Annotated in this window: 103 protein-coding genes and 2 pseudogenes (1 of these 105 only partly in view); 67 read left to right on the top strand and 38 right to left on the bottom strand. The window is 66.6% G+C overall.

Annotation, left to right across the window (positions count from 1 at the left end; all coding sequences use genetic code 11):
- Positions 1-472, top strand: the 3' portion of a protein-coding gene (locus AB3347_RS13930) for a DUF2145 domain-containing protein (protein ID WP_369092405.1). 431 nt of this gene lie to the left of the window's left edge; 472 of the gene's 903 nt are visible here — the last part of the coding sequence; its start codon lies off the left edge, out of view; its stop codon occupies positions 470-472.
- A 126-nt stretch (positions 473-598) separates the two neighbouring features.
- Here the strand turns inward: AB3347_RS13930 and AB3347_RS13925 are convergent, their stop codons facing one another.
- Positions 599-769: a hypothetical protein gene (locus AB3347_RS13925; RefSeq protein WP_369092404.1), complete on the bottom strand. Its 171-nt coding sequence runs from the start codon at positions 767-769 to the stop codon at positions 599-601.
- 404 nt (positions 770-1,173) lie between these two features.
- Here AB3347_RS13925 and AB3347_RS13920 point away from each other — a divergent pair, with 404 nt between their 5' ends.
- The 4 genes from AB3347_RS13920 to AB3347_RS13905 all read left to right on the top strand — a co-directional run bounded on the left by AB3347_RS13920 (position 1,174) and on the right by AB3347_RS13905 (position 8,125).
- The gene (locus AB3347_RS13920; RefSeq protein WP_369092403.1) at positions 1,174-2,691 is read left to right on the top strand and encodes a BCCT family transporter; all 1,518 of its coding nucleotides are present in this window, start codon (positions 1,174-1,176) and stop codon (positions 2,689-2,691) included.
- A 135-nt stretch (positions 2,692-2,826) separates the two neighbouring features.
- Entirely contained in the window at positions 2,827-3,429 is a 603-nt protein-coding gene (locus AB3347_RS13915; RefSeq protein ID WP_369092402.1) for a DUF2760 domain-containing protein, read from the top strand.
- Positions 3,426-5,279, top strand: coding sequence for an Hsp70 family protein (locus tag AB3347_RS13910; RefSeq protein WP_369092401.1), 1,854 nt, complete (start codon positions 3,426-3,428; stop codon positions 5,277-5,279). Before AB3347_RS13915 ends, AB3347_RS13910 begins: the two co-directional genes overlap by 4 nt.
- 20 nt (positions 5,280-5,299) lie before the next feature.
- Positions 5,300-8,125, top strand: a complete 2,826-nt coding sequence (locus AB3347_RS13905) for an Hsp70 family protein (RefSeq protein WP_369092400.1) — start codon at positions 5,300-5,302, stop codon at positions 8,123-8,125.
- A gap of 218 nt (positions 8,126-8,343) precedes the next feature.
- On the opposite strand, the gene AB3347_RS13900 is transcribed toward AB3347_RS13905, so the two are convergent.
- Positions 8,344-8,958, bottom strand: a complete 615-nt coding sequence (locus tag AB3347_RS13900; protein WP_369092399.1) for a TetR/AcrR family transcriptional regulator — start codon at positions 8,956-8,958, stop codon at positions 8,344-8,346.
- Between the two features lie 77 nt (positions 8,959-9,035).
- A complete protein-coding gene (locus AB3347_RS13895; RefSeq protein ID WP_369092398.1) occupies positions 9,036-11,426 on the bottom strand; it encodes a TonB-dependent receptor in 2,391 nt (796 codons plus the stop codon).
- Here AB3347_RS13895 and AB3347_RS13890 point away from each other — a divergent pair.
- On the top strand, positions 11,311-11,643 hold the full coding sequence (locus tag AB3347_RS13890) for an MFS transporter (RefSeq protein ID WP_369092397.1): 333 nt from the start codon (positions 11,311-11,313) through the stop codon (positions 11,641-11,643). The genes AB3347_RS13895 and AB3347_RS13890 overlap by 116 nt on opposite strands.
- A gap of 70 nt (positions 11,644-11,713) precedes the next feature.
- Here the strand turns inward: AB3347_RS13890 and AB3347_RS13885 are convergent, their stop codons facing one another.
- Positions 11,714-11,845, bottom strand: a complete 132-nt coding sequence (locus tag AB3347_RS13885; protein ID WP_369092396.1) for a hypothetical protein — start codon at positions 11,843-11,845, stop codon at positions 11,714-11,716.
- A gap of 199 nt (positions 11,846-12,044) precedes the next feature.
- Between AB3347_RS13885 and AB3347_RS13880 the strand changes: the two genes are divergently transcribed.
- On the top strand, positions 12,045-12,707 hold the full coding sequence (locus AB3347_RS13880; protein WP_369092395.1) for a PRC-barrel domain-containing protein: 663 nt from the start codon (positions 12,045-12,047) through the stop codon (positions 12,705-12,707).
- Between the two features lie 128 nt (positions 12,708-12,835).
- Here AB3347_RS13880 and hrpA read toward each other — a convergent pair whose 3' ends face one another.
- Positions 12,836-16,921: an ATP-dependent RNA helicase HrpA gene (gene hrpA / locus AB3347_RS13875; protein WP_369092394.1), complete on the bottom strand. Its 4,086-nt coding sequence runs from the start codon at positions 16,919-16,921 to the stop codon at positions 12,836-12,838.
- A 166-nt stretch (positions 16,922-17,087) separates the two neighbouring features.
- Between hrpA and argA the strand changes: the two genes are divergently transcribed.
- Positions 17,088-18,401 carry an amino-acid N-acetyltransferase gene (argA, locus tag AB3347_RS13870; RefSeq protein WP_369092393.1) on the top strand — a complete coding sequence of 438 codons (1,314 nt, stop codon included), beginning with the start codon at positions 17,088-17,090 and terminating at the stop codon, positions 18,399-18,401.
- 53 nt (positions 18,402-18,454) lie between these two features.
- Positions 18,455-18,730, top strand: a complete 276-nt coding sequence (locus AB3347_RS13865; RefSeq protein ID WP_027864371.1) for an oxidative damage protection protein — start codon at positions 18,455-18,457, stop codon at positions 18,728-18,730.
- Positions 18,731-18,885: 155 nt separating this feature from the next.
- Here the strand turns inward: AB3347_RS13865 and AB3347_RS13860 are convergent, their stop codons facing one another.
- Positions 18,886-19,236, bottom strand: coding sequence for a hypothetical protein (locus AB3347_RS13860; RefSeq protein WP_369092392.1), 351 nt, complete (start codon positions 19,234-19,236; stop codon positions 18,886-18,888).
- A gap of 14 nt (positions 19,237-19,250) precedes the next feature.
- The gene (rpiA, locus tag AB3347_RS13855; RefSeq protein WP_369092391.1) at positions 19,251-19,928 is read right to left on the bottom strand and encodes a ribose-5-phosphate isomerase RpiA; all 678 of its coding nucleotides are present in this window, start codon (positions 19,926-19,928) and stop codon (positions 19,251-19,253) included.
- 167 nt (positions 19,929-20,095) lie between these two features.
- Between rpiA and AB3347_RS13850 the strand changes: the two genes are divergently transcribed.
- The 5 genes from AB3347_RS13850 to AB3347_RS13830 all read left to right on the top strand — a co-directional run bounded on the left by AB3347_RS13850 (position 20,096) and on the right by AB3347_RS13830 (position 24,621).
- On the top strand, positions 20,096-21,328 hold the full coding sequence (locus tag AB3347_RS13850; protein WP_369092390.1) for an efflux RND transporter periplasmic adaptor subunit: 1,233 nt from the start codon (positions 20,096-20,098) through the stop codon (positions 21,326-21,328).
- 20 nt (positions 21,329-21,348) lie between these two features.
- Positions 21,349-22,086 carry an ABC transporter ATP-binding protein gene (locus AB3347_RS13845; protein ID WP_369092389.1) on the top strand — a complete coding sequence of 246 codons (738 nt, stop codon included), beginning with the start codon at positions 21,349-21,351 and terminating at the stop codon, positions 22,084-22,086.
- Complete coding sequence (locus tag AB3347_RS13840) at positions 22,083-23,306, top strand: ABC transporter permease (protein ID WP_369092388.1); 1,224 nt, start codon at positions 22,083-22,085, stop codon at positions 23,304-23,306. Before AB3347_RS13845 ends, AB3347_RS13840 begins: the two co-directional genes overlap by 4 nt.
- Positions 23,299-23,742 carry an N-acetyltransferase family protein gene (locus AB3347_RS13835; protein WP_369092387.1) on the top strand — a complete coding sequence of 148 codons (444 nt, stop codon included), beginning with the start codon at positions 23,299-23,301 and terminating at the stop codon, positions 23,740-23,742. Before AB3347_RS13840 ends, AB3347_RS13835 begins: the two co-directional genes overlap by 8 nt.
- Before the next feature lie 72 nt (positions 23,743-23,814).
- Positions 23,815-24,621: a hypothetical protein gene (locus tag AB3347_RS13830; protein WP_369092386.1), complete on the top strand. Its 807-nt coding sequence runs from the start codon at positions 23,815-23,817 to the stop codon at positions 24,619-24,621.
- Positions 24,622-24,639: 18 nt separating this feature from the next.
- On the opposite strand, the gene AB3347_RS13825 is transcribed toward AB3347_RS13830, so the two are convergent.
- Positions 24,640-25,647: a cyanophycinase gene (locus AB3347_RS13825; protein WP_369092385.1), complete on the bottom strand. Its 1,008-nt coding sequence runs from the start codon at positions 25,645-25,647 to the stop codon at positions 24,640-24,642.
- Between the two features lie 279 nt (positions 25,648-25,926).
- On the opposite strand from AB3347_RS13825, the pseudogene AB3347_RS13820 reads away from it, so the two are divergent.
- Positions 25,927-26,734, top strand: a pseudogene (locus AB3347_RS13820) (methyl-accepting chemotaxis protein); the annotation flags it as partial.
- 22 nt (positions 26,735-26,756) lie between these two features.
- On the opposite strand, the gene AB3347_RS13815 reads toward AB3347_RS13820, so the two are convergent.
- Genes AB3347_RS13815 through edd form a run of 3 tightly spaced genes read right to left on the bottom strand, consistent with a single transcriptional unit; the run spans position 26,757 to position 29,861 of the window.
- Positions 26,757-27,314, bottom strand: coding sequence for a Rhs element Vgr protein (locus AB3347_RS13815; RefSeq protein ID WP_369092384.1), 558 nt, complete (start codon positions 27,312-27,314; stop codon positions 26,757-26,759).
- Between the two features lie 7 nt (positions 27,315-27,321).
- Positions 27,322-27,945 carry a bifunctional 4-hydroxy-2-oxoglutarate aldolase/2-dehydro-3-deoxy-phosphogluconate aldolase gene (eda, locus tag AB3347_RS13810; protein ID WP_369092383.1) on the bottom strand — a complete coding sequence of 208 codons (624 nt, stop codon included), beginning with the start codon at positions 27,943-27,945 and terminating at the stop codon, positions 27,322-27,324.
- A complete protein-coding gene (edd, locus tag AB3347_RS13805) occupies positions 27,942-29,861 on the bottom strand; it encodes a phosphogluconate dehydratase (RefSeq protein WP_369092382.1) in 1,920 nt (639 codons plus the stop codon). The genes eda and edd overlap by 4 nt, the downstream gene beginning before the upstream one ends.
- Before the next feature lie 240 nt (positions 29,862-30,101).
- Between edd and pgi the strand changes: the two genes are divergently transcribed.
- The 6 genes from pgi (at position 30,102) to tal (ending at position 36,881) form a co-directional block, all read left to right on the top strand.
- Positions 30,102-31,745: a glucose-6-phosphate isomerase gene (gene pgi, locus AB3347_RS13800; protein WP_369092381.1), complete on the top strand. Its 1,644-nt coding sequence runs from the start codon at positions 30,102-30,104 to the stop codon at positions 31,743-31,745.
- 18 nt (positions 31,746-31,763) lie between these two features.
- A complete protein-coding gene (locus AB3347_RS13795) occupies positions 31,764-32,663 on the top strand; it encodes an SMP-30/gluconolactonase/LRE family protein (RefSeq protein ID WP_369092380.1) in 900 nt (299 codons plus the stop codon).
- Between the two features lie 170 nt (positions 32,664-32,833).
- Entirely contained in the window at positions 32,834-34,303 is a 1,470-nt protein-coding gene (zwf, locus tag AB3347_RS13790; protein WP_369092379.1) for a glucose-6-phosphate dehydrogenase, read from the top strand.
- 11 nt (positions 34,304-34,314) lie between these two features.
- A complete protein-coding gene (locus AB3347_RS13785) occupies positions 34,315-35,169 on the top strand; it encodes an SIS domain-containing protein (protein ID WP_369092378.1) in 855 nt (284 codons plus the stop codon).
- A 179-nt stretch (positions 35,170-35,348) separates the two neighbouring features.
- Positions 35,349-35,849: a GAF domain-containing protein gene (locus tag AB3347_RS13780; RefSeq protein WP_369092377.1), complete on the top strand. Its 501-nt coding sequence runs from the start codon at positions 35,349-35,351 to the stop codon at positions 35,847-35,849.
- Positions 35,850-35,948: 99 nt separating this feature from the next.
- Positions 35,949-36,881, top strand: coding sequence for a transaldolase (gene tal / locus AB3347_RS13775; protein WP_369092376.1), 933 nt, complete (start codon positions 35,949-35,951; stop codon positions 36,879-36,881).
- Positions 36,882-37,020: 139 nt separating this feature from the next.
- On the opposite strand, the gene AB3347_RS13770 is transcribed toward tal, so the two are convergent.
- Positions 37,021-37,641: a TetR family transcriptional regulator gene (locus AB3347_RS13770; RefSeq protein ID WP_369092375.1), complete on the bottom strand. Its 621-nt coding sequence runs from the start codon at positions 37,639-37,641 to the stop codon at positions 37,021-37,023.
- Positions 37,642-37,795: 154 nt separating this feature from the next.
- On the opposite strand from AB3347_RS13770, the gene AB3347_RS13765 reads away from it, so the two are divergent.
- From AB3347_RS13765 to AB3347_RS13750, 4 genes are all read left to right on the top strand, one after another.
- Positions 37,796-39,064 (top strand): efflux RND transporter periplasmic adaptor subunit, encoded by a 1,269-nt coding sequence (locus AB3347_RS13765; RefSeq protein ID WP_369092374.1) that lies wholly within the window; start codon positions 37,796-37,798, stop codon positions 39,062-39,064.
- A 24-nt stretch (positions 39,065-39,088) separates the two neighbouring features.
- A complete protein-coding gene (locus AB3347_RS13760) occupies positions 39,089-42,250 on the top strand; it encodes an efflux RND transporter permease subunit (protein ID WP_369092373.1) in 3,162 nt (1,053 codons plus the stop codon).
- An 8-nt stretch (positions 42,251-42,258) separates the two neighbouring features.
- Positions 42,259-43,689: an efflux transporter outer membrane subunit gene (locus AB3347_RS13755; protein ID WP_369092372.1), complete on the top strand. Its 1,431-nt coding sequence runs from the start codon at positions 42,259-42,261 to the stop codon at positions 43,687-43,689.
- Between the two features lie 142 nt (positions 43,690-43,831).
- On the top strand, positions 43,832-44,833 hold the full coding sequence (locus AB3347_RS13750; RefSeq protein ID WP_369092371.1) for a M28 family peptidase: 1,002 nt from the start codon (positions 43,832-43,834) through the stop codon (positions 44,831-44,833).
- 48 nt (positions 44,834-44,881) lie between these two features.
- Here AB3347_RS13750 and hemW read toward each other — a convergent pair whose 3' ends face one another.
- A complete protein-coding gene (gene hemW, locus AB3347_RS13745) occupies positions 44,882-46,117 on the bottom strand; it encodes a radical SAM family heme chaperone HemW (RefSeq protein WP_369092370.1) in 1,236 nt (411 codons plus the stop codon).
- 10 nt (positions 46,118-46,127) lie between these two features.
- Positions 46,128-46,712, bottom strand: a complete 585-nt coding sequence (gene rdgB / locus AB3347_RS13740) for an RdgB/HAM1 family non-canonical purine NTP pyrophosphatase (RefSeq protein WP_369092369.1) — start codon at positions 46,710-46,712, stop codon at positions 46,128-46,130.
- A 170-nt stretch (positions 46,713-46,882) separates the two neighbouring features.
- Between rdgB and AB3347_RS13735 the strand changes: the two genes are divergently transcribed.
- Positions 46,883-47,626 carry a lysostaphin resistance A-like protein gene (locus AB3347_RS13735; RefSeq protein WP_369092368.1) on the top strand — a complete coding sequence of 248 codons (744 nt, stop codon included), beginning with the start codon at positions 46,883-46,885 and terminating at the stop codon, positions 47,624-47,626.
- 36 nt (positions 47,627-47,662) lie between these two features.
- Here the strand turns inward: AB3347_RS13735 and rph are convergent, their stop codons facing one another.
- The 3 genes from rph to AB3347_RS13720 are packed head-to-tail and all read right to left on the bottom strand — an operon-like array spanning position 47,663 to position 50,357.
- Positions 47,663-48,391 carry a ribonuclease PH gene (rph, locus tag AB3347_RS13730; protein WP_369092367.1) on the bottom strand — a complete coding sequence of 243 codons (729 nt, stop codon included), beginning with the start codon at positions 48,389-48,391 and terminating at the stop codon, positions 47,663-47,665.
- Positions 48,392-48,402: 11 nt separating this feature from the next.
- Complete coding sequence (locus tag AB3347_RS13725; protein ID WP_369092366.1) at positions 48,403-49,338, bottom strand: PP2C family serine/threonine-protein phosphatase; 936 nt, start codon at positions 49,336-49,338, stop codon at positions 48,403-48,405.
- Positions 49,339-49,346: 8 nt separating this feature from the next.
- The gene (locus tag AB3347_RS13720; RefSeq protein WP_369092365.1) at positions 49,347-50,357 is read right to left on the bottom strand and encodes a serine/threonine protein kinase; all 1,011 of its coding nucleotides are present in this window, start codon (positions 50,355-50,357) and stop codon (positions 49,347-49,349) included.
- Between the two features lie 95 nt (positions 50,358-50,452).
- Here AB3347_RS13720 and AB3347_RS13715 point away from each other — a divergent pair, with 95 nt between their 5' ends.
- From AB3347_RS13715 to AB3347_RS13700, 4 genes are all read left to right on the top strand, one after another.
- Entirely contained in the window at positions 50,453-51,340 is an 888-nt protein-coding gene (locus AB3347_RS13715) for a YicC/YloC family endoribonuclease (RefSeq protein ID WP_369092364.1), read from the top strand.
- 188 nt (positions 51,341-51,528) lie between these two features.
- The gene (gmk, locus tag AB3347_RS13710; protein WP_285381213.1) at positions 51,529-52,176 is read left to right on the top strand and encodes a guanylate kinase; all 648 of its coding nucleotides are present in this window, start codon (positions 51,529-51,531) and stop codon (positions 52,174-52,176) included.
- A 57-nt stretch (positions 52,177-52,233) separates the two neighbouring features.
- On the top strand, positions 52,234-52,437 hold the full coding sequence (rpoZ, locus tag AB3347_RS13705) for a DNA-directed RNA polymerase subunit omega (protein WP_056443456.1): 204 nt from the start codon (positions 52,234-52,236) through the stop codon (positions 52,435-52,437).
- A 90-nt stretch (positions 52,438-52,527) separates the two neighbouring features.
- Positions 52,528-54,768 (top strand): bifunctional (p)ppGpp synthetase/guanosine-3',5'-bis(diphosphate) 3'-pyrophosphohydrolase, encoded by a 2,241-nt coding sequence (locus tag AB3347_RS13700; RefSeq protein ID WP_369092363.1) that lies wholly within the window; start codon positions 52,528-52,530, stop codon positions 54,766-54,768.
- A 60-nt stretch (positions 54,769-54,828) separates the two neighbouring features.
- Here the strand turns inward: AB3347_RS13700 and AB3347_RS13695 are convergent, their stop codons facing one another.
- Both AB3347_RS13695 and AB3347_RS13690 read right to left on the bottom strand, forming a co-directional pair.
- On the bottom strand, positions 54,829-55,395 hold the full coding sequence (locus AB3347_RS13695) for a hypothetical protein (protein ID WP_369092362.1): 567 nt from the start codon (positions 55,393-55,395) through the stop codon (positions 54,829-54,831).
- 106 nt (positions 55,396-55,501) lie between these two features.
- Positions 55,502-57,118 (bottom strand): methyl-accepting chemotaxis protein, encoded by a 1,617-nt coding sequence (locus tag AB3347_RS13690; protein ID WP_369092361.1) that lies wholly within the window; start codon positions 57,116-57,118, stop codon positions 55,502-55,504.
- A gap of 288 nt (positions 57,119-57,406) precedes the next feature.
- Between AB3347_RS13690 and AB3347_RS13685 the strand changes: the two genes are divergently transcribed.
- Together AB3347_RS13685 and AB3347_RS13680 are read left to right on the top strand one after the other, a co-directional pair.
- A complete protein-coding gene (locus tag AB3347_RS13685) occupies positions 57,407-59,659 on the top strand; it encodes a tetratricopeptide repeat protein (protein ID WP_369092360.1) in 2,253 nt (750 codons plus the stop codon).
- Complete coding sequence (locus AB3347_RS13680; RefSeq protein ID WP_369092359.1) at positions 59,656-60,042, top strand: VOC family protein; 387 nt, start codon at positions 59,656-59,658, stop codon at positions 60,040-60,042. Before AB3347_RS13685 ends, AB3347_RS13680 begins: the two co-directional genes overlap by 4 nt.
- Before the next feature lie 27 nt (positions 60,043-60,069).
- Here the strand turns inward: AB3347_RS13680 and AB3347_RS13675 are convergent, their stop codons facing one another.
- The 3 genes from AB3347_RS13675 to greB form a co-directional block, all read right to left on the bottom strand.
- Positions 60,070-60,495 carry a YciI family protein gene (locus tag AB3347_RS13675; protein ID WP_369092358.1) on the bottom strand — a complete coding sequence of 142 codons (426 nt, stop codon included), beginning with the start codon at positions 60,493-60,495 and terminating at the stop codon, positions 60,070-60,072.
- Positions 60,496-60,604: 109 nt separating this feature from the next.
- Entirely contained in the window at positions 60,605-61,201 is a 597-nt protein-coding gene (locus AB3347_RS13670; RefSeq protein WP_369092357.1) for a biliverdin-producing heme oxygenase, read from the bottom strand.
- Positions 61,202-61,260: 59 nt separating this feature from the next.
- Positions 61,261-61,830: a transcription elongation factor GreB gene (greB, locus tag AB3347_RS13665; protein ID WP_369092356.1), complete on the bottom strand. Its 570-nt coding sequence runs from the start codon at positions 61,828-61,830 to the stop codon at positions 61,261-61,263.
- 58 nt (positions 61,831-61,888) lie between these two features.
- Here greB and AB3347_RS13660 point away from each other — a divergent pair, with 58 nt between their 5' ends.
- From AB3347_RS13660 to AB3347_RS13645, 4 genes are all read left to right on the top strand, one after another.
- The gene (locus AB3347_RS13660; protein ID WP_369092355.1) at positions 61,889-62,509 is read left to right on the top strand and encodes a hypothetical protein; all 621 of its coding nucleotides are present in this window, start codon (positions 61,889-61,891) and stop codon (positions 62,507-62,509) included.
- The gene (locus AB3347_RS13655) at positions 62,506-63,972 is read left to right on the top strand and encodes an ATP-binding protein (protein WP_369092354.1); all 1,467 of its coding nucleotides are present in this window, start codon (positions 62,506-62,508) and stop codon (positions 63,970-63,972) included. Before AB3347_RS13660 ends, AB3347_RS13655 begins: the two co-directional genes overlap by 4 nt.
- Complete coding sequence (locus AB3347_RS13650; protein ID WP_369092353.1) at positions 63,969-64,616, top strand: response regulator; 648 nt, start codon at positions 63,969-63,971, stop codon at positions 64,614-64,616. The genes AB3347_RS13655 and AB3347_RS13650 overlap by 4 nt, the downstream gene beginning before the upstream one ends.
- Positions 64,617-64,706: 90 nt before the next feature.
- Positions 64,707-66,305 carry a GGDEF domain-containing protein gene (locus AB3347_RS13645; protein WP_369092352.1) on the top strand — a complete coding sequence of 533 codons (1,599 nt, stop codon included), beginning with the start codon at positions 64,707-64,709 and terminating at the stop codon, positions 66,303-66,305.
- Between the two features lie 14 nt (positions 66,306-66,319).
- Here AB3347_RS13645 and AB3347_RS13640 read toward each other — a convergent pair whose 3' ends face one another.
- Positions 66,320-66,568 carry a hypothetical protein gene (locus AB3347_RS13640; RefSeq protein WP_369092351.1) on the bottom strand — a complete coding sequence of 83 codons (249 nt, stop codon included), beginning with the start codon at positions 66,566-66,568 and terminating at the stop codon, positions 66,320-66,322.
- A gap of 430 nt (positions 66,569-66,998) precedes the next feature.
- Here AB3347_RS13640 and AB3347_RS13635 point away from each other — a divergent pair, with 430 nt between their 5' ends.
- From AB3347_RS13635 to AB3347_RS13590, 10 genes and pseudogenes are all read left to right on the top strand, one after another.
- A complete protein-coding gene (locus AB3347_RS13635; RefSeq protein WP_369092350.1) occupies positions 66,999-68,450 on the top strand; it encodes a flagellin in 1,452 nt (483 codons plus the stop codon).
- Between the two features lie 88 nt (positions 68,451-68,538).
- Positions 68,539-68,910 (top strand): flagellar protein FlaG, encoded by a 372-nt coding sequence (locus AB3347_RS13630; RefSeq protein WP_369092349.1) that lies wholly within the window; start codon positions 68,539-68,541, stop codon positions 68,908-68,910.
- A 176-nt stretch (positions 68,911-69,086) separates the two neighbouring features.
- Complete coding sequence (fliD, locus tag AB3347_RS13625) at positions 69,087-71,741, top strand: flagellar filament capping protein FliD (protein ID WP_369092348.1); 2,655 nt, start codon at positions 69,087-69,089, stop codon at positions 71,739-71,741.
- A gap of 20 nt (positions 71,742-71,761) precedes the next feature.
- Entirely contained in the window at positions 71,762-72,226 is a 465-nt protein-coding gene (gene fliS, locus AB3347_RS13620) for a flagellar export chaperone FliS (protein ID WP_369092347.1), read from the top strand.
- A 5-nt stretch (positions 72,227-72,231) separates the two neighbouring features.
- A complete protein-coding gene (locus AB3347_RS13615; protein ID WP_369092346.1) occupies positions 72,232-72,561 on the top strand; it encodes a flagellar protein FliT in 330 nt (109 codons plus the stop codon).
- A gap of 29 nt (positions 72,562-72,590) precedes the next feature.
- On the top strand, positions 72,591-73,709 hold the full coding sequence (locus AB3347_RS13610) for a flagellar hook-length control protein FliK (protein WP_369092345.1): 1,119 nt from the start codon (positions 72,591-72,593) through the stop codon (positions 73,707-73,709).
- Positions 73,706-74,062, top strand: coding sequence for an EscU/YscU/HrcU family type III secretion system export apparatus switch protein (locus AB3347_RS13605; RefSeq protein ID WP_369092344.1), 357 nt, complete (start codon positions 73,706-73,708; stop codon positions 74,060-74,062). The genes AB3347_RS13610 and AB3347_RS13605 overlap by 4 nt, the downstream gene beginning before the upstream one ends.
- Positions 74,055-74,804, top strand: coding sequence for a flagellar brake protein (locus AB3347_RS13600; protein WP_369092343.1), 750 nt, complete (start codon positions 74,055-74,057; stop codon positions 74,802-74,804). The genes AB3347_RS13605 and AB3347_RS13600 overlap by 8 nt, the downstream gene beginning before the upstream one ends.
- A gap of 82 nt (positions 74,805-74,886) precedes the next feature.
- Positions 74,887-75,495: pseudogene (locus tag AB3347_RS13595) on the top strand (PAS domain S-box protein); the annotation flags it as partial.
- A gap of 41 nt (positions 75,496-75,536) precedes the next feature.
- Entirely contained in the window at positions 75,537-76,178 is a 642-nt protein-coding gene (locus AB3347_RS13590; protein ID WP_369092342.1) for a diguanylate cyclase, read from the top strand.
- Positions 76,179-76,198: 20 nt separating this feature from the next.
- Here the strand turns inward: AB3347_RS13590 and AB3347_RS13585 are convergent, their stop codons facing one another.
- The gene (locus AB3347_RS13585) at positions 76,199-76,825 is read right to left on the bottom strand and encodes a LuxR C-terminal-related transcriptional regulator (RefSeq protein WP_369092341.1); all 627 of its coding nucleotides are present in this window, start codon (positions 76,823-76,825) and stop codon (positions 76,199-76,201) included.
- A gap of 179 nt (positions 76,826-77,004) precedes the next feature.
- Here AB3347_RS13585 and AB3347_RS13580 point away from each other — a divergent pair, with 179 nt between their 5' ends.
- Positions 77,005-77,466 (top strand): Rrf2 family transcriptional regulator, encoded by a 462-nt coding sequence (locus AB3347_RS13580; RefSeq protein ID WP_369092589.1) that lies wholly within the window; start codon positions 77,005-77,007, stop codon positions 77,464-77,466.
- A gap of 141 nt (positions 77,467-77,607) precedes the next feature.
- Here the strand turns inward: AB3347_RS13580 and fliE are convergent, their stop codons facing one another.
- Positions 77,608-77,985 (bottom strand): flagellar hook-basal body complex protein FliE, encoded by a 378-nt coding sequence (gene fliE, locus AB3347_RS13575; protein ID WP_369092340.1) that lies wholly within the window; start codon positions 77,983-77,985, stop codon positions 77,608-77,610.
- A 184-nt stretch (positions 77,986-78,169) separates the two neighbouring features.
- Here fliE and fliF point away from each other — a divergent pair, with 184 nt between their 5' ends.
- The 13 genes from fliF to fliR all read left to right on the top strand — a co-directional run bounded on the left by fliF (position 78,170) and on the right by fliR (position 89,726).
- On the top strand, positions 78,170-79,858 hold the full coding sequence (gene fliF, locus AB3347_RS13570; protein ID WP_369092339.1) for a flagellar basal-body MS-ring/collar protein FliF: 1,689 nt from the start codon (positions 78,170-78,172) through the stop codon (positions 79,856-79,858).
- Positions 79,851-80,855 carry a flagellar motor switch protein FliG gene (gene fliG, locus AB3347_RS13565; protein ID WP_027864431.1) on the top strand — a complete coding sequence of 335 codons (1,005 nt, stop codon included), beginning with the start codon at positions 79,851-79,853 and terminating at the stop codon, positions 80,853-80,855. The genes fliF and fliG overlap by 8 nt, the downstream gene beginning before the upstream one ends.
- Positions 80,855-81,571: a flagellar assembly protein FliH gene (gene fliH, locus AB3347_RS13560; RefSeq protein ID WP_369092338.1), complete on the top strand. Its 717-nt coding sequence runs from the start codon at positions 80,855-80,857 to the stop codon at positions 81,569-81,571. Before fliG ends, fliH begins: the two co-directional genes overlap by 1 nt.
- Before the next feature lie 137 nt (positions 81,572-81,708).
- The gene (fliI, locus tag AB3347_RS13555; RefSeq protein ID WP_369092337.1) at positions 81,709-83,112 is read left to right on the top strand and encodes a flagellar protein export ATPase FliI; all 1,404 of its coding nucleotides are present in this window, start codon (positions 81,709-81,711) and stop codon (positions 83,110-83,112) included.
- A gap of 37 nt (positions 83,113-83,149) precedes the next feature.
- Positions 83,150-83,593, top strand: coding sequence for a flagellar export protein FliJ (fliJ, locus tag AB3347_RS13550; RefSeq protein WP_369092336.1), 444 nt, complete (start codon positions 83,150-83,152; stop codon positions 83,591-83,593).
- Positions 83,594-83,610: 17 nt separating this feature from the next.
- A complete protein-coding gene (locus AB3347_RS13545) occupies positions 83,611-84,891 on the top strand; it encodes a flagellar hook-length control protein FliK (protein ID WP_369092335.1) in 1,281 nt (426 codons plus the stop codon).
- A 149-nt stretch (positions 84,892-85,040) separates the two neighbouring features.
- Entirely contained in the window at positions 85,041-85,580 is a 540-nt protein-coding gene (gene fliL / locus AB3347_RS13540) for a flagellar basal body-associated protein FliL (protein ID WP_369092334.1), read from the top strand.
- A gap of 20 nt (positions 85,581-85,600) precedes the next feature.
- Positions 85,601-86,584 carry a flagellar motor switch protein FliM gene (gene fliM / locus AB3347_RS13535; RefSeq protein ID WP_277482297.1) on the top strand — a complete coding sequence of 328 codons (984 nt, stop codon included), beginning with the start codon at positions 85,601-85,603 and terminating at the stop codon, positions 86,582-86,584.
- A gap of 47 nt (positions 86,585-86,631) precedes the next feature.
- Positions 86,632-87,066: a flagellar motor switch protein FliN gene (gene fliN / locus AB3347_RS13530; RefSeq protein WP_369092333.1), complete on the top strand. Its 435-nt coding sequence runs from the start codon at positions 86,632-86,634 to the stop codon at positions 87,064-87,066.
- Positions 87,063-87,827: a flagellar biosynthetic protein FliO gene (gene fliO / locus AB3347_RS13525; RefSeq protein ID WP_369092332.1), complete on the top strand. Its 765-nt coding sequence runs from the start codon at positions 87,063-87,065 to the stop codon at positions 87,825-87,827. The genes fliN and fliO overlap by 4 nt, the downstream gene beginning before the upstream one ends.
- Entirely contained in the window at positions 87,817-88,566 is a 750-nt protein-coding gene (gene fliP, locus AB3347_RS13520; RefSeq protein ID WP_369092331.1) for a flagellar type III secretion system pore protein FliP, read from the top strand. Before fliO ends, fliP begins: the two co-directional genes overlap by 11 nt.
- Before the next feature lie 25 nt (positions 88,567-88,591).
- Complete coding sequence (fliQ, locus tag AB3347_RS13515) at positions 88,592-88,861, top strand: flagellar biosynthesis protein FliQ (protein WP_369092330.1); 270 nt, start codon at positions 88,592-88,594, stop codon at positions 88,859-88,861.
- A 16-nt stretch (positions 88,862-88,877) separates the two neighbouring features.
- On the top strand, positions 88,878-89,726 hold the full coding sequence (gene fliR / locus AB3347_RS13510; RefSeq protein WP_369092329.1) for a flagellar biosynthetic protein FliR: 849 nt from the start codon (positions 88,878-88,880) through the stop codon (positions 89,724-89,726).
- Positions 89,727-90,024: 298 nt separating this feature from the next.
- Here the strand turns inward: fliR and AB3347_RS13505 are convergent, their stop codons facing one another.
- The 12 genes from AB3347_RS13505 to flgB all read right to left on the bottom strand — a co-directional run bounded on the left by AB3347_RS13505 (position 90,025) and on the right by flgB (position 104,095).
- On the bottom strand, positions 90,025-92,823 hold the full coding sequence (locus tag AB3347_RS13505) for a TonB-dependent receptor (protein ID WP_369092328.1): 2,799 nt from the start codon (positions 92,821-92,823) through the stop codon (positions 90,025-90,027).
- A 437-nt stretch (positions 92,824-93,260) separates the two neighbouring features.
- Positions 93,261-94,493, bottom strand: coding sequence for a flagellar hook-associated protein FlgL (gene flgL, locus AB3347_RS13500; protein ID WP_369092327.1), 1,233 nt, complete (start codon positions 94,491-94,493; stop codon positions 93,261-93,263).
- A 45-nt stretch (positions 94,494-94,538) separates the two neighbouring features.
- Positions 94,539-96,503, bottom strand: coding sequence for a flagellar hook-associated protein FlgK (gene flgK, locus AB3347_RS13495; protein WP_369092326.1), 1,965 nt, complete (start codon positions 96,501-96,503; stop codon positions 94,539-94,541).
- A gap of 60 nt (positions 96,504-96,563) precedes the next feature.
- Positions 96,564-97,535, bottom strand: coding sequence for a flagellar assembly peptidoglycan hydrolase FlgJ (gene flgJ / locus AB3347_RS13490; RefSeq protein ID WP_369092325.1), 972 nt, complete (start codon positions 97,533-97,535; stop codon positions 96,564-96,566).
- A gap of 18 nt (positions 97,536-97,553) precedes the next feature.
- Positions 97,554-98,663 (bottom strand): flagellar basal body P-ring protein FlgI, encoded by a 1,110-nt coding sequence (locus AB3347_RS13485; RefSeq protein ID WP_369092324.1) that lies wholly within the window; start codon positions 98,661-98,663, stop codon positions 97,554-97,556.
- 10 nt (positions 98,664-98,673) lie between these two features.
- A complete protein-coding gene (locus tag AB3347_RS13480; RefSeq protein WP_369092323.1) occupies positions 98,674-99,327 on the bottom strand; it encodes a flagellar basal body L-ring protein FlgH in 654 nt (217 codons plus the stop codon).
- Between the two features lie 14 nt (positions 99,328-99,341).
- Complete coding sequence (flgG, locus tag AB3347_RS13475) at positions 99,342-100,124, bottom strand: flagellar basal-body rod protein FlgG (protein WP_369092322.1); 783 nt, start codon at positions 100,122-100,124, stop codon at positions 99,342-99,344.
- Positions 100,125-100,188: 64 nt separating this feature from the next.
- Positions 100,189-100,929, bottom strand: coding sequence for a flagellar basal-body rod protein FlgF (gene flgF, locus AB3347_RS13470; RefSeq protein ID WP_369092321.1), 741 nt, complete (start codon positions 100,927-100,929; stop codon positions 100,189-100,191).
- 34 nt (positions 100,930-100,963) lie between these two features.
- Positions 100,964-102,499, bottom strand: coding sequence for a flagellar hook protein FlgE (locus AB3347_RS13465; protein WP_369092320.1), 1,536 nt, complete (start codon positions 102,497-102,499; stop codon positions 100,964-100,966).
- Between the two features lie 37 nt (positions 102,500-102,536).
- Complete coding sequence (locus AB3347_RS13460) at positions 102,537-103,247, bottom strand: flagellar hook assembly protein FlgD (protein WP_369092319.1); 711 nt, start codon at positions 103,245-103,247, stop codon at positions 102,537-102,539.
- A 13-nt stretch (positions 103,248-103,260) separates the two neighbouring features.
- Positions 103,261-103,662: a flagellar basal body rod protein FlgC gene (gene flgC / locus AB3347_RS13455; RefSeq protein ID WP_369092318.1), complete on the bottom strand. Its 402-nt coding sequence runs from the start codon at positions 103,660-103,662 to the stop codon at positions 103,261-103,263.
- A 13-nt stretch (positions 103,663-103,675) separates the two neighbouring features.
- A complete protein-coding gene (flgB, locus tag AB3347_RS13450; protein WP_369092317.1) occupies positions 103,676-104,095 on the bottom strand; it encodes a flagellar basal body rod protein FlgB in 420 nt (139 codons plus the stop codon).
- Between the two features lie 158 nt (positions 104,096-104,253).
- Here flgB and flgA point away from each other — a divergent pair, with 158 nt between their 5' ends.
- From flgA to AB3347_RS13430, 4 genes are all read left to right on the top strand, one after another.
- Positions 104,254-104,976 carry a flagellar basal body P-ring formation chaperone FlgA gene (gene flgA / locus AB3347_RS13445; RefSeq protein WP_369092316.1) on the top strand — a complete coding sequence of 241 codons (723 nt, stop codon included), beginning with the start codon at positions 104,254-104,256 and terminating at the stop codon, positions 104,974-104,976.
- A gap of 135 nt (positions 104,977-105,111) precedes the next feature.
- On the top strand, positions 105,112-105,435 hold the full coding sequence (gene flgM, locus AB3347_RS13440; protein WP_369092315.1) for a flagellar biosynthesis anti-sigma factor FlgM: 324 nt from the start codon (positions 105,112-105,114) through the stop codon (positions 105,433-105,435).
- A 6-nt stretch (positions 105,436-105,441) separates the two neighbouring features.
- Positions 105,442-105,912: a flagella synthesis protein FlgN gene (locus AB3347_RS13435; RefSeq protein ID WP_369092314.1), complete on the top strand. Its 471-nt coding sequence runs from the start codon at positions 105,442-105,444 to the stop codon at positions 105,910-105,912.
- Positions 105,913-106,188: 276 nt separating this feature from the next.
- Positions 106,189-106,797, top strand: a complete 609-nt coding sequence (locus AB3347_RS13430; protein WP_369092313.1) for a PH domain-containing protein — start codon at positions 106,189-106,191, stop codon at positions 106,795-106,797.
- 4 nt (positions 106,798-106,801) lie between these two features.
- Here the strand turns inward: AB3347_RS13430 and AB3347_RS13425 are convergent, their stop codons facing one another.
- Positions 106,802-109,387 carry an EAL domain-containing protein gene (locus AB3347_RS13425; protein ID WP_369092312.1) on the bottom strand — a complete coding sequence of 862 codons (2,586 nt, stop codon included), beginning with the start codon at positions 109,385-109,387 and terminating at the stop codon, positions 106,802-106,804.
- 278 nt (positions 109,388-109,665) lie between these two features.
- Here AB3347_RS13425 and AB3347_RS13420 point away from each other — a divergent pair, with 278 nt between their 5' ends.
- The 3 genes from AB3347_RS13420 to AB3347_RS13410 all read left to right on the top strand — a co-directional run.
- The gene (locus AB3347_RS13420; RefSeq protein WP_369092311.1) at positions 109,666-110,733 is read left to right on the top strand and encodes a M35 family metallo-endopeptidase; all 1,068 of its coding nucleotides are present in this window, start codon (positions 109,666-109,668) and stop codon (positions 110,731-110,733) included.
- 322 nt (positions 110,734-111,055) lie between these two features.
- Positions 111,056-112,177 (top strand): M35 family metallo-endopeptidase, encoded by a 1,122-nt coding sequence (locus tag AB3347_RS13415; protein WP_369092310.1) that lies wholly within the window; start codon positions 111,056-111,058, stop codon positions 112,175-112,177.
- Positions 112,178-112,313: 136 nt separating this feature from the next.
- A partial coding sequence (locus AB3347_RS13410; RefSeq protein WP_369092309.1) for an IS1595 family transposase occupies positions 112,314-113,283 on the top strand: 970 nt, incomplete at its 3' end.

Below are 113,283 nucleotides of genomic sequence, written 5' to 3'. Positions count from 1 at the left end.
CGACAAGCGCCTGGCCCTGGCCCTGCTGGCCGGGCAGTACAGCGCCAACGCCTACGCCTACGGGACCCGCTACCAGAACTGCAACCAGTGGGTCGCAGAACTGCTCGCCAGCGCCTGGGGCCGCTTGGATGGAGGCGCCAGCGCCCACCCGCGCGAAGAGGCCCAGGACTGGCTGCGCACCCAGGGCTACACTGCCGGCCCCATCAGGGTGCCCTCGCACTGGATGATGTTCGCCGGCCAGTTCGTGCCGCTGGTGCACCTGAACGACCACCCGCTGGAGGACCAGCATGCACTGGCGCTGCAGGTGAGCGTGCCGGCCTCGATCGAGGCCTTCGTGCGGCGCCGGGCGCCGCAGGCGCACCGCGTCGAGCTGTGCCACACGCAGGAGCGCATCGTGGTGCGCCGCGGCTGGGAGCCGCTGGGCGCCGCCTGCGAGCCGGGACCGGGCGACGAAGTGACGACGCTCGATTGAACGTCCAGCCATGCCGCCCGGCGGCGACAAAAAGCCCTGCACACGGCAGGGCTCGATGACGATCCCGGGACGGGCCCGGTCACAGGATGCGGCTTGTTTGCCGCTTGTTTGCTGCTTGTTTGCCGCTTATTTGCGCGCGGCCTCGGCCAGGCGGCGCAGGACGGCGGGCGACACCGAATCGCGACCGCGGCTCAACTGGTACAGGGCCCAGAGGTCGGCCTGGTTGTCGCGGGCCACGGCCACGGCCGGCGCCGGGGCATGGAAGAGGCTGCGGATGAATTCGACGATGGTGGACATGATCTGCTTTCCTGAAGTCGCTGTGCAATGGCCTTAGTATGCGCCTCCCCGAGATAGAAATAAAATTGCGATCCATGATGATCGTCATTCACCAAAGCACTATCAAAGACGCATAATAATTTGTACACACATTTGTGCAAATTCATTATGTGTTACACTCCGGGCCGCCGGTCGAGGCCGGCTTCACGATCCTCTCGCCAGTACGGCCATGAATCGGTGCGACAGTTTCGCAGCGACCGGCCCATACTGAAGCCTGTCATGCAGGCTATCCAACCAGGGTGCCAGGCAGCCGTGCCTGCCCGGGCAGCGCCATGCGCCCTGGGCACTATTCCTGCCTGCCCCGCCTGCGGCGACGCCCCCGGCTCCTGCCGGCTCGCGTCTGCGCACGCCAACAAGGAGAACTCATGCAAATGCTCTGCTCTGCGGGCTTTATCTTTCTCATCGTCCTGTGGGGCATCCTCGCTCCGCACAGCATGGCGTCGGTGTTCGACACCATGCTCGCTGCGCTGACCCGCAACTTCGGCTGGTTCTACCTGTGGGTGGTGCTCGGCATGGTGCTGTTCGCCGCCTTCGTCGCCTTCAGCCACTACGGCAACCTCAAGCTCGGCGGCGAGGACGACGAGCCGGACTTCAAGGTGGGCAGCTGGTTCGCCATGCTGTTCGCCGCCGGGATGGGCATCGGCCTGGTGTTCTGGGGCGTGGCCGAACCGATCTCGCACTACGTCACCGCACCGCCGGGCATCGCTCCCGGCACGCCGGAAGCGGCCAATGCCGCCATGCGCTACGTGTTCTTCCACTGGGGCCTGCATCCCTGGGCGGTATACAGCGTGGTCGCGCTGGCGATCGCCTTCTTCCAGTACCGCCGCGCCGGCAACCCCTTGATCAGCACCGTCACCAGTTCCCTGCCGTGGCGCCCGGTGCGCGCCATGTCCGGTCTGTTCAACGGCCTGGCGGTGGTGGCCACGGCCTTCGGCGTCGCCGCCTCGCTCGGCGTCGGCGCGCTGCAGATCAACAGCGGCCTGAACGCCGTGTTCGGGCTCGAGATCAGTCCCGCCGCGCAGGTCGGCATCATCGTCGTGACGGCCGCCATGTTCATCGCCTCGGCCTTGAGCGGCGTGGAGAAAGGCGTCAAGCTCCTGTCCAACATCAACATGATCGTGGCGGCCCTGCTCGCCCTTGCCGTGTTCCTGCTGGGCCCGACGGTCGCCATCATCGACACCTTCACCAATACCCTGGGCAGCTACGCCAGCGAATTGGTCCGGATGAGCCTGCGGGCGACGCCCTTCCGCGACAGCAGCTGGGTCGGCAACTGGACCATCTTCTACTGGGCCTGGTGGATCTCGTGGTCGCCGTTCGTCGGCCTGTTCATCGCACGCGTCTCGCGCGGGCGCACCATCCGCGAATTCATCCTCGGCACCGTGCTGGCGCCGTCGCTGGCGGCCTTCGTCTGGTTCTCGATCTTCGGCGGCACCGCGCTCTACATGGAGATCTGGCAGCACGTCCCGCTGTCCGCGGCCGTCAAGGCCGACCTGGCGACCGCGCTGTTCGCGATGTTCGGGGCCATGCCCTTCGGCCAGATCATGTCGGTGGTCGCCACCCTGCTGGTGGTGGTCTTCTTCGTGACCTCGGGCGACTCGGCCGTGCTGGTGCTGGGCATGATGAGCCAGGGCGGCAATCCGAATCCGAACGCGCGTACCAAGCTGATCTGGGGCGTCCTGATCGCCGGCATCGCCATCAGCCTGCTGCTGGCGGGTGGCATCAATGCCGTGCAGACCGCCACCATCCTGTTCGCCCTGCCCTTCGCGCTGGTGATCGTGCTGATGGTGATCGCACTGTGGCGCGCGCTGCGCGAAGACTGGCAGGAGGAGGCGCGCCGCGAACGTGCGCTGCGGCGCCGGATGCGCGAAATGGCGGCGCCCTAGCCAGCTGCCGCCAAGGGATGGGTTGAAGACGCGCGTGCCTCGGCTGTAGCCAAACTGGTATCATGCGCGTTTTCCGGACCCTGGCCCGTCGCTGTCCGACAGCGCGCCCGTCCCTTACCCTACAGAACATCAAGAATGAACACACCAGCCCAGCTGCCGGGCTTCTTCAGCCGGCTTTCGATCGCCTTTGGCGCCTTCTTCAAATCGCTCGGCGATGCCGAGTTCGCCGCGCGCGTGCGTGACGACCAGGTCGGCCCGGTCGCGATGCCGACTCCGACGCCGGCCCCGACCATGGCGCCGACTGCCGCGCCGACGCCGGCCCCGACGCCCATGCCTGCTGCCGCGCCGCTGCGCGCCCCGACTGCCGAATCGGCCCTGCAACTGCTGAGCCTGTTCCAGCGCGAAGCCCGCCTGATCGACTTCACCCAGGAAAACCTGAGCGCCTATTCCGACGCCGACATCGGCGCCGCCGCCCGCGTGGTGCACGAAGGCTGCGCGCGCGTGCTGCGCGAGCACTTCAGCATCGAGCCGGTGCGCAGCGAATCCGAAGGCGCGCGCATCACGCTGGAAGAAGGCTTCGACGCCGCCAGCGTGCGCCTGACCGGCAACGTGGTCGGCCAGGCCCCGTTCAAGGGCACCCTGTCGCACCGCGGCTGGCGCGCCACCAAGGTCCAGCTGCCGCAGCTGGCCGAGAAGCACGACGCACGCGTGCTGGCGCCGGCGGAGGTGGAACTGTGAGCGACGCACTGAATGCCCGCTACGCCATCGGCATCGACCTGGGCACCACCCACAGCGCCCTCTCGTATGTCGACCTGCAGGCCAGCGACGGCGAGAACACCGTCGACGGCATCCTGCCCGTTCCGCAGCTGAGCGGCCCGGGCACGGTCGAGGCGCTGCCGCTGCTGCCGTCCTTCCTCTACCTGCCGCACCCGGACGAACTGGCGCCGGGCGAAACCGCACTGCCGTGGAGCGCCGGCGGCGAAGCCTTCATTGCCGGCGAAATGGCGCGCAGCCGCGGCGCCACCACCCCGATCCGCCTGGTGTCTTCGGCCAAGAGCTGGCTGAGCCACCCGAGCGTCGACCGGCGCGCCGCCATCCTGCCGCACGATGCGCCGGAAGAAGTCACGCGCGTCTCGCCCCTGGAAGCCTCGACCCGCTACCTGGCGCACCTGCGCCAGGCCTGGAACGCGGCCCACCCGGATGCGCCCTTCGACCGGCAACAGGTGACGATCACCATCCCGGCCTCGTTCGACCCGGGCGCGCGCGAACTCACCGCCGAAGCGGCGCGCAACGCCGGCATCGACCCCACCCTGCTGGAAGAGCCGCAAGCGGCGCTGTACAGCTGGATCCAGGGGTCCAAGGGCGCCTGGCGCAAGCAGGTCAAGGCTGGCGACATCGTGCTGGTGGTCGACGTGGGCGGCGGCACCAGCGACTTCTCGCTGATCGCGATCCTCGAACGCGACGGCAAGCTGGAGCCGCACCGCGTGGCGGTGGGCGACCACATCCTGCTGGGCGGCGACAACATGGACCTGGCCCTGGCGCACTTCGTGGCGCGCAAGCTCCAGGCCAACGGCACCCAGCTCGATTCCTGGCAGATGCGCGCCCTCACCTACGGCTGCCGTAGCGCCAAGGAACACCTGCTGGCCGACGCCGACGCCACCGTGTGGCCGATCGTGGTGCCGAGCCGCGGCTCGAAGCTCATCGGCGGCTCGATCCGCACCGAACTGACGCGCGACGAAGTCACCGCCTTCATCACCGACGGCTTCTTCCCGCGCGTGGAAGCCACGGCACGCCCGGCCACGCGCACCCGCGCCGGCCTGACCCAGGTCGGCCTGCCGTATGCGCAGGACGCCGCGATCACCAAGCACCTGGCAGCCTTCCTGGCGCGCCAGGCCGGCGCCACCTCGGAACTCGAAGGCTTCGAGGGCCGGGTGAATGCGGAACACAGCTTCCTGCACCCGAGCGCGGTGCTGTTCAACGGCGGCGTATTCAAGTCGCACATCCTGGCCCAGCGCGTGATGGACACCATCAACGACTGGCTCTACATGGAAGGCGCGGAACCGGCGCGCATGCTGGAGGGCGCCGACCTCGACCTGGCGGTGGCGCGCGGCGCGGCCTACTTTAGCTACGCGCGGCGCGGCGGCGGCGTGCGCATCCGCGGCGGCACGGCCCGTTCCTTCTACGTCGGCGTGGAATCGTCGATGCCGGCCATTCCCGGCATGGAACCACCCATCGAAGCCCTGTGCGTGGCCCCCTTCGGCATGGAAGAAGGCAGCGAACTCGAACTGCCGGGCCAGGAATTCGGCCTGGTGGTGGGCGAGCCGGTCACCTTCCGCTTCTTCGGTTCCACCACGCGCCGCCAGGACCGCATCGGCGAGGTGCTTGAATTCTGGGGACCGGACGAACTGCACGAGATGAACGAAATCCAGGCGACCCTGCCGGCCGAAGGCCGCGTGGCGGGCGACGTGGTGCAGGTCAGGCTGCATGCGCTGGCGCTTGATACCGGCACCCTGGAATTGGCCGCGGTGGCGCGCGACGGCCAGCGCTGGAAGATCGAGTTCGACGTCCGCAACGCGCCCGACCAGTAGTGATGCCGCACTAAGCCGCAGTGGGCCAGTACCTCGTCAGCATCGACCTGGGCACCACCAACACGGTGCTCGCATACGCCCTGCCCGCCACTGGAGCGGCCGCAGGGGTCGAGCTATTGGCCGTCGAGCAGTTGGTGGCGCCCGGCGAAGTCGCCGCGGCGCCGCTGCTGCCCTCGATGCGCTACCACCCGGCCGAGGGCGAGCTCGCTCCCGGCGAACTCCAGCTCCCCTGGGCCGCGCCCGACCCGGCCGGCGTCGCACGCGTCGCCGTGGGCCGCCTGGCGCGCGTGCTGGGCGCGCAGACGCCGGGCCGCCTGGTGGCCAGCGCCAAGAGCTGGCTCTCGCATGCCGGCGTGGACCGCATGGCCGCCATCCTGCCCTGGGGCGCGGAGGATGCGGACGTGGCCAAGGTGTCGCCGGTGGCTGCCAGCGCCAGCTACCTGGCGCACTTGCGCGCTTGCTGGAACATGCGCTTCCCGACGGCGCCGCTGGAGCGCCAGCAGATCGTCCTGACGGTGCCGGCCTCGTTCGACGAAGGCGCGCGTGCGCTCACCCTGGAAGCGGCGCGCATGGCCGGCCTGCCGGAGCTGCGCCTGCTGGAAGAACCGCAGGCCGCCCTGTACGACTGGCTGTTCCGCCACCGCGCCACGCTGGCGCAGGACCTGGCGCACACGCGCCTGGTGCTGGTGGCCGACGTCGGCGGCGGCACCACCGACTTCAGCCTGGTCAAGGTGGAACTGGAACCAGACGGGCAACCGAAGCTGACCCGCATCGGCGTCGGCAACCACCTGATCCTGGGCGGCGACAACATGGACCTGGCGCTGGCGCACCTGGCCGAGTCGCGCCTGAACGGCGACAATTCAACGGAGCGATTGTCGGCGGGCCGCCTCGCACAGTTGACCGAACGCTGCCGCGCAGCCAAGGAGCAGCTGCTGGCGCCCGATGCGCCGGAACAGGTGACCGTTACCCTGCTGGGCAGCGGTGCGCGCCTGATCGGCGCCAGCCGCTCGGCCACCATCACCCGCGCGGACGTGGAGCGGATCGTCCTGGACGGCTTCTTCCCGCCCAACGAGGCGCAGGAAGGCGCCAGGCGCACCCGCGCCGGCATCGTCGAATTCGGCCTGCCGTATGCGAGCGACCCGGCCGTCACCCGCCACCTGGCGGCTTTCCTGCGCCAGCATGCGCAGGCGGCGCGCGAGGCGCTCGGCATCGAAGACGATGGCGCCGCGTCCGTGCCCGTCCCCGATGCGCTGCTGCTCAACGGCGGCGTGTTCCGCGGTGCGGCGCTGGCGCAGCGCCTGGCCGATGTGCTCGCGCACTGGCGCGGCGCGCCGGTGCAGGTGCTGCACAACGAGGACCCGGACGTGGCCGTGGCGCGCGGCGGCGTGGCCTATTCGCTGGCGCGCGCGGGCCAGGCCCCTAGCATCGAAAGCGGTTCGGCGCGCAATTACTACCTGCTGCTCGATGCGCAGCAGTCGGGCGACACGGTGCGTGCGGTCTGCCTGCTGCCGCGCGGCGCCCCGGCCGGGGAAGAAATCCGCCTGGAAGGCCGCAGCTTCGCCCTGCGCCTGGGCCGGCCGGTGCGCTTCCACCTGGTGTCGTCCACCGCCGACCCGGGCGGCAGGCTGCCGCAAGCGGGCGAGCTGCTCGAGCTGCCCGCAGGCGATATCGTGCGCCTGCCCGCCATCTCGACGGTGCTGCGCAGCCAGCGCGGCACCGAGATCCCGGTGCAGCTGGCCACCGTGCTGCTTGAGGTCGGCACCCTGGAAGTGTCCTGCGTGGCAGAGGACGACGCAGCGCAGCGCTGGCGCCTGGAATTCCAGCTGCGCGGCCAGGACGAGGCGCCGGTGGAAGACGTCGCGCTGCCGGCCGAGCTGGATGAGGCCATCGCCCGCATCGACCGCATCTTCGGCAACCGCTCGCAGCAGGTCGAGCCGCGCGAAGTGCGCCAGCTGCGCGCTTCGCTGGAACACCTGCTGGGCGGGCGCGAACGCTGGACCACGCCGCTGTTGCGCCGCCTGTTCGACGCCCTGCTGGCGCGCGCCAAGGGAAGGCGTCGCTCGGCCGAACACGAGCGCGTCTGGCTGAACCTGGCCGGCTACTGCCTGCGTCCGGGCTTCGGCCATCCGCTCGACGAATGGCGCATCGAGCAGCTGTGGGCGATGTTCGAGCCTGGGGTGCAATACCACAAGGACAGCCAGGTGCGCGCCGAATGGTGGACGCTGTGGCGGCGCGTGGCCGGCGGCCTGTCGCTCGATGCGCAACTGCGCCTGCTCGACGACTTCGCCTTCAACCTGCAGGCCGACGAATCGGAACGCGGGCGCCGTCCGGTCACGCTGGTCGACGGCAGCGAGGACGACATGCTGCGCGTGGGCGCCTCGCTGGAGCGCATCCCGTCCGCCTACAAGGCCGAGATCGGCGACTGGCTGATGAAACAGATCATGGCGATGCCGGCAGGCGCCAGGATCGACGCCCGCGCCGCGGCGCGCTACGCGCGCTACCTGTGGGCGCTGGGCCGCGTGGGCGCGCGCCAGTCCTTTCATGGCGCCGCGCACGAGGTCGCCCCGAGCACCTCGGCCGAAGCCTGGCTGAACGGGCTGTTCCAGCTCGACTGGAAGAAGATCGAGCCGGCCGGCTTTGCCGCCGCCCACATCGCCCGGATGACCGGCGACCGCTCGCGCGACATTGGCCAGGCGATACGCGACGAGGTGCTGCGGCGCCTGTCCGCCAGCGCCGCACCGCCGGCCTGGGCCGCCATGGTGCGCGAGGTGGTCGAACTCGACCAGGCGGTCGAGACCCGCATGCTGGGCGATGCGCTGCCGCCGGGGCTCAAGCTGCTGCGCTGATCGCCACGCCCTCCGTCAACAAAACACGAAATCCTCGTTCGAGCTCGGCAAGGCACAGAGCACGTCGCGCAGCACCAGCCACGCAAACCCACCGACGGGAACCAGCAACAGCCAGAATGCAGACATGATCGTCTCCTTGTGCACAGCTTCATTTCGCACACCCGTGCGAAATGGAAGTAAAAAAAGGGACAGGCAGCGCCCGTCCCGCCGGGACATCCCTACTCCAGATCGTTGAAACTCTTGTACGTCGATATCAGGCGGTTGAAAGCCCGCTGCGCCCTGCGCGGCACCGCCGCGGTGCGCAGGAAGCGCGCGTCGTGCATCACCCCGATCGCCAGGCTGTAGATCTCGAACACCAGCTGCTCGGGCTCGGTGTCCGGGCGCAGGTGCCCGGCTTCCATCGCCTGCAGCACGGTCTTGCGCAGCGAGGCGCGCCAGCGCGTCACGCCGGCCTCGATGCGGTCGCGCAAGGGGCCCGGCACGTCGTCGAACTCGAAGGCGCCGGCCGTGTACAGGCAGCCGCCGCGCGCGGTCTCGTTGCCGATCTTCTTCAGCCACAGCTCGACCTGCATCACCAGGCGCGGCAAGCCCTTGGGCGCCTGCAGCGAAGGCAGGAACACTTCCTCGCCGAAGCGGCGGTCGTATTCGTCCAGCACGGCCGACTGCAGGGCCTCGAGCGAACCGACGCGCGAGAACACGCCGCTCTTGCTGATGCCGGTGCGCTTGGAGACTTCGCCCAGCGACACCTTGCCGATACCCTCGCTCGCCGCCATGTCGACGGCGGCGTCGAGGATGGTGGCGTAGGTGGCTTCGCTCTTGGCAGTGGTGTTCATGCAGAAACTTTAGCACACCTGTGCGAAAGAGCAAGGGGAATCGCGGCCGGCCCGCGCGGGACCGGCCGCGGCCCGGCTTACCAGAACTTGTAGCTGGCCGAGAGGGCGAACTGGCGGCCGAACAGGTTCTGGCCATGGTCGTAGCCTTCCCAGCCGTTCGGATCGTAGTACGGCCTCTTGTCCAGTACGTTCTTGATGTTGAGCCCCAGGTTCAGGTTCTTCAGCGGCTTCCAGTTGAAGCCCAGGTTGACCGTGGTGTACGAAGGCGTGCCCTCGCACAGCTTATCCGGCAGCGACACCCCGGCAGCGGTACAGTTGGCCGGCACATTGTCGGTGTCGTAGTCGCCGTAGGCCCACTTGGTCTTGCCGGTGTAGTTCACGAACAGGCTGGTGGTGAAGTTCCCGTAGTTCCAGTCGGCGTTGAAGGTACCGCGCAGGCGCGGCGAGCCGTAGTAGCCGACGTAGTTGCCCGAGAAGCCGCTGCCGTCCTCGTAGTTGTAGGTCTCGCGGCGGCGGATGGTGAAAGCCACGCCGGTGTTCAGGCGCCCGTAGTCGCCCAGCTTGAAGCGGGTGCGCGCATCGATGTCGAAGCCGTCCACCAGGGTGCGGCCGCGGTTCAGGTAGGAGTTGATCAGGCCGCCCAGGTTGCCCACCGAGTAGGTCGGCAGCTTGCCGGTGCAGGCCGCCGCGTTGGCCGGATTGGCGCACATGGTGGCCACCGCCGCCATGTTGGCGCGGTCGGCATCGGTCAGCGCATTGCGGATCGCCTTGTCGGTGCCGGCCAGGCTCGGGCCGTGCGCGTCGACCAGCTCGGTGAACAGCTGGTTGAAGTCCTGGCGCACGATCTCGTTGCGGCGGTTGACGATCCAGTAGTCGAGCGACACGCTGAGGTCGCGCACCGGCTGCAGCACCAGGCCGAGGGTGGCGATCTTGGCCTTCTCCGGCTCCAGCTCCGGATTCGGCGGGGTCAGGCCGCCCACCGTGGTCGAGCAGTTCGAATTGAGCAGGTTGCGGCCCAGGTCGACCTCGGTTGCCGAGACGGATTTCATCAGCAGGCGTGCGATCGCATTGGTTTCGTCGCAGCGCACGGTGTCGCGGATGCCGCCCACCTGGGCGAACACGCCGCCCGAGCCCGATTCGGCCAGGTTCGGCGCACGGAAGCCTTCGGAGTAGGTGCCGCGCACCATCACTTCCGGCGTGGCGCGCCACACCGCACCGATTTTCGGCGCCAGGTTGGCGCTGAAGTTCGGATACTTGTCCAGGCGCGCCGCGGCGTTCAGTTCGAGCTTGTCGGTGACCGGCACCACCACTTCGCCGAACAGGGCCGCGATGGTGCGCTTGCCGTCGAACCAGGAGCCGCCCTGCTGGGTGATCAGGCCGTTGGCCGCGTCCGCGTTGCCCGGCGTGTCGAAGCTCTCGCGCATCAGGCTGGTGCCGAAGGCGGCGCGCACTTCGCGTTCGCCGATCTTCGCCAGCGTGCCCTCGACCTTGGCGTCCCAGGTGATCAGCTTGGTCCAGGACTGGATGTCGAAGGTCGGATAGGCTTCGCGCAGCAGGACCGCATTCGCCTCGCTGATCTCGCCGAACTTGTAGGCCGGGTTGTCGGCGATGTAGGTGCGGCCGGTCACCGGATCGGTGGTGAAGGGGCCGAAGGCCTTGGCGAAGCCCGCGGTATTGATGTTGACGGTCTGGTACAGGGTCGAATGGCTGCCCGCCACCGCCAGCGCGGTCTCGAATTCCCAGTCGCCGAACACGGTGCCGCGCACGCCGGCCAGGGCGCGGTAGCTGTCGTCGACGTTCTTCTGGCCGAAGTGGCCCACCGCATCCTGCATCAGGTAGTTCAGGCCGGCCGCGCCGCCCATCTTGGCCGCCATGTCCGGGTCCAGCCTGCCCTTCAGGTAGACGTTGTTCGGGCCCAGGTAGGGAATCGCGAAGGTGTTCAGCCTGGTGCCGGTATTGCGCGAGAACCAGTTGTTGGTGCTGCCGCTGTTGAAGCTGCGCGGGCCGTTCTCGCCGCGCATCTTGATGTGCGTGTAGGCCGCTTCCGCGAAGCCTTCGAAACCGTTTGCGAAGCGCATGCGGCCGGCCAGGTAGCCGGTGGCGCGCTTCGACGAAGGACCGGTATCGAGCGCGTACGGCAGGTTGTTCCAGACGCAGCGGGTGCCGGAAGCTTCCGTGATCGCGGTCGGGCAGCCCGGCACCGCGCGCTGGGTGCGCGCGTTGTTCTTGGCGGGGTCGAACACGAAGAAGGTGCCCGGGTTCAGCACGCCCGGCTCGCTGCCGGTGCCGATGCGGAAGTTCGGGATGAAGCTCGGGTTGTTGACGTAGAAGTCCGAGGCGCACGGCTGGCAGGTGGCGCTGGCGATCTGCCTGTTCGTGGGGGGATTCGCGGTGGGACCGGGGGTGTGCGTCTGGCTGGCGCTGTCGGAGCTGATGCCGACCCGGATCCGCTCGAACGGCATGAGCATCGCGCTGCTGGTCAACCAGTTCGTCTCGACCGTGATCGCGGCCATGTTCCTGCCGACCGTCGGCTACTACGGCTACTCGGCCGTGTTCTTCGCCGGCGCGGGCTTCTCGGTGCTGTACTTCCTGACCGCTGCCTTCCTGCTGCCGGAGACCAAGGGCAAGACGCTGGAAGAGATCGAGCTGCACTTCGCCCCTGCCGGACGCGCGCAGCCGGGTTGAAGGCGGCAGCCCCGGCGGGGCCCTGAGACTGGCGCGCGGGCCGGGGCCGGCCCGCGCGCTGCGCCCCGGATCAGCGGCGGCCGAACCGGCTCAGGCGGGCGAGAACGGAGGCGAGCGCGAAAGCGAGTGGGGCCGACACCGAACGGGTCGGAATGCGTTTGCTGAACAGGCCGGTGTAGTTGCAGCGCGAATTGACAGTCATTTCTTATCTCTCCGAAACATTACTTAGCACAATAACTACGGAACACTTACTGTTCTGTGCGCCAGCTCGCATAGCGCGCGCGCCCCGGCGCGAATGCGTCCTATCATGCGGGCAGCAGGCCGGTTCCTTGCCTGCGACGGGCAGGCCTGCTCGTATTGCAGTCAAACAGCGTTGCATGCAGCGACCAAGGAGGTGTGCGATGAGCTATGCAGATCGTGACAGATACGGCATGTACAAGAACACGCGCAGCACCGGCCCGGGGCCGGCGCTGATGGGTGCGGATACCTTGATCGGCGACAGTGTCGTCAATGCGCAGGAGGAAGACCTCGGCGACATCAAGGAAATCATGCTGGACATGCAGACCGGCCAGGTGGCATATGCCGTACTGGCCTTCGGCGGCTTCCTGGGCATGGGCGAAAAGCTGTTCGCCGTGCCCTGGCAGGCGCTGCACCTGGACACCGCGAACAAGCGCATGGTGCTCAACGTCGATAAAGAGCGGCTCCGGAGCGCGCCCGGCTTCGACAAGGACGCCTGGCCCGACATGAGCGACGTGAGCTGGGCCGGCGGCATCCACAGCTTCTACGGCACCGATCCGCACCGATCCGGCGCACCGACCATGGGGCCGGGCAGCAGCCTGGGCGGCAGGACCGGCGGCGTGGGCACGGGCGCCGGTTCCGCGATGGGCAGCGGCATGGGTTCGAGCATGGGAGCGGGCTCGGCCGGCAGCAGCCTGGGCGCCAGCGTCGGATCGGGCAGCGTGCACGGCGACTCCTACGGGGTCGGCGGCAGTGCCGATCCGCGTCCGGCGCATGAGGGCGACGACAAGGACCTGAGCCGGATCCGGGGCAGCAATATCGGCTGAACCGGCGCCCACATGGGTGCATGTTTACGCTCCGTGTTTAATACGGCAAAAAATCGCCGGATTGAACACGGAGTGTATTGAATCGTCCGCCAGTCGAACGCGGTCGACATAGCCGACCCCGCCGGCGCTCAGCGGATCATCGACTCCCACACCTTTTGCAGCCGCTTGGCCGACACCGGCATCGGCGTGCGCAGTTCCTGCGCGAACAGCGACACCCGCAGCTCTTCCAGCATCCACCTGAATTCGAGCATGCGCGGATCGTTGTTCTTGCCCGCCTGGTTCTTGAGCGTGCGCTGGAACTGGCTGGCGGCGCCCTGCCATTCCGCCATCAGCTGCGCATCGCGCGCAGGATTGCCGCGCAGTTTCTCGATGCGCACGTTGATCGCCTTCAGGTAGCGCGGGAAGTGCGCCAGCTGGCTGTACTCGTTGTCCGCGATGAAGCGCTTGTGGATCAGGCCCTGCAGCTGCGCCTGGATATCCTGCTGCACCGCCGGCGCCAGGCTCTGGATGCGCTTGGGCATGCCGTGGAACTCGGCCAGGATCGACCCCACCAGGCGCGCGATCTCGTTGATCAAGAGGCCGATGCGGCCCTTGCCCTCGTCCTTACGCTTGTTGAACTCGCCAGAGTTGATCGGCAGCGGATCCTGCAGGCAGGCGATGTCGATGGCCTTGGCGATGATCTGGTCGCGCAGGTCTTCCTGCGTGCCCACGCTCATGAACTGCATGCCCATCCCCTGCAGGCCGGGGATGTTCTTCTCGGCGAACTTCAACTGGTCCTTCAGCTGCAGCGCGAACAGGCGGCGCAGGCCGACGCGGTGGGTGCGCGCGGCCACGTTGGGGTCGTCGAACACTTCCAGGTCGCAGTGCGTGCCCTTGTCCACCAGCGCCGGGAAGCCGATCAGGGTCAGCTTGCCCTGGGTGATCTCGAGCAGTTCCGGCAGCTCGCCGAAGCTCCAGGTGCTCAATCCCGTATGCTGGACCGCGCCCGCCGCCGGGGCCGGCGCAGCAGGGGCGGCAGCGCCGGCAGGCTTCGCCGCCGGCGCACTGCCCTTCCCTTTCGCGGGCGCAGGGGCAGGCGCGGGCGCGGCCTGCAGCCTGGCCGGCGCAGCCGCCGGCGTGGCTTCCGCCATCTTCTGGAAACTCTCGCGCGCCTGGCCGCCCAGCTCCGCCTGCAGGGTCGCCAGGTTGCGGCCCATGTCGAGCTGGCGACCGTGCTCGTCGATCACCTTGAAGTTCATGAACAGGTGCGCCGGCAGGGTCTCCAGCTTGAAGTCGCCGGTGAGCACGCGCGCACTGGTGTGCATGTGGATGTCGGCGATCAGGACGTCGATCAGGTCGCCCTTGCCGAAGCGCAGCGGGTCCTGGTGGCGCTCGAAGAACCTGGCCGCATAGTCGGGCAGCGGCACGCAGTGGCGGCGCAGCTTCTGCGGCAGGGATTTGAGCAGCAGGTGCACCTTCTCCTTCAGCATGCCCGGCACCAGCCAGGCCGGACGCTCCTGCGGAATCTGGTTCAGGGCGAACAGCGGCACCGCCAGGGTCACGCCGTCGCGCGCACTGCCCGGCTCGAAGTGGTAAGTCAGCCCCATCTCGATGCCGGTGACGTTCATCGTCTTCGGGAACAGCTCGGTGGTGACGCCGGCCGCCTCGTGGCGCATCAGCTCTTCGCGGTTCAGGAACAGGAGCTTCGGATTGTCGCGCGCGGCGTCCTTGTACCACTTTTCGAAGCCCGCGCCGTTGACCACGGTGTGCGGGATTTCCTTGTCGTAGAAGGCGGCGATCAGCTGCTCGTCCACCAGCACGTCCAGGCGGCGCGATTTGTGTTCGAGATTCTCGATCTCGCGCACCAGCTTGTGGTTGTGGGCATAGAAGGGCGCGCGGGTCTCGTAGTCGCCCGCCACCAGGGCGTCGCGGATGAAGATCTCGCGCGCCTCGCCTGGGTTGTGCTGGCTGTAGTTGATGCGGCGGTTGCTGTACACGACGATGCCGTACAGGGTGGCGCGCTCGAGCGCCGTCACCTGCGCCTGGCGCTTTTCCCAGCGCGGCTCGCCCCAGGATTTCTTCAGCAGGTGGGCGCCGATCTTCTCCACCCACTCCGGCTGGATCTGCGCGATGGTGCGCGCGTACAGGCGGGTGGTCTCGACCAGTTCGGCCGCCATCACCCAGCGTCCCGGTTTCTTGGCCAGGCAGGAGCCCGGCCAGATATGGAACTTGATGCCGCGTGCACCCAGGAACACCGGCTCGTCCTCGGCCTTGAAGCCGATGTTGCCGAGCAGGCCGGTGAGCAGGGCCAGGTGCAGCTGGTCATACGTCGCCGGCGCGGCGTTCAGGCGCCATCCCTGCTCGCGCGCCACCGTCAGCAGCTGCGAATGCACGTCGCGCCACTCGCGCAGGCGCAGCTGCGACAGGAAGTTGGCGCGGCAGTTCTCCTGCAGCTGGCGGTTCGACTTCTTGTGCGCGATCGCATCCTCGAACCAGGCCCAGATCTTCAGGTAGCTGAGGAATTCGGACTTCTCGTCGGCGAACTTCTTGTGCTTCTCGTCGGCCTGCTGCTGGTACTCGATCGGGCGGTCACGCGGGTCCTGCGTGGACAGGGCGGACGCCACGATCAGCATCTCGCTCAGGCAGTCGTTGTCGACCGCGGCCAGGATCATGCGGCCGACGCGCGGGTCGAGCGGCAGCTTGGCCAGTTTTTTACCGAGCGCGGTCAGTTCGTTGGCGTCGTCGACCGCGCCGACTTCCTGCAGCAGCTGGTAGCCGTCGGCGATGGCGCGGCCCTGCGGCGGCTCGATGAAGGGGAAGGTCTCGACGTCGGTCAGGTGCAGCGACTTCATGCGCAGGATGACCGCAGCCAGCGAGGAACGCAGGATCTCGGGGTCGGCGAACTTCGGGCGCTTGTTGAAATCGTCTTCTTCGTACAGGCGGATGCAGACGCCGTCGGCCACGCGGCCGCAACGGCCGGCGCGCTGGTTGGCGGAACTCTGCGCCACCGGTTCGATCTGCAGCTGCTCGACCTTGTTGCGGAAGCTGTAGCGCTTGACGCGCGCCAGGCCGGTATCGACCACGTAGCGGATGCCCGGCACCGTCAGCGAGGTCTCGGCCACGTTGGTGGCCAGCACGATGCGGCGCGCGTTGGTGGTGCGGAACACGCGGTCCTGCTCTTCCACCGACAGGCGCGCGAACAGCGGCAGGATCTCGACGTGCGGCGGATGGTGCTTGCGCAGCGCCTCCGCGCAGTCGCGGATCTCGCGCTCGCCCGGCAGGAACACCAGCACGTCGCCCGAGCCGATGCGGCACAGTTCGTCGACGGCGTCGACCACCGCTTCCATCAGGTCGCGCTTGTCGCGCGCGACCTGCGCCTTGGGAACAGGTTCACCGGGCCTGGCGTTGGTCGCCGTGACCGGATCCTTGTCGACCGGACGATAACGCACCTCCACCTTGTACAGGCGGCCCGACACCTCGATGACCGGCGCCGGTTTGTCCGGCGCGCCGAAATGGCGCGCGAAGCGTTCGGCATCGATGGTCGCCGAGGTGATGATCACCTTCAGGTCCGGACGGCGCGGCAGCAGCTGCTTCAGGTAGCCGAGCAGGAAGTCGATGTTCAGGCTGCGCTCGTGCGCCTCGTCGATGATGATGGTGTCGTAGGCGCGCAGCAGCGGATCGGTTTGCGTCTCGGCCAGCAGGATGCCGTCGGTCATCAGCTTGACCGAGGCGCCCCGCGAGAGCGTGTCGTTGAAGCGCACCTTGAAGCCCACATGTTCGCCCAGCGGCGAACCGAGTTCCTGCGCGATGCGCTTGGCGGTGCTCGACGCGGCGATACGGCGCGGCTGGGTGTGGCCGATCAGGCCCTTCTGGCCGCGGCCCAGCTCCAGGCAGATCTTGGGCAGCTGGGTGGTCTTGCCGGAACCGGTTTCGCCCGAGACGATGATCACCTGGTTTGCTTCGATCGCCTGCGCGATCTCGGCGCGCCGGCCCGAGACCGGCAGGTCTTCGGGAAAGGTGATCGGCGGGAGCGGATTGCGCAAGGGCGGCGTGCGCTCGTCGGCGCGCGGGGCGCGTTCCTTCTGCGCGCGCGGTGGATTCGGCTTCGCGCCGCCCTGCGCTGGCGCAGGACGCGGGCCGCCTTCGGCACGCGCTGCCGGTGCGCGACGCGGACCGTTGTTCTCACCGCTACGCGCCTGCCTGGTCTGCAGTTCGCCATCGCGCGTCTGCGTCATGGGCGCGCGCGTGTCGCCCTCGGGCCGCGGTTTGCGAGGCTCGTTGTCGGAAGAATTCCGGGATGCTGCGCGCGCCTGCTGAGGCGAAGGCTTGTTACTCTGTTCAGACATTGATTTTTACAAGGTATTTGGTGCGCACAACGCGCAGCGAATTATAATGCGGCAAATGGAAAACCCTACCCAATTCGTCCAGTGGCTGCGCTCTGTCGCGCCATATATTCACACCTTCGGCGGCAAGACCTTCGTCGTCGCCTTCCCGGGCGAACTGGTCGCTTCCGGCGCCCTGCCGGTGCTGGCCCAGGACTTGTCCCTGCTGCTGGGACTCGGTATCCGGCTGGTGCTGGTGCACGGCTCGCGCCCGCAGGTGGCGGAGCAGCTCGCCCTGCGTAACGTCGAAGGCCGCTTCCACAACGGCGTCCGCATTACCGACACCGCCGCCCTCGAATGCGCCAAGGAAGCCGCCGGCGAACTGCGCCTCGACATCGAAGCCGCGTTCAGCCAGGGCCTGCCGAACACGCCGATGTCGCATGCCCAGATCAGCATCGTTTCCGGCAACTTCGTGGTTGCCCGCCCGCTCGGCGTGATCGACGGCACCGACTTCGAGCTCACCGGCGTCACCCGCAAGATCGCCGCCGATAAAATCCAGCCGATCCTGCAGACCGAAGACAGCCTGGTGCTGCTGTCGCCGCTCGGCTTCTCGCCCACCGGCGAGATCTTCAACCTGACCATGGAAGACGTGGCCGCCGCCGCCGCGATCGCCCTGCACGCCGACAAGCTCATCTTCATCACCGAAACCGGCATGATGACCGATGCTGCCGGCACCGAGATCCGCGAACTGTCCTCGCACCAGGCCGAGGCCGTGCTGCAGGCCGGTTTCCTGCCGCCGGACGCCGCGTTCTACCTGCAGCATGCGATCAAGGCCTGCAACAGCGGCGTCGACCGCGCGCACATCGTGCCCTTCGAGATGGACGGTTCCGCCCTGCTCGAGCTGTTCACGCACGACGGCGTCGGCACCATGATCAGCCACGAGAACCTGGAAAGCCTGCGCCAGGCCACAATTGAGGACGTCGGCGGAATTATCAAGCTGATCGAACCGCTCGAAGCCGACGGCACCCTGGTCTACCGCGGCCGCGAGCTGATCGAGCGCGAGATCGAGCAGTTCTCGGTGATCGACCACGACGGCGTGATCTTCGGCTGCGCCGCCCTCTACCCCTTCCCGGAAGCGAAGATGGGCGAGATGGCCTGCCTGACCGTGAGCCCCGACTCCCAGACGCAGGGCGACGGCGAGCGCATCCTCAAGCACATCGAGAACCGCGCCCGTGCCGCCGGCCTGACCAAGCTGTTCGTGCTGACCACGCGCACCGCGCACTGGTTCAAGAAGCGCGGCTTCGTGCCGGCCACGGTGGACGACCTGCCCAAGGACCGCCAGCACATGTATAACTGGCAGCGCCGGTCACAGGTCTTCATCAAGACTCTATAATGACGGCCTGACCCGCATTTATCGCGACATTAACAGGATTACAGGAGTAGACCATGGCCCGCACCGTCCAATGCATCAAACTGAACAAGGAAGCCGAAGGACTGGACTTCCCGCCGGTACCAGGCGAAATGGGCAAGAAGCTGTACCAGTCGGTCTCGAAAGAGGCCTGGCAGGCATGGCTGAAGCACCAGACCATGCTGATCAATGAAAACCGCCTGAACCTGGCGGACGACCGCGCGCGCAAGTACCTGGCGACGCAGATGGAACGTCACTTCTTCGGTGACGGCGCTGCCGACCAGGCACAGGGTTACGTGCCGCCTGCGGCTTAACGCTTTTGTAGGGTGGGCGGGGGAAAACAGTCCAGTGGACTGTTTTCCCCCGCCCACGCGGCGATTGCTGTCGTTTGATACGTCGCGACAGTTCCGGCGATTGTTGAACGCGTGGGCAGGAAACCTGCCCACCCTACGCCCAGCGCAGCCGCTTGCTACATCTTCACGCACTGGCGCAATTCACAACGCGCCATGAACATCTTTCCGCGCATCGCCCCATCCTCGCAGCGCATCCGGTACACCTCCACCGGTCCCGCCTCGGTCACCAGGCCGGCGCCCTGCCCGCCCGTGCAACCCTGCTGCTTCGCCATCTTCTCGACCGTCGCCGACGACACGCCGAGCCGGAAGGGCACGCGCTCGATCGGCGTGCCGTCCGGGTCGGTCAGGCCGGGCGCGGACAACTTGGCGGCGGCCACGGGCGCCGCTTCGATCCTGCTCTTGAACGGCGTGCAGCCGCCCAGCAGGACGGCAACCAGGACAATCAGGGACAGCGGCGCGCGCTTCATGGGGCCTTCCTCGCTCAGAAAGTCAGGGTCTTGACGCCTTCGGATGTCCCCAGCAGGCACACATTGGCGCCCGCCTTGGCGAACAGGCCGACCGCGATCACGCCGACGATCTGGTTGATTCGCTCTTCCATCGCCACCGGGTCGGCGATCGACAGGCCGACCACGTCGATGATTTCGCCGCCGTTGTCGGTGATGAAGGCTTCGTCGCTGCCCGCCCTGGTGCGCAGGCGCGGCTGGCCGCCCAGTTCCGCCAGCTTGCGCATCACGGCCGCGCGCGCCATCGGGATCACCTCCACCGGCAGCGGGAACTTGCCCAACGTTTCGACAAGTTTCGAACCGTCGGCGATGCAGACGAATTGCTTCGCCACCGAGGCCACGATCTTCTCGCGGGTCAGGGCCGCGCCGCCGCCCTTGATCATCGCGCCGCTGGCGGTGATCTCGTCGGCGCCGTCGATGTAGACCGCCATCGAGGTGACCTCGTTCAGGTCGAACACCGGGATGCCATGGCCGCGCAGGCGTGCGGCGGTCGCTTCGGACGAAGCCACGGTGCCCTTGATGCGGTCCTTGATCTTGGCCAGCTCGTCGATGAAGAAGTTGGCCGTGGAGCCGGTGCCGACGCCGATGATTTCGCCGTCCACCACGTAATCGATGGCGGCGCGCGCCACGGCTTGCTTGAGTTCGTCCTGGGTCATGATGCTGTTGGATGAGTAAAAAGGAAGCCGCCATTTTAACGGATTGCCCCGTTCATTCCCCAAAAACGACGCTTCGTCGCACCGTTCTCCCGGTCAATGCACTAAGCATTGCCAAGCTGTTATCTCTACAGCACACTGAATGTTTCCGTACGCAAAATAAGAGAACAATGAAACTCTTTACCAAGAAGCGGGTGGCGATTGCCGCCGGGGTGATCGTGGTGGGCGGCGCGGCCGCGGCATGGCTGATGCCAAAAGGCGAACCCAAGATTCCGCCATCGCGCTACCGCACCGCCGCGGTCGACATGGGCGCCATCAACCAGACCGTCACCGCCACCGGCACCATCAATCCGGTCGCGCTGGTGAACGTCGGCTCGCAGGTGTCCGGCACCGTGGTCGAGCTGAACGCCGACTTCAACGACCGCGTGCACAAGGGCCAGGTACTGCTCAAGCTCGACCCGACCATCTTCAACGCCCAGATCCGCCAGTACGAAGCCAGCCGCGCCTCCGCCATGGCCAACCTGAAGCTGGCCGAGGCCAACTACCAGCGCAACCAGCAGCTGATGGCGCAGAACTTCGTCTCCGGCACCGTGGTCGACCAGTCGCGCCGCGAGATGGACGTCGCCCGCGCCAACGTGCAGCTGGCCCAGGCCCAGCTCGACCGCGCCCGGGCGGACCTGAACAACAGCGTGATCCGCTCGCCGATCGACGGCGTGATCATCAAGCGCACCATCGACCTGGGCCAGACCGTGGCGGCCTCGTTCAACACGCCGAACCTGTTCCAGATCGCGCGCGACCTGACCAAGATGCAGATCGACACCAGTGTCTCGGAAGCCGACGTCGGCGCCCTGAAGGACGGCCTGCCGGCCCGCTTCGTGGTCGACGCCTACCCGGAGCGCGAATTCCACGCCACCATGCGCCAGTTCCGCCTGGCCGCCAACGTGGTGCAGAACGTCGTCACCTACAACGTGGTGCTCGACGTCGACAACAAGGACGAGATGCTGAAACCCGGCATGACGGCCCAGGTGCGCCTGGTGGTGGCGAACCGCCCGAACGTGCTGCGCATCCCGACCACCGCCCTGCGCTTCCAGCTGCCGGAAGAAGAACAGGAAAAGCTGCGCAAGAAGGAGCAGGAAAAGGCCAAGGACGACAAGGATGCCGGCGTCAGGCAGGCGGCACTCAAGCCCGCGTCGACGCCCGACGACGACGTGGCCTTCCGCACCGCGAGCGAGACCGCGCGCATGTTCAAGGTCTACCGCCTCGACAAGATGAACCAGCCGCAGCCCGTCGACATCCGCGTCGGCCTGTCGAACTTCCGCTATACCGAAGTGCTGTCTGGCGAGCTGAAGGCCGGCGACCAGGTCGTCACGCGCACCCTGGCGAACCCCAAAGAAGAGATGTGAGCGCCGCCTTGACCTCTTCCTTGACTTCTTCTCTGATCGACATCCGTGGGGTCACCAAGACCTACGTCAGCGGCAGCGTCGAGACCCGGGTCCTGCACGGGATCGACCTGCAGGTGGCGCGCGGCGACTTCGTCTCCATCATGGGCCAGTCGGGCTCCGGCAAGTCGACCCTGATGAACATCCTCGGCTGCCTCGACCAGGCCACCGGCGGCACCTACCTGCTCGATGGCGTCGACACGCTGTCGCTGTCGCGCGCCCAGCTGGCCGACATCCGCAACCGCGCCATCGGCTTCGTGTTCCAGAGCTTCAACCTGATCAAGCGCATGAGCGTGGCAGAGAACGTGGCGCTGCCGCTGATCTATGCCGGCTGGGGCCGCGGCAAGGCGCACACGCGCGCGCTGCAGGAACTCGAACGGGTCGGCCTGGGCGGCATGGCGAAGCGCACGCCCAGCCAGCTCTCGGGCGGCCAGCAGCAGCGCGTGGCCATCGCCCGGGCCCTGGCCACCGATCCGCCGCTGCTGCTGGCGGACGAACCGACCGGCAACCTCGATACCCAGACCAGCGACGACATCATGTCCAGCTTCCAGCAACTGAACCGGGAGCGCGGCATCACCATCGTGCTCGTCACCCACGAAGCCGACGTCGCCGCCTACAGCCGGCGCCTGGTGCGCCTGAAGGACGGCCGGGTGCTGTACGACGGACCGGCCGCCGAGGGCCTGCGCCAGCCGAACGCGAATCACACAGAGGTGCCGGCATGAACTTCATCCAGGTACTGATCGAATCCTTCCGCTCGATGGCGGCCAACCGCCTGCGCACCGCATTGACCATGCTCGGCATCGTGATCGGCATCGCGTCCGTGGTGCTGCTGCTGGCCATCGGCGACAGCATGCAGCGCTTCATCGGCAAGGAACTGCAGCAGCTGGGCACCAACATGCTCTACGTGTTCCCGGGCGGCGACCGCACCAGCGCGCAGCGCGCCCGCGCCGGCGCCGTGCCCTCGCTGTCGATCCACGACGCGGCGGCCCTGAACGAGCTGCCCAGCCTGACCGGCGCCGCGCCGGCCCTGCAGGGCAGCTTCAAGCTCAGCGCCGGCAACGAAAGCGCCAACAGCCAGGTGCACGGCGTGACCCCGGCCATGTTCAAGATCCGCAACTGGAAGCTCGACCAGGGCAACCTGTTCAGCGAAGCCGACGTGCGCGCTTCGAGCCGCATGGTGGTGATCGGCCAGAAGGTGGCCGACCAGTTCTTCTACAAGGCCGACCCGCTCGGGCGCTACATCCGCATCGAGAACGTCGCCTTCCAGGTGATCGGCGTGCTGGCCGGCGAAGGCAAGCAGATCGACGGCTCGGACATCGCGGAACTGGTGCTGGTGCCGATCACGGCGGCCAGCGCCAACCTGATCAAGATGCCCTTCCCGCAGAACGTGCACTACATCGCGGCCCAGGGCCGGCCCGACATGTCGCTGAAGGAAGCAGAAGAAGACGTCAAGGAAACCCTGCGCGCCCGCCACCGCATCCGCCTCGACAGTCCGGACGATTTCAAGGTGCAGAACATGGCCTCGTTCGCGGACACCGCCAACAAGATCAGCGCCGGCGTCGCCCTGCTGCTGGGACTGATCGGCGCGATCTCGCTGCTGGTGGGCGGGATCGGCATCATGAACATCATGCTGGTGTCGGTCACCGAGCGCACCCGCGAGATCGGCATCCGCATGGCCATCGGCGCGCGGCCGGGAGCGGTGCTGCTGCAATTCCTGGCGGAGTCGGTGGTGATCTGCGTGGCCGGCGGCCTGGTGGGCGTCTTGATCGCCATGGGCGGCGCCGCGGCGATCACCTCGACCGGCAAGTTCGACGTGTTCCTGACTTTCAAGGGGGTGCTGGTGGCATGCGGCTTCGCCACCGCCGTCGGCGTGTTCTTCGGTTTCTATCCGGCGCGCCGGGCCTCGCGGCTGTTGCCGGTGGATTGCCTGCGCTATGAGTGAGGTGCCGGTGCGCCTGCGCCGGGCCTGCAGTGCGGACATCCCGGCGATGTCGGCAATCCGGCTGTCGGTCCGCGAGAACGTGCTGTCCGACCCGGCCCGCGTGACCCTGCAGATGTACGAGGATTATCTCGACCGGGATGGGCGGGGCTGGGTGGCGGAGGTCGGCGGCGCGGTCGCCGGCTTCAGCTATGCCGACCGGCACAAGGCCTCGATCTGGGCCTTGTTCGTCCGCCCGGGACATGAAGGACGCGGCCTCGGCAAGGCCTTGCTCGGGCTGGCAGTGGACTGGCTGTTCGAACTCGGGCACGAGCGGGTCAGGCTCGTCACCACAGCGGAAACCAGGGCCGACCGCTTCTACCAGGCCCAGGGCTGGACCCGGATGCCGGGACCAGGCGTCGAGGTCGATTACGTGCTCGAGAAGCGCCGGCGCTGCTAACGCATCAAGCTTGCCGTTTTCCCGCCGTGAGCTCGGCTCGAGAAGGCAGGCCACGATAAATATGATTCAAGTATGAAGACACCGATTGCTCCTTCCGTTCGGCAGATGGCGGCGCTCGTGGCGCTCGCCGCCTTCGCCGCCGTTCCGGGCCCGGCCTTCGCCCACGAAACCAGTCCGGGCAAGGATGTGACTGCCGCTCTGCAGCTCGAAGCGCAGGCGCCGGTCAAGATTCACCGGCAGACCAATCGGGGCGACTTGCCCTACAAGCCTTTCTACCTGATCCAGACCTATCTGCAATCGTTGTTGCCGCCGGAACCGCGCGCAATCGACCTGCTGGGCCGGGTCCAGTTCGTCGCCAAGAGTGAACTGGAGCAGGACCTGTTCGCGCCGGAGTCCTGGGCGGTCGCCGTTGTCGGGAACGAACTCGACCAGGTGGTCCCCGTCCGTCGAGGCGGCTACTTCCTGCTGCCGGAAGTGAAGCTGGGAATACTGGAACTGGGCACCATCATGTTCAACACCCAGACCCAGAAGGGCAAGATGAGCATCGCGTGGAAAGTCCGGATTCCGCCCACGCAAACGCTCTCGTATGCCGACTTCGCGAAGGCGCTCGAAGAAGTCTCCTCCGTCCAGCGACGGATTCCCACCTACCGCTACGACCTGCGCGAGATTCGCCGCCACGGCCACAATGCCTTGCGGGCCTGCTTCCTGAAGGACCCCGGCCGCATCGAGGTCGATGGCCGGCCCGCCGAGACGATTCCCGATGGCGCCTGTCATGTGCTGAAGTACGACGCCGCTGCCGCGCGCGTAGGGATGGCGCAGATCGCCTTCGTGGGAAAGCTCGACCTCGTGACGCTCAAAGAGGTCATCAAGGGCGACTAGCCGGCCGGCGGCCGGCGCCTAATACACCGCCCCACCCGGCTGGGTCGAACTCAACACCCCTTGCACCGCCGAGATCGTGTAATTGACGGTCGATCCATAGCCGGCCCAGTTGTTCAGGTCGAAGCTGCCGGCGCCGGACAGGCGCTGCACGCCCAGGTTGCGGTAGGTCAGCGGCGTCTTGGGTGCGCATACCTGCGGCAGGCCGACGCTCTGCAGGAAATACACCGAACCCAGTCCGACGCGACGGGCCTGGCCGTTCTCGACCAGCAGGGCCGTCTCGACATCGACGCCGAGGCCGCGCGCCGTACCGCTCCAGCCGTCCTGGACGACGCGCCCCATGAAGGCGACCAGGCGCCCCATCCGGTCACGCGTGTCCAGGTGCGAATCCGTGATCACCCGGTCCATGGCCGGAAGTGTCAGGAAATCACGGCCCAGGGTGACGTTCTTGTTGTAGGGGTCGGCCAGGGCCTCGGGCGAGGTGACCGACTGGTTTTCACCGGTATAGATGAATTTCCCCAGCACTGCCAGGCCGGCGCTGGTGCCGCCCAGCGGAATGTTGCGGTTCGCCAGCTCTTGCAGGACATTGTCGAGCGGGGTGTCTTTCCAGTAGCGCATGTAGTCGCTCTGGTCGCCGCCGGCAATGAACACCGCCTCGGCATTGCGCACACGCTCCAGCACGAAGGGGTCGCTCGCCGCGCTGCGGCTCGGGATGATCAGGGTTTCCACCGAACGGACGCCGCCCATCGCGTAGATGTAGGGATTGTAGGCATCGGTGCCGGTGGCGCGGATCACGACGAAGTTGCCGCCGCCCGACTTCTGGATCATCCACTGGAAGGCCGCATCGACGTCGGGCCCGCCGCCCATCAGCACCAGCGAAGAAGTCGCCGGCCTGGGCAGATTGACGTTGCTGCCGTCGCCGACGACGAAGTGTTGATACGGCTTGCCTGCGAGGGCAGTCTGCGAGGCGCCGACTGCGATCGTGAAAAGAGCGGCGCGGAAAATCCGCGAGAGGAACGAGGTGTTCATGATGCCCTTTCGAGTTAGAAAGCGGGAATCCATTCTCGCACCGATGATGTAGCGAGCACAACGATATAAACATCCGGTCGCGCTCGCTCCCCCGCGCCGCCCCTGCCTGCTGGAAGCCGCAGTTGTGTCTGAAAAATCAGTGCCCAGGCGGTTTTCGTTGCCTAAGTGCAATGATGTTCAAGATTATTTGGGTCTGCCCCATCCAGCCCGGCAGATTGCCGTTTATTCTTGATCCTAAATTCTGGAATATTAATTCTACAAATAACCGTACTTTGACCTACGCGCAGCATCACCCGTCCGCTGGCACGCGCGGTGGAACTGGCGCGGCGGGCCGCCTCCGGCGACCTGAGCGCCGATATCCGGGTCGAATCGCGTGACGAGATCGGGAAGCTGATGGCGGCATTGCAGGCCATGAACGCCAGCCTGCGGCACACCGTGGGCGCGGTGCGCGCCGGCACCGTAAGCATCGTCGGCGCCTCGCAGGAGATCGCCTCCGGCAACCTCGATCTGTCGGCACGTACCGAGCAGCAGGCCGCCTCGCTGGAAGAGACCGCGTCGTTGGTGGAAGAGCTGACCGGCACCGTACGCCTGAACGCCGACAATGCGCAACAGGCCAACATGCTGGCCCGGCACGCTTCCCAGATCGCCACCCGCGGCGGCGAAAGTGGTCGCGCAGGTGGTGAGCACCATGGCGTCGATCAACGCCTCCTCGCAGAAAATCGCCGACATCATCGGCGTGATCGACGGCATCGCCTTCCAGACCAATATCCTGGCGCTGAACGCGGCGGTCGAAGCGGCGCGTGCCGGCGAACAGGGACGCGGCTTCGCGGTCGTCGCCTCCGAGGTGCGCAACCTGGCCCAGCGCTCGGCCGCCGCGGCCAAGGAAATCCGCAACCTGGTCGAGGAAGCTGCCGCGGCGGCGGCATCGATGCAGGACCAGGCGCTGGCGCTCGCCGAACTGGTGCGGGTGTTCAATATCGGCGATGGCGCGGGCGAGGCGCCTGCGGCGCCACCATCGGTGGCCGCCTGCCGCCTGCCGGCCCGGGCCAGCCTGGCGTATGCCGCGTCCGGAAAAGGGGCTGCCTGAGGCGATGACTGCGCGGCGCGCGTCAGGCCGCCTGCGCCCCATGCCGGCGCAGGAAGCGCCAGCGGGGGCGATGCAGGTTGGTGCGCGCAGCGGGGCGCTCCAGGAACGAGGCCAGCACCCGTTCGTAGAGCGCGAGGCTGTCGCGGTAGCGCTTCTGGCGCATGGCTTGGGGCTTGGCCAGGAACTTCAGCACGAAGTAATCGGCCAGCAGGTCGCCCTGCGCCTCCATGTTGTAGTCGGCCAGGGTCGCGTCGTCGCGCAGGGTGTAATCGTAGGACAGCCCGATGCGCACCGCGCCGCGCAAGCGCACCGGATACCCCAGCTGGTGCTGCCACACATGCACCATCTCGTGCATGAACCAGTGGATCGCCGTCGGATCGCCGCGCGTGTAATCGGGAAGAAAACAGGACCGGTGAAAATACATGCTGCCGTTCGGCGTCATGCAGCAGTTGGTCGGCTGGAAAGGAATGTAGCGCCGGCCGTGAATACGGACGCGGCTGTAGTCGATGGCGTCGCGGAACAGCAGCGACGCCATCGCGACCTCGTTCTCGGTGAGCGCGCGAGAACGAGGGCGTTTCATGGAAGGCTCAGGCAGCACGCAGCGCGGAAGCCGCCTTTGCCAGTTCGGTGATGCCGGCCCAGTCGCCGGCGGCGATCAGGTCTTTCGGCGTCAGCCAGGAACCGCCCACGCAGGCAACGTTCTTGCAGGCCAAAAACTTCGGCGCGGTCTCGATCGAGATGCCGCCGGTCGGGCAGAATGTCACGTCCGGCAGCGGGCCGGCGATCGCGTTCAACATGCCGACGCCGCCGGCCGGCACTGCCGGGAACAGCTTCAGTTGCCTGAAGCCGTGCTCGCGCGCCGCCATCACTTCGGACGGGGTCATCACGCCCGGCAGCAGCGGCAAGCCGCTCTTCTTTGCCGCGTCGATCATGGCGGCGGTCAGGCCCGGCGAGACGCCGAACACCGCGCCGGCGTCGCGCGCGGCGTCGAATTCGTGCGGCTGGGTGAGCGTGCCGACGCCGACGATGGCGCCTTCGACGCCGCTCATGTCGCGGATCGCCTGCAGGCCGTGCTCGGTGCGTAGCGTCACTTCCAGCACGCGGATGCCGCCTGCCACCAGGGCCTTGGCCAGCGGGACCGCGTGGCTTGGGTCGTCGATGGCGATGACGGGGATCACGCTCGCCGAGCGCATGATTTCAAGTAAAGTCATTTCTGCGTCCTAAAGAGATAGTCTTCGTCGGAACCGGGCTGCACTTCATCGGTCTGGATGCCGTCATGCAGCGGTACGGTGGTGTCGATCGGCGACGGCAGCGGGAACGTCGCCGCGCCCTCCTCCGCCGGGCTCGAATGGGAGCGGAACATCGCGAACAGTTCGCGGCCCATGCCGATGTGGCTCTTGGTCAGGTCGGCGCTGGCCATGCAGCGCGATGCCCAGACGTCGTCCGCCACCAGTGCTTCGAGCGCGCCGGTGGTGGCGTCGACGCGGATGATGTCGCCGTCGCGCACCAGGCCTAGCGGGCCGCCGGCCAGGATCTCGGGCGACACGTGGATCGCCGCCGGCACCTTGCCGGAAGCGCCCGACATGCGGCCGTCGGTGACCATCGCCACCTTGAAACCGGCATCCTGCAGGTTCGACAGCGCCGGGGTCAGGGCGTGCAGTTCGGGCATGCCGTTGGCGCGCGGTCCCTGGAAGCGGATCACGGCGACGAAGTCACGCTCGAGCTCGCCGTCCTTGTAGCGCTGCATGAAGTCTTCCTGCGAGTCGAAGGTGATGGCCGGCGCCTCGATCACGTGGTATTCGGGCTTCACCGCCGAGATCTTCATCACGGCGCGGCCCAGGTTGCCCTGCACCAGCACCATGCCGCCGTTGTTGGCGAAGGGATTGCTGGCCGGGCGCAGCACCGCTTCGTCGCCGCTTTTCTCCGGCACGTCGCGGAACACGACGCGACCGTCTTCGCCCAGGAAGGGCTCCTTGCAGTGGGCGCGCAGGCCGTGGCCGAGGATGGTGTTGACGTCCTCGTGGGCCAGGCCGGCATCGAGCAGCTCGCGGATGACGAAGCCCGGGCCGCCGGCGGCCTGGAAGTGGTTCACGTCGGCTTCGCCGTTCGGGTAGATGCGGGTCAGCGACGGCACCACCTTCGACAGCTCGTCGAAGTCGTTCCAGTCGACCACGATGCCGGCGGCGCGCGCGATGGCGATCAGGTGCAGCGTATGGTTGGTCGAGCCGCCGGTCGCGTGCAGCGCGACGATGGCGTTGACGATGCTTTTCTCGTCGACGATGTGCCCGATCGGCATGTACTGGCCGCCCTGCTGCGAGATCGCCACCGCCTGCTGGCTTGCTGCCCTGGTGAGCGCATCGCGCAGCGGCGTGCCCGGCGTGATGAAGGCGGAGCCCGGCAGGTGCAGGCCCATCATCTCCATCAGCATCTGGTTGCTGTTGGCGGTGCCGTAGAAGGTGCAGGTGCCCGCGCCGTGGTAGGAGGCCGATTCGTTCTCCAGGAGTTCCTCGCGGGTGGCCTCGCCCTTGGCGTAGCGCTGGCGGACGGCCGCCTTTTCCTTGTTCGAGATGCCCGAGGTCATCGGACCGCCCGGCACGAAGATGCCCGGGATGTGGCCGAAGTGCAGCGCGCCGATCAGGAGGCCAGGCACGATCTTGTCGCAGATGCCGAGGTACAGGGCCGCGTCGAACATGTTGTGCGACATCGCGACCGCGGTGGCCATGGCGATGGTGTCGCGCGAGAACAGCGACAGCTCCATTCCCGGCTGGCCTTGCGTCACGCCGTCGCACATGGCCGGCACGCCGCCCGCGAACTGGGCCACGGCGTCGACTTCGCGCACGGCTTCCTTGATTACCTGGGGGAAGGTTTCGAAGGGCTGGTGCGCCGACAACATATCGTTATAGGACGAGACGATGGCCACCGATGGCTTCTTGTATTCCTTCAGCTTGAGCTTGTCGTTGGCCGGAAACGCGGCGAAGCCGTGCGCCAGGTTGGTGCACGACAGCGCCCCGCGCTGCACGCCCTGCACGCGGGCGGCCTCCATATGCGCGAGGTAGGCCGCGCGCGACGGGCGGCTTCGCTTGATGATCCGGTTCGTTACCTGTTCGACTACGGGGTGCAGCGCCATGATCGTTCCTTCGGAAATATAGTATCTGAAATTTTACTACAGATTTGAACGGGACGCAGCCAAGCCAATTTTCGGCCGCCTGTAGAGAGAGGTCGTCCGCTCATGGACCAACCCGACTGCGGAAGGCGTGGTGAAGCTGCCACTTTTTTATGTAGTGAATTTACGCACGCTTCCTGTATTATTCGTTAATCTGCTATTGACAACATTGTGCCATCGGCACCGCTCATCGACACTGACCTTATGCGCCAGCCAACCTTGACCTCCACCGCCAGCTTCCAAGCCCTTGAAAACCACGCAGCCGAGGCTGAAAACTGGGAAATGCGCGCGCTCTTCGCCGCCGACCCGCAGCGCTTCGCGCGCCTGTCCGTCGAAGCGGCGGGGCTGTTCCTAGACTATTCAAAAAATCGCCTCGACGGGCGCACGCTTGAACTGCTGGCGGCGCTGGCACGCGAGCGTGGCGTCGAGCAGCGGCGCGACGCGATGTTCGCCGGCGAACGCATCAACAACACCGAAAACCGCGCGGTCCTGCACACTGCCCTGCGCGCCCCGCGCGGCAGCACGCTCGTGGTCGACGGCCAGGACGTGAATGCCGACGTGCATGCGGTGCTCGACCGCGTCAGGAGCTTCAGCGACGCCGTGCGCAGCGGCGAATGGCTGGGCCACACCGGCAAGCCGATCACCGACATCGTCAACATCGGCATCGGCGGCTCGGACCTGGGCCCGAAGATGGTCGTGCTGGCGCTGCGCCACTACACCCATCCGCGTCTGCGCATGCATTTCGTGTCGAACGTGGACGGCCACGACATGGACGCGGCGCTGTCGCAGGTCGATCCGGAAACCACGCTGTTCATCGTGGCTTCCAAGACCTTTACCACCGCCGAGACCATGATGAATGCGCAGACCGCGCGCGCCTGGTTCCTCGAGCGTGCACCCGAAGAGGCCCTCGCGAAGCACTTCGTCGCCGTCTCGACCAACCTTGAGGCCATCAAGGCGTTCGGCATCGACCCGGCCAACATGTTCCCGTTCTGGGACTGGGTCGGCGGCCGTTACTCGGTGTGGTCGGCAATCGGCCTGTCGGTGGCGCTGGCGGTGGGCTTCGGCTACTTCAGCGACTTCCTGGCCGGCGCCCACGCCATGGACGAGCACTTCCGCAGCGCGCCCGTCGAGCAGAACATGCCGATGCTCCTGGCCCTGGTCGGCTTCTGGAATCGCGAATTCCTCGATGCCCACTCGGTCACCATCGCCCCTTACCACCAGGACCTGAACCGCTTCCCGGCCTACCTGCAGCAGCTCGACATGGAGAGCAACGGCAAGTGCGTCACCCGCGACGGCGACCCGGTCGACACCCCGACCTGCCCGGCGATCTGGGGCGAGCCCGGCACCAACGGCCAGCACGCCTACTTCCAGCTGCTGCACCAGGGCACCGACCTGACGCCGATCGACTTCATCGCCGCGCTGCGTCCGGCGCACGAGATGGAACACCACCATACCGCCCTGCTGGCGAACTGCTTCGCCCAGTCGGAAGCCTTCATGAAGGGCAAGACCATCGACGAGGTGCGCGCGGACCTGCGGGCGCAGGGCCTGGCCCCGGAGGAAGTCGAACGCCTGGCGCCGCACAAGACCTTCCCGGGCAACCGCCCGAGCAACACCATCCTGATGGAACGCCTGACCCCGTCCACCCTGGGCGCCCTGATCGCGCTGTACGAGCACAAGACCTTCGTGCAGGGCGTGATCTGGAACGTCAACAGTTTCGACCAGTGGGGCGTTGAACTGGGCAAGGTGCTGGCGAAGAAGATCGAAGCCGAGCTGGCGGGCGATGCCCAACCGGACAATCACGACAGCTCCACCAACGGCCTGATCGCCCGCGCCAAGGCCGCTTTCTGAACCTGATCACGACATTCCATGGCAAGCGATAAATTTGAAGTAGTGCACGACGCGCCGATGCTCGTCGGCGAAGCGGCAACCTGGCACGAGGTCGAGTCGGCGCTGTACTGGGTGGACATCAACGGCCGCACGGTCAACCGGGTGCACCCGGCCAGCGGCAAGTATTCGTACTGGAAGATGGGTTCGGAACCGTCGGCGCTGGCCATCGACGGCGACAACAACCTGGTCGTGGCGACGCGCACCGGCCTGGTCTGCCTGAACACCACCAGCGGCAAGGAAACCCCGATCGCCGACGCCCCCTACGACACCGGCATCGTGCGCTTCAACGACGGCCGCGTGGACCCGGCGGGACGCTTCTGGATCGGCACCATGTACGAGCCGCGCGACCAGCCGGCCGCCGAGATGTACGTGCTCGAGCGCGGCCAGCTGCGCCGCGCCTGGGCCGGCAACATGACCAACTCGAACGGCCTGGCCTGGAGCCTGGACGGGCGCACCATGTTCCATGCCGACACCACCACGCACCGGATCGACTGCTACGACTTCGACCCGGCCACCGGCGCGCATGCGAACGGGCGCACCCTGAAGACCTTCCCACAGGATAAGACGGCGCCGGACTACGGCGGCCGGCCGGACGGCGCCACCGTCGACAGCGAAGGCGCCTACTGGGTGGCCATGTTCGAAGGCGGCCGCGTGCTGCGCATCGCCCCGAGCGGCGAGATCCTGCGCGAAATCCTGCTGCCGCTGCGCTGCCCCACCTCGGTCGCCTTCGGCGGGCCGGACCTGCGCACCCTGTACATCACCAGCGCCAGCCATGGCCGGACGGCCGAGGAGCTGGCGCGCTATCCGCTCAGCGGCAAGCTGCTGTCGATCCGGGTCGACGTGGCCGGTCGCGAAGAGCCGGAATACATCCACCGTTGATGGCGGACGGGCGGCCACCTGCCGCCCATTCGATACCGGACCGGATTGCCGGGCGGCGCCGCCCACCCGGCACGGCGTCCAACCCAGCCATTACGTAGTAGATTTTCTTGCTAAGCCAATATTGGTGTAGTAAATTTACACACCACGCTTCCACTTCTTCCCCGATTCCCATGGCCCTTTCCGATTTCGACCTCGTTTTCTTTGGCGGCAGCGGCGACCTTGCAATGCGCAAGCTGCTCCCCGCGATGTATGCGCGCGACGTCTGCAACGACCTGCCCGATACGGCCCGCATCGTCTGCGTTGGCCGTGACGACTTCTCGCAGGAAGACTTCCTCCGGTTCATCGAGAAAAATTCGAAGCCGCATATCAAGGAAACGCCGCAGGACGAAACCTGGGCACGCTTCCTCAAGCGCATCGTCTACGTGGCGCTGAACGCCACCGACGTGTCGACCTTCGGCCCGCTGGTGGAGGCCCTCCGCAAGGACGAAGCGCTGACCCGCGTCTACTACCTGGCGACGCCGCCGCATCTGTTCGCGACCATCTGCGACAACCTGGCCGAAACCAGGCTGGTCTCGCCGAACTCGCGCGTGGTGCTGGAAAAGCCGCTGGGGCGCGACCTGGCCTCGGCCAAGCAGATCAACCTGGATGTCGGCAAGGTCTTCCTTGAGACGCAGATCTACCGGATCGACCACTACCTGGGCAAGGAGACCGTGCAGAACCTGCTGGCCCTGCGCTTCGGGAACATCCTGTTCGAGCCGCTGTGGCGCCGCGAGTGGATCTCGGACGTGCAGATCACCATCGCCGAGAAGATCGGCGTGGGCAACCGCCTGGGCTACTACGACACCTCGGGCGCGCTGCGCGACATGCTGCAGAACCACCTGCTGCAGCTGCTGTGCATCGTGGCCATGGAGCCGCCCACCTCGATCGCGCCGGATGCCGTGCGCGACGCCAAGCTGCAGGTGCTGCGCTCGCTGAAGCGCTTCACCCCGACCACGCTGGCCCAGAACATCGTGCGCGGCCAGTACCGTTCCGGCCACATCGACGGCCAGGCGGTGCCGGGCTACCGCGAGGAGCCGGGTGCGCCGAAGGGCTCGAAGACCGAAACCTTCGTGGCCATGAAGGCCGAGATCGACACCTGGCGCTGGGCCGGCGTGCCCTTCTACCTGCGCACCGGCAAGCGCATGGCCGACCGCCTGGCCGAGATCGTGGTGCGCTTCAAGCCGATCCCGCATTCGATCTTCAACCAGCCGACCTCGAGCTTCCAGCCGAACAGCCTGGTGATCCGCCTGCAGCCGGACGAAGGCCTGTCGATGAACCTGATGGCCAAGACCCCGGGCGACTCGATGCGCCTGAAGCAGGCCGAGCTCGAACTCGACTTCCGCGAGCAGTTCACCAGCCCGCGCATGGAAGCCTACGAGCGCCTGCTGGTCGACGTGCTGCGCGGCCAGCTGACCCTGTTCATGCGCGGCGACGAGCTGGAAGCGGCCTGGGAATGGGTCGAGCCGATCCTCGAGTACTGGGAACAGAACGACAGCGCGCCAGTGCCGTACACCTCGGGCACCTGGGGTCCTGCCGCCTCGAGCGCCCTGATCGGACGCGACGGGCTGCAGTGGCGCGAAGAAGTGCTGCCTGAAGACTGACGGCTACCATCATGCTGCTCGATTCCATCCGCTCCCAGCTCGACTCGCTGTCGAAATCCGAACGCAAGGTGGCGCTCGCCGTGCTGGCCGCGCCATCGAACACGGTGAGCCAGAACATCACCGCCCTGGCCAAGAGCGCGCAAGTGTCCGAGCCGACCGTGGTGCGCTTCTGCCGCACCCTCGGCTACGACGGCTGGCACGAGTTCAAGCTGAAACTGGCGCAGGGCCTGGCGCTGGCGCTGCCGGGCGCGAACGAGCAGCCGGCGCCGGACGACCTGGCGGCCGACCTGGTCAACAAGATCTGCAGCCGCTCGATCAACACCCTGCTCGACCTGCGCAACAACCTCAAGCCGGAACTGATCCAGAAGGCGCTCGACATCCTGTCGCGCGCCAACAAGATCGAGTTCTACGGCCAGGGTTCGTCGGGCTTCGTCGCGGCCGACGCCCAGCACAAGTTCTTCCGCTCGGGCGTGCCGACGGTGGCCTATACCGACCCGGCCATCCATTCGATCGCCGCGGCCCTGCTGCGCGAGGGCGACGCCGTGGTGGCGATTTCGCAGCGCGGCAACAACCCGGCGCTGACCCGCTCGGCCAAGCTGGCGCGGCGCGGCGGCGCCGACGTGATCGTGCTGGCGCCGTCCGGCACCCCGCTGGCCGAGATCGCGACCCTGTTCATCCCGATCGACCTGGTGTTCGCGATCGACCCCTACACGCCGATCTCGGCGCGCCTGGCCTACCTGGTGGTGATCGACGTGCTGGCGGTGGGCCTGGCGCTGCAACGCGGGCCCGAGTTCCGCAAGAAGATGCAGAACGCCCAGAAGGCGCTGCAGGAATTCGACATGCAGTTCGATTCGTTTATCGGCTAACGAGTCGCTCGCAAAATTGCCCCCCGGCCTTCGCCGGGATGACGGCCCGTCGTCCAGTGGCAGGTTCGACGCGTCGTTCCGGCGAAGGCCGGAACCCAGGTTCGTCACGCTCGCGCCGGCGCATCCGACTTGCCACAGGTGTAAAATACCCGGTTTCCATAGCATCCCGGGCCACGCCAATGCATATCAATCCCGAACGCACGTCCCGCCCCGACTACCCCTTGCTGGAACGCCAGGTCGAAAGCGTCCTCGAAGGCGAACGCACGCTGATGGCGAACGCCGCCCAGTTTTCCGCCCTCGTCTACGACACCCTGGCCGACCTGAACTGGGCCGGCTTCTATTTCACGGTTCCAGCCCGCAAGGGCGACGGCTACGACCTGCTGGTCGGCCCCTTCCAGGGCAAGCCGGCCTGCGCCCGCATCCCCTTCGGACGCGGCGTCTGCGGCACCGCCGCCGCCGAGCGCAAGACCATCGTGGTGCCGGACGTCCACGCCTTCCCTGGCCACATCGCCTGCGATTCGGCCTCGAATTCCGAGATCGTGATTCCGCTGATCAAGGACGGCGAGGTGGTCGGCGTATTCGACATCGACAGCCCCTCGCTCGACCGGTTCTCGGACGAAGACCGTGAAGGCCTGGAACGCATGCTGGCCGCCTTCCTGGACGGCACCGATTTCGTTTAAGGAGGGTTGAACCTGGATCCCGGCCTGCGCCGGGATCCAGGTTCCCTGCCGAAGCCATACACAGATTCCCAGTTTCACTCATCAACACCGAGCCCCAACATGAACCAACTCGAACAACTCAAGCAGTACACCACCGTGGTCGCCGACACCGGCGACTTCCAGTCGATCAAGGCCTACGCGCCGCAGGACGCCACCACCAATCCGTCGCTGATCCTGAAGGCCGTGCAGAAGCCGGAATACCGCCCGCTGCTGGAAAAGGCCATCGCCGACGCGCCGCACGCCTCGGTCGATGAAATCGTCGACAACCTCCTGATCGGTTTCGGCGTCGAAATCCTGAAGTTCGTGCCAGGCCGCGTCTCGACCGAGATCGATGCCGCCCTTTCCTTCGATACCGAAGGCACCGTCGCCAAGGGCCGCGAACTGATCGCCCTGTACGAAAAGGCCGGCGTGTCGCGCGAGCGCGTCCTGATCAAGATCGCCTCGACCTGGGAAGGCATCCGCGCCGCCGAGATCCTGGAAAAGGACGGCATCCACTGCAACCTGACCCTGCTGTTCTCGCTGTGCCAGGCCGTTGCCTGCGCCGAAGCCGGCGTCAAGCTGATCTCGCCCTTCGTCGGCCGCATCTACGACTGGTACAAGAAGTCGACCGGCACCGAGTACCAGGGCGCTGACGATCCGGGCGTGCAGTCGGTCAAGCGCATCTACCAGTACTACCGCAAGTTCGGCTTCGACACCGAAGTGATGGGCGCAAGCTTCCGCAACACCTCGCAGATCCTGGAACTGGCCGGCTGCGACCTCCTGACCATCTCGCCGGACCTGCTGCAGAAGCTGGCCGACGCCGACGCGCCGGTCGAGCGCAAGCTGGTGGCGGACGCCAACGCCGACATCGAGAAGATCGCGGTCGACGAGAAGAGCTTCCGCTTCATGCTGAACGAGGACGCGATGGCCACCGAGAAACTGGCCGAAGGCATCCGCGCCTTCGTGGCCGACTCGATCAAGCTGAAGAAGATGATCGAAGAGATGAAGAAGTAACAAGAAGACGCGCTTTCAAAGCGCGTTTTTTGTAGGGTGGGCGAGTTTCTCGCCCACGCGGTGATCGTTTGCAGCGAGATCATCCGGTGCAAAAACGGAGCCAGCAGGCATCACCGCGTGGGCGGCATAGCCGCCCACGCTACGAGACCCGCATGCCCGCCAGGTAGGTATCGATCACGGTCCCGCCCAGTTCGACCAGGTCGAACCAGGTCGGTTCGAAGATCCAGTTGCGGATCAAGCCATCCACCAGGATCCAGCCGCCCTGCGCCGCCGCCAGCGTCGCCACGCCGGGGCGCAGCATGCCTTTTTCCTGCGCCTGCTTCAGGTGCCCTTCCATGCGGTCCTGCCACAGGGTGATCGACTCGCTCCGGCGTGCCCGCACCGCATCGACCTCGTCGATGAATTCCGTCTTCAGCGTGGCGATCTCGAACACGCGGCGCGCCTTCGGGTCCTCGACCACGATGCGCAGCACCGTCATCATGTCGTCGCGCAGGCATTGCAGCGGATCCTTGACGTCGCGCTGGGTGTCGAGCTGCTGCATGGCCTCGTCCATCGGCATCTTGGCGCGGTCGAACATCGCGTTGAACAATGCGCCTTTGTCCAGGAAATGCCAGTAAATCGCACCGCGCGTTACACCCGCCGCGGTTGCAATATGCTGTAATGTCGTTCGTGATACGCCTTGTTGGGCGAACAATCTTTCAGCAGCGTCAAGGATGCTGTCGCGGGTCGCCGCAGCCTCCGCTTTGGTTTTACGTGCCATTTTTTCATTGCCCTTCGATTTGAGGGGACGCTCCAGCAATAAACATACAGCCGTGATAGTATATAAAACCATCCGTAAAAGCCAGTAAGGATTCGCGTGCAGTCGAAAGGTCTGCGCCGGATATCGAAACAACAATGAGAAGGAAGCATACGTAATGCGCTCAGACCACTCCTCCCTGTCCAGGCCCCTTTCACTGACCCGCGTCGCCGCCGGCACGCTGATGGCCCTTGCCCTGCTGTCGGGCTGCGGCAAGAAAGACGCTGCCCCGGGCGCAGGCGCCCCGGGCGGCGGCATGCCGGCGCCAGAAGTCGGCGTGATCACCACCAAATACGAATCGGTCGCGCTGCTGACCGAACTGCCGGCACGTGCCGAGCCGGTCCGCACCGCCCAGGTCCGCGCGCGCGTGGACGGCGTGGTGCTCAAGCGCCTGTTTACCGAAGGCAGCGAAGTCAAGCAAGGCCAGTCCCTGTACCAGATCGACCCGGCCCCTTACCAGGCGCGCCTCGCCGCGGCCCAGGCCGACGTCGGCAGCGCCCAGGCGACCCTGAACCAGGCCACCGCCCAGGCCGAGCGCTACAAGCCGCTGGTCGAGGCCAACGCCATCAGCAAGCAGGAATACACCAACGCCGTGGCCGCCCAGAAGCAGGCCGAAGCCGCCGTGGCGGCCGCCAAGGCCCAGGTGCGCATCGCCCAGATCAACGCCGGCTACGCCAATGTGTACGCCCCGATCTCGGGCCGCATCGGCCGCTCGCTGGTGACCGAAGGCGCGCTGGTCTCGAGCGCCCAGGCGACCGAAATGGCGCTGATCCAGCAGACCAACCCGATGTACCTGAACATCACCCAGTCGGCCAGCGACCTGCAGCGCCTGCGCAAGCAGGCCGGCGCAAGCGCCAAGGACGCCCCGGTGAGCGTGATCCTCGATGACGGCACCGAGCTGGCAAGCAAGGGCCGCCTGCTGTTCTCGGACGTCACCGTCGACCCGAGCACCGGCCAGGTCACGCTGCGCGCCCAGGTCCCGAACCCGGACAACGCCCTGCTGCCGGGCCAGTACGTGCGCGTACGCCTGGCCCAGGCCGAGGTCCCGAACGGCATCGTGGTGCCGCAGCAGGCCGTCACCCGCGGCGGCCCGCAGGGCGACACCCTGATGGTGGTCGGCGCGGACAACAAGCCGGCCCAGCGCGTCGTCAAGATCGGCTCGCAGCACGGCGCCAACTGGGTCGTCACCGATGGCCTCAAGGAAGGCGAACGCGTGATGGTCGACGGCTTCCAGAAACTGCAGATGCTGCCGCCGGGCACCCCGGTCAAGCCGGTGCCATGGACCTCGGCGTCGGCCGGCGCCCAGACCGCGGGCCAGGCCCCGGCCTCGGCGCCGTCCGGATCGACCCCGAGCGCCACCCCGGCGGCCGGCACCGCCCGCCGCTAAGCAGGACAGGAACAGGACTAATTCATGGCACGCTTTTTTATTGACCGCCCAATTTTCGCGTGGGTGATCGCGCTGTTCATCATGGTGATCGGCGCGGTCTCGATCACCCAGCTGCCGGTCGCCCAGTATCCGAACGTGGCGCCGCCGTCGATCGTGATCAACGCCGCCTACCCGGGCGCCTCGGCACAGACCCTGGAAGACTCGGTCATCTCCGTCATCGAACGCGAGATGAACGGTTCGCCGGGCCTGGTCTACATGGAATCGAGCAGCACCGCCAACGGCAGCGGCTCGATCACCCTGACTTTCGAAACCGGCACCAACCCCGAGCTCGCCCAGGTGGACGTGCAGAACCGCCTGTCGCGCGCGACCCCGCGCCTGCCCGCGGCGGTGAACCAGCAGGGCGTGCGCGTCGACAAGGTACGCGCCAACTTCCTGCTGTTTACCATCCTCTCGTCGGACGACCCGAAGTGGGACCCGATCGCGCTGGGCGACTACGCCTCGCGCACCGTGCTGCCTGAAATCCAGCGCATCAAGGGCGTCGGCACCGCGCAGCTGTTCGGTACCGAGCGCGCCATGCGCGTCTGGATCGACCCGGCCAAGCTGGTGGGCTTCCGCCTGTCGCCGGCCGACGTCAACAATGCGATCCGCAGCCAGAATGCCCAGGTGGCTTCGGGCACCATCGGCGAGCTGCCGCTGGCCCAGGGCCAGGAGATCACCGCGACCGTGGTCGTCACCGGCCAGCTCTCCACTGTCGAACAGTTCGGCAACATCGTGCTGCGCGCGAATCCGGACGGCTCCACCGTCCGCCTGAAGGACGTGGCCCGCATCGAGATCGGCGGCCAGGCCTACGGTACCTCGGCGCGCCTGAACGGCAAGCCGTCCACCGGTATCGGCGTGCAGCTGGCGCCATCGGGCAACGCGCTGGAAACGGCGCGCCTGGTCAAGGAGCGCATCGACGAACTGTCGAAGTTCTTCCCGGCCGGCGTCAAGGCCACGGTGCCGTTCGACAGCTCGAAGTTCATCGACATCTCGATCGAACAGGTGCTGCATACCCTGGTCGAAGCGCTGGTGCTGGTGTTCCTGGTGATGTATCTGTTCCTGCAGAACTTCCGCTACACGATCATCCCGACCATCGTGGTCCCGGTGGCCCTGCTGGGTTCGCTCGGCACGCTGCTGGCGCTGGGCTACTCGATCAACGTGCTGACCATGTTCGGCATGGTGCTGGTGATCGGTATCGTGGTCGACGACGCCATCGTGGTCGTCGAGAACGTCGAGCGCATCATGTCCGAAGAGGGACTGCCGCCGCTGCAGGCCACCCGCAAGGCGATGAGCCAGATCTCCGGCGCGATCGTCGGCGTGACCGTGGTCCTGATGTCGGTGTTCGTGCCGCTGGCCTTCTTCGGCGGCGCGGTGGGTAACATCTACCGCCAGTTCTCGGTCGTCATGGTGTCCTCGATCGCCTTCTCGGCCTTCCTGGCGCTGTCCCTGACGCCGGCGCTGTGCGCGCACTTCCTGAAACCGGTCGAGGCCGGCCACCACCACGAGAAGCGCGGCTTCTTCGGCTGGTTCAACCGCAAGTTCGCCGCCACCGCCAAGGGTTACGAAGGCTGGGTCGGCAAGCTGATTCGCGGCTCCGGCCGCGCGCTGGTCGCCTTCGTGCTGGTCTGCGGCCTGGTGGCGCTGTTCTTCACCCGCATGCCGAACTCCTTCCTGCCGAACGAAGACCAGGGCTACGTGATCGCCAACATCCAGTTGCCGCCGGGCGCCACGCTCGAGCGCACCAACGAAGTGATGCGCACCGCCGAGAACTTCATCATGAAGCAGCCGGAAGTGGCCAACATGGTCAGCGTGCTGGGCTTCTCGTTCTCGGGCGCCGGCCAGAACATGGCGCTGGCCTTCATCCCGCTGAAAGACTGGGACGAGCGCAAGGGCGAGAACTCGAGCGCCCAGGCCGTGGCCGGCCGCATCATCGGCGGCCTGTCGGGCGTGCGCGATGCCTTCATCTTCGCGCTGTCGCCGCCGCCGATCCCGGAACTGGGCCGCGGCACCGGCTTCAGCTTCCGCCTGCAGGACCGCGGCGGCAACGGCCACGAAGCCCTGCTGGCGGCCCGCAACCAGCTGCTCGGCATGGCCGCACAGAGCCCGGTCCTGGCCGGCGTGCGTCCGGAAGGCCTGGAAGACGCGCCGCAGGTCCGTCTGGACATCGACCGCGACAAGGCGCAAGCGCTGGGCGTGTCCTTCGACGCCATCAACACCGCGATCTCGACCGCGCTGGGCTCGTCCTACGTGAACGACTTCCCGAACGCCGGCCGCCTGCAGCGCGTCGTGGTGCAGGCCGAGGCCAGCGCCCGCATGCAGCCGGACGACCTGCTGCGCCTGAACGCCCTGAACAACCAGGGCCAGCCGGTGCCGCTGTCCTCGTTCGCGACCACCAAGTGGGTGACCGGCCCGATGCAGACCCTGCGCTACAACGGCTATCCGGCCATGAGCATCTCGGGCGACGCCAAGCCGGGCTATTCGACCGGCGACGCGCTGGCCGAGATGGAACGCCTGGCAGGCAAGCTGCCGGCCGGCTTCGCCTTCGAGTGGACCGGCCAGTCGCGCGAGGAACAGCTCTCCAGCGGCACCATGGGTATCCTGATGGCCTTCTCGCTGCTGGCGATCTTCCTGGCCCTGGCGGCGCTGTATGAAAGCTGGTCGATCCCGGTGTCGGTGCTGCTGGTGGTGCCTTTCGGTGTCCTGGGCGCCGTGCTGGCGGCCATGATGCGCGGCTACCCGAACGACGTGTACTTCAAGATCGGCCTGGTGACCATCGTCGGCCTGGCGGCGAAGAACGCGGTGCTGATCATCGAGTTCGCGAAGGACCTGCAGGCGCAGGGCAAGTCGCCGATGGAAGCGGCGATCGAGGCGGCGCACCTGCGCTTCCGCCCGATCATCATGACCTCGCTGGCCTTTATTCTGGGCGTGCTGCCGCTGGTGATCGCAGGCGGCGCCGGCTCGGCATCGCAGCGCGCGATCGGTACCGGCGTGATGGGCGGTATGATGACGGCTTCCACGCTGGGCGTGCTGTTCGTGCCGCTGTTCTTCGTCGTCGTGCGCAAGATCTTCAAGGGCAGCAAGCGCCAGCAGGAGAAGTATTCGCACCATGCCGACGAGGCCACCGCCGTCGAAGGAAAACAACCATGATCGATAACATGAAAAAACTGACTCCGCTCGCATCCGGCATGACGATGGCGCTGCTGCTGTCGGGCTGCATGTCGCTGGCGCCGAAGTACGAGCGACCGCAAGCGCCGGTGGCCCCGGCCTTCCCCGAGCTGCCCAAGCCTGCCAGCGCCCCCGCCGCCCAGCTGGCGAACGAGGCGCCGGCCGGCATCGCGTGGCAGCGCTTCTTCCCGGATGCGCGCCTGCGCAGCCTGATCGAGCAGGCCCTGAGCAACAACCGCGACCTGCGCATCTCGATCGCCAACATCGAACAGGCGCGCGCGCAGTACCGCATCCAGCGCGCCGAGCGCCTGCCGACGGTCGGACTGGGCATCAGCGGTTCGCGCCAGACCACCGGCGAAGACCAGCCGATCAACAGCGTCTACCAGTCGGGCTTCTCGGTCTCGGCCTTCGAGCTCGACCTGTTCGGCCGGGTGCGCAACCTGTCCGAGGCCGCGCTGGCGCAGTACCTGGCGACCGAAGAAGCGCGCAAGTCGGCGCAGATCAGCCTGGTCTCGTCGGTGGCCAACGTCTACCTGCAGCTGCTGGCCGACGAAGAGCTGCTGGCGATCACCCAGCAAACCCTGGGCACGCGCCAGGAATCGCTGCGCCTGATCCAGCTGCGCTTCGACAACGGCGTGTCCTCGCGCTTCGAGCTGCAGCAGGCCCGTTCGCTGGTGGAAACCGCGCTGGCCACGCTCGCGGCGCAGCAGCGCCAGCGCGCCCAGGACCTGAACCTGCTGACCCTGCTGGTGGGCACGCCGGTGCCGGGCAGCGCGGCAGCCGGCGCCACCCTGGCCTCGACCGACCTGCCCGACCTGCCGGCCGGCCTGCCGTCCGACCTGCTGGCCAGCCGCCCTGACATCCGCGCGGCCGAGCAGCAGCTGATCGCGGCCAACGCCAACATCGGCGCGGCGCGCGCCAACTTCTTCCCGCGCATCACGCTGACGGGCAGCGTGGGCAGCGCCAGCACCGAGCTGTCGGGCCTGTTCAAGAGCGGCTCCTACGGCTGGAGCTTCGCGCCGCAGGCGATCCTGCCGATCTTCGACTACGGCCGCAACACCGCGGTGCTGGGCTCGGCCCGCGCCCAGCGCGACATCGCGGTGGCGCAGTACGAGCGCTCGATCCAGACCGCGTTCCGCGAAGTGGCGGACGCGCTGGCGGGACAGTCGACCTTCAGCGAGCAGCTGCGCGCCCAGCGCGCGGTGGCCGAGGCCGAGGCCGATCGCTTCAACCTGGCCGACCTGCGCTACCGCAACGGCGCGGCCAGCTACCTCGAGCTGCTCGACGCCCAGCGCGCGCTGTTCCAGGCGCAGCAGGCGGCGGTGCAGGCCAACCTGCAGCGCCTGCAGAACCAGGTGACGCTGTACAGCGTGCTGGGCGGCGGCTGGACCGAGCCCGCCACGCCGGTGGCGGCGCGCTGAGCTGTCGTCTGCTCCCCCACGAATCGGGCCCTGCGCGGCCCGATTTTTTTTGCTTGTTGAAACGCGGAATCGAAGCGCTGCCGTTTTGCGCAAATGGCTACACTGGCCGCATGAAGGCTTGGGGGCCCACTGCCCGACTGCCATGCGCAAACTCGCCCGCTCACACTGGAAACTCCTCATCGCGATCCTGCTGGCGGTCGCGCTGGCCACCTTGACCCTGGACACCGACTCCGCCGCCCGGGCGCCCCGCCCCGAGGCTGGCCCCGAGCTCTCGGTCCGCCTGCGCGCGCACGTCAGCGCGATCGCCAGCCGGGAGCACAACACCGCCACCCCGCACGCGCTGGAACAGGCCGCCCGCCACATCGAGACCACGCTGCAGGGCTATGGCTACCAGTTGCGCCGGCAGGAATACGAGGCCGACGGCCAGCAGGTACGCAACATCGAGGTGTCGGTCGCGAACACCGCGCCGGGCGCGAAGCCCGAGCGCATCTTCATCGTCGGCGCCCACTACGATTCGGCGCGCGGGGGGCCGGGCGCCAATGACAATGGCAGCGGCACCGCCGCCGTGCTGGAACTGGCGCGCCTGCTCAAGACCATGCAGCCGAGCCGCGGCACCGAAGTGAAGTTCGTCTTTTTCGTGAACGAGGAGCCGCCTTTCTTCATGGGCGAGCAGATGGGCAGCATGCAGCACGCGCGCGCGCTCGAGAAAAACGGCCACCGCGTGGCGGGCGCCCTGATCCTGGAGACCGTCGGCTGGTATGCGCAGACGCAAAACAGCCAGCGGCTGCCGCCGGGGCCGGAGAAGCAGTACCCGAGCACCGGCAACTTCATCGCCTTCGTCGGCACGCTCGAATCGTCGGCGCTGGTGCGCCAGGCCCTGGCAGCCTTTCGTGCGGAGTCAAGCTTTCCGGCCGAGGGCCTGGCGGCGCCGGCCCACGTGATGGGCGTCACGCTGTCGGACCACAGCGCCTACAACCGGCAGGGCTACCCTGCCCTGATGATCACCGACACCGCCTTCCTGCGCTATCCCTACTACCACACGGGCGAAGATACGCCGGACAAGCTCGATTACGCGAGCATGGCGCGCGTGGTCAAGGGACTGGCGCGCACCATCGAGGCGCTGGCGGGCCCGGCGCGGACGTAGGCGTCATAGCTGGCAGCGATCGCCGCGTGGGCGGGAGACCCGCCCACCCTACGAACCCAAAAACATCTCTTGCAGGTCGTTCAGGAAGCGCTGGCCGAGTTCGGTCGGCTTGATCAGCTTGTGGTCGCGGTACAGCAGGCCCTTGCTCTCGGCCTCGTTCAGGGCCTTGGTAATCGAACCGATGTTCATGCCGGTGCGCTCGCCGAACAGGTTCGGATCGAAGCCGTCGGTCAGGCGCAGCGCGTTGAGCATGAACTCGAAACCCATGTCGGCGCGTGCGATCTCGTGCTCTTCCTGTACCGGGTTGCCGCGCTTGGCCGCCTCGATGAAGGAAGCCGGCTGCTTGTAGCGCGCCTGGCGCAGCACGCGGTGCGGGAAGGAAATCTTCGAATGGGCGCCGGCGCCGATGCCGAGGTAGTCGCCGAACTGCCAGTAATTCAGGTTGTGCCTGGCCTGGCGGCCTGCGCGGGCGTAGGCCGAGACCTCGTAGTGCCCGTAGCCGGCCGCGGCGGTCGCTTCCAGGATCATGTCCTGCATGTCGGCGCTCAGATCGTCGTCCGGCAGGATCGGCGGGTACTTCGCGAACACCGTGTTCGGTTCCATGGTCAGGTGGTACATCGACAGGTGCGGCGGGGCGAAGGACAGCGCCGTGTCCAGGTCGCGGCGCGCCTCGTCGAGCGTCTGCCCCGGCAGCGCGAACATCAGGTCGAGGTTGAAGTTATCGAACGTCGAGCGCGCGATCTCGACCGCGCGCAGGGCTTCGGCTTCGTCGTGGATGCGGCCCAGCGCCTTCAGGTGGGCGCCGTTGAAGCTCTGGATGCCGATCGACAGGCGGTTGACGCCGCTGTCGCGGTAGGACCGGAAGCGCTCGGATTCGAAGGTACCCGGGTTGGCCTCCATCGTGATCTCGGCGTCCAGCGCCAGGGGCAGCAGGGTGCGCACGTCGGACAGCAGGCGATCCAGGCCGGCGGCCGACATCAGGCTCGGTGTGCCCCCGCCGATGAAGATGGTGTGGATCTTGCGGCCCCAGATCATGGGCAGCGACTGCTCCAGGTCGAGGCGCACGGCGTCCAGGTACGCCTTCTCCGGCAGTTCGCCCTTGGCCTCGTGCGAGTTGAAGTCGCAGTAGGGGCACTTGCGCACGCACCAGGGGAAGTGGATGTAGAGCGACAGCGGCGGCAGGCTCGTGAGGTTGAGGGCGCCGGGCTGCAGGTATTGCAGGGCCGTCGTCGCGGGAGAACGCGGTTCGCCGGGGACGGGCCCTGCGACTTTAATCGGGATCATTTCAGCGAGCTTATTTCAGTTTCTCTACCAGTGCGCGCAGCGCCTGGCCGCGGTGCGAGTGGGCATTCTTGACCGCCGGATCGAGTTCGGCGGTGGTCTTGCCCAGCGCGGGAATCAGGAAGTGCGGGTCATAGCCGAAGCCGTTGGCGCCGCGCGGCGTCGCGATGATCTCGCCATGCCACTGGCCGTCGGCGATGACCGGCTGCGGATCGTCGGGATGGCGGACATAGACCAGCACGCAGTAGTAATAGGCCGACTTGTCGGCGTGCGCGGCGAGATCGGCGACCAGCTTCTGGTTGTTGCGGGCGTCGGATTTCGGTTCGCCGGCATAGCGCGCCGAATACACGCCGGGGACGCCGCCGAGCGCATTGACGCACACGCCGGAATCGTCGGCCAGCGCCGGCAACCCGGTCAGGCGCGACGCATGGCGGGCCTTGGCCAGGGCGTTTTCCACGAAGGTGCCGAAAGGTTCTTCCGCCTCCGGGACGTTGAATTCGCCCTGCGGGTGCAGTTCGAAGCCGATGGGCGCGAGCAGTTGCGCGAATTCCTTCAGTTTGCCGGCGTTGTTGGAGGCGAGGATCAGGCGTTGGGTCATGGTGGGTAGGCTGGCTGGATCGGACCCCTTATTTTACCGTTTCCGCCGGCGCGTCGCTGCCGCGGCTGCCGCCCATTCCGCGATTTGCGCAGCCTGTCGCACCGGGCTGGGTGCCAGGGCGCGCTATCAGTACAGTCATGACATCCCCAACCCATGACATACAAGACAACATGAAACTCCGCCACTTTGCCAACACACACCCGGTCCTGGCCGCCGTCGCATGCGCCGCCCTGCAGTTCGGCCTGACCATCCTGATCCTCAAGGCCGGCAAGCTGCTGGCCCCGCCGGAAGCCTTCGGCAAGGTCAAGCTGCTGGCGTTCGCGTCCACCGTGCTGCTGCCGCTGCTGCTCACCCAGGCCTTCGGCATGTGGCGCGAGATCGGCTTCGGCAAGGCCAGGCCGGACGGCTTTTTCATCGCCTGCCTGCTGCCGGTGCTGATGTTCGCCGCGCTGGGCCTGCACCTGCCCGAACAGGGCGTCGCGGGCGACCTGCTGATCCAGTCCTTCAATGCCTTCGGCGAGGAGCTGCTGTTTCGCGGCGTGATCTTCGTGATCCTGATGCGCCTGCCGCTATGGCAAGCCATCGTGCTCAACGGCGTGCTGTTCGGCTCGATGCACCTGATCCACGGCTACATGGACGGGAACTGGAACCATGCGCTGGTGTGGGCCCTGATGAGCACCTGCGCCGGCATGATGTTCGCCGCCGCCCGGGCAAGCACGGGCAGCCTGTGGCTGGTGGTGTTCCTGCACATGATCCTGAACCTGGCCAGCATGTACTCCAACATCGGGAACGTGGCAGGCGAAGACGTGCTCAAGCTGGTGCAGTACGCGACCAAGGTGGTCGAGGTGTTGCTGGGCGTGTATGTGATGGCGACGGCGCTGCGCAGCAAGCCGGTCGCGGCGCTGCCTGCATGACATGCAGGTGGGCGGCCCAGCCGCCCATCTGCATGCTCAGATGCCCAGCGCCTGTTTCTGCAGCTTGATCAACTCGGTAATGCCCAGCTGGCCGAGGTCAAGCAGCCGATTCATGCCCGCGCGATCGAAGGCCGCGCCCTCGGCCGTGCCCTGCACTTCGATGAAATGCCCCTGCTCGGTCATCACGATATTCATGTCGGTGTCGCAGTCCGAGTCCTCGACATAGTCCAGGTCCAGCACCGGGATGCCGTGGTAGACCCCCACCGAGATCGCGGCCACGAAGTGCTTCACCGGGACGGCCGGCAGCAGTCCCTGGCCGACCAGTGCGCCGAAGGCGTCGTAGGCCGCCACCATGGCGCCGGTGATGGCGGCGGTGCGGGTGCCGCCGTCGGCCTGGATCACGTCGCAATCGAGGTGCAGGGTGCGCTCGCCGAAGGCTTCCAGGTCGAAGGCGGCGCGCAGCGAGCGGCCGATCAGGCGCTGGATTTCCTGGGTGCGCCCGGTCTGCTTGCCGCGCGCGGCTTCGCGGTCCATGCGCGTGTGCGTGGAGCGGGGCAGCATGCCGTATTCGGCCGTCAGCCAGCCCTGCCCTTTGCCCTTCAGGAAGCCCGGCACCTTCTCTTCGATGCTGGCGGTGCAGATCACCTTGGTGTCGCCGCACTCGATCAGCACCGAGCCTTCCGCGTGCTTGGTGTACTGGCGGGTGATGCGGATGCTGCGCAGCTGGTCGACCGCGCGCCCGCTCGGGCGTTGTGCAAACGTCATGGGAAGCCTTTTTATTTAAGTAATTGGGAAGATTTCTCGATCGCCTCGCGGATCTCGGCGATCGCCCGTTCGATCTCGTCCTCGTCGAAGGCGTCCGCGGCGGCGGCCCCGGCGGGCAGCGGCTGGCCTGCGATGATGGTCGAACTGACTTCGTCCTCGGGCAGCATCTGGGTCGAGATCACGCCGGGCGAGCCGGCGCCTTTGGCATCCGCGCCCTGCCAGGTGATCGCCAGCGCGGTCGTGTTGTCGGCGCGCGCGCCGCCGATCGCGGCCGCCATCGCCACCATGTCGGGCACCGCCTGCACGATGGTGGAGGTCGACAGCCGGTGCACGATCTCGGTCTCGGGCAGCATCGACCACAGGCCGTCGGAACACAGCAGCAGCGTGTCGCCCGGCTCCAGGCTGGCCTGGCGCGAGAGCTCGATCTTCGGGGCCTGGCCGGCGCCGAGGCAGTTCCACAGCTTGTTGCGGTCCGGGTGGGTATTGCGGTCCGCCTCGGTGGCGCGGCCGCGTTCGATCAGGTGTTCGAGGTGCGAGTGGTCGCGGGTGCGCGCCAGCACCTGGCTGCGGCGCACCCAGTACAGGCGCGAATCGCCGCAATGCGCCCACACGGCGCAGTTGTGCTGCACCAGGCAGGCCACCACGGTGGTGCGCGGGGTCTCGGGCAGCTTGTGCTTTTCCGCATACGCCAGGATGTCCCAGTGGGCCTGGATCAGCGCCTCTTCCAGGAAGCGCTCGGGCTTCTTCACATAGGGCTTGGCCTGCATGCGGAACATCATCGACATCGTCTGCAGCGCGATGGTCGCGGCGATCTCGCCGGCCAGGTGGCCGCCCATGCCGTCGGCCAGCACCAGCAGCAGCGCATCGCGCGTGAAGCTGTAGCCCATGCGGTCCTGGTTGACCTTGCGCCCACCGATGTGGGTCTGCTGGTAGACGGAAAACTGCATGCTCTCTCCTAAGAACCCACTTTACGCCCGATGGCGCCGACGCGTTCGACCAGCCCGCGCCAGCCGCCGGCGCGCGCGGGTTTGCCCTCGCCCTCGCCCTCGTTCCCGGCCGCCGGCGCCGGTTCCGGCGCGATCGTCGGCGCCGCCTGCAGCACCTTCTGCATCGCGAACACGCTCTGCGGCCGGGCCAGCGCATCCAGCGCCATGCACGAGCGCACCATCTCGATCAGTTCCGGCGAATAGCTGCCGCCGAGCCTGGCGAACTGGGCCTCGGTCTTGTCGTCTTCCTTGCGCAGCTCGAGCGGCGGCGGCATGCTGCGCGTCATGCAGGCATACATGGCGGCGCCGATGCTGTAGATGTCGGTCCAGGGTCCCAGCGTGGCGGCCCTGCTGTACAGCTCGGGGGCGGCGAAGCCGGGGGTGTACATCGGCGCCAGCATCGGCGCGTCGAGGTTGATGGTCTGGCGCGCCGCGCCGAAGTCGAGCAGCAGCGGCGAGCCGTCGCTGCGCAGGTAGATGTTGGCCGGTTTCAGGTCCAGGTGCAGCAGTTTGTTCGCATGGACTTCGCGCACGCCGGCGCAGACGCCGTTGAACAGCTGGCGGATCGAGGCTTCGCCCATGCGGCTGCCGCGGGCGTGCAGGCGCGCGATATGGTCCTGCAGCGTGTGGCCGGATTCGTAGGCCATCACCATGTAGACGGTCTCGTGGGCGCGGAAGAAGTTCACCACCCGCACCACGTTCGGATGGACGATGCGAGCCAGCGCCCGCCCCTCTTCGAAGAAGCACTTCAGGCCGATGCGGAACACCGGTAGATTGGGCTTGGAAACCCTGGGTGCCAGCTCGCCCGGCGCCCGCAGGGCAAGCTGGCTGGGCAGGTATTCCTTGATGGCCACCGCATTGCCTTCGCCGTCATATGCCAGATAAACAATACTGAACCCACCGGACGCAATTTTCTTTACAATGCGATATCCGGCAATTTCCAGGCCATCCGGCAGGGGGGCATTATTCTGTGTGGCCATTCAGGATGGTTTCCTTGCTTAACAGGGCGATTGTGTGGGATAAATGTTGCCTTTGTAAAGAATAAAAACCGGGGATACATTTGAGCATTTCTAGCATGACGGGTTATGCGGTGGCTACCAGCGAAGGCGCTGCCGGCACCCTCACGATCGAGATCAAGAGCGTCAATTCACGCTTCCTGGATCTCCAATTCCGGATCAACGACGACCTGCGCGCCCTCGAGCCCGACCTGCGCGCCGCCCTCATGGCCGCGATCACGCGCGGCAAAGTCGAGGTACGGCTGTCCTTCGGCCGCAAGGCCGCCGGCGGTTCGCAAGCGCTCAACCAGGAACTGCTGTCCGACCTTGCGCGCCTGCAGGCCGAAATCACCAAACATTTCGTCTCGGCGCCGCAGATGACGGTGGCCGAACTGCTGCGCTGGCCCGGCGTCATCGAGGAATCGACCGTGGGCCAGGAGTCGCTGCAGGCCGACGTCGCCGCCCTCACCGCCACCACCGTCGCCGCCTTCGTCGACAGCCGCAAGCGCGAAGGCGCGGCGCTGGAAGCGATGCTGCTGTCGCGCATCGATGCGATGGAAGCGATCGTCAAGCGCATCACCCCGCTCATTCCGCAGGTGATCTCCCAGTTCCAGCAAAAGGCGGTCGAGCGCATGCAGGACGCGCTGGGCCTGGCCGGCCACGGCAACCCCTCGGTGCTGAGCCGCCAGGAAGTGCTGGAGCGCATCCGCCAGGAAGTGACGCTGTACGGCATCCGAATCGACGTTTCCGAGGAATTGTCGCGCCTGTCGGCGCACCTGAACGAGACCCGCCACATCCTGAAAAAAGGCGGCCAGGTCGGCAAGCGCCTGGACTTCATGATGCAGGAACTGAACCGCGAGGCCAACACGCTCGGCGCCAAGGCCTCGGTCAAGGAACTGGCCGATGCGTCGATGGAGCTGAAGCTGCTCATCGAGCAGATGCGCGAGCAGGTGCAGAACCTCGAATAAGTACGATTGATTTGTTGTCGTTACGCAACAGTATGCGGGCGACATGCGAACGCGTGGGCGGGAGAGCCGTCCACCCTACAAGAGCGATTTTGTAGGGTGGGCAGGTTTCCTGCCCACGCGTTCACATTTATGATGAACACCAGGCGGCTTTGGACGCCGTAATGGACAAACGCAACATGGAAAACACAATGATCACTCCCGCCCTCTCCGGCAGCCTGTTCGTCGTCGCCGCACCAAGCGGCGCCGGTAAATCGACCCTGGTCAATGCCCTGCTGAAGCTGGAACCGGGCATCAAGCTGTCGATCTCGACCACCACCCGCCCGCCGCGTCCGGGCGAGCAGGATGGCCGCGAGTACCACTTCACGACGGCGGAAGACTTCGTTTCGCGCGCCGACCGCGGCGAGTTCCTGGAATGGGCGGAAGTCCACGGCAATTACTACGGCACCAGCCGCCTGACCGTGGAACAGGAGATGAAGCTGGGCACCGACATCCTGCTGGAAATCGACTGGCAGGGCGCGCGCCAGGTCAGGAAGCAGTTCCCCGACGCCGCCGGCATCTTCATCCTGCCGCCGTCGATCGAAGCCCTGGAGGAGCGCCTGCACAAGCGCGGCACCGACGAGCCCCACATCATCACCCGCCGCCTGCTGGCTGCCGGGGGGGAGATGGCTCACGCTCCGGAGTTCGAATATGCTATCATCAACGAAGAGTTCAACGTCGCCCTCGCGGAACTGCAGGCGATCGTCAAAGCGACACGTTGCCGTTTCGCCCAGCAGGCGGCCCGCAACGCCGACTTGTTTGCCCAGCTGGGAATCCACGCGCAACAACCAAATTTGTAATCTAGCAGCGTGCGGCGCCGCAAGGCCGTCGCGCATTGTCCAATTCAGGAGTGACCCATGGCCCGTATCACCATCGAAGATTGCCTCAAGAACATCCCGAACCGCTTCCAGCTGACCCTGGCCGCCACCTACCGCGCACGCCAGCTGCTGCAGGGCCACACCCCGAAGGTCGAAGCCAAGGACAAGCCGACCGTCGTCGCGCTGCGCGAAATCGCGGCCGGTAAGGTTGGCCTGGAAATGCTGAAAAAGGTCCCGATGTAATACACCAGGGACGGGACGCAAGCCCCGTCTTTCTGGGTGCGCAGGCGAATCTGTTATGCTGTTCTTCATACTGGCTGATCGATATAACGTATGAAATTGTCTTCCCCGGATTCGACCCATCCAGTCCCCCCTGCCCGGAACAAGCGTCCGGGCAAACCGCAGGACGCCGAGGCGCCGGCGCCCGCCCCGGGCGTTGCCTCGGTCACGCAGCTGGTCAACAAGCTGTCCGACTACCTCACCCCCGCCGAGCTCAAGAAGGTCAAGGAAGCCTACCGCTTCTCCGACGAGATGCACCTGGGCCAGGTCCGCAAGTCCGGTGAGCCCTACATTTCCCATCCGATCGCGGTCGCCGAAATCTGCGCCGAGTGGAAGCTCGACGCCCAGGCCATCATGGCCGCGCTGCTGCACGACGTGATCGAAGACCAGGACGTCAAGAAGGACGAGCTGATCGAGCGCTTCGGCGCCCAGGTCGCCAACCTTGTCGACGGCCTGTCCAAGCTCGAGAAGATCGAGTTCCAGAGCCAGGTCGAGGCCCAGGCCGAGAATTTCCGCAAGATGCTGCTGGCCATGGCCTCGGATGTGCGCGTCATCCTGATCAAGCTCGCCGACCGCCTGCACAACATGCGCACCATGGGCGTGATGATCCCGGCCAAGCGCCGCCGCATCTCGCGCGAGACCATGGAAGTCTACGTGCCGATCGCGCATCGCCTCGGCCTGAACAACATCTACCGCGAGCTGCAGGACCTGTCCTTCTCGCACCTGTATCCGCTGCGCTACTACACGCTGGCCAAGGCCATCAAGGCGGCGCGCGGCAACCGCCGCGAAGTGGTCAAGAAGATCCTCGAGGCGGTCAAGAACCAGCTCGCCGGCGCCGGCATCGAGGCCGAGGTCTACGGCCGCGAGAAGACCCTGTACGGCATCTACAAGAAGATGCGCAACAAGCACCTGTCGTTCTCGCAGGTGCTCGACGTGTACGGCTTCCGCGTGGTGGTCGACACCGTCCCCAACTGCTACGTGGCGCTCGGCACCCTGCACGCCCTGTACAAGCCGATGCCCGGCAAGTTCAAGGACTACATCGCGATCCGCAAGATCAACGGCTACCAGTCGCTGCACACCACCCTGATCGGCCCCTACGGCACCCCGGTCGAGTTCCAGATCCGCACCCAGGACATGCACCGCACCGCCGAAAGCGGCGTGGCGGCGCACTGGCTGTACAAGACCGGCGACTCGAACATGTCGGACCTGCAGCAGCGCACCCACGCCTGGCTGCAGTCGCTGCTCGACATCCAGCAGCAGACCGGCGACTCGGCCGAGTTCCTCGAGCACGTGAAGGTCGACCTGTTCCCGGATTCGGTCTACGTGTTCACGCCGAAGTCGAAGATCATCGCCCTGCCGCGCGGCGCCACGGCGCTCGACTTCGCCTACTCGATCCACACCGGCATCGGCGACCACACGGTGTCGGTCAAGATCAACAACGAAGCCGCCCCGCTGCGCACCGAGCTGCACAACGGCGACATCGTCGAGATCGCCACCGACCCCGAATCGCGCCCGAGCCCGACCTGGCTGAGCTACGTCCGCACCGGCAAGGCGCGCTCGGCGATCCGCCACTACCTGCGCACCGTCAACGTCAACGAGTCCGTGGAGCTGGGCCAGGAACTGCTGGCCGGCGCCCTCGCCGCCCGCAACATCGGCGCGGAGCTGCCCCCCGCCACCATCGAGAAGCTGCTGGCCGAATCCTCGGCCAAGTCGATGGAAGAGCTGTATGCCGACATCGGCATCGGCAAGCGCATGCCGCAGCTGGTGGCGCGCCACATCTTCGGCCTGATGGACGCCGACCCCGAGCACAAGCCCTCGACCCAGCCGATCCCGGCCAGCGACATCGACCCGGTCACGATCTACGGCAGCGAAGGCGTGTCGGTACAGCTGGCGCCCTGCTGCCTGCCGATCCCGGGCGACCAGGTCGTCGGCCAGTTGCGCCGCGACCAGGGCCTGGTGGTACACACCAAGGACTGCCTGCCGGCGGCGCGCATCCGCGCCAAGGAACCGGACCGCTGGATCGCCGTGCAATGGGGCGAAGAACTCAACCGCCGCTTCGACTGCCGCATCCGCCTGCTCATCAACAACGAGAAGGGCATCCTGGCGCGGGTGGCGGCCGAGATCGGCGAATCCGACGCCAACATCACCTATGTCGGCATGGACGAGGACGACGAACACCTGATGACCCAGCTGCGCTTCACCATCCAGGTGAAGGACCGGGTGCACCTGGCGCAGCTGATCCGCAACCTGCGCAGGGTGGCGGGCGTCAACCGCGTCGAGCGCGAGCGCTCGTAGCGATCTTCCCGCCAACGCCGGCAACTGCGCCGGCGTCGCTTTTTCACGCTGTCGCCGGTCTCAGTGCCGGCGGCCAGCGGCAGGCTCGGCGGGCACCAGTTCGGTGAACCGGAGCGTCTCGCCGGACAGCAGCGCCGCCTCGTCGTGGCGGTAGCCGAACAGCGCGGTCGCCAGCATCAGCGGCACTTCGAACAGGCAGTCGACGTCGGCCTCGGCGCCGCCCTGCTCGTCCTGGGTCGCCTTCATTTCGCGATGGATGGTGTCCAGCAGCGCAGGCGGCGTGCCGTCGACCGCGAGATGGTAGAGCCCCTGTTCCGCCAGGTGGACCACGTCCCAGGCCTTGACCCCGTCCTTGTACAGGAAGGCCGCGCTGGCCATCACGTGTTCTTCCACCTGGCAGCCGAGCGCCTCGCATCCGGCGGACAGCAGGGCCATGCTCGGCGCCTGCGTGGCCGGGTGCGCCATATCGTTGAAGAACACCAGGTAGCCGCCTCCCGGCAGTGCGGCGCCGGAGACCGGACTTTCATTGGCGTCGTCGGGCTGGCCGGTGTCGGCCAGCGCCAAGCGGGCCAGGATCTCGTCCTTGGTCTTGCCCCGGACTGCGATCCAGGCGATCGAATACCCCATGCATGCTCCTTTCGTGCCGGCTGAATTGCCGGGCTGGCGCCAGTGTGGGGCAATCGCCCGGCCTTGGCAAACGCCGGCGCGCAATCGTCGCGCGGCGCGACCGCGCTCAGGCGCCGTGGGCGGCCAGCGCCAGCTGCCCGCGCCCCGCCGGCCGCGCCGGTGCTGCCGGCGCGGCGCGCCCTTCGCGCGCCAGCCTGAAGGTGCCCACCACCTCGGACAGCCCGGCCGCCTGCTCCTGCATCGCAAGCGCCGCCGCCGCGGCTTCCTCGACCAGCGCGGCGTTCTGCTGGGTCACGCGGTCCATCTCGACGATGGCCTGGTTCACCTGCTCGATGCCGGCGCGCTGCTCTTCGCTGGCGTGGGCGATCTCGCTCATGATGGCGGTCACCTGGCCGATGCTGCGGACGATCTCGTCCATGGTCACGCCGGCGCGGTCGACCTGGCTGCTGCCTTCCGCCACCTTCGACACCGAGTCGTCGATCAACGCCTTGATTTCCTTGGCGGCGCTGGCCGAGCGGTGGGCCAGGTTGCGCACCTCGGTGGCCACCACCGCGAAGCCGCGGCCCTGCTCGCCGGCGCGGGCGGCTTCGACCGCCGCGTTCAGCGCGAGGATGTTGGTCTGGAAGGCGATGCCGTCGATGACGCCGATGATGTCGGCGATCTTGCCCGACGCCTGGTTGATCGCGCCCATGGTCGCCACCACCTCGGCCACCATCACCCCACCCTGGCCGGCGATCATCGCGGCCTCGCCGGCCAGGCGGTTGGCCTGGCGGGCATGGTCGGCGTTCTGCTTCACGGTCGAGGTCAGCTCTTCCATCGAGGCCGCGGTTTCCTCGAGCGCGCTGGCCTGCTGCTCGGTACGTGCGGACAGGTCCTGGTTGCCGGCCGCGATCTCGCTGGAGGCCAGCGCGATGGTGCCGGTGCCGGCGCGCACGCGCCCGACAATCCCGGCCAGGCTGTCGTTCATGGCGCCGAGTGCGCGCATCAGCTGGCCGGTTTCGTCGCGGCCGTGGGCGGCGATACGCTGGCCCAGGTCGCCGGCGGCGACCTGCTCCGCCACCGCCACGGCGGCGCGCAGCGGCACGGTGATCGAACGGGTGATCAGCCAGGCGCAGGCGATGCCCAGCACGATGGCGGCCAGGCCCAGCGCCACCAGCAGCACGCGCGCGCCGGCATAGGAATCGAGGATCGAAGCGGCGACGGCGTCGGCGGCGTTCACCTGCATCTGCGCGAGCTGGTCCACGGCCCGCTGGAACGAGGCGGTGTGCGGCAGCATCTGCTCGCGGTACACCGTGGCCGCCAGATCGTGGTCGCCGGCCAGCTTGGCCTTGAACAGCGCATCGCGCGCGGCCAGGTAGCCGATGCGCTCCTGCTTGACGACCTTGAACTGTTCCCTGACCGCTTCGTTGCGCAGCGAGCTTTCGATCGCGTTCTGCAGTTCCGTCGAGCGCGCCGACACGGCCTTCATGCGCCCGGCCATGTCGACCGCCACCGCCGGATCGGGGGCGACGAACACGGTCTCGATCCGGGCGTTGTTCAGTTCGATGAGCTTGCCCCACTCCGCCAGGTTGCGCTGGTTCTTGATGCTGGTATTCACCAGGCGATGGGTCAGGTCGCCCGCCGACTGCATGCGCACTAGGGCGGTGAGTGTTACGGCGAGCAACAGGGACAGGACGACGGCAAACCCGATGCCGAGCCGGGCGCCGATCTTGAGGTTTTTCACTGCTGGATTCCTTCTGGTGTGGTGGCGTGCCGCGACGACACGAAGAGCTGGCGGGCGGTAGCCACACAGAATAGCATTGCCGCTTAGCAACTATGCTGCAATGCGGCACTTACACAACTGAGGGATATTACGTATTCCGGCGGGCAACCGGGAGGTGAGCTTTCTTGACGCTGGCAAGACCATGCTCTATCTTAACGGCCAGAAACCGGCCAGATCCGGTTCCCGATTGCCGGCGCCAAGCACGCACCGGACTGCCCAGCCCCCCCCCCCCCCCCGCAGGAACCTTTGATGCCTCCCCCCACCGCCGACATCCAAAAGCTTGCCGACGAAGCGCTGCATGCTGCGCTAAACGACCTCGAAGCGGGTCAAACCGAGCAGGCGGACGCGCTGTTTCGCGCCGTGCTCGAACTCCAGCCCCAGCGGGCGGAAGCACACTTCGGGCTGGGCCTGCTGATGCGCCGGGGCGGCAACACGGGCGCGGCGATCCCGCACTTCGCCAATGCGCTGCAGGCCGCCCCTCAGGAAACCTCGTTCTGGCTGGCCTACATCGACGCGCTGATGGAGGCGCGCCAGTACACCACCGCAAGTGAACTGATCGCGCTCGGCCGTCGCCAGGGTCTTGCGGGACCGGAAGTCGATGCCTACGAGCAACGCCTGAAGAAAGATGGCACGCCGCCGGCGAATCGGATCGAGGAAGCCACCAGGCTGTATGCCAAAGGCAAGAAGGAGGCCGCAGGCAAGATCGCGCGCCAGCTCGCCGACCGATATCCACAACACCCCTTCGGGTGGAAGCTGCTGGGCGGCGTGCTCTACAGCCGACGCGCCTATCCGGAAGCACTGCAAGCCATGCGCAAGGCGGCAAGCTACGAACCGGAGGACGCCGAGACGCTCCGCAACCTGGGCGTCATGCTCAGGGAAGCCGGCCAGTTGGAAGAAGCCAGCAGCACGTTCGAGCGCTCGATCGCGCTGGACCCGGAAAACGTCAAGACCCATACCTACCTGGCCGCGACGCTACAGGAAATCGGCCGACCGACGCAGGCCTACGCCAGCATCGCCGCCGCGCTTGCCCTCGACCCGGATTACCCAGACGCCGTCAGCGGTCTGGCCACGATCCTGGACAACTTGGGCCGCGCCGAGGAAGCGGTCACGGCCTACCGGCGCGTTCTGGCGCTCAATCCCGACCATGTCAGCGCGTATGGCAACATGTTGTTCTGCATGAGCCACATGGACAGCTTCACGCCCGAGGAATTGTTTGAGGAACATGTACGCTTCGGACAACGGCTTGCGGCGCGTTGCGGCGCCGCGCGACGCTGGGACAATACTCCCCAGCCGGGGCGCCAACTGCGGATCGGCTTTGTCTCCGGCGACCTGCGCAACCATGCGGTCGCCAGTTTCGTCGAACCGATGTTCAGGGAGCTCAGCGGCCGGCCGGGCCTGGTGCTGCATGCGTACTGCACCCATCCGCTGCATGACGACGTGACCGCACGCCTGCGCAGCCATATGCCGCAATGGCGCGACGTCAATGCGCTCGACGACGACGCGCTGGCGGCCCTGATCCGGGCCGACGGCATCGACATCCTGATCGACCTGAGCAGCCATACCGCCTACAACCGCCTGCCGGTGTTCGCGCGCAAGCCGGCACCGGTGCAGGTCTCCTGGCTGGGCTACCCGGGCACCACCGGCCTGACGGCGATCGATTACTATCTGCATGACCGCTACCTGGTGGAGTCCGGCCAGCATGCGCATCTGTTCACCGAAGCGCTGGTCAGACTGCCAGTAGGCTCGACCTTCGAGGCGCCGGCCGACGCACCGGACGTCGCAGCGCTGCCTGCTCTGCGCAACGGCTACCCGACCTTCGGCAGCTTCAACCGGCTCAGCAAGATCAGCCGCCGGGTGATCGCAGCGTGGGCCGGCTTGCTCAGGGCCGTCCCGGATGCGCGGCTTCTGGTGGCCGGCATGCCTGTCGAAGGAGGCGGCCACGAGCAGCTCGCTGCCTGGTTGCAGGAAGAAGGCATCGCAGCGTCGCGGACCAGCTTCCACCCGCGCACCAATACGCGCGACTACCTGGCGATGCACGCCCAGGTCGACATCTGTCTCGACACCTTTCCTTATACGGGCGGCACCACGACGCTGTTTGCACTTTACATGGGCGTCCCTACGCTCACCGTGTCCGGTGCGTCAATCGCCGGACGGCAGACCGCCGCGCTTCTGCGTCATCATGGCCTGGAACAGTTTTTCGCCGATGATGCAGAGGATTTCGTGAACAAAGGGGTAGCCGCAAGCAAGGATCTGGCGGCACTGGCGGATATACGGTCGACGCTGCGCGAGCGCTCGCCCTTCTGGAGGCCGGGAGGTCCCGAAAGGATTGCCGACGGTTTCGAATTCGCGCTGCGTCGCATGTGGGAGCGCTGGTGTGCAGGCCTGCCGCCTGAAGCGTTCGAGGTGCCCGATGCTGCGGCACCCGCATGCAGGGAGCAGACGGCGCCTGCGCATCCTGCGCCGGAGGGCGACCTGCGCACCCTCAATGAGGAGAACACATGAAACGGGTGACTGGCATCGGCGGTATTTTCTTCCACGCCCAAGACCCGGCGGCGCTGCGCGCCTGGTATGCGCGCCACCTGGGCGTCGACGTGCAGGACTGGGGCGGGGCCGCCTTCACCTGGTCCGACGAGGCGCGCCAGCCGGATGGCGGGGTCACCATCTGGTCGATCGGCCAGGCCGGCAGCGAGCACTTCGCGCCGGGCAAGGCCAGCTTCATGATCAACTACCGGGTCGCCGACCTGGCCGCCCTGCTGCAGGCCCTGCGCGACGAAGGCTGCCAGGTGCTGGACCAGACCGACGATGCCGAGTTCGGCAAGTTTGGCTGGGTGATCGATCCCGAAGGCAACAAGGTCGAACTGTGGGAGCCGCCCGCGGGCCGGTAAGACCGCGCGGAACGCAGCAAGGGCCGCTCAGCCGGACAGCGCGGCGCGCTGGCGCGCTTCCTGCTCGCGCAGTTCCGGCGTCATTGCATCGCCGAAGTCGTCCATGTCGAAGATCTGGCGGATCTCGATCTCGGCTTCGCCGCTCTTCATTGGCATCGGCACCCGCTTGACCCACGCGATTGCCTCTTCCTTCGACCTCAGCTGCCAGATCCAGAAGCCGGCCAGCAGTTCCTTGGTCTCGGCGAAGGGGCCGTCGATCACATGGACATTTCCACTTTTATCGAAATGAACCCGCGCCCCGCGCGAGGACGGATGCAGGCCCTCGCCCGCCAGCATCACGCCGGCCTTGATCAGTTCGTCGTTGAAGCGGCCCATCTCCGTGAGCAGTTTTTCGTCCGGCATCTCGCCCGCTTCGCTGTGCTGGTCCGCCTTCAGCAAAATCATGAATCGCATCGCATCCTCCGTTGGGTGGTTGAAGAAGGCGGCCGCTGTTGCTGTCGTCCGCCATGTGACAGCACGACGATCGGCGCGGCGCGGAATCGACATCCGCGCCGACTTTTTTCTAATGATCCTCGAGCGGGGCCAGCGCCAGGATGGCGTCGAAGGCCGCGCAGGCCCCGGCACAGGCCTCGGCGATCTCTTCCGGACTGGTGACGCGCGCGCGCAGGGCCAGCATGAAGGCGCGCCAGCGCGGTCCCGGGCCGCCCTCGTCGCCGCGCAGGTAGCGCAGCGGATGGGGCGCCAGCGGCGCCGCCAGCCGGGCGTACAGGACGGCGCCGCCGAGCTGCGAGCCTTCGATCACATAGGCCACGCCCCAGCGCCAGGCGGCGCCAGCGTCCTGCGGCCAGGCGGGCGCGGGGCGCATGGGCCGGACCTCGGGCATGCCGGGTTCGGCAAGGTCGGCCTGGATCAGGGCCAGGCGCGCGGTGGGCGGCAGCGCGGTGTCGCCCTGGGGGCCGTCGGCGAAGCCGGCCAGCCAGGCGTCGAGCGGGGCCAGCCAGTCGCGCAGCATGCACAGGTGGGCGGCGTAATCGTCAAGGGTGGGATGGGGGGCGGACAGCGGCAGGCCGCTGTCGAGCCGCTCGTGCCGCGAGGCAGTCGCAGTCCGCAGCGCGGCCAGTACGTCGGTGTCGCGCGCGGAATCGTTGGGGCGGTTCATAGTGCTCGGTAAGCGGCGAATCGTCCATCTTACCAGCTTGGGGCGCTTGCCGACCGCCCCTAATCCGCGATGGGTTCGGGATAGTCGACCGACAATATCTCGAGCTCGTCGGTGCCGAGCGGGGTCTGCAAGGTGATGAGATCGCCTTCGCGCGCCTTGGTCAGCGCGCGCGCCACCGGCGAGACCCAGCTGATCTTGCCGCGCAGCGGATCGAGCTCGTCGACGCCGACGATGGTCACGGTATGCTCCTCGCCCGCCTTGTTCAGGTAAGTGACGGTGGCGCCGAAGAACACCTGGTCGTTGCCGTAGTGCACGCTGGGATCGACCACGAAGGCGGAATCCATGCGCTTGGTGAGGAAGCGGATGCGACGGTCGATCTCGCGCAGGCGGCGCTTGCCGTAGATATAGTCGCCGTTCTCCGAGCGGTCGCCGTTCGAGGCCGCCCAGTGAACGACCTTCACCACTTCGGGACGCTCGACGTCGATCAGCTGCAGCAGTTCGTCCTTGATGGCGCGATAGCCGGCCGGCGTGATGTAGTTCTTGGCCCCGGCGGGGATCGCCTGGGCCAGCGCCAACGCCTCGGCGTCGTCATCGTCGTTGTCGGACTCTTTTACGAATGCCTTGTTCATGCCCTTATTGTAACGGCAGCAGCGCCGGGAGAGTGGCGCTTACCGTATCATGCACACCATGAAGCGCGCAAAAACCCGCCACCATCCTCGATCCCGGCTGCTCGCGCCCCTGGTCCAGCTGGCCGCGCTGCTGCTCCTGCTCGAGGCCTGGATCTGGGACCTGGGCAGCCGCATCGCCGCCCGCATGGCCGCCTGGCCGCCGCTACGCTGGCTGGAAGCGCGCGTGCGCACCCTGCCGGCCTGGGCCGCGCTGTGCGTGTTCGTGCTGCCCGGCCTGATGCTGTTGCCGGTCAAGCTGCTGGCCCTGCTCGCGATCGCCCATGGCCATGCGCTGGCGGGCCTGGCCGGCTTCGTGGCCGCCAAGCTGGGCGGTGCGGTGGTGATCGCGCGCATCTACGTGCTGACCCTGCCCACCCTGCTGACGCTGGCCTGGTTCGCACGCTGGCATGGCGGCTTCCTGCGCGTCAAGGACCGCCTGCTGGCGACCCTGCGCGCCAGCCATTTCTGGCGCCGGGTGCGCGCCGCCGCCGCCAATGCACGTCGCGTCCTGCGCGGGCTGCTGCGCGGCACGGCGCGCCAGCCCGGCCACCTGATGCGCGTGCTGCGCCGTTTCAGGACCCGCTTCCGGGCGCGCAAACAGGCGCGCCGCCAGGACAAGACCGAAACCGAACATCCATGAGTCCACTCCCCACCCTGGCCGCCGAAATGCAGGCGGCCGCCTCGGAAATCTACCTGCTCGACGCCGCCACCCTGGAAGTGGTCGACGCCAACCAGGCCGCGCGCCTGAACCTCGGCATGGAGGCCGGCACGCTGCACGGCATGGACGTGTACGCCCTCGCGCCCGGCCTCGAGCGCGCCGCGCTGGCCGCGCTGCTGGCGGGGCTGGGCGAAGAGGTCGGCGCCCAGGTGAGCCTGCGCACGCGCTTGCGGCGCGCCGACGGCAGCAGCTATCCGGTCCGGCTGTGTTTCCTGCGCATCGTGCGCGACGGCCGCACCCTGCTGCTGGCGATCGCCGACGACCTCAGCCTCGAACAGGCCGCGGCGCGCGCGCTGGCCGAGTCGCAGGCGCGCTTCGACGCCATCGTGCGCAATACCCCGGGCCTGGTGTACCAGTTCGTGCAGCATCCGGACGGCCGCATCGACTTTCCATGGCTGAGCGAAGGCTGCTCCGCCCTGCTCGGCCTGTCCCGCCTCGACCTGCAGCGCGACGCCACGCTGTTCGAGCGCCTGATCCTGCCGGAGGACCGCAAGGGCTACCTGGAATCGATGCTGGCCTCGCGCGCCGGCATGAGCGCCTGGAACTGGGAAGGCCGGATCTGGATCGACGCCTGGAAAGACGTCAAGTGGATCAACCTGCGCGCCACCCCGCACCCGGTGGACGGCGGCGCGGTGCAGTGGGACGGGATCATGACCAACATCAGCGCCAGCAAGCAGGAACAGCAAGAAGTGCTGCGCTCGCGCGCCCGCCTGGCCGAGCTGACCGACCACATCGAACAGGTCAAGGAGCAGGAACGCGCGCGCATCGCGCGCGAGATCCACGACGACCTGGGCGGCAACCTCACGGCCATCAAGATGGCCCTGGCGATGCTGGCCGCGCGCCTGCCGGACCAGCAGCCGGCCCTGCTGGAAAGGGCCAACTACCTCGACGACCTGGTCGACCGCACGATCGAGGCGGTGCACCGGATCTCGCTCGACCTGCGCCCGACCATGCTCGACCTGGGACTGGTGGCCGCCCTCGAATGGCAGGCCCACGAATTCGAGAAGCAGATGGGCATCGCCTGCATCTTCCGCTGCCCGGAAAAGGAAATCGTGCTCGACGACGACCACGCCACCGCCCTGTTCCGCATCTTCCAGGAAGCGCTGACCAACATCGCCAAGCACGCCGGCGCCACCCGGGTGACGGTGGCGCTGCGGCGCCAGCGCGCCCACCTGAGCCTGGAGATCTGTGACAACGGGCGCGGCATCGCGCCGGCCGACCGCCTCAAGCCGCACTCCTTCGGCCTGCGCGGCATGAGCGAGCGCGCCAAGGCACTGGGCGGCACGCTGAGCTTGTCGTCTGCGCCCGGAGGTGGCACGATGCTGACTATCAAGACCAGGCTGGCAGCACCCACCGAATCAAAGCAAGAGCACAGGCAAGAATGAGTGACAAAGCAACAATCCGGGTATTCATCGCCGACGACCATGCGATCGTCCGCGAGGGCCTGAAGCAGATCCTGACCGAGCAGCGCGACATCATCGTCGCAGGCGAAGCCGAAACCGGGCTCGACGCCGTCAAGCTGGTCGGCAAGGCGCGCCCGCACGTGATGCTGCTCGACATCTCCCTGCCCGACCGCAACGGCATCGACGTACTCAAGCAGATCAAGAAAGACAAGCCCGATCTGGCGGTGCTGATGCTGTCGATGCACCGCGAAGACCAGTACGCGATCCGCTCGCTGAAGGCGGGCGCGGCCGGTTACATGACCAAGCAGAGCGCTCCGCGCGAGCTGGTCACCGCGATCCGCCAGGTGGCGGACGGCCAGAAGTACGTGAGCGCCGCGCTGGCCCAGACCCTGGCGGCCCAGGTCGGCGAAGACCACGAGGCGCCGCTGCACGACAGCCTGTCCGACCGCGAATACCAGACCCTGACCATGATCGCCTCCGGCATGACGGTGAGCGACATCGCGCGCGAACTGTCGCTGTCGGTCAAGACCGTGAGCGAATACCGCGCCCGGCTGCTGGCCAAGATGAAGCTCAAGAACAGCGCCGAGCTGACCCATTATGCGATCCGCAACCAGCTGGTCGGATAGGACTGACATACTTTGTTGCCGTTTTTTAATTGATGCTCGGCAAAAAAGCTGCTTATCATGTCGCCAAACAGCAATCTACGCATTGACACCATGTCTACCCAGTCTCCTGCCGGCCCCGCCCTGAATTCTGCCGCGAATCCTGTCGCGACTCCTGCCGCGAATCCTGCTGACATCGCCCGCGAAGCTTTCCGCCGCCTCGCAACGCGCCGCATCGCCCCCACGCCGGATGCCTACCGGGCCATCTACGACGAGATCGCCGGCCTGCCGCCGCCCCCACCGCCCGCCCCGGTCGCGAATCCGGCCGCCGAGGTGCTGGAGAGCTTCGCGCGCCGCCTGGCCGATACGCCCGGCGAGGTGTCCGAGATCGGCCGCCGCCTGCTGCGCGCCGCCAGGACCGGCGACTGGGCCGGCTACGCCCAGGCGCTCGGCCAGGTGCTCGAGCGCCATCTGCGCCGCAACACGCCGGTGATGGCGCTGGGCGACGAGGATCCGGATGCGCGCCAGCTGCGCGAGATGCTGGGCCGCTCGCTGGCCTTTGCGCTGGCCACCCTGCTGGCCGGCAGTCCGCCACTGGTGCAGGAGGCGGAAGCGCTGGGCGGCGCGGTCCGGCTGGCGCGCGGCGAGGAACTGAGCGAACTGTCCGGCCGCCTGAAGCAGCTGTGCTACCAGATCGAACTGCGCAGCGGCGACAGCGCCGAGCAGCAGGAATTGCTGCTGCGCCTGTTCCGCCTGCTGCTCGACAACGTCAACGAGTTGCTCGACGACGACAGCTGGATGCGTGGCCAGATCGCGGCCGTGCAGGACCTGATCGGCGGTCCGCTCGACGTCCGCTCGCTGGAAGACGCGACGCGCAGCCTGAAGGACGTGATCCTCAAGCAGGGCCGGCTGCGCCACAGCATCTCGGACGTGCGCGCCACCGTCAAGAACATGATGATGACCTTCATCGACCGGCTCGGCTCGGTGGCGGCCTCGACCAGCGACCACCACACCCGGCTGGCCGGCTACTCGGCGCGCATCGGGAGCGCGGCCGACATCAACGAGCTGAACGAAGTGATGGAGGAAGTGCTCCGCGAGATGCGCGCCGCCCAGGACGAGGCGCTGGCCTCGCGCGACCGCATGGTGGCCGTGCACCGCGACGTACAGGAAGCCGAGGACCGCATCCGCATGCTGGAGGCGGAGCTCCAGCACATGAGCGAGCTGGTGCGCGAGGACCAGCTCACGGGCAGCCTGAACCGCCGCGGCCTGGACGACGTGTTCGAGCGCGAGAGCGCGCGCGCCGACCGCCGCGACATGCCGCTGTGCGTGGCCATTCTCGACCTCGACAATTTCAAGAAGCTCAACGACACCTACGGCCACCTGGCCGGCGACGGCGCCCTCAAGCACGTGGTGAAGGTGGTGCGCGACACGCTGCGCTCGATGGACGTGATCGCCCGCTTCGGCGGCGAGGAATTCGTGATCCTGCTGCCCGAGACCACGGTCGAGGCGGCAGCGGCCGCCATGGTGCGCGTGCAGCGCGAGCTGACCCGCCATTTCTTCATGCACGACAACGAGAAGATGCTGATCACCTTCTCCTGCGGCGTGGCGCTGCGCCACCCGAACGAGGAACAGGCCAGCCTGATGGCGCGCGCCGACCGCGCCATGTATCAGGCCAAGCAGAGCGGCAAGAACCGCGTCGTGGTCGCCGACTGAAACCGCGGGCGCACTTATTGGGTCTGCAAGGGGCGCGGCGCCTTGTCGATCTCGTCGCGCGCGCCCTGGGCGCCGACCGCCTTGAGCATGCGGTCGGTCGAGTCGCGCTTCAGCCGGCTGCCGGTCATCTGGTGCCCGTCCTGGCCGGCGGTGTTGTTGGCAACGGCCGGCGCGCCCGCCGCATCCCCCTCGTCCTGCGGCGCCGCAGCGCACCCTGCCAGGGCCAAGGCCAGCACGGCCCCTGCTGCTCCCATCTTCTTCATGCTCGACTCCCCACAAGAATCACGCGTTTGACATTGTCGTTACAGGGCTGGGCCCGCCGGAATCCTAGCACTTACCCAGCCAGCGCTGAGCATGTTGTCAAAAAATATTCACCATGGGTGGATTCGCCACTGCGAATATTGCAAAAATATTCATTATCCTGCACCCGAAGCCGTCCTGCCAGCCCGGCTTTAGGAAAAAAATAAATTATTTTTAGCCCTAAAGTTCGGCTGTTCGCTGTCGTCTTAACGCAGCGCCCGGGGGGAACTTGAGCAAAAAATCGCGAGTTTATTTCAGTGCCGCCCATCAAGTTTTTGCCGTGGAGCACGTTACCTGCATCAACAGCGGTGTGATCGTCACGGAACAGCGTGGCGCACCAAAGTGAACAGGGCACAGTGGCCCACCCTAGAAATACAAGTCTGGAGAAATACCATGGCATCCGTAATCAATACCAACGTTGCATCCCTGAACTCGCAGCGTAACCTGTCGACCTCGCAAGCTTCCCTGAACACCTCGATCCAGCGCCTGTCGTCGGGCCTGCGCATCAACAGCGCCAAGGACGACGCTGCCGGCCTCGCCATCTCGGACCGCATGAACTCGCAGATCCGCGGCATGAACCAGGCGACCCGCAACGCGAACGACGGCGTGTCGATGGCCCAGACCGCTGAAGGCGCCCTGTCGAGCTCGGGCGACATCCTGCAGCGTATCCGCGAACTGGCAGTGCAGTCGTCGAACTCGTCGAACTCGGCCAGCGACCGCAAGGCTTTGCAGACTGAAGTCACCCAGCTGACCTCGGAACTGAACCGTATCGCCAACACCACCGAATTCAACGGCCAGAAGCTGCTGGACGGCACCATGGGCACCGCCAACTTCCAGGTCGGCGCCAATGCAGGCCAGTTGATCTCGATGGGCGGTGCGAACTTCAGCACCAGCACCTACGGCAACAACACCAAGACCTCGGGTGCACCGGTCGCCGGTACCGCCGCTACTGCCGCCATCAGCGCCGGCACCATCACCATCAACGGCTTCCAGGGTCCGGCCAAGATCGACATCGGCCCGGGCCAGGCGGAAAGCGCCAAGGCGATTGCCGCCAAGGTAAATACCGAAAGCGCGAAGACCGGCGTGTCCGCTACCGCCACCACCGAAGCCAAGCTCACCGTCACTGCCGGCTCGGCCGTAACCATCAAGCTGGACTCGAACAACACCGCGTCCGAAGCCGTGACCATCTCGTTCAAGATCGGCGCCAAGGCTGACGCGGACGGCTACGCTGCGGCGATCAGCGCGTTCAACGCCCAGTCGTCGAAGACCGGCGTCACCGCATCCTACGACAACGGCGGCATCAAGCTGACCAACTCGAGCGGCGAGAACATCAACGTCGCCAACCAGACCGGTTCCGACAAGGTCAAGCTGGAGAACTACACCTCCGCCGGCGCCCTGCAGGGCGGCGACGTCCTCGCCGGCGAAACCGGCAAGGCGGTGGGCCGCGTGTCGCTGGACTCGGAGCAGGGTTTCTCGGTCACCGAACAGGGCACCTCCGGCACCGGCCTGACCGGCGCTTCGGACCTGAAGTCGGTCGCCAACCTGGACGTGACCAGCTTCGACAACGCCCAGATGGCCATCAAGATCGCCGACGCAGCCCTGGCAGCGGTGAACAGCAAGCGCGCCGAATACGGTGCACTGCAGTCGCGTTTCGAATCGGCGATCTCGAACCTGTCGTCGTCGACCGAGAACCTGTCCGCATCGCGCAGCCGCATCGTCGACACCGACTTCGCAGCTGAAACCGCAAAGATGACCCGCGGCCAGATCCTGCAGCAGGCCGGCACCTCGATGCTGGCCCAGGCGAACTCGCTGCCGAATGGCGTCCTGTCGCTCCTGCGTGGCTAATGATTGACGGACTAGCAAGTCCATCGGTGCAGTAGAACATTCCTCGGCTGAAGAAATTCAGCCGAGGATTTTTCGCTAGGGAAGTCCCATGAACATCCAATCGCTTGGTTCACCCGCGGCAGCACGGCTGGAGGAACGCCCGCCGGTGGCGCTCGAACAGCCGACCACCCACGCCGTGAAGACCGTCAGGTCCGCCACGGCCGCCGAAGGCCAGGAAGGCGCCCTCCCTGCGCCCTCGCGCGAACAGGTCGGCGACGCGGTCAAGAAGATCAACGAAGGCATGCGCGTGTCCTCGCAGAGCCTGGAATTCGCGATCGACGAGGACAGCAAGGACATCGTGGTCAAGATCATTGACCAGAACACCCGTGAAGTGGTGCGCCAGATCCCCTCGGTCGAAGCGCTCGAGATTGCCAAGTCGCTCGACAAGATGCGCGGTCTCCTGATCAGCCAAACGGCCTGAGCTGTATTGGACAGCACCGCGGCGCGCTCCCCTCGCGGGGCAGCGCGTCCCCGCACGCCTGGCAGTGGTCAGGCATCTTTTCTCATCTATTTGAATTGAGACACATTTCCCACTCTTAAGTCCCGTTTGCTTCTGTCGATAATGACTTACATTATCGCTTTCACGGGAGAAACAAAGTGGGCATCAGTTCATCGGGCATCGGTTCCGGCCTCGACGTCGACGGCCTCGTCAGCAAGCTGATGGCGGCCGAAGCAGCGCCGCTGGCCAACTTCGACAAGAAGTCGGCGGCGCTGCAGCAGCGCATGGCGGCCTTCAGCAAGGTCAGTGCGGCGGTCGGTTCCTTCCAGGGCGCCCTCACCTCCCTGAATTCTCCTGCGACCTTCAGCGCGCTGAACGCCAGCAGCGGCGACAAGGACGTGTTCACCGGCAGCGCCGGCGCCGGCGCAGTCGCGGGCAAGTACCGGATCAACGTCACCCAGATGGCCTCGGCCCAGAGCCTGAGCACCGCCGGCCGCGCCAGCATGAGCGCGACCATTGGCGGCACTGCCAAGACCATCCTGACCTTCCAGTTCGGCAGCGTCAGCGGCGCGAGCTTCGGGGTTGCCGGCAGCGCACTGGGCGCGTCGATCGCCACCGGCGGCATCAGCGACGGTTCCTTGAGCCTCAACGGCACCGCCATCACCACCGGCGCGACCACGCGCAGCGCGGCCCAGCTGGCCGAAGCCATCAATGCCAAGAGCGACACCACCGGCGTGACCGCCAAGGCCGGCAGCTCCACCAGTTCCGCCAGCCTGTTCGCCAGTTTCGACACCGTCACCACCGTGTCCACCTCCAGCTATGCGCTTACGGTGGGCGGGGTGCAGGTCGCGCAGGCCGGCAGTGGCGCTTCGCTCACCGCCCTTCAGGTCGACAATGCGCTGGCCGGCGGCACCGTGGCCGCGGCCCTGACGGCGGCCAACATCAGCTTCACCGGTAGCGCCGTGGACGGCGACCTGCAATTCACCGCGGCCGACGGCTCCAACCTGACCATCGCGGAAGTCATCGGCGGCAGCGGCGCGGTCACCGGCGGCACCAAGGGCCTGGGCGAGCCCAATACCGGCACCAGCGCCACCAGCACCGCCGGCGTGACGCTGACGTCGAAGGACGGCAGCCAGATCCTGATCGGGGGCAGCAACCCGGCCGCCGCCGGTTTCACGGCCGGCAGCGCCGGCAGCTACCTGGACGGCGCCCGCTTCGGCCAGGACGGTTCCCAGGCCAGCAGCGTGGTAACGCTCGACACCGGCGACCAGTCGCTGCAGGGCATCCGCGACGCCATCAACAAGGCCAATATCGGCGTCACCGCGACGATCGTGTCCGATGGCGGCGCCAATCCCTACCACCTGGTGCTGACTTCGAACAAGACCGGCGAAAAGTCCTCGATGAAGATCAGCGTTGGCGGCGTCGACGGCGCGGACGGCGATCCGGCCATCGCCGCCCTGCTCGGCCACGATCCGGGCGGCGTGCAAGGCCTGACCCAGACCAGCGCAGCCCAGGACACGCTGCTCAACATGAACGGGATCGACATCCGCAGCAGCAGCACCACCGTCACCGAGGCGGTGCAGGGCGTGTCGCTCGACATCGTCGGACTCGGCAGCAGCACCCTGAACGTGACGCGCGACACCGGCTCGGTCTCGGCCGCCGTCAACGACTTCGTCAAGGCCTACAACGACCTCAACAAGACGATCTCGAGCCTGGCCGGCTACAACGCCGAGACCAAGACCGCCGGGATCCTGCAGGGCGATGCGTCCGTGCGTTCGATCCAGAGCCAGCTGCGGCGCGCGCTGGGCGGCACCGTCGAAGGCCTGGGCGGCAAGCTGACCACCCTCAGCCAAGTCGGCATCTCGTTCGGCAAGGACGGCAACCTGAGCGTCGATTCGAGCAAGCTGAACAAGGCAATCAACGAGAACTTCGCTGAGATCGGCGGCCTGTTCGCGGCCATGGGCGCAGCCACCGACGGCCAGATCAAGTTCGACAAGTCGAGCGCGGCGACCAAGCCGGGCACCTATGCCGTAAAAATCGACCACATGGCGACCCAGGGCACGCTCACCAGCGCCGCGCCGGTCACTGGAAGGGCCACGATTCCCACGAACACGGTGTGGCGCGTCACGCTGAACCAGACCGACCCCGTCACCGAAAGCAAGATCCAGGAGATCAAGCTGACGGCCGGCAGCTATACCAACACCGAGCTGGCCGCGATGCTGCGCGCCGCGATCAACGGCAATTCCACCTTTGCCGCCGCCGGCGACACGGTCGAGACCAAGGTCGAGGACGACGGCAGCATCTCGATTTCCTCGAGCAAGTACGGCGACACCTCGAGCATCCAGATCGGTTTCGTCAGCGGCTATGACCCGGCCCAGCTGTTCGGCAGCGGCGCCCCGGCCAAGGGCAAGAACGTGGTCGGCACCATCGGCGGCGTCGCCGCGACCGGCAACGGCCAGACCCTGACCGCCGCGGCCGGCTCGCCGGCGGAAGGCATCCAGATCTCGATCACGGGCGGCGCCATCGGCGAACGCGGCACGGTCAGCTTTTCGAAAGGCTTTGCCTTCGAGCTGACCAACCTGGCGTCGGGCTTTACCGGCAAGGACAGCCTGCTCACCAGCAAGACCGACGGCCTGAATGTCACGCTCAAGTCCGTCACCAGCGCGCGCGACCGTTTCGAATCGCGCCTGGAAACCATCGAAAAACGCTACCGGGCCCAGTTCACTGCGCTCGACACCGCCCTGATGTCGATGCAATCGACCTCGGCTTACCTGACCCAGCAGCTTGCGGCCCTGACCCGGAACGCAAGCTAAGCCTTAACCTGGAGAACACGATGTTTGGAACCATGCAACGCGGCGTCGGCGCCTATGCGAAAGTCGGTCTGGAGACCGGCGTCGCCGCCGCCTCCCCGCACAAACTGATCGTCATGCTGTACGACGGCGCCATGGTGTCGATCCTGAGCGGCATCACCAACATGAAGGCCGGCAACGTCGCCGCCAAGGGCGCCGCCATCTCGAAGGCCATCAACATCATCGACAACGGCCTGCGCGCCGCGCTCGACAAGAAGGCCGGCGGCGAGATCGCCCAGAACCTCGACGCGCTGTACGAATACATCAGCGCCCGCCTGCTCAAGGCCAACCTGGCGAACGACCCGGCCATCCTGGAAGAAGCGCATGCCCTGCTGTCCGAGCTGCGCGACGCCTGGAACGCGATCGACCCGCAAGTTGCCGCCGCGCCTGCCACCGCGACCGCAGCCGCCCCGGCGCCGGCACGCGCCCCGAACCTGATGAGTGCTTGAAGAACATGCCACAGATGACCAGCGAAGATATCGTCGACGTGTACGAAACCATGGCAGTGATCACCGACCAGATGCTGCGCGCCGCCAACGACAGCGACTGGGACCGCCTGGCCGAGCTCGAGCAGCAGTGCGCCCTGCACGTCCGCCAGCTCAAGGAAAACGAGCCGCAGCCGCTGGCCGGCCCGCAGCGCGTCAAGAAGATCGACGCGATCCGCCGCATGCTCGCCGCCGACCGCCAGATCCGCGACCTCACCACCCCGTGGATGGCGCGCCTGTCGGCCCTGATCAACAACACCTCCACCGAACGCCGCGTCGCGCGCGCCTACGGTATCTAAGGCCGCAAGGCCGGCCCAGACGCACCAGCATGCTGCCGCGCGAGCTCGTCCCGGTCGTCGGGCCCGCCACCCCGGCGCGGCCGGTCGAGCATCTCAACGATCCGCGCCAGCAGGCCTTCCAGCGCGCCCTCGCCCCGCAACTGGGCAAGGCGCTGCACGGCGAGGTGCTGGCCAGGCTCGGCGACGGCAGTTTCGTCGTCAAGGTCGCCAACATTCCCGCGCGCATGCAGCTGCCGGCAGGCAGCAAGGTCGGCGCCGACGTGCCGCTCACGCTGGTATCGGTGCAGCCGCGTCCCACCTTCCAGGTCGGCAGCGGGGCCAATCCGGTGTTCAGCGAGGCCGGCCCGCCGCTGCCCCAGGGCGCCGACCCGGGCAAGGCGCCGCTCGCCATGCGCGAAGGCGCCGCCGTCGGGCGCGCCGCGGCGCTGCTGCAGGCGAGCGCGGCCGGCGCCGCCGCCCAGTCCTTCGGCGCCGAAGCGAATACCACGACCCTGAGCCAGGCCGGCAAGACCATCGGCGGCGTGCTGGCGGCCGCGCAGAAGGCGGACACGCCGATGACCGCGGCCCTGGGCCGTACGCCGGTCGTGGCCGCGGCCGGCGCCGATGCGTCCAGCATCGCGGCCGGCCTGCAGCAGGCGGTCGGTAGAAGCGGCCTGTTCTACGAATCGCACGTGGCCGAATGGGCGCAGGGCGCGCGCGCCCTGGCCGAGCTGAATGCCGAGCCGCAGCAGCAGCTGGCCAGGGAAGGCGTGCGCCAGCAGCCGCTCGACCCGGCCACCGCCCAGTTCATCAACCTGCAGCTGGCCACCCAGGAGCAGGCGCAAGTCGCCTGGCAGGGCAACCTGTGGCCGGGCCAGCCGATGCGGCTGGAAGTGCAGCGCGACACTTCCGAAGGCCAGGATGGCGCCGCCGAGGCCGACACGCCCTGGCACAGCCGCCTGCGCCTGCGCTTTCCCGAACTGGGCGAGCTGGACGCCCGCCTGACGCTGGCCGGCGGGCGCGTGCAGGTGCAGTTCGCGGCCGGCAGCGAGGCCAGCGCCGGACTGCTGCGCCGCCACATGGGCAGCCTGGCCGAAGCGCTGGAGGCGGCCGGCACCCGGCTGGCCGGCTTCGAGGTGCGCGCGGTCGAGGGCGGCGGCGAACCATGAGCGGACCGGAACAACGGCGCCAGCAGGCCGTCGCCCTCGCCTACGGCAGCGGCGACCCGGCGCCGAAGGTCGTGGCCAAGGGCCAGGGCCTGGTCGCCGAGCAGATCATGCGCCGTGCCCAGGAGGCCGGTGTGTTCGTCCACGAATCGAAGGAACTGGTGTCGCTGCTGATGCAGGTGGACCTCGACCGCGAGATTCCGCCGGCGCTGTATCGCGCAATTGCGGAACTGTTGGCGTGGCTATATCATATTGAGTCGGCTCAAAAGCAGGAGGCAGCGCTTCCGCTCCCTCCCGATCCGACGCCCCACCTCAACCTGGACGACGCGGCCAACGCCGGTATAAGCAATGAATAATCAGGAACTGGACAACTGGCACGACTACGAGGTGGCGTCGCGTCGTGAAGTCGTGGCGCTGCTGCGCCAGATCGGCGAGAAGCACCAGCTGGTGCGCATGCTGGTCAAGGGCGAGGCCGACGTCTGCGTCACCACCGTCCTCGAAGTCGATCCCGACACCAACACCATGGTGCTGGACCGCTCGATCGAGCGCATGCAGAACGAGCGCATCATCGAGGCCGGCAAGGTGCGCTGCGAAACCACGCTCGACAAGATCCGCATCCTGTTCAATGCCGAGAACCTGCGCCCCACCCTGTTCGAAGGCGAGGCTGCCCTGCGCGCCGACATCCCGCCGAACCTGATCCGCCTGCAACGCCGCGAGTACTACCGGATGGAGACCCCGGTGTCGAACCCGGTGCGTGCGATCATCCCGCTGCCGGTGGAACATGGCGGCGGCACCGGCGTGTTCCCGCTGCACGACATCAGCTGCGGCGGCATCGCCATCCTCGACAACAAGTTCCAGCTCAGCACGACGATCGGCGAGATCCTGCCGAACTGCCGCATCGAGCTGCCCGAGATCGGCCCGATCTCGGTGTCGCTGGAAATCCGCAATTCGCTCGACCTGACACTGCTGAACAACAAGACCAACCGCCGCCTCGGCCTGCAGTTCGCCGACATCTCGCGCGGCGGCATGGCCGGCGTGCAGCGCTACATCACCAAGCTCGAACGCGAGCGCAACGCGCGCCTGGCCGGCCTGGCCTGACAACCATTACTTTTAAGCAATTGCAGTAGGTACCGAACAGTAGATCGGCCACACTTCGTTATCCCGTTATCGCGATAACAAGATGCCGACGCCGAGCCAGACGACCGACCTGTTCCATACCGCCTTCGCCCACTCGTCGGTGGGGATGGCGCTGATGGGGGTGAATCTCCAGTGGATCGAGGTCAACCCCGCGCTGTGCCGCATCCTTGGCTACGAGCGCGACGAACTGCTGGCGCGCAGCCTCCAGGAGATCTCGCACCCGGACGACCTGCCCGCCGACCTGACCCTGATCAACAAGCTGCTGGCCGGCGACATCGACTCCTACAACCTGGAGAAGCGCTACCGCCATGCCGACGGTCGTGAGGTCTGCGGCCTGCTGACGGTGTCGCTCAGCCGCGCTGATGGCGGCGCGCCCGAATGCCTGATCGCCCAGCTGATCGACGTCACCGAACAGAAGCGGGCGCTGGAACAGCGCCACGCCTTCTTCACGCTGTCGCCCGACCTGCTGGCGATCGCCGGCACCGACGGCTTCCTGCGCCAGGTGAACCCGGTCTGGACCGACGTGCTGGGCTGGACCCAGGACGAACTGACCAGCCAGCCCTTCATCCACTTCGTGCATCCGGACGATGTCGCGGCCTCGCTGGCCGAAGCCGAGAAGATCTACCGCGGCGGCATGGCCACCGGCTTTCGCAACCGCTACCGCCATGCGCGCGGCGGCTATCGCTGGCTCGAGTGGAATACGCGCGCGGTCGGGGAACTGCTGTACTGGTGCCGGTCGGCGGCGAGCGCTACTTCCATGCCTTCATGCGCGACGTCTCCGAGCAGCGCCGCATGTCCGAGCAGCTGCACTTCCGCGCCACCCACGACTTCCTCACCGGCCTGCCCAACCGCTACGAATTCATGGGGCGCCTGCAGCACGCGATCGACGCCACCGGACGCGAACCGCGTCCGGTGGTGCTGCTGTTCATCGACCTGGACGGTTTCAAGGAGGTCAACGACCTGTGCGGCCACGAAACGGGCGATGCCGTGCCGATCGCCTTCGGCCGGCGGCTCGCGGACTCGGTGCGGCGCACCGACGAGGTGGCGCGCCGGGCGGGCGACGAGTTCGTGGTGCTGCTCGACCACCTGCACGAGCCCTGGCAGGACGCCGCCCAGGTGGTGGACAAGATCCTGCAGGCGTCCAGCCAGCCCTACCCCGAGCTGGCCGGGCGGACCGAACCCGGCGCGACCATCGGGATGGCGCTGTTGCGTGCCGGCGAAAGCGCCGACAAGCTGCTCTCGCGCGCCGACGCGGCCATGTATGTCGCGAAGAATGCGGGCAAGAACCGCGTCGCTTTCGAGCGCGACGGGCAATGGGTGGTGCGCGGGGTTTGACGCGACAATCTGCGGCCGTATCAGGCGGAACAGCCGGCCGACGATCCGGCGCCGGGCCGGATCAGGCCGCGCTGGGTGGCGACCACCACGGCATGGGTACGCGCCGTGGCGTCGAGCTTGCTCATGACGCCTTTCACATGGGTCTTGACGGTGCCCACGCCGATGCCCAGCTTGCGCGCGATCGATTTGTTGCAGCAGCCCTGGGCCAGCAGCTGCAGCACGTCGGTCTCGCGCCCGGTGAGCGATTCGCGCGTCAGGCTGTCGGCCACGCTGCGGGTCATCGATTCGCTCAGGTAGCGCTGGCCGCGCGCCAGCTGCTGCACCGCGTGCGCCAGTTCGTCGGTGCCGCAGGACTGCAGCAGGTAGCCGGCCACGCCTGCATCCATGGCCAGGCGCACTTCCCACTCCTTGTCGAACTGGGTCACCACCAGCACGCCGGGCGGCTGGCTGCCGAGCGCGGCCTGGCGCGCCAGCGCGACGCCGGTGTCGTAATCGGTGACCACGACCCGGGCGACGCGCTGCGCTTCGGGCTGGCGCAGATGGGTAGTGACGCGCAGGCCGGGCTGGTCGGCCAGGACGGCATGCAACCCGACCGTCATGATGGGATCGGTGTGCATGATGTGTACGGCGGAAGAGATCGGTTGCATGGGCTGACTCCGGCAAACAACGACGGGCCGACTGGCTTGCCTGGCCCGGATTCCCGACATATTGAAACGACAAGAACGGCAAATCAAGTAATGGTTTGTAATTGCTGGTCGATATGCATGCCAATGGGATAGGCAGTTTGCGAGCACCGCCAGCATGCATGCGGTATACTTCCCTGACCATGCGCCTGACTTCCTTCACCGATTACACCTTGCGGACCCTGCTCCACCTCGGCAGCAATCCCGGCCGCCTGGTGACGATCCAGGAAATCGCGGACCTGCACAGCATCTCGAAGAACCACCTCATGAAAGTGGTGCACGAACTGGGCCGCAACGGCGTCATCGAGACCATCCGCGGCCGCAACGGCGGTTTCCGCCTGGCGCACAAGCCGGAAGAGATCAACATCGGCGCCGTGGTGCGCCAGAGCGAAAGCGATTTCTACATGGCCGAGTGCTTCGACCCGGCCGGCAATCCCTGCGGGCTGGTCAAGGCCTGCGCGCTCAAGGGCGTGCTCGGCAACGCCACTTCCGCCTACCTGGCCGAACTGGACCGCCACACCCTGGCTTCGCTGCTGCCGGAACCGAGCCCGCGCGACGGCAGCATCCCGATCACCTTCCACCGCAAGGAAGGCCAGGCGGCCTGAGGCTGGCGGCGTATTCATGCAGCGGATTCATGAATAGGCCAGGGAATTAAGCAAAATTACTCATCAATAGGCGCGCAGCGTTCTTTGCGCCCATGAAAAAACCGGCCGTGCGGCCGGTTCGTCGTCTCTGCCCCAGTCAGCTCACACCTGCATGTTCATGATGTCGTGATAGGCCGACACCAGCTTGTTGCGCACCTGCACCGTGCCCTGGAAGGCGATGCTGGATTTCTGCATCGCGATCATGGTATCGGACAGGCTCACCGTGTCGTCGCCCATGGCAAAGCGTTTGCCGAGTTCTTCCGCAGTCTTCTGGGTGTTGCTGACCTGCTGCAGCGAGCTCTTCAGCGCATCCGCGAAGTCGAGCTTGGCAACGCCCCCCTGCGGGGCGAGCCCGCCCAGGCCTGCGGGCGAAGCAATGGCAGAGGGGCCGGCCGCCGGCTTGCTCGCCGCGGCTTTCAGCTGTTCCATCATCGCCTGGATGCGGCTGCTGTCGATGCCGCCGATTCCGCCAATACTCATCGTTCTCTCCTGCCTGTCGAGGAATCCAATTTGTTCAGGCTGCAAGATTACCAGCGCCCCGGCAAATCCCTCGGCCGAAGAAGCGGGGATTTCCACCCCTATTTCATGGTTTGAATGTTGCTCTATGGCTTCATAATGCCATTCAGTTGCTATTATTCCCCCCTTCCGGACAACCACACCTACCATGGCAGCAGCCGCTGACGAACTGATCGACAACCCGACGCCCGAGCAAGAGGCGAAACAGGGATTTTTGCAGACCACGATGGGCAAGCGCGTCGCGCTCGGCGGCGGCATCGCGCTGGTGGTCGCCATCATGGCCGTGCTCTGGATGTGGAGCCAGGCGCCGGAATACCGCGTGCTGTTCTCGAACTACAGCGACCGCGACGGCGGCGCCATCACCGCCTCGCTCGACCAGATGGGGGTCAAGTACAAGTTCTCCGAAGGCGGCAGCGCGATCCTGGTCCCGGCCGAGCAGATCCACGACCTGCGCCTGAAACTGGCTGCCCAGGGCTTGCCCAAGGGCGGCAACGTCGGCTTCGAGCTGATGGAAAACCAGAAGCTGGGCGTGTCCCAGTTCCTGGAACAGGTGAATTACCAGCGTTCCCTGGAAGGCGAACTGGCGCGCTCGATCCAGTCGCTCGGCTCGGTCAGCGCCGCGCGCGTGCACCTGGCGCTGCCGAAGCCCTCGGTGTTCGTGCGCGACCAGCAGAAGCCGACCGCCTCGGTGCTGCTGAACCTGCAGCCGGGCCGCGCCCTCGACCCGGGCCAGGTCAGCGCCATCGTGCACCTGGTCGCGTCCAGCGTGCCGGAACTCACGGTCGGCAACGTCACCGTCGTCGACCAGAACGGCAACCTGCTGTCCGACACCTCGAACAAGGCCGGCAGCAAGGGCCTGGACGCGACCCAGCTGAAATACGTCGAGCAGGTCCAGCAGAACATCATCAAGCAGGTCGAATCGATCATCGCCCCGCTGGTCGGCAAGGAAAACGTGCGCGCCGAGGCGACCGCCGAGATCGACTTCGCCCAGGTCGACACCGCCGCCGAGATGTACAAGCCGAATTCGCCGCCGGAACCGCAGGCGATCCGCAGCCAGCAGACCTCCGAGTCGACCCAGCCGGGCGCCGGCGCTTCCGGCATCCCCGGTGCGCTGTCGAACCAGCCGCCGGGCGTGGCCACTGCGCCGATCGACGGCCAGGCACCTGGCGCCGGTGCGCCGGCCGCCAATGGCCCGACCCGCAAGGACGCCACCACCAACTACGAAGTCGACAAGACCATCCGCTACGAGCAGCGTCCGATGGGCGGCATCAAGCGCCTGACCGTGGGCGTGGTGGTGAACCACCGCCGCTCGGTCGACCCGAAGACCGGCAAGATCGTGGTAAAACCGCTGGCGGCCGCCGAAGTGGCCCAGATCAACGAGCTGGTGAAGCAGGCGATGGGCTATTCGCAGCAGCGCGGCGACACCCTGAACGTGACCAATGCCCCGTTCGACGGCGTCGACCGTCCGGACGACACCCCGCCTAGCCTCGACTGGTGGCGCGACCCGGCCAACCTGCCGCTGGCCAAGGAGATCGGCAAGTACCTGCTGCTGTTCGCGGTGCTGGCCTTCCTCTACTACCGGATCCTGCTGCCGCTGATGCGCCCCGCGATCAAGAAGTTCGACGAGGTCACCGCCCTGCCGCCGGAACCGGAACCGGAAGAGGAAGAAGTGCCGGAAGAAGAGCGCGAGCCCGATCCGGAAGAGCTCGAGGAACAGGAAGTCGAACGCCGCGCCCAGGGCTACCGGGCGAACCTGCAGTTGGCGCAGGACCTGGCCCGCGAAGACCCGCGGATCGTTGCAAACGTAATCAAGGCATGGTTGGGATCAAATGAGTGACAAGGACAAGGAAGGCGTACAGCAGGCAGCGATCCTGATGCTGGCCCTGGGCGAGGCCGAAGCGGCCGAAGTGATGAAGTTCCTGGGCCCCCGCGAAGTGCTGAAACTCGGCGCCGCGATGGCGCAGATGAAGTCGGTGCAGCACACCGAAGTGGTCAAGGTGCTGGAAGCCTTCGTCGAAGAGACCAACCTGCATTCGAACGTCGGCCTCGACTCGGACGAGTACATCCGCCAGGTGCTGACCAAGGCGCTGGGCGACGACAAGGCCGCCGTCCTGCTCAACCGCATCCTGGGCGGCAAGGACGCGTCGGGCATCGAAAGCCTGAAGTGGATGGACTCGCCCTCGGTGGCGGAACTGATCCGCAACGAGCACCCGCAGATCATCGCCACCATCCTGGTGCACCTCGAGCGCGACCAGGCCTGCGAAATCCTGGCCCACTTCACCGAGCGCCTGCGCAACGACGTGGTGCTGCGCATCGCGACCCTGGACGGCGTGCAGCCGGCCGCCCTGCGCGAGCTGAACGACGTGCTGACCAAGCTCTTGTCCGGCAACGAGAACATCAAGAAGTCCTCGCTGGGCGGCGTGCGCACCGCAGCCGAGATCCTGAACTTCATGAGCGGCGAGCAGGAAGCGGCCGTGATGGACAACATCAAGAACTACGACAACGACATGGCGCAAAAGATCATGGACGAGATGTTCGTGTTCGACAACATCATCGACATCGACGACCGCGGCATCCAGCTGCTGCTGCGCGAAGTGCAGTCCGAGATGCTGATCATCGCCCTGAAAGGCGCCTCGCAAGACCTGCGCGACAAGATTTTCAAGAACATGTCGCAGCGTGCCGGCGAGATGATGCGCGAAGACCTGGAATCAAAAGGTCCGGTGCGCCTGTCGGAAGTGGAGACCCAGCAGAAACAGATCCTGCAGATCGTGCGCCGCCTGGCGGACGAAGGCCAGATCGTGCTGGGCGGTAAAGGCGAGGATTCGTTCATCTGATGATTCCAAAGGAACAGCAAAGCGCCTACCAGCGCTGGGAAATGACCTCGTTCGGCGACGAGCGCCCGAGCACCCAGGCGCGCCGCGCCGCGATGGCGCCGCCGCCTGCGCCGGAGCCGGCCGCGCAGCCGGTCGAACTGGTCCCCCACATCGCGCTGCCGACCGCCGAAGAACTGGAAGCGATCCGCGAACAGGCGCGCGCCGAGGGCTATGCCGAAGGTCTGCAGGAAGGCCGGGCCGCCGGCCATGCCGAGGGTTACGCGGACGGCGCCCGGGCCGGCCAACTCGAAGCGGAAAGCGAACTGGAACACCTGCGCTCGATCGCCGCGACCTTCAGCGAGGCCGTGGTGCAGGCCGACGAAACCATCGCCCACGACGTGCTGGAACTGGCCCTGCGCCTGGCGCGCGGCATGGTGCGCACTGCCTTCGACGTGCGCCCGGAACTGATCCTGCCGGTGGTGCAGGAAGCGATCGGCTACCTGCCGGTGCTGGCCCAGCCGGCCACGCTCACGCTGCATCCGGAAGACGCCGAGATCGTGCGCCAGGCCATGGGCCAGGAGCTACTCAAGGGCGGCTGGCGCATCGTCGACGACGCCGCGGTCGCGCGCGGCGGCTGCAAGGTGGATACCGCCAGCAACCAGATCGATGCGCAGGCGGGGGCGCGCTGGGCGCGCTTGACCCATGCGCTGCAAAGTAACGTTGATTGGTTGACCTAGGGTGGGCGGCTTGTGATCTGGTCCACTGGACCAGATCACCCCACGCGGTGATAGCTTCAACTTGATATATCGCGGCCGTGCTGGCGGCTGTTGAACGCGTGGGCGGCAAAGCCGCCCACCCTACGAAAAACGAACCGATGACGACGCAAACAACCGACCGCCACACCGCCCGCTGGAAGTCCTTCATCAAGGACTGCGATTCCCTGGTCGGCCTGGCCGAGCCGATGCAGGTCTCGGGCCGCGTCACGCGCGTGGCCGGGCTGGTGATGGAATGCGTCGGCCTGAAGCTGGCCGTCGGCAGCGCCTGCACCATCCCGGTGGCGAACGGCTTGCGGATCGAGGCCGAAGTGGTCGGCTTCGAGGGCGAGCGCCTGTTCCTGATGCCGCAGAGCGACGTCGAGGGCGTGGTGCCGGGCTCGCGCGTGTTTCCGGTCGAGTCGGCGCTGCCGAAACCGGGCACCGTGCAGCACCCGCGGCGCCGCCCGAGCGACCGCGCGCGCCACCTGCCGGTCGGCATGCAGCTGCTGGGCCGCGTGGTCGACGGCGCCGGCCGCCCGCTCGACGGCAAGGGCCCGCTCAGCAACGACGAGGTGGGTCCGCTCAACGCGCGCCCGATCAATCCGCTCGACCGCGCGCCGATTTCGGAAACCCTGGACGTCGGCGTGCGCGCCATCAATGCCATGCTGACGGTCGGCCGCGGCCAGCGCCTCGGCCTGTTCGCCGGCACCGGTGTCGGCAAATCGGTCCTGCTGGGGATGATCGCGCGCTACACCACCGCCGACGTGATCGTGGTCGGCCTGATCGGCGAACGCGGCCGCGAGGTGAAGGAATTCATCGAACAGATCCTCGGGCCGGAAGGCCGGGCCCGCTCGGCCGTGGTGGCCGCGCCGGCCGACTCCCCGCCCCTGATGCGCCTGCAGGGCGCGGCCTACGCCACCGCGATCGCCGAACACTTCCGCGAGCAGGGCAAGAACGTGCTGCTGATCATGGATTCGCTGACCCGCTACGCCATGGCCCAGCGCGAGATCGCCCTCGCGATCGGCGAGCCGCCGGCCACCAAGGGCTATCCGCCTTCGGTGTTCGCCAAGCTGCCGGTGCTGGTGGAACGGGCCGGCAACGGCGTCGAGGGCGGCGGCTCGATCACCGCCTTCTACACCGTGCTGTCCGAGGGCGACGACCAGCAAGACCCGATTGCCGATGCCGCGCGCGGCATCCTGGACGGCCACATCGTCCTGAACCGCCACCTGGCCGAAGCCGGCCACTACCCGGCGATCGACATCGAACAATCGATCTCCCGGGCGATGCACGGCATCACCACCCACGAGCACCAGCTGGCGGCGCGCAAGCTCAAGCAGCTGTACTCGCGCTACCAGCGCTCGCGCGACCTGATCAGCGTCGGCGCCTACGCCGCCGGCAGCGATCCGGTGCTGGACCAGGCGATCGCCAAGCACGAGCAGATCGAGCACTTCCTGTGCCAGGAAATCCATGACAACGCGGGCATGCTGGAAAGCTTGGGGCAATTAAGCTCTCTATTCCAATGATTGGAATTTGCCGGGTGGAACTACAATCTGATCCATCATGGCCAATCCTTCCGCCCTCGAGACACTGATCGACCTTGCGCAGCGCGACTCCGACGCGATTGCCAAGCGCTTGGGCAGCGCCCTCAAGGCCGTGGAAGAAGCCGAGCAGAAGCTGGTGATGCTGGACGGCTACCGCGACGAGTACGTGCGCAAGCTCGACGCGGCGCAGATGGCGGGCATCACGCCCTTCGCTTACCACAACTTCGTCGCCTTCATCGGCAAGCTGGACAACGCCATCATCGGCCAGCGCGAAGTGATCAAGCATGCGCAGTACAAGGCGGACATGGAAAAGAAGGCATGGCAGGAAAGCGAGCGCAAGCGCCTGTCCTACCGCACCCTGAACGAACGCGCCGCAAGCGAGGCGCTGGCGCTCGAGAACAAGCGCGACCAGAAACTGATGGACGACCACGCGGCCCGTGGCGCCCGCTACAAACAACGGTGAATGAAAGCTGATCCACCATGACGATGCAGACGACTACCCTTCCGTTCCAGGTTTCCGGCGCCGGCGCGCCGGCCCAGCCGCAGCGTTCGCCTTCGGCCGGCGTGCAGTCGCCCGAAGGCGTCGATTTCAGCGCCACGCTGTCGCGCGCCATGGCGCCGACCGCCGCTCCGATGCCGGCCCCGGCAGCCGCTCCGGCAAGCAGGCAGGCCGCACCGGCCAAGCCGGCCGACAAGCCGGCCGCAGCAGGCCCGAAAACGCCGGCGCGCGAGCCGGCCAGGCAGCACGAGGCGGCGCCCGACGCCCCCGCCACGGCCCAGCAGGCAGCGAGCACGGGCGAAGCGGCCGATGCGGTCCAGGATGCGACGGCTGCCGAAGCGGCCAGCGCCGCCGCCGAAGCCGCGACCACCCCGGTCACCGACATGCTCGCCTTCATGGCCAGCCTGGCGCAGCCGGCCCCGGCCGCACCAGCCGTGGCGGCCGCCCCGGCAGCCGGCGCGGCTGGCGCAGGCGCCGACCTGCAGCTGTCGGCGCTCCAGTCCGCTTTCGCGAAGCTGGCGACGACGGACGGCGCCGCAGCGGCCGATCCGGCGCTGCCTGCCGCGGACGGCGACGCGGCCGGTTTCTCGCTGGCGGCCGGCGTCCAGCCTGCGGCGCAGGACGCCACCGACCTGCGCACGCTGCAGCAGGGCGCCCAGGCAGCGGTCCAGGCCGACGGCGGCAAGGCGCAGCCGCAGGCGCGCGATGCAGCGGGCGCGGCCGCTGTGGAAGCGCCTCTGCCTGCCGTCACCCAGTTGCAGGCCCAGGCGGCCAAGCTGGAAGCGGCACCCGCGCCGGCTGCCGTGCCGGGCGACCGGATTCCGGCGCGCGTCGGCACCCAGGCCTGGGACAACCAGGTCAGCCAGCGCATCGTCTACATGGTCGGCAAGGAACAGGCCGCGACCCTGACCCTGAACCCGCCGGACCTCGGTCCGGTGCAGGTGGTGCTCAGCGTGAGCAACGACGGGGCCAGCGTGGCCTTCTCGTCGAACCAGCAGGAAGTGCGCCAGGCCCTGGAAAACGCCCTCCCGCGCCTGCGCGAGATGATGAGCGAGAACGGCATCGCGCTCGGTAACGCCACCGTGGACGCCGGCGTGTCCGACCAGCGCCAGGCCCAGCAGGATGGCGAGCGCCGCAACCATGGCGCCAGCGGCTCGGGCAATGCGGCCGGCGGCGCCGCGGCGAATGAGGACAACACGGCACGGCCGGCGACGCGCACCGTGGTGTTGGGCGACAACGGGCTGGTCGATACCTTCGCCTGAGTCGCTTATCGCACTGTCAACACGCCGGTACAACAATCGGTGGGAAAACCGTCCCTTCTTCCCTCTTTTCGGGGCTTGGCGGTCTTGGTTTCCCTACGATAATGCCATAATGACGCAATCATTCTTTTAGGCAGTAAAGAGACATCTCGATGGCGCAAGCAAAAACAAAGGTCGACCCGAAGGCAGATGCCGCAGCAGGGACGCCGGCCGGCTCCAAGAAGAAGCTGATCGTGATCGCTGCGGCGGCCGTGCTGCTGCTCGGCGGCGGCGGTGGCGCGGCCTGGTATTTCATGCATGCCGGCGGCGACGCGGCAGCGGCCGAGCACGACAGCCCGAAGGAATCCAAAAAGAAGAAAAAGAAGGATGCCAGCCTCAAGCCCGAATACGTGCCGGTCGAGGCCTTCACGGTCAACCTGCAGCCGGAAAACGGCGAGCAGTACCTGCAGGTGCAGTTCACGCTGCAGGTCGGCGGCGCCGAACAGGCGACCCTCATCAAGGACAACATGGCGATCGTGCGCAACCGCGTGCTGCTGCTCCTGTCGGGCAAGAAGGCCTCGGAGATCAGCACGGTCGAAGGCAAGCAGCAGCTTGCCGCCGAAATCCAGGCGATCGTCCAGGAGCCCTTCGAGAAGGGCGGCGACGAGCAGGACGTCACCGACGTCCTGTTTACCTCGTTCATCATCCAGTAAAGAACAGTCACCGAAGCACCATGGCCGATAATTTCCTCTCACAGGAAGAAGTCGATGCCCTCCTCAAGGGGGTCAACGGCGATCAGGACGACATTGCGGCGCCTGAAGACACCTCGGGGGTACGCACCTATAACCTGGCGACGCAGGAGCGGATCGTCCGCGGCCGCATGCCGACGCTCGAGATCATCAACGAGCGTTTCGCCAGGTACCTGCGGGTCGGCCTGTTCAACTTCCTGCGCCGCAGCGCCGAAGTCTCGGTGGGATCGGTGCGGGTCTCCAAGTACAGCGAATTCATCCGCAACCTGGTGGTCCCCACCAACCTCAACCTGATCCACATGAAGCCGCTGCGCGGCACGGCGCTGATGGTGTTCGACCCGGGCCTCGTGTTCCTGCTGGTCGACAACCTGTTCGGCGGCGACGGCCGTTTCCACACGCGCGTGGAAGGCCGCGACTTCACCCAGACCGAGCAGCGCATCATCATGCGCATCCTCGACATCGTGTTCGAGGCCTATGCCAAGTCGTGGGAGCCGGTGTACCCGATCGAGTTCGAGTACATCCGCTCGGAAATGAACACGCAGTTCGCCAACATCGCGACCCCGAACGAGGTCGTGGTGTCCTGCACCTTCACCATCGAACTCGGTTCGGTGTCGGGCCAGATTCACTTCTGCATGCCCTACTCGATGATCGAGCCGATCCGCGACGCGCTGACCTCGAGCATCCAGGGCGAAGCGCTGGAAGTCGACAAGCGCTGGGTGCGCCTGATGACGCAGCAGATCCAGGTCGCCGAGGTCGAACTGGTGGCGGTGCTGGGCGAAGGCCGCGCCAACTTCGACGAGATCCTCAACATGAAGATCGGCGACATCATCCCGATCACGGTGCCGGAAACCCTGCAGGCGACGGTGGACGGCGTGCCGGTGATGGATTGCAGCTATGGCGTCTTCAACGGCCAGTACGCGTTGAAGGTCGAAAAACTGCTCGCCAACAGCGACAGCTTCAACAAATAACAGTATGAATCCGCCTGCGCCAGCCGCAGGCGACACAGGAGAGCACCATGTCTGATACCCAGGACGACCAAAGCGCACTCGACGATGATTGGGGCGCGGCGATTGCCGAGCAGGCCGCGGCCGAAGCGGCGGCGCTCGAACGCCAGCAACAGCAGCAGGCCACCGCCACCGCGGCGGTGTTCAAGGATTTCTCGAACAAGGGCACGCGCAACGAAACGCCGAACGACATCGACTTCATCCTCGACATCCCGGTCCAGCTGACCGTGGAACTCGGCCGCACCAAGATCGCGATCAAGAACCTGCTGCAGCTGGCCCAGGGTTCCGTGGTCGAACTCGACGGCCTGGCCGGCGAACCGATGGACGTGCTGGTCAACGGCTGCCTGATCGCCCAGGGCGAGGTCGTGGTCGTGAACGACAAGTTCGGTATCCGCCTGACTGATATCATTACGCCATCGGAACGGATCAGAAAACTGAATAAATGACCACCCTACGGATCGTCGCGGCACTGCTGCTTGCGCCATTGGCAGCCTGTGCCGCACCGGTCGGCGCTGACCAGGCGCCGGCAACCCGGCAGCAACAAAGCGCACTCGCCACCCAGGCGGCCGTGCCCGCAGCGACGGCCCCGATCCCGGTCCCGGCCCCTGCCTCGCAAGAAACCCCATCCCAGCCGCGCGGCGCCACCACGGCCGGCCGCCCTGCCACGCCGGCTCGCCCCGCGCCTTCCGGTCCGGTCTCGACGCCGGTGCAGGCCCCCGGCCCGGCCGCCGTCGACACCCTGCCCGCGGCCGCGGCCGAGCAGACTGCGGCGGCGACGCCGGCGCCGCCGCAGGCAGTCACGCGTCCGGGCCCGGACCAGCGCCCGCCGCAAGTCGTGATGCCCGCGTCGAGCGCGCCGGCCACCGGCAGCCTGCTGCAGACCATCCTGGCCCTGGTGCTGGTGCTGGGCCTGCTGCTCGGCCTGGCCTGGTTCCTGAAGCGTTACGGCCCGCGCGCCATGGGCGCCAGCGCCAACGTGAAGCTGGTCGGCGCGCTCAATATCGGCGGCCGCGAGCGTATCATGGTGGTCGAGGTGGGCGACCAGTGGATCGTCGTCGGCGCCTCGCCGGGACGGGTCAATGCCCTGGCCACCATGCCGCGCCAGGAAGGGGCCGAGGCGCAGGCCACGCTGGCCGCCCATACGCCCGGCGCCGCCAGCTTCGGCGACTGGCTCAAGAACACGATAGACAAACGTAATGCGAAATAAGACACTCCTGCAGGGCGCGGCCCTCGCCGGGCTGGCGCTGCTGCCGCTGGCGGTACTGGCCCAACCCGGCATCCCGGCCTTCACCACCAGCCCGGCGCCGGGCGGCGGCACCGCCTACTCGCTGCCGGTACAGACCCTGATCCTGCTGACCGCGCTGACCTTCCTGCCGGCGGCGCTCCTGATGATGACCGCCTTCACCCGCATCATCATCGTGCTGTCGCTGCTGCGCCAGGCAATCGGCACCCAGACCGCGCCGCCGAACCAGGTGATGGTCGGGCTGGCGCTGTTCCTGACCTTCTTCGTGATGGGCCCCACTTTTGATCGCATCTACACCGAGGCCTACCTGCCGCTGCAGCAGAACAGGATGCAGATGAGCGAAGCGCTCGACCGGGGCGTGGTGCCGCTCAAGGAATTCATGATCAAGCAAACCCGCCAGTCCGACCTGGCGCTGTTCGTCAAGATCTCGCGCTCGCCCGCCCTGCAGGGGCCGGAAGACATCCCGCTGCGGGTCCTGATTCCGGCCTTCGTCACGAGCGAGCTGAAGACCGCGTTCCAGATCGGCTTCGCGATCTTCATCCCCTTCCTGATCATCGACATGGTGGTGGCCTCGGTGCTGATGGCGATGGGCATGATGATGATGTCGCCCGCGGTCATTTCGCTGCCGTTCAAGCTGATGCTGTTCGTGCTGGTCGATGGCTGGCAGCTGCTGCTGGGCTCGCTGTCCCAGAGTTTTTATTAAGAGTTATTAAGAGTAAGAGGCGCGCATGACTCCCGAATCCGTCATGACCATGGGCCGCACCGCGATGGAGGTCACGCTGATGGTGGCCGCCCCGATGCTGCTGGTGGCGCTGATCATCGGCCTGATCATCAGCATTTTCCAGGCCGCGACCCAGATCAACGAAGCCACCCTGTCCTTCATTCCCAAGCTGGTCGGCATCTTCGTCGCCCTGGTCGTGGCCGGGCCATGGATGCTGTCCACCATGCTCGACTACATGCGCCAGGTGTTCACCAGCATTCCCGGCCTGATCGGCTGACGCGGGGAACGGGCGCGTGCTGAGCCTGACCACGGGCGAAATGAACGCCTGGATCGCGGGGCTGCTGTGGCCGCTCACGCGCATCCTCGGCCTGGTCGCCAGCGCGCCGCTGTTCGGCAATGCCGGCGTGCCGATGTCGATCAAGGTCGCGCTCGGCGTGCTGCTGGCCTCGGTCATCGCTCCGACCGTGCCGGATATCCCGGCCGTCGATCCGACCTCCTGGGCCGGCATCCTGATCCTGGTGAAGGAACTCCTGATCGGCGTGGCCATGGGCTTCGCCATGCGCATCGTGTTCGCCGCCATCGAGTACGCCGGCGAGGTGGCCAGCATGAGCATGGGCCTGGGTTTCGCCGTCTTCTTCGACCCGAATTCGCACGGCCGCTCGTCGGCGGTCGGCCAGTTCCTGGCGCTGGTGGCGACCATGGCCTTCCTGGCCGTGAACGCGCACCTGGTGCTGCTGGCGGCGCTGGCCGAAAGCTTCCATGCGCTGCCGATCTCCAGCACGCCATTCTCGGGCAACGCCCCGCTCGAGCTGGCGCGCTGGGGCGGCAAGATCTTCGCCAGCGGGCTGCAGCTGGCGCTGCCGATCGTGGCCGCCCTCTTGGTCACCAACGTGGCGCTGGGCATCCTGACGCGCGCCGCGCCGCAGCTGAACATCTTCGGCATCGGCTTCCCGGTGACCCTCGGCGTCGGCTTCCTGACCCTGAGCCTGGCCATGCCCTACCTCGGCATGCCGATCGTGAACCTGTTCAACGCGGGCATCGAAGCCGGGCGCGCGGTGCCGCGTGCCGGCGCCGTGCGCAACGCCGCGCCGCCGCCGGCCCCGGCAGCACCCAATCCGGCGGCGCGCCCCGCTCCCGGCTAGAACTCCAATAGGTGTCTGTCCAATAGGTGTCAGGTCTGTCATTCGGACACGCACTCAAGGGTGTCCGATAGGTGCCAGGTCTGACATTCGGACACGAACTCAAGCGTCACTCGATCGTCTTGCTCAGCCCGTGTCCAGATGTCAGACCTGACACCGGAATGGGTCATCTGCCACCGGACATGCATCGAGATACGCCGCGAGACGCTGGCGAGCACCGAGCAGTTCATCGACGCACCGAGCGCCAAAAAAAAGACCAGGCGGAAGCCTGGTCTTTTGCTAGGTGCTACTGATCAAGCGATCAGTAGGTATAGCTTGCAGCGACGCCGAAGCGGCGGAACTGCGGGCCCCAGCCACCGCGCCAGCTGATCGGCGCTGCGCGGTCGAACACGTTGTCCACGTAGGCGTTCAGGCGAACGTGCGGGATGCCGGTGTAGGTCAGCGCATAGTTCCAGGTGGTGTTGCTGCCAATGCGGTTGCAGGTGTCCATGTACTGGTCGGCGACCTTCTGGGTCACGCAGTAGGTCGGCGATGCAATGCTGTTGGCACTGTAGCTGCTGGCGAAGTTGGCGGTGACGGCGTGGTCGAAGTCACCCTGCTTCAGGTAGGCCTTGGCCACCACGTTCAGGCGCGAACCGTAGTCGTAGGTACCGGTTTCGTTCGGACCGTAGGCATTGTCGGTGACGCTGAAGGTCTGCAGTTTCCAGACGTAGCTGCCTTCCATGGCCAGGCGCACGGTCTGGCCCAGCACGTTGAAGCGGCCCTTGCCGTCGAAGTCGAAGCCCTGGACGCGGGTGCGGCCGCTGTTGACGTACGGGTTGTAGATCATGCCCAGCTGGCCGACCGAGTAGGCCAGGGTCGTGTTCGGGGCATACTTCTTCACCAGAGCCAGGAACTGGTTGTCGCTGGCGCTGCTGTCGATACGGATCAGCTGACCGGCTGGCAGGCTGTCTTCGCCGCGCAGGATGTCGGTGACTGAACGGCTGCCGATTTCGTTACGACGCTCGATGAAGTAGTAGTCCAGGCCCACGCTCCAGTTCTTGATCGGCTCGAACACCATGCCGGCGGTCAGCGAACGGGAGGTTTCCGGCTTCAGGTCCGGGTTCGAGGACACGAAGCTCGGCAGGCCGCCCGAGCATTCCGCGTTGCGGAAGGTGTTCGCCTGCGACTTGTCGGCGGTGGTGGCGCCAGCCGCGTTCTGCACCAGGGCGTTCAGCGCGTTGGCGGTCGGGCAGCGCTTCAGGTCGTTGACGCCGGTAGCCACCGAGGAGCGGCCCAGGCCGTTACCCGATTCGACGATGTTCGGTGCGCGGAAGCCGCCCGAAGCGGTTGCACGCAGCAGCAGGCTGTCGGTCGCGCTGTACAGCAGGCCCAGCTTCGGCGACACGTGTGCGTCCTGGTTGTCGGTCTTGTCGATGCGGGCGGCTGCTTCCAGCTTGAGCTTCTTGGTCAGCGGCACGGACGCTTCGGTGAACAGCGCGTACTGGTTGACATTGTCGTCCACCTGCAGGCCGAAGATACCGACCAGCTCGCCACGCAGGACGTTGTCCGAGCTCTTCATCATGTACGAGTTGTTGCGGATGTCGGTACCGAATGCAACGCTCAGCGGACCGGCCGGCAGTTGCATGACTTCCTTGGTGATGGTGGCGTCGAAGAACTTGACGACCGCTTCGCCATCGGTGGTACGGACCGGGAACATGGTTTCCAGCAGGGCCGGATCGTTCTGCTGGCCGAACTTGTAGGTGGCGTTGACGATCGCGTCGGTGTAACCCTTGGCGCTGAACGCGCGGGTCGCCTTGTTGGCGGTCGACTTCGACCAGCCTGCGGCCGACTTCCAGTCCCAGCCGGCGTAGTTGCCGGTCAGGGTCAGCATCGCGCGCGTCTGTTCGCTATCGGTGCTGTTGAAGTTGAAGCCATTGCCGGTGTCCATCAGGCGGGCACGGTATTCGACCGGGTAGTTGTACGGGTTCTTCGGATGACCGACCGGCAGCTTCGGATACGAGAACGGGCCGACCATCTTGCCGCCCAGGACGTTGTACCAGATCGAGGAACCGGTGGTGGTGCCGCCGTTGTTCGTGCTCAGCGGAGCCAGCACGTAATCGTTGGTTGCGCCCGCGTTCATGAGTTCGAAGCTGGCGTCGATGTCCTTGCCGATGCGGAAGCTGGTGATGCTGGTAACCGCGTAGCGCTCGTTGTCGGTCGTCTGGCCGGTGTACGGCAGGGCATCCCACTTGCACAGCTTGTCAGTCGGGTCGATGTCGCCGGTCGGGCAGCCCGGGGCCGGAACGTAGTTGGTGGCGCTGGTGTAGTAGTTACCGGTCGGCGAGAGCACGCTCTTCGCATCCCAGGTCGAGCGGCCCGGGGTCAGGCGGTGCCATGCCGGATAGTACGGACGCAGTTCGCCGGTGGTGTAGCCGTCGCGCTTGTAGACTTCCGCGGTCACGTAGGTATTGAAGCCGTTGGTGTCGATATCGCCCCAGCCGCCGATGACCGATACCAGGCGGTTACGGTCGTCGTGGAAGTGCTGCGCTTCGCGATAGCTGCCGCGGATGCGGAAGCCGGTGAAGTCCTTGCGCAGGACGAAGTTGATGACGCCGGCGATCGCGTCGGAGCCGTAGATTGCCGATGCGCCGTCCTTGAAGATCTCGACGCGCTCGATCGCATCGCTCGGGATGGCGTCGAGGTTGGTGAAGGCTTCCTGTGCGTTGTCCGACAGGCCGTACTGCGGCATGCGGCGGCCGTTGACCAGCACCAGGGTTGCAACCTTGCTCAGGCCGCGCGAGGAGGCGGACGAGGAACCGGTCGCGAAGCTGCCCGAGCTGGCGGTCGCCGAGTTGCTGCCGGCGTAGATCGAAGCGGTGGAGGTCAGGATGCCCAGGGCCGTCGTCTGGCCGGTCTTCTCGATGTCATCACGGTTCAGAACCTGAACCGCGGCGGCAGCTTCGGTTGCGGTGCGCTTGATGCTCGAACCGGTCACCTCGACGCGCTGCATCTTCTGCGGCTCGACCGGCGGAACTTCTTGTGCGCCGACGAAAGCCGGAAACGCCATGCTCAGAGCGACCGCGATGGCGCTCTTGTTGAAAGTACTTTTGTGCTTCACAACGACTCCTGGACAATAGAATTTTTCTCATTGGTACGCATCGTCCCTGTGCATCTTGCTGCACAGGTCAATACGAAAGAATACTCTTACATAACATTGCCCTAACGCAAAGCTGTAAGCGTGTTTTTGCGGTTGAAAACTTTATCTTTGCGCATTTCCGTCGCGTAATTGATACGCTTTGTTACTTCGACCACATGGGTGTTACGCGCAATTCATATTTTTGTAATAAAGATATGCATATTCAGAAACACTCGAGCGGTACGCCTGCGCTTCAGCGCGCCCGTCAATACGGGGCGCGTGCAAATTTGGAGAACTGCAAATCGTTCCAAAAGGGGCTGGAAGAAGCGACCGGATGGTGCTTTCCCCGGCGATGCACGAAGGCGACCGCGCCATGAAAAAAGCCGGCTGGCGCCGGCTTCATGGGGAGCTGAGGATTTTTACAGGTAATTGAACAGCGACAGGCCCGACATCGTCTTGAACGACATCTGCGCCGCCTGCAGCGTGGTCTGCTGTATCGAGAACTCGGAGATCGCCTTGACCATGTCCAGGTCCTGCAGGTCGCCCAGGGTGGCCGCATACTGGATGTCGAGGTCGTCGCCCGCACTGTCGAGGTAATCGAGTTCCTTCATGTGCGCGCCCACCGAGGCCTGCACGGTCAGCACGTTGTCGTGCGCCGATTTCAGGTTGTCGAGCGCGGTGTTCAGGCTGTTGGTCAGGGCCGCCTTGCCGCTCGAGCCGTCGGCCGGGGCGCGCAGCGCGGCGATCAGGTCCGTCACGGTGGCAAACACCGACTGCTTCTCGCTCGGTTTCGCCGTGAAGACGTCGCCGTCGGCCGGCACGCCTTTGATGTCGAAGCTCAGGCCGCCGAAGCTGATCGTCTTGCCCGGCTCGTAGGCGATGGCGGTCTGGCCGGGCACCGGGACCTCGGTGCCGGCGGTGGTGGTGTCGACCACGCTGTAGGTGGTCACGGCCGGGGTGCCGCTTACCGTGAAGCTCAGCTTGTAGTCGCGCCCGGCATTGGCCAGGGCGCGGTCGGTCACCGAACCGGAGGAGATGATGGCGGCGCCGGTATTGCCCGGCGCGGCCTGGGTCTGGAAGGTGCCGTTGCCGGTCCGGTTGTTCTCGAACACGGCGGTGCCGGAAGCCGACAGCGGGATCTTGCGCGAGGCCCCCACCTGCAGCTGGCGCTGGCCCTGGTCGCCCTGGTAGGCCGCGCCGTCGGGGGTGCGGGTGAAGGGCTGGGTGGTCGACATGTAGCCGGAGAACAGGAAGCCCCCTGCCCCGTCGGTGGTGTTGGCCACGCCCAGCAGGTCTTCCAGGCGCCCCTCCAGCTCGATGGCGAGGGCTTCGCGGTCCTGCGGCAGCATGCTGCCGCTGCCGGCATTGACCGTCAGTTGCTGGATGTCCTGCAGCAGGTTGCCGGCGTTCTGCAGCGCGTTTTCGACCGTCCCCAGCGTGGAGCGCGCGCTGGTGCGGTTGGTGGCGAACTGCGCGTTCATCTCCCTCGACTGGCTCACTTCGAGCGCGCGCGCCGAGGCCACCGGGTCGTCGGCCGGGGTCAGGATGCGGCGGTTGGTCGACAACTGGTTCTGGGTCCGCGCCAGGGCGCTCTGCAGCGTGTTGAGCTGCGAAGTGGCGTTGTTGTAGATCGAGAGAGTACTGATGCGCATGGGTGCCTCGTGTTCGTTTGCCTGCTACCGGTTTGCCTGTTGCGCTCAGCGCCCGATCGACAGCAGCGTGTCGAAGATGGTGCCGGCGATCTGCATGACCTTGCCCGCCGCCTGGTAGGCCTGCTGGTACTTGATCAGGTTGGTGGCTTCCTCGTCCAGGTTGACACCCGAGACGTCGGCCGCCGTGGCCTTGGCCTGGGTCAGCAGCGCCCCGGCCGCGTCGCCGTTGACCTGCACTTCGCGGGTCTTGTTGCCCACCGTGCTGACCAGCTGGGCGTAGGAGGACTGGATCGTGGCGCTGCCGTTGTTGAAGATGTTCTTGGTCTGCAGGTCGCCCAGCAGGCCGATGTTGCGGGTATCGCCTACGCCGCTGGCGTTGTTCTCGATGGTGAAGGTGTCGCCATTGCCCGGCACGCCGGTCATGGTCACGCTGAGGCCGCCGAAGGTGTAGGTGGAACCGGCCGCGAAGCTCACGTTGGTGGCGGGGGCCGGGTAGTTGGTCACCACGCCCGCGCTGTTCTTCACGCTGACGGCAAGACCGGCCGGGAAGCCGTTCAGCTTGCCGGTGGCGCTGTCGAAGGCGAGGGTCACCGGCAGCGCCGGGCCGCCGGTCAGGAAGTCCTTGCCGACCTTGCTTTCGCTGATCTTGGCGCTGCCGGTATTGCTGAGCGGTTCGCTGGTGACGATCGGCGCGGCGGCGGCAATGTCCGCCACATGCCCGACCAGCAGGTTGAAGTTGGCGGCGCCGCCGATGGTCGGACGCACCAGGAATTCGTCGTCCTTGGCGGCGGCGCCGGAAATGGTGAAGTCGACGCCGTCGATGGTCATCGTGGTGCCGGACGCGCTGTAGGGCGTGACCGGGATCGACTTGTTGTCCGACAGGCGGATCACGTTATAGTTGGTGCCGTCGAACTTGACCTTGTAGTCGCTGTCCATCAGCTTGCTCGGGTCGCTGACGACCGCCTGCACCGCGGTCGTGCTGGACAGCGCATTGTTGATGTTCTTGCCCACGTAGGCCGGGGCCACGCTGAAGAAATCCTTGCCCGCCACGCCGTTCTGGTCCAGGCCCAGCTTGTGCTGGGCATTGAATTCGATGGCCAGGCCGATCGCGATCTTGCCGAGCGCGCTCTGGGCCGGGTCGAGGGTCTTGCTGCGGAACTCGAGCGCGCCGCCAAGGGTGCCGCCGGACAGCGCGTTATCGGCCAGCACGGTGACCTTGCTGCCGGTGACATAGCCCACTTCCATCCGGGTCAGGTCGGTCGGCGACTTGGTGGCCGCCAGCTGGAAGGCACGCTGCCCCACCACCAGCGGCTGGCCGCTGCCGATCGAGACCGTCAGGCTGTTGTTATCGCCTGGCATGACATTGGCCTTGACGTGGGTGTTCAGCTCCATCACCAGCTGGTCACGCTTGTCGAGCAAGTCGTTCGGTGCGCGCTGCTGGGCGGCGGCGAAGGTCCCGATCTTGTCGTTCAGGTCGGCGATCTGCTGGGCGTACGAGTTGATCACCGTGACGCTGGTCTGGATGGTGCTGTTCACGCCTTCGCGGATCTCGCCCAGGCGCGTGTCCAGGGCCTGGAAGCGGGTGGCCAGGGTGTCTGCCGCGGACAGCATCGCCTCGCGCGAGGGCAGCGTGGCGCCCTTGGCGGCCACGTCCTGCACGCCCTTGAAGAAACCGTGCAGCGACGGCGACAGGCCGGCGGTCTGGTCGGCCAGCATGTTGTCGATCTGGCTGATCTGGGCGTAGTAGGAATCCAGCCCGCTCTTGCTGGCCTGGGCGTTGCGCACCTGCGAATTCAGGAATTCGTCGCTGTAGCGCTTGATCTCGGCAATCTGGGTGCCGGTACCCTGGAAGCCGACGCCGGTGTCGAGCATCGGACCGGTGGCCTGCACCACCACCTGGCGGTTGTAGCCGGCCACGCCGGCATTGGTGATGTTGTGGCCGGTCGTGGACAGGCCCGCCTGCGCTGCGAACAGGCCGCTCTTGCCAATGCTGAGGAGGTTACCGGACATTTATTCTTCCTTCTTAACGGTTCTATCTACGGCAGCTGTGTCGAAAACTTGACCTTGCCTTCAAGCCAATGAATTCTTGATAACACGGGTCAGCTTGGCCGCATACTGCGGGTCGGTGGCATAGCCGGCGCGCTGCAGGCCGTGGGCGAAGGCCGCGGCATCGCCGCCGCTGTCCAGCACTTTCTCGTAGCGCGGGTTCTTGGCCAGCATGTTGGCGTAGTCCTTGAAGGACTCGGCCGGCGTGTCGTAGGCGCGGAACTTCTCGACCTTCTGGTGCGCGCGGCCGTTGATGTATTCGGTGGTGACGGCGGTGGCGACCTTGCCCTTCCAGCCCGGGCCGGCCTTGATGCCGAACAGGTTGTTGCTGTTGCTGCCGTCGGCGTTGCGGATCATGCGCTTGCCCCAGCCGCTTTCCAGCGCCGCCTGGCCAAGCATGAACTTGGCCGGCACGCCGGTGGCGCGCTCGGCTTCGGCCGCGTGGGCGTGCAGCTTTTCCTGGAAGTCGCGCACGTGCGGCGGCTGGACCCGGCCGCTGGCGGTGGTCAGCGGCAGCACCGGCGCACCCGGCCGGGGAGCGCCGGTCTTGATGAGCGTCGCCGCATCCATGCCCGGACGCATGCTGCCGTCGGGTGGCGCCAGGCTGGATGCGGCGGCGGCGGCCCGGCCCGCCGAGCTTCCGTAAGACGCGCCGTCGGCGCCGATGGCCAGCGCCTGCGCGCCCATCTGGTTCGAGGTCAGCTGGCGGGTCAGCACGTCGGCCAGGCCCATGCCGCGCTTGGCCAGGTTCTGGCTCAGCTGCTGGTCCAGCATGCCGGTGAACATCTTGCTCTGCTGGTTGTCCATGATCCCTTCCTGCGGGGTCGCTTCGCGCATGCTCTTCATCATCATGTTGATGAACATGGCTTCGAACTGCGTCGCCGCCTCCTTCAGCGCGGCGGGCGAGCCGGCCTTGGCCGATTGCTTGAGTTCGCCCAGGCCCTTGGTGTCGAGGGCGAACTTGCTGGTCAGGTCAGTGGAGGGAGAGCCGATCATGGGGATAGGTAACGCTTATTAAATGATCTCGAGTTCCGCGCGCAGCGAGCCGGCGGCTTTCAGGGCCTGCAGGATGGCGAGCAGGTCTTGCGGGGTGGTGCCGATGGAATTCATGGCTTTCACGACTTCGGCCAGCGAAGCGCCGCCCTTGATCATGAGTACGCGGCCCGGATCCTTCTTGATGTCGACCGAGCGGTTCTGGGTGACCACGGTGGCGCCGCGCGACGCCGGGTTCGGCTGGCTCACTTCGGTATCGGCGCCCACCGTCACGGTGAGGTTGCCGTGCGAAATCGCGCAGCTTTCCAGCATCACGGCCTGGTTCATCACGACCGAACCGGTACGCGCATTCATGATGACCTTGGCCGCGTCCCTGGCGCGCGACACGTCGATGCTTTCCAGCTGGCCGATGAAGGCCACCCGCTGGTCGCTCGAGGACGGCGTGCGCACGCGGATCACCCGGCCATCCAGGGCGGTGGCGATGCCCGCGCCGAACTGGTCGTTGATGGCTTCGACCACCCGTGCGGCGGTCGAGAAATCGGTCTGGTTCAGCTCCAGGCGGATCTGGTTGTCGGCGCCGAGGCTGGAGGCCACCGCGCGCTCGACGGTGGCGCCGCCAGACACCTTGCCCACCGACAGGTGGTTGACCTGCACCTGGGCGCCGCCGGCCTGGGCGCCGACGCCGCCGACCAGCACGTTGCCCTGTGCCATCGCATACACCTGGCCGTCGGCGCCGTGCAGCGGGGTCATGAGCAGGGTGCCGCCGCGCAGGCTCTTCGCGTTGCCGATCGAGGACACCGTGATGTCGATGGTCTGGCCCGGCTGGGCAAAGGCCGGCAGCGAGGTCGTGACCATCACGGCCGCGACGTTCTTCAGCTGCAGCTGGGTGCCCGGAGGCAGGTTGACGCCCTTCTGCTGCAGCATCGCCTGGATCGACTGCACGGTGAAGGGCGTCTGGCTGGTCTGGTCGCCGGTGCCGTCCAGGCCGACGACGATGCCGTAGCCCGACAGCTGGTTCTGGCGCACGCCGGCGATGCTGGCGAGGTCCTTGATGCGCTCGGCCTGGGCCAGCGGAGCCGCGCCCAGCAGGGCGGCGGCCAGAACGACGATCGAACTCAGTTTGGTACGCATGAAAACATCCTCAGAACGGCAGCATCGACTGGAAGAAGCGCGAGAACATGTTGCTCAGCTCGGCTTTATCGACGCGGCTGTTGGTGCGGTATTCGACGCGCGCGTCGGCGATCACGGTGGACGAGACGATATTGCCCGGCTGGATGGTGTCCGGCGCCACCATGCCCGAGAAGCGGATGAATTCGATGCCCTTGTTCATGGCGACCTGCTTCTCGCCGGCCACGATCAGGTTGCCGTTCGGGAGCACTTCGGTCACGGTCACGCCGAGGGTGCCGGTGAAGTTGTTCGAGGCGCTCTGGGTGTCGGCATCGGCAAACTTGTTCGCCCCTTCCAGCGCCACGCCGGCGCCGATGCGCGCCTGCAGCGGGCCCGGCACCGAGAAGCTGGCGCTGCCCGACTTGCTGCCGGTGCTGGCGCCCGACTTGCCGGCCGAGGTGCGCTCGCTGATGTTCACCGTCAGCAGGTCGCCGATGTGGCGCGCGCGGCGGTCTTCGAACATCGGGCGGTAGCTGTTGGCGTTGTAGATCGCGCCGTCGGTGGGCAGCGCAGCCTGCACCAGCATCGGGCGGGAAGACAGCGGGCCCTGCACGATGGTGCTCGGGGTGGTCGAGCACCCGGCAAGGGCGACCAGCGCGGCCGCGGCGAAGAAGGAAGTCGGTTTCATACGCGGGGTCTTGATTACAGCTGGGCCAGCTTCTGCAGCATCTGGTCGGAGGTGGTGATCGCCTTGCTGTTGATCTCGTAGGCGCGCTGGGTCTGGATCATGTTGACCATTTCCTCGACCACGTTCACGTTCGAGGATTCGACATAACCTTGCATCAGTACGCCTGAACCATTGGTGCCCGGCACGTTCAGGTTGGGATTGCCCGAGGCGCCGGTCTCGACGTACAGGTTCTCGCCGCGCGATTCGAGGCCGGCCGGGTTGATGAAGGTGGCCAGCTGCAGCGAGCCGACCTGGGTCGGGGCCACCGCGCCCGGCAGTTTCACCGACACGGTGCCGTCGCGGCCGACGGTGATCGACTCGGCGTTCGCCGGGATGGTAATGGCAGGCTGGACCACGAAGCCGCTGGACGTGACCAGCTGGCCGTTCTGGTCGGTCTGGAAGGAGCCGTCGCGGGTATAGGCCTGGGTGCCGTCCGGCAGCAGCACCGGGAAGAAGCCCGAGCCGTTGACCATCACATCCTTCGAGTTGCCGGTCAGCTGGGGATTACCCTGGGTGAAGATGCGCTCGGTGGCGACGGTGCGCACGCCGGTGCCGATCTGCAGGCCCGAAGGCAGGTTGTTCTGCTGCGAGGACTGGGCGCCGGGCTGGCGCACGTTCTGGTACAGCAGGTCCTCGAACACCGCACGCGAGCGCTTGAAGCCGCTGGTGCTGACGTTGGCGAGGTTGTTCGAGATGACGTCGAGGTTGGTCTGCTGCGCTTCGAGGCCGGTCTTGGCGATAAACAGCGAACGGATCATGGGTTTCTCCTATTGGCGACGGACGAAGTCCGCCACGTACAGGAGAATTATGCTGGAGCAACTATCAATTCAAAGCGAGGATCTGGGTGGCTTTCGCCGCGTTATTCTCGGCGTTCTTCATCAGGCTCATTTGCGTCTCGAAAGAACGCGCCAGGCTGATCATGCTCACCATCGAGTCGACCGCGCTGACATTGCTGCCCTCGAGCGCGCCGCCGGCCACGCGTACCGCCGCATCCGGCTGGGCGCTGCCGCCGTCCTTCAGGCGGAACAGGCCGTCGTCGCCGCGCACCAGGCTGGCCGCCGGCGGGTTGACCAGTTTCAGGCGTCCCAGGATGTTGGCGGCCGCCGGCTGGTCGGTGGTGGAGATGGTCGAGATGGTGCCGTCGCCGCCCACCGTCACGGTGACGTCCGGCGGGATCGTGATCGGGCCGCCTTCGCCCGCGATGGTCGCGCCGCCGGCGGTGGTGAGCAGGCCGTTCTGGCTGGTCTGCAGGGAACCGTTGCGGGTATAGGCTTCGGTTCCGTCCGGCATCTGCACCGCCAGCCAGCCCTCGCCCTTCACGGCGACGTCGAGATCGCGCCCGGTCACCTGCAGCGCGCCCGGCGTGAAGTCGGCCGCCGCGGTCGAGTTGACCACGAAGGCGCGGGTCGGCAGGCCTTCGCTCTGCACCGGCACGGCGCGGAACACGTCCAGCTGGGCACGGAAGCCCGTGGTGTTCACGTTGGCCAGGTTGTTCGAGGTGGTGGCCTGCTGTTCCAGGATGTGCTTGGCGCCGCTGGCGGCGGTGTAGATGAGGCGGTCCATGTTTTCTCCGTGTCGCGATCAGCTCAGCCTGGCATCAGCGCAGGTTCACCAGCGTCTGCAGCACCGAATCCTGCGTCTTGATGGTCTGCGCGTTCGCCTGGTACACGCGCTGCGCGGTGATCATGTTGACCAGTTCCGCAGTCAGGTCGACGTTCGAGCTCTCCACCGCCGACTGCTGCAGCACGCCGAAGCTGCCCGAGTTCGGGGTGCCGAGCAGCGGCACGCCCGAGCTGGCCGATTCGGCCCAGGCATTGTTGCCCAGCGGCTCGAGGCCGTTCGGATTGGTGAAGTTGGCCAGGATCACCTGGCCCAGCGGCTTGGTCTGGCCGTTGCTGTACTGGCCCAGGATGGTGCCGTCCTGGCCGGTGGTGAAGCGCTGCAGGTTGCCGGCCGCGTAGCCATCCTGGACCAGACGCTTCTCGCTGGTGGCGGTGCCGTACTGGGTGCTGCCGTCGTAGTCGATGGTGATCGGCAGGGTCAGCTCGGAACCGGTCGACGGATACACCGGCAGGCCGACGGAAAGCTTGCCGGCGTCGGTCGACGACACCTTGTTCAGGCCGCCGTTCGCATCGAACACCAGCTTGCCGACCGGGACGGCCGGGACCTTGATCACCTTGGCCATGGCGGCATCGATCTCCTCCGGCGTAGCGCCCGGCACTGCGGCCGCATTGGTGGCGGCAGTGCCGATCTCGGTCTGGTTGGCGGCAGTGGCGCCCGCGGTGCCGGCGGCGGCCACCACCATGGCCGACGCGGCGGTGGCGTAGGCGCCGAGGGCGGCGGCGATGGTTGCCGGCACCTGCGGCACGGCCTTGGTGGCGGCTTCCCAGTCGGCGCGGGCGCTGTTCACGGCCGTGAAGGCGGCGCCGGTGCCGGTGGCGGCGGCCGCCACCTTCAGGTTGGTCACTTCGGTGCCGTCATTGGCGGCGTACACGTCCCAGGCGCCCGGGCCGCTCTTGACGTAGAAGGTCGAGAGCACATGCGGGTTGCCCAGCGTGTCGTACACGCTCATCGGGGTCTGCTTGTTGTAGGTGGTCGGGTCGTCGGCGCTGAACGGCGTATTGGTCGGGTTCGCGCTGCGCGAGTCGAGGTTCAGCTCCATGCGCACCTTTTCGGTCTTCACCGGCGCCAGGTCGGCGGTATCGATCCGCAGCGGGGTCGGGGCACCGGCCACCAACTGGCCGCTCGGACTCAAGCCGTAGCCGGTCAGCTTGGCGCCCTGCGCATTGATCAGGAAGCCGTTCTTGTCCAGCGAGAACTGGCCGTTGCGGCTGTACTGCACCATGCCCGAGGCTTCGGTACGGAAGAAACCGGCGCCGTTGATGGCGATGTCGAGCGGATTGTTCGAGGCCTCCACGTTACCCTGGGTGAACTGCTGGGCGATGTTCGCCACCTTCACGCCGATACCGGCCGAGATGCCGCCGGCGCCGTTCAGCGAGCTGGCATAGACGTCGGCGAACTGGGTGGTCGAGCCCTTGAAGCCGACCGTGCTGGCGTTGGCGATGTTGTTGCCGATGACGTCGAGGGATTTGGCTGCGCCGTTCAAGCCGCTCAGGCCTTGTTGGAAAGACATGGTGTACTCCTGATGTAAATGGGGTAAGCGGCTCGGCTTACAGGACTTGTTTGATGTCGGCCATGGTGACGACACCCTTGCCCGGCAGGTTCAGCTTGATACCGTCCTTGGCGTTGGTGGTGACGCTCGCGACGCTGTCGAAGGACAGGGTCTTCGCATCGGTCAGCGCTTCGCCGCCGCGCAGGGCGACCACCTTGTAGGTATATGCGCCGTTGGGCAGGGTCACCGGCTTGCCGTCGGCATCGAGCTTGGTGGGGTCGGCCACGCCGTCCCAGGCGATCGGCACCACGCCGGCATCCTGGGCGCCGAGCTCGATGGTGGCGACTTCCTTGCCGGTGGTGGCGCTGGTGATCACCACCTGCACCTTGTCGGCCGCGCTCGCCAGCTCGACGCCGAGGATGGCCTGGCCTTCCAGCAGGGCGAGCTTGTTGCCCTCGACCAGCACGCCGTGGCCGATCAGGTTGGTGGCCTGCATCGCCTCGGCCGACTGGTAGCTGCTCTTCAGCGATTCGAGGGTGGCGTTGAGCTTGTTGACGCCGGTGACGGTCGAGAGCTGGGCCAGCTGGCTGGTGACCTGGGCGTTGTCGAGCGGGTTCAGCGGATCCTGGTTCTTCAGCTGCGTCACCAGCAGGGTCATGAACTTGTCGGTGTCGGCCTGGACGCTGTCGACCTCGGCCTTCCTGGCGTTCATGGTCGACATCAGGTCGCTGACGTTGCTGGCGGCGCCGGTGTTGGTTACGGTGGTCATGGTGGCCTATCGTTTATTGACCGAGGGTCAGGGTCTTGAGCAGCATGGTCTTGGCCGCGTTCATGGTCTCGACGTTGGTCTGGTAGGAGCGCGAGGCCGACAGCATGTTGACCATCTCGTCCACCACGTTCACGTTCGGCATTGCCACATAGCCCTTCTCGTCGGCCATCGGGTGCTTGGGATCGTAGACCTGCTTGAGCGGCGACGGGTCCTCGACCACCTCGCGCACGCGCACCCCGGTGGCGCCGGACTGCTGGGGCACGGCTTCGAACACGACCGCCTTGGCGCGGTAGGCTTCGCCCGCGGGGCTGGTGGCGCTGTCGGCATTGGCCAGGTTGGAGGCCACGGTGTTCAGGCGCTGGGCCTGGGCGCTCATGGCCGAACCGGAAACGTTGAAGATATTGAAGAGCGACATATCGGGTTAATCCTTATTGTCCCTGGATGGCCGCCAGCAGGCCCTTGATCTGGTGGTTGATCATCGTGATGCCCGCCTCGTAGCGCAGCGCGTTGTCGGCGAACTGGTTGCGTTCCACGTCCATGTCCACGGTATTGCCGTCGACGTTGCCCTGGACCTCGCCGCGGTACATCACGGGGGTGCCGTTGGACAGCATGTCGCCGGTTGGCTTGCCGCGGCCGATATGGTTCTGGGCAGTGGTGGCCAGCGGACCGCCGGCGGCGCCCTTGCCGGCCAGCGCGCTCTGCAGCGCACTGGTGAAATCGATGTCCCGCGCCTTGTAGTTGGGCGTGTCGGCGTTGGCGATGTTCGACGCCAGCAGTTCCTGGCGCTGGGCGCGCAGGGACAGGGCTGTTTCGTTGAAACTCAGGTACTGGTCGATCTTGCCGATCATGCCGCCTCCGGGTTGAGACTTGTTGGGACAGCACCGATGATACGGATAGGCAACACTTCCCAATCGATCGATAAGGACCGCCAAACCCCGGCTATTCAAAGTTTCGCTAAGGAATCATGCTGCCTAAAATGGCAGCATTGACTCTCTCCATCCGTCCCATGAAACGCATCTTCGCTCACCTGCTGCGTCACCTGCTGCTGATCGGCACTGCGCTGGCCGCGCCCCTCGCGAGCGCGCAGCAAGCCATCAACGCGCAGCGCCAGAACCTGCCGGCCCTGCGCACGGTCGTCGAGCAGTATCTGCAGACCCAGACCGCCGGCCTGCCGGGCCAGGTGACGATCAAGGTGGGCCAGGTCGATCCGCGCACCAGCCTGGCTAGCTGCCCGGCCCCGGAAGCCTTCCAGCAACCGGGCGCGCGGGCGTGGGGAAAAACAACGGTCGGGGTGCGCTGCACCGCGCCCGCGCCCTGGACCGTGTATATTCAGGCCACCGTGAACGTGATGGCAGACTATGTCGCGGCCGCCGTGCCGCTGGCCCAGGGCCAGCCGGTCGACGCCGGACAGCTCGTCATGATGAAGGGCGATATCGCCGCTATGCCGAACGGCATCATCACCGACGTGGCCCAGGCCATCGGCCGTACCCCGACCGCTTCCCTGCCCGCCGGCACGCCGCTGCGCCTCGACACCCTGAAGTCGCGCCCGGTGATCCAGCAGGGCCAGGCGGTGCGCCTGGTCTCGAAGGGAACGAATTTTTCGGTGTCCAGCGAAGCGCGGGCGATCAACAACGCCTCCGAAGGCCAGGTGGCGCAGGCGCGCACGCAGTCGGGCACCGTGGTGAGCGGCACCGCCCGCGCCGGCGGCATCATCGAAGTGGCGATCTGACGCCCGCCTTATCGCATTCGCATAGTTTCATTCGACGCACTTTCTGCATGATGGACGGCCTAAAGTTTGCAAGATTAATGCCGTTACACGATGCAGATCCCGGAGTTTCTGCTCCGAACAGAGAAGGATGATGCTGTGAAAATCAACGATACCCTCAAGAGCAACCCAGGCCTTCAGCCGACCAACACCAACGGCAGCGCGAACGCACGCGGCGCCGACCGGGCGGCGACCACTGCAACGACCAGCGCCACGCCGGCAGCGACCGACAGCGTGCGCCTGTCCTCGGCCGGCCAGGCCATGGCCAGCGCCGTGGGCGCCAACAACCAGGTGTTCGACACCAAGAAAGTCGAGCGCATCAAGATGGCCATCGCCGATGGCCAGTTCCAGGTCAACTCCGAGAAAGTCGCCGACGGCCTGCTCGATACCGTGCGCGACTTGCTCCATTCCCGCAAGCGATAAACCTTCATGCCCACCAGCCCGATCTCTACCGTCCCGCAAGAACAGCAACACGTCAGCGACCTCATCGCGCTGATGAAACAGGAACAGCAGCTCCTCGTAGCAGCTGACGCCGACGGGCTGGCGACGCTCACTCCCCAAAAGGATGCACTGCTGCAGGCGCTTGCGGAACTGACGGCACAGCGCCACGCGGCCCTCCTCGCCGCCGGCTGCGAAGCATCGGAAGCGGGCATGGAGCCCTGGCTGGCCGTGGGCGGCAGCGCCGACGCGCGGGCCCAATGGGAGCAGCTGCTCCAGCTGGCCCGCGAAGCCAAGGAACTCAACCGCGTCAACGGCATGCTGATCAACAAGCAGCTGGCCTACAACCAGGGCGTGCTCAACGCCCTGCGCATGCCGGCCAGCGCCGACGCCGGCGGCGTCTACGGCGCCAGCGGCCAGGCGCTCGCCAGCGGGCCCTCGAAGCGCTACGTGGTCGGCTGACGACGCCCCCATCCCAACGCAAACGGCCGCCCCGGTTCACCGGGGCGGCCGTTGTCGTTCCTGCCTGCTGCCGTCAGTCCGGCTTGCCGAAGGCGCGCATGTCGGTCTTGCGCAACAAGGCGACGTTGGCACGGCGAAAAACCCCACCGGTGGTGGAATCTCGTCGCTGCGTCCATGCCTGCGCCGGAATAGAACAAGCTCAGCCTGTGATTCTTGGAAATATTTATCAGAATAAAATAGTGCTAAGGTAGGCAACTTTCATTACAGGGGATGGGCATGTTCAAGAAACTGGCGGCGGAAGCACTGGGTATCAGCGATATCGGCGTCATCGTCGGGCCTGCGGACTACGGCAAAGTCGACGCGGACGACTACCTGTTCAGCGAAGACGGCGAGCAGATCTTCTTTCTCATCAAGAGCAAGAAGGACGAGTACTGCTTCACCAACCTGGCGCTGATCCATGTGGACGGCGACTCGGCGGTGTCGTCGAAGCGCTCGATCAAGCGCTACGACTACGCCTCGCATGAAATCAGCAAGGTCAGCATCGAAACCGCCGGCACGCTGGACCTGGATATCGAGCTCAAGTTCAGCCTGGACAACACGGTGTTCTCGATCGACATCAAGAAGACCTATATCGAACAGCTCAAGGACATCTACAAGGCCTTGATCACCATCGGCAAGCAGCAGAAGCGCGATGCGGCCTCGCGCGACAATGCCCTGCGCGCGCTGGAGGCCACGGCCTCGGTGCACAAGCTGAACATCGCCCCGGGCGAAGGCGGCCTGGTCAAGCAGTACGGCGACCTGCTGGCGGCCCTGAATACCGCCATGTTCGACACCCACACCAAGCGCGATTTCAGCGACGTGTTCGCCAGGTACATCCACAACTGAAGGGCTACACGACGGGCTCGGCGTCCACCTTGCGCAGCAGCGCTTCGATCCCCTGCGGCGCCACCGGGCGGCTGAAGCAATAGCCCTGCATCTGGTCGCAGCCGTGCTGCTGCAGGAAGGCCAGCTGCTCGCTGGTCTCGACGCCTTCCGCGATCACGTTCAGCTTCATCGAGTGCGCCAGCGCGATCACGGCGTTGACGATGGCGGCATCGTCGGCGTCCTGGGTCAGGTCCATCACGAAGGAGCGGTCGATCTTGAGGCTGTGGATCGGGAAGCGCTTCAGGCTGGCCAGGCTGGAGTAGCCGGTGCCGAAGTCGTCGATCGCCAGCTGCACGCCCATCGCGGCCAGCCGGCCCATGGTGTCGGCGGCGGCGGCCGGGTTTTCCATCAGCACGCTCTCGGTGATCTCGAGCGTCAGGCTGGCCGGGTCGCAGCCGGTTTCCTCCAGCAGCGCGCTCACGCGCTGGGCCACGTCCTGGCCCAGGAACTGGCGCGCCGACAGGTTCACGCTGATGCGCATCGGGCTCAGGCCGGCGTCGCGCCAGGCCACCTGCTGGCGCATGGCGGTGGCCAGCACCCAGTCGCCGATCGGCACGATCAGGCCGGTCTCCTCGGCCAGGGGGATGAACTCCGCGGGCGAGACCATGGGCCGGTCCAGCGGCTGCCAGCGCAGCAGCGCCTCCACCCCGGAGACGGTCCCGCTGCCGATGTCCACCACCGGCTGGTAGACCAGCAGGAACTCGTCGCGCTGCAGGGCGCGCTGCAGTGCGCCTTCCATGCGCAGGTGCAGGGCCGCGTGCTCGCCCATCTCGGCCGTGTAGAACGAATAATGGTTGCCGCCCTGCCCCTTGGAGCCGTACATGGCGCTGTCGGCGTTCTTCAGAAGGGTGGCGCTGTCCTCGCCGTCGCGCGGATACATCGCGATGCCGATGCTCCCGGACGGGAACACTTCGTGGCCGCACAGAAGCATGGGCTGGAACAGGTTGTCGAGCAGCTTGCGCGCCACCTTGGCCGCGTCGTCCTGGCTCGCCAGGTCGGGCAGCACCACCACGAATTCGTCGCCGCCCTGGCGCGCCACGGTGTCGCTCTCGCGCAGGCTGCCGGACAGGCGGCGCGCGATCTCGACGATCAGGGCGTCGCCGGCATCGTGGCCGAGGCTGTCGTTGACGTGCTTGAAGCGGTCCAGGTCGATGAACATCACCGCCACCTGGCGCCCGCCCCGGTGCGCGTGCATGATGGCCTGGCCCAGGCGGTCCTGCATCAGGACCCGGTTCGGCAGGCCGGTCAGGGCGTCGTGATTGGCCATGCGCAGCAGGGCTTCCTCGGCCTGCTTCTGGCGCTGGATGTCCTTGATGACGCAGATGAAGCGCTGGTTGCCGTTCACGTCGCGCATGCTCGAAACGTTGACGCTGACCCAGACCCGGGTGCCGTCGCGCCGTATCAGGCGCTTTTCGCGCTGGTAGTCGCTGATCTGGCCGGCCTTCAGGCGCGCGATCAGGGCCAGCTCCTCCGGCAGGTCGTCGCCGCAGGTGAGCTGCTGGAAGAAGCGCTGCAGCAGCTCGATCTCGGAATAGCCGAGGATCTGCGACATCTTGCTGTTGGTGCGCAGCACGCGGCCGTCGGCGCCCAGCAGCGCGATGCCGACCGCGGCCTGGTTGAAGGTGAGCCGGAAGAACTCCTCGCTCTCCTGCAGGCGCATGCGCGCCTTGCGGCGGAAGGTGATGTCCTGGCCGATCAGCAGCAGCATGTGGCTGCCGTCCTTGCGGGTGCGGCGGATGTTGAAGTCGACGTAGCGCAGGCCGCCGGCGCTCCCTTCGAGCGTGACCAGCACGTTGTCGTGCGGCGCCCCGGAAGCCAGCGCCTCGGCGGCGCGGTTGGCCAATTCGGTGCTCGGTATCAGGTCTTCCAGCGCCAGATCCTGCTCGAGCAGCAGGCCGTCGGGCACGCCCAGCAACTGGGCCATCATGCGGTTCATCGATCGGGCGCGCAGCCCGGCATCGACCACCACCAGGCCGGCCGGCATGCCGTCGATGACCTGCTCCAGGTAGTTCTGGTTCTGCAGGCTGCTGCGCTGGCTGGCGTGGGTGTAGGTGTCGAGCGCCAGCCCCATGTCGAAGCACACGATCTTGAGCACCGCTTCCATGGCGGCGCCGAAGCGTTCCGGCTGCCCGCGCAGGCGGCGCCACAACAGGCCGCCCAGTTCGGACAGGTACTTGCGATAGGCGCCGATGTACCACTTCGGATCGAGCCCGATGCGCTGGTGGGTGGCGCCCACGCGCAGGCGCTCGCGGATGTAGTCCTCGTCGTATTCGCCCGCCGTCAGGCTGCCGAAATACCCGGCCTGCACATGCCGCAGGCGTCCGTCGGCGCCGTCGCCCAGCATCGCGCGCAACTTCGGGAAGGACATCAGGTGCTCGTAGAAGCGGTCCGAGAAGGCGTCGCGCTGGGACGCGAGCAGCTCGTGCACGTCGAGCAGGGCCGCGAGGTCGGATTCGCCCAGTTCCAGGAAGGCCTTGCGCGCCTCTACCTCTTCGCGGTCGAGTCCGATCTCGCGGGCGAGGTCGTCGACATGGTCCGGGTAAGCTTTCACGACAGGGCTCCCCTGCGTCCGGGACGGGATCGGTGCTGGATGATCATGGAAGGCGGCAGGAAAGAAGGAAAGTTTACGCTCGGAATAAGTGATTGCATGATAGCAATCGCTTTGTCGTGAATCGAGCAAATATTCACCAATACTCACATCTGTTGCGGATTAGCCATACTGCACATGTGGTTTTGTTGCCCACAGTAAATAGACGCTTGGGATTGCTCAAGGACTTCGCAGCGCCGGCAGCGCACAGTAGGCTGGTCGTCATCTCCGAGGAGCTTGCCATGCACCGCCATGCCTTTCGTTCTGCCCTGTCCGCCCTGTTGGCCTTGACCGCCCTGCCCGCGCCGGCGCAGGACGTCAGCGTGACGATCGCACCGGTGCGCGACAAGTTCGCCCGCAGCGACGAGGTGCTGGTCCGCGTCACCCTGCTCAACACCAGCGCCACGCCGCAGTTCCTGCTCAAGTGGCATACCCCGGTCGGCGGCGTCGAAGCGCCGCTGTTCGAGGTGCAGCGCGACGGCCAGAAGGTCGCTTACCTCGGCATCAAGGCCAAGCGGCCGGCGCCCGACCCGGGCGACTACCTGCGGCTCGAACCGGGCGCCTCGGTCAGCAGCACGGTCGAGCTGTCTGCGCTCTACGAGATGAGCGTGACCGGCGCCTACCAGCTGCGCTACCGCACCGCGGCGTCCGGGCTGTTCGCCACGGCCGGGATGCGGCCCATGCCCGGCGCGCTGGCCTCGAACCAGGCCAGCATCTGGATCGACGGCCGCCTGCCGCGCGGCGCCAGGCCGCCGGCCAAGCAGGCGGCCAGCGCCGGCGAGCTGGAATTCAGTAAATGCTCGAACGCACAGCAGGAACAGCTGGCAGCGGCGGTGGACGCCGGCCGCACGATGGCGGTCGATGCCCAGGCCTACCTGGCAGCCGGCGCCGGCGGCGCCCACTCGGTTGCTCAATACGGCGCACGCTACGGGACCTGGTTCGGCGCCCTGGACGCCGGGCGCTCCGCCACCGTGAACGCCAATTTCACGGCCATCCGCGAAGCCTTCGAGACCAAGCCCCTGAAGATCGACTGCGGCTGCAACGCGGACTATTTCGCCTACGTGTACCCGGCCCAGCCCTACACGATCTATGTCTGCAAGGCCTTCTGGACCGCGCCGCCGACCGGTACCGACTCGCGCGGCGGCACCCTGGTGCACGAGCTGAGCCATTTCGACGTGGTGGCCGCCACCGACGACCACGTGTACGGCCAGCAGGGCGCGGCCGAGCTGGCGCGCACCGATCCCGCGCGTGCGGTCCGCAACGCCGATTCGCATGAATATTTTGGTGAGAATTCGCCGCCGCAGCAGTAGGCGGCAGCGCATACGGAAATGCGGATGCCCCGGCGCACAGGCCCGCGTGGGCATCCCCGAAGCACGCATTCCCGAGGCCTTCGGGTTCCTGCTGAAAGCAAGGCAATTCCTAGCACTTGTGTATACAAATTACCAGCGCACGATTGCCGTTTTTTGCGTTTTGTTGACACTTCACAAAATTTGTCACGTTTACATCAAATCAACTTTACACATGTCCAGGTTTCCGTAACCATGAAGTTGAGCTATCCCAATGTCGTTCGGATAACTCGATAAGGCTGAAGTAAAGCCACATAAAAATTTTTTCACACACGGAGAAATGAACATGAGCTTGAAAGGCATCTGGAAGTCGGCATTGGGCATGGCTGCACTCGCAGCGGCATGCAACGCGCAAGCGGCGCCGAAGGGCGTTGCGGTGACGGTGATCCCGGAAAAGACCGCGCTGGGGCAGAACGACGACGTGGTGGTGCGCGTCACCATCACCAATAACTCGGGCGCGCCGCAGTACATCCTGAAGGCGCGCACGCCCTTCGAGGGCGTGGAGGACGCGCTGTTCGACGTGCGGCGCGACGGCCAGCCGGTGGTCTACCTCGGCGCCCACATCAAGCGCGCCGCCCCGACCGCGGCCGACTACTTCCTGCTCAGGCCGGGCGCCTCGCACAGCGTCAAGGTCGAACTCTCGGCCCTGTACGACATGAGCGTGAGCGGCGACTACCAGATCAGCTACAAGCAGGTGTCGCCGCAGCTGTTCCTGGCGGCGCCCGCCGCCCCCGGCCGCAGCGGCGCGGCGGCCGCCTTCGACGCCGATGCGGACAACGCCACCCTGGTGTCGGCGCCGGCCTCCGTATGGATCGACGGCCGCGTGGCGCGCGGCCAGAAGTCGCAGGTGATGCTCGACATCGAAGCGATGAAGCAGGCCGCCATCCAGCCCTCGGCCGCCAGCCTGAGCTTCAACAAGTGCACCACCACCCAGCAGACCACGATCACGCAGGCGATGTCGGCAGGCCTGAACATGGCCAGCGACGGCGACGCCTACATGCAGCGCGGCGTGATCGGCACCCGCTACACCAAGTGGTTCGGCGCCAACGACAGCGCCCGCGTGGCCACCGTGAAGTCGCACTTTGCCGCCATCAAGGACGCCTTCGCCACCAAGCCGGTGACGGTCGATTGCGGCTGCAAGCAGAACTACTACGCCTACGTGTATCCGACCCAGCCGTACAAGATCTACGTCTGCAAGGCCTTCTGGAATGCGCCGATGACCGGCACCGACTCGAAGGGCGGCACCCTGGTGCACGAGATGAGCCACTTCAACGTGGTGGCCGGCACCGACGACCACGTGTACGGCCAGTCGGGCGCGGCCAGCCTGGCGATCAGCGATCCGGCCAAGGCGATCGACAACGCCGATTCGCACGAGTACTTCGGCGAGAACACCCCGGCGCTCAATTAAGGCGCCGCTAGCGAAACGGGCCGGCATGATCGCCGGCCCGTTTTTATTTGGCGCTGTCATCCTTCGCTATGGATGAGGTTTGAACTGCTGAGCTGTTTCATGGTCGAACACTGGTCTCCACCACCGGGAATCGAGCATGCGCGCGCCTCAGTTCAAGAAGTGGTTTGCCAGACTGCCGGCCCTGAACCTGCCGCAGCGCCTGCACACGCTGGCCGCGCTGCAACCGGCAGCCGGCCTGGCGCAGGTGGTGGCGCTGATCAGCCAGCTTGGCGCAGCGCAGCGGCGCTGTCCGGCTTGCGCCTGTGAACGGTACCACCGGCACGGCCAGGCCAACGGCCTGCCACGCTACCGCTGCCGCGCATGCGGGCGCACCTATAACGACCTGAGCGGCACACCGCTGGCGCGCCTGCGGCGGAGAGACAAGTGGCTGGATTATCTGGGCACGGTCCTGGCCTCGACCTCGGTGCGGGCAGCAGCTGCCCAGGTCGGCGTGCACCGCAACACGGCCTTTCGCTGGCGCCACCGCTTTCTCGAGCGCGCCAAGCATGACCGTCCGCAACTGCTCAATGGCATTGCCGAGGCCGACGAGATGTTCCTGCTGGAGTCGCAAAAAGGCGCGAAAAAGCTGGACCGCCCGGCGCGCAAGCGCGGCAGGCGCGCCGGCAGGCGCGGGATCTCGCGCGAGCTCGACTGCATCCTGGTGGCGCGCGACCGCAGCGGGCAAACCATCGATGCCGTGGTCGGCCGCGGCGCGCTGACGGCGGCGCACCTGGCGCGCCACCTGCTACCCAGGCTCGACCGGCAAGTGCTCCTGGTCAGCGACGGGCATGCCGCTTACCGGGCCTTCGCCCGCCAGCACGGCATTGCGCACCAGGCGGTCGACCTGCGCGCCGGGGTACGGGTACGCCGAAGCGCTGCAGGCGCGATCCACGTCCAGAACGTCAATGCCTACCACAGCCGCTTTCGCCAGTGGTTGAGTCGCTTTCGCGGCGTGGCCTCGCGCTACCTATCCAACTACCTGGGTTGGCGCTGGGCGCTCGACGGTAACCGGATTGCCTCTGCCGAGCAATTGCTGCGCATTGCGATCGGCCTCATCCATAGTCAAC

Source organism: Massilia sp. X63 (assembly GCF_041023745.1).
Classification (GTDB): Bacteria; Pseudomonadota; Gammaproteobacteria; order Burkholderiales; family Burkholderiaceae_D; genus Telluria.
The sequence above is the reverse complement of the archived record's forward strand: the minus strand, read 5'-3'. Positions and strand labels throughout refer to the sequence as shown.

Coding starts and splice junctions, on each gene's coding strand:
- eda (WP_369092383.1), bottom strand. CDS start 27,945: ATGACTTTACTTGAAATCATGCGCTCGGCGAGCGTGATCCCCGTCATC.
- AB3347_RS13465 (WP_369092320.1), bottom strand. CDS start 102,499: ATGTCTTTCCAACAAGGCCTGAGCGGCTTGAACGGCGCAGCCAAATCC.
- AB3347_RS13685 (WP_369092360.1), top strand. CDS start 57,407: ATGCCTCCCCCCACCGCCGACATCCAAAAGCTTGCCGACGAAGCGCTG.
- fliE (WP_369092340.1), bottom strand. CDS start 77,985: ATGAGTATTGGCGGAATCGGCGGCATCGACAGCAGCCGCATCCAGGCG.
- AB3347_RS13815 (WP_369092384.1), bottom strand. CDS start 27,314: ATGAAACGCCCTCGTTCTCGCGCGCTCACCGAGAACGAGGTCGCGATG.
- AB3347_RS13435 (WP_369092314.1), top strand. CDS start 105,442: ATGCCCACCAGCCCGATCTCTACCGTCCCGCAAGAACAGCAACACGTC.
- AB3347_RS13695 (WP_369092362.1), bottom strand. CDS start 55,395: ATGGGGTATTCGATCGCCTGGATCGCAGTCCGGGGCAAGACCAAGGAC.
- AB3347_RS13660 (WP_369092355.1), top strand. CDS start 61,889: ATGAAGCGCGCAAAAACCCGCCACCATCCTCGATCCCGGCTGCTCGCG.
- fliL (WP_369092334.1), top strand. CDS start 85,041: ATGGCGCAAGCAAAAACAAAGGTCGACCCGAAGGCAGATGCCGCAGCA.
- AB3347_RS13770 (WP_369092375.1), bottom strand. CDS start 37,641: ATGGCACGTAAAACCAAAGCGGAGGCTGCGGCGACCCGCGACAGCATC.
- AB3347_RS13755 (WP_369092372.1), top strand. CDS start 42,259: ATGAAAAAACTGACTCCGCTCGCATCCGGCATGACGATGGCGCTGCTG.
- fliQ (WP_369092330.1), top strand. CDS start 88,592: ATGACTCCCGAATCCGTCATGACCATGGGCCGCACCGCGATGGAGGTC.
- AB3347_RS13415 (WP_369092310.1), top strand. CDS start 111,056: ATGAGCTTGAAAGGCATCTGGAAGTCGGCATTGGGCATGGCTGCACTC.
- AB3347_RS13780 (WP_369092377.1), top strand. CDS start 35,349: ATGCATATCAATCCCGAACGCACGTCCCGCCCCGACTACCCCTTGCTG.
- flgB (WP_369092317.1), bottom strand. CDS start 104,095: ATGATCGGCAAGATCGACCAGTACCTGAGTTTCAACGAAACAGCCCTG.
- flgJ (WP_369092325.1), bottom strand. CDS start 97,535: ATGATCGGCTCTCCCTCCACTGACCTGACCAGCAAGTTCGCCCTCGAC.
- AB3347_RS13640 (WP_369092351.1), bottom strand. CDS start 66,568: ATGAAGAAGATGGGAGCAGCAGGGGCCGTGCTGGCCTTGGCCCTGGCA.
- hrpA (WP_369092394.1), bottom strand. CDS start 16,921: ATGACGCAGACGCGCGATGGCGAACTGCAGACCAGGCAGGCGCGTAGC.
- zwf (WP_369092379.1), top strand. CDS start 32,834: ATGGCCCTTTCCGATTTCGACCTCGTTTTCTTTGGCGGCAGCGGCGAC.
- AB3347_RS13725 (WP_369092366.1), bottom strand. CDS start 49,338: ATGCAGTTTTCCGTCTACCAGCAGACCCACATCGGTGGGCGCAAGGTC.
- AB3347_RS13835 (WP_369092387.1), top strand. CDS start 23,299: ATGAGTGAGGTGCCGGTGCGCCTGCGCCGGGCCTGCAGTGCGGACATC.
- AB3347_RS13430 (WP_369092313.1), top strand. CDS start 106,189: ATGTTCAAGAAACTGGCGGCGGAAGCACTGGGTATCAGCGATATCGGC.
- AB3347_RS13715 (WP_369092364.1), top strand. CDS start 50,453: ATGACGGGTTATGCGGTGGCTACCAGCGAAGGCGCTGCCGGCACCCTC.
- AB3347_RS13840 (WP_369092388.1), top strand. CDS start 22,083: ATGAACTTCATCCAGGTACTGATCGAATCCTTCCGCTCGATGGCGGCC.
- AB3347_RS13785 (WP_369092378.1), top strand. CDS start 34,315: ATGCTGCTCGATTCCATCCGCTCCCAGCTCGACTCGCTGTCGAAATCC.
- AB3347_RS13645 (WP_369092352.1), top strand. CDS start 64,707: ATGTCTACCCAGTCTCCTGCCGGCCCCGCCCTGAATTCTGCCGCGAAT.
- AB3347_RS13460 (WP_369092319.1), bottom strand. CDS start 103,247: ATGACCACCGTAACCAACACCGGCGCCGCCAGCAACGTCAGCGACCTG.
- flgC (WP_369092318.1), bottom strand. CDS start 103,662: ATGTCGCTCTTCAATATCTTCAACGTTTCCGGTTCGGCCATGAGCGCC.
- AB3347_RS13885 (WP_369092396.1), bottom strand. CDS start 11,845: ATGACTGTCAATTCGCGCTGCAACTACACCGGCCTGTTCAGCAAACGC.
- AB3347_RS13635 (WP_369092350.1), top strand. CDS start 66,999: ATGGCATCCGTAATCAATACCAACGTTGCATCCCTGAACTCGCAGCGT.
- pgi (WP_369092381.1), top strand. CDS start 30,102: ATGCGCCAGCCAACCTTGACCTCCACCGCCAGCTTCCAAGCCCTTGAA.
- AB3347_RS13585 (WP_369092341.1), bottom strand. CDS start 76,825: ATGCAACCGATCTCTTCCGCCGTACACATCATGCACACCGATCCCATC.
- fliM (WP_277482297.1), top strand. CDS start 85,601: ATGGCCGATAATTTCCTCTCACAGGAAGAAGTCGATGCCCTCCTCAAG.
- fliF (WP_369092339.1), top strand. CDS start 78,170: ATGGCAGCAGCCGCTGACGAACTGATCGACAACCCGACGCCCGAGCAA.
- AB3347_RS13825 (WP_369092385.1), bottom strand. CDS start 25,647: ATGAACACCTCGTTCCTCTCGCGGATTTTCCGCGCCGCTCTTTTCACG.
- AB3347_RS13735 (WP_369092368.1), top strand. CDS start 46,883: ATGAAACTCCGCCACTTTGCCAACACACACCCGGTCCTGGCCGCCGTC.
- AB3347_RS13615 (WP_369092346.1), top strand. CDS start 72,232: ATGCCACAGATGACCAGCGAAGATATCGTCGACGTGTACGAAACCATG.
- greB (WP_369092356.1), bottom strand. CDS start 61,830: ATGAACAAGGCATTCGTAAAAGAGTCCGACAACGACGATGACGACGCC.
- fliI (WP_369092337.1), top strand. CDS start 81,709: ATGACGACGCAAACAACCGACCGCCACACCGCCCGCTGGAAGTCCTTC.
- rpoZ (WP_056443456.1), top strand. CDS start 52,234: ATGGCCCGTATCACCATCGAAGATTGCCTCAAGAACATCCCGAACCGC.
- gmk (WP_285381213.1), top strand. CDS start 51,529: ATGATCACTCCCGCCCTCTCCGGCAGCCTGTTCGTCGTCGCCGCACCA.
- AB3347_RS13895 (WP_369092398.1), bottom strand. CDS start 11,426: ATGCTCATGCCGTTCGAGCGGATCCGGGTCGGCATCAGCTCCGACAGC.
- AB3347_RS13650 (WP_369092353.1), top strand. CDS start 63,969: ATGAGTGACAAAGCAACAATCCGGGTATTCATCGCCGACGACCATGCG.
- AB3347_RS13750 (WP_369092371.1), top strand. CDS start 43,832: ATGCGCAAACTCGCCCGCTCACACTGGAAACTCCTCATCGCGATCCTG.
- flgG (WP_369092322.1), bottom strand. CDS start 100,124: ATGATCCGTTCGCTGTTTATCGCCAAGACCGGCCTCGAAGCGCAGCAG.
- AB3347_RS13630 (WP_369092349.1), top strand. CDS start 68,539: ATGAACATCCAATCGCTTGGTTCACCCGCGGCAGCACGGCTGGAGGAA.
- hemW (WP_369092370.1), bottom strand. CDS start 46,117: ATGATCCCGATTAAAGTCGCAGGGCCCGTCCCCGGCGAACCGCGTTCT.
- rph (WP_369092367.1), bottom strand. CDS start 48,391: ATGACGTTTGCACAACGCCCGAGCGGGCGCGCGGTCGACCAGCTGCGC.
- AB3347_RS13860 (WP_369092392.1), bottom strand. CDS start 19,236: ATGAAGCGCGCGCCGCTGTCCCTGATTGTCCTGGTTGCCGTCCTGCTG.
- AB3347_RS13670 (WP_369092357.1), bottom strand. CDS start 61,201: ATGAACCGCCCCAACGATTCCGCGCGCGACACCGACGTACTGGCCGCG.
- AB3347_RS13545 (WP_369092335.1), top strand. CDS start 83,611: ATGACGATGCAGACGACTACCCTTCCGTTCCAGGTTTCCGGCGCCGGC.
- AB3347_RS13795 (WP_369092380.1), top strand. CDS start 31,764: ATGGCAAGCGATAAATTTGAAGTAGTGCACGACGCGCCGATGCTCGTC.
- fliS (WP_369092347.1), top strand. CDS start 71,762: ATGTTTGGAACCATGCAACGCGGCGTCGGCGCCTATGCGAAAGTCGGT.
- AB3347_RS13480 (WP_369092323.1), bottom strand. CDS start 99,327: ATGAAACCGACTTCCTTCTTCGCCGCGGCCGCGCTGGTCGCCCTTGCC.
- AB3347_RS13865 (WP_027864371.1), top strand. CDS start 18,455: ATGGCCCGCACCGTCCAATGCATCAAACTGAACAAGGAAGCCGAAGGA.
- AB3347_RS13880 (WP_369092395.1), top strand. CDS start 12,045: ATGAGCTATGCAGATCGTGACAGATACGGCATGTACAAGAACACGCGC.
- fliP (WP_369092331.1), top strand. CDS start 87,817: ATGCGAAATAAGACACTCCTGCAGGGCGCGGCCCTCGCCGGGCTGGCG.
- AB3347_RS13580 (WP_369092589.1), top strand. CDS start 77,005: ATGCGCCTGACTTCCTTCACCGATTACACCTTGCGGACCCTGCTCCAC.
- fliG (WP_027864431.1), top strand. CDS start 79,851: ATGAGTGACAAGGACAAGGAAGGCGTACAGCAGGCAGCGATCCTGATG.
- AB3347_RS13420 (WP_369092311.1), top strand. CDS start 109,666: ATGCACCGCCATGCCTTTCGTTCTGCCCTGTCCGCCCTGTTGGCCTTG.
- AB3347_RS13485 (WP_369092324.1), bottom strand. CDS start 98,663: ATGCGTACCAAACTGAGTTCGATCGTCGTTCTGGCCGCCGCCCTGCTG.
- fliN (WP_369092333.1), top strand. CDS start 86,632: ATGTCTGATACCCAGGACGACCAAAGCGCACTCGACGATGATTGGGGC.
- AB3347_RS13915 (WP_369092402.1), top strand. CDS start 2,827: ATGAACACACCAGCCCAGCTGCCGGGCTTCTTCAGCCGGCTTTCGATC.
- rpiA (WP_369092391.1), bottom strand. CDS start 19,928: ATGACCCAGGACGAACTCAAGCAAGCCGTGGCGCGCGCCGCCATCGAT.
- edd (WP_369092382.1), bottom strand. CDS start 29,861: ATGGCGCTGCACCCCGTAGTCGAACAGGTAACGAACCGGATCATCAAG.
- AB3347_RS13605 (WP_369092344.1), top strand. CDS start 73,706: ATGAGCGGACCGGAACAACGGCGCCAGCAGGCCGTCGCCCTCGCCTAC.
- AB3347_RS13680 (WP_369092359.1), top strand. CDS start 59,656: ATGAAACGGGTGACTGGCATCGGCGGTATTTTCTTCCACGCCCAAGAC.
- AB3347_RS13925 (WP_369092404.1), bottom strand. CDS start 769: ATGTCCACCATCGTCGAATTCATCCGCAGCCTCTTCCATGCCCCGGCG.
- AB3347_RS13760 (WP_369092373.1), top strand. CDS start 39,089: ATGGCACGCTTTTTTATTGACCGCCCAATTTTCGCGTGGGTGATCGCG.
- flgK (WP_369092326.1), bottom strand. CDS start 96,503: ATGTCCGGTAACCTCCTCAGCATTGGCAAGAGCGGCCTGTTCGCAGCG.
- flgL (WP_369092327.1), bottom strand. CDS start 94,493: ATGCGCATCAGTACTCTCTCGATCTACAACAACGCCACTTCGCAGCTC.
- AB3347_RS13765 (WP_369092374.1), top strand. CDS start 37,796: ATGCGCTCAGACCACTCCTCCCTGTCCAGGCCCCTTTCACTGACCCGC.
- tal (WP_369092376.1), top strand. CDS start 35,949: ATGAACCAACTCGAACAACTCAAGCAGTACACCACCGTGGTCGCCGAC.
- AB3347_RS13600 (WP_369092343.1), top strand. CDS start 74,055: ATGAATAATCAGGAACTGGACAACTGGCACGACTACGAGGTGGCGTCG.
- rdgB (WP_369092369.1), bottom strand. CDS start 46,712: ATGACCCAACGCCTGATCCTCGCCTCCAACAACGCCGGCAAACTGAAG.
- flgF (WP_369092321.1), bottom strand. CDS start 100,929: ATGGACCGCCTCATCTACACCGCCGCCAGCGGCGCCAAGCACATCCTG.
- fliO (WP_369092332.1), top strand. CDS start 87,063: ATGACCACCCTACGGATCGTCGCGGCACTGCTGCTTGCGCCATTGGCA.
- flgA (WP_369092316.1), top strand. CDS start 104,254: ATGAAACGCATCTTCGCTCACCTGCTGCGTCACCTGCTGCTGATCGGC.
- fliH (WP_369092338.1), top strand. CDS start 80,855: ATGATTCCAAAGGAACAGCAAAGCGCCTACCAGCGCTGGGAAATGACC.
- argA (WP_369092393.1), top strand. CDS start 17,088: ATGGAAAACCCTACCCAATTCGTCCAGTGGCTGCGCTCTGTCGCGCCA.
- fliJ (WP_369092336.1), top strand. CDS start 83,150: ATGGCCAATCCTTCCGCCCTCGAGACACTGATCGACCTTGCGCAGCGC.
- AB3347_RS13720 (WP_369092365.1), bottom strand. CDS start 50,357: ATGGCCACACAGAATAATGCCCCCCTGCCGGATGGCCTGGAAATTGCC.
- AB3347_RS13920 (WP_369092403.1), top strand. CDS start 1,174: ATGCAAATGCTCTGCTCTGCGGGCTTTATCTTTCTCATCGTCCTGTGG.
- AB3347_RS13675 (WP_369092358.1), bottom strand. CDS start 60,495: ATGCGATTCATGATTTTGCTGAAGGCGGACCAGCACAGCGAAGCGGGC.
- AB3347_RS13700 (WP_369092363.1), top strand. CDS start 52,528: ATGAAATTGTCTTCCCCGGATTCGACCCATCCAGTCCCCCCTGCCCGG.
- AB3347_RS13830 (WP_369092386.1), top strand. CDS start 23,815: ATGAAGACACCGATTGCTCCTTCCGTTCGGCAGATGGCGGCGCTCGTG.
- AB3347_RS13850 (WP_369092390.1), top strand. CDS start 20,096: ATGAAACTCTTTACCAAGAAGCGGGTGGCGATTGCCGCCGGGGTGATC.
- AB3347_RS13655 (WP_369092354.1), top strand. CDS start 62,506: ATGAGTCCACTCCCCACCCTGGCCGCCGAAATGCAGGCGGCCGCCTCG.
- AB3347_RS13610 (WP_369092345.1), top strand. CDS start 72,591: ATGCTGCCGCGCGAGCTCGTCCCGGTCGTCGGGCCCGCCACCCCGGCG.
- AB3347_RS13900 (WP_369092399.1), bottom strand. CDS start 8,958: ATGAACACCACTGCCAAGAGCGAAGCCACCTACGCCACCATCCTCGAC.